This is a genomic window from Tunturiibacter gelidiferens (genome assembly GCF_051013345.1).
In the GTDB taxonomy this organism is placed as follows: domain Bacteria; phylum Acidobacteriota; class Terriglobia; order Terriglobales; family Acidobacteriaceae; genus Edaphobacter; species Edaphobacter gelidiferens_A.
This window is the reverse complement of the sequence record NZ_CP132939.1, coordinates 1,890,889-2,006,231: the sequence shown is the minus strand read 5'-3', so window position 1 is coordinate 2,006,231 and position 115,343 is coordinate 1,890,889. Positions and strand designations below refer to the sequence as shown.

Below are 115,343 nucleotides of genomic sequence, written 5' to 3'. Positions count from 1 at the left end.
GCGGCCGGCAGCCTGAAAGATGTTCGTACTGGAGGCAGGACATCTTCGATCAATCCCCATCTCACGAATCACGCGTTGCCGAAAAACGCCGTTCGCGGACTTTCCAAACACTGTCAACTAACCGCTAGGCAGGTTGCTACGCCTTGTACTCCGTTGCATCGGAAGGATTCGAAATATGGCATACGACTACGCAAAAGCCGCACAACTTAAGGCAAAAGCAGAAAGATTGCTTCGCGCCCACCGTCAGCAGGTGTTTACCAGCTCCGGCGAGTATCACGTCCGCGCCATCGCACGTATCAAGTCGCTCATGGCTCCGCTTTGGAAAGCGGATCACTCGTATCACCATGGGCTTCGATTGGAGCGAATGGGTTATTAGGCGAGTTCGCGAGCCAAAAACCCCATATGTTGTGTGGTTAAAATTCTAGACACAATGTCGGCGATTCATGGCTAGCCTCGATTCTTTAGAATTTGGGTTACGCTTCGCGGAAGGAGCTTGCTGAGTTTGGCATGGCGACGAGCTACCGCAGAGTCTCTCAAGATCGTTTGAAAATGGCTATGTTTCGGATCGTGGAGTTCAATGCCGACATTAAACGAAATGAAGGCACCCTTGTCTAAGTTGTCGAAATCTATCGCCATGATCCTGCGCTTCAAATGCTCCAATATTCTTCGATTCTGTACTTCGCTGAGGAGCATGCAATACGTCCGAAATGGGATGTGTGCGCGACGAGAATTGCACATTCTACAGAGCAAGGCCTGCTCACAGCTTCCTACACTTTGCGCCATGGTTTTTTGAAGCTTGTATCTGCGAAAGAGGTCCAGCAATTCGCGGAACGGTATGTGGCAACATCGATCCTAGCCACGCGATTCCACATCTACGGTGGATATCTCACGCGCTATCTCAGGGAGTCGGCCGCACCGCTGCTTGCGGTACCGTTACCAGAAGCGGGAAGGAGTTCCGCTTTTTCATCCAAAAGGAGGTCGCATCACGGATAGAGCTTCCCCCACCCGCACCACGTTGAAGGCTTCCGTAACGAAGCCGTCCTCCTGCATCGCCCACCAGCCGCCTTCTGTGCCGGTCTCACTGAAAAGGGAAGCAGACGCCCTTCATCTCCTTCGTCATCTTCGCACCCAGAAAGCTCTTTCCTAAGTCCATTGCGTACGTCGCAACAACGATCTGGCAGATCGTTGTTGCGGTCACGATCAACATCGTTACTTGATCATCCGTCGGAGCCTCGTTCAGGCAGCTGTTTGCACAGGCGATAAGAAGAATATGTTTAAAGAACGAGCGCCCTGAGCGCCGTGCACCAGAGTGGCCTCCACATCCGCGGTTGCAGACGGCCCCATCATGAAACACCCGAATGCTGTTTCATTGAGTCGGACGCGACAGTGAGCTGCGTGCATATCCGGCACGATCTCATTCGGATCTAGAAGAACAATGAGGTGTTGCGAAAGGAAGCCTAGAGCATCGACAATAAGGTCTTCCTGCGTCAGCCAGACGGCGCCACTCTCCACCACGCCGAGTTGAAACGAGAGCCCCACGCAACGTGCTCATCGTCGCGGCAGCCAACAAGCTCGCGCGGATCGCATGGGCGGTGCTATCGAGTGGCCAGGACTATCGGGCAGTTCAAGAGCCAGCTGCTGCGTAGGCAAGAGTAACCATCAAGATCAAGTTCTCCCACCGAGGTCTGCACCGGACAAGTAAGGATGAAAGAACAGTCAAAACGGCGCACCTGAAGCCTGTTTGCTCAAATGGCCCTTACACGGCCGAGGGGTTTCGAAGGACAGGTACGCGGCGTATCTCATCATGGCCAGGAGACACCTCTCCACACAACAGGTCGGATACATTGACGCAGACTTTCTTCATCCACCAACTTTTCCCTTGCAGTCAGACGGCGGACCATACATTTGAGCAAGTTCACCTGGCCAGAAGGTTCGGTGCGTCGAACTTGGTGAAAACCCGTTTTGAACTAAGCCGATAGCGCGGCGAACGCTAAGCGTGCGATACTCCGGACATCATGGGCAGCCGAAGCGTCCTGAATCGACTTTCGCCTCTTTTTCTAACTCGCTATCCTTCAGCCTGTTGCAGGCGAAAGTCGATTCAATTCGCCTGACCGCATCGCCGCAAACGCAAGCGGCTCCTTCAAACGGCTCTATCTTAACTGCCCGACAGCTGATCCTGGCGACTACACAGTTCCGCGTTTTGGGCAGTCAAGATAGAGTCCTAACGTTTTCTCGGGAACCTCGCGACGGCCGCTGCGTTGGGCCAAGTTTCCGAGTCCGCAACCACATGGCAGATCTTTCGAAAAATAGAGTATGCTGCGGGCATGCCGCAGGTCATTTTGTCGGCAGCCAGAGAGCAAGCCGAGCAATCGGACCCGCAGGCGCTGCAATGGGTTTCTCCTCAACGTGCCCTACGCCTCGCATCTTCCATCGGTGGCTGACGTATGGAGGAAAGGACAGACTTATCTTCGGCACGTGAGTTACGAACAAATTGGAAGAACGAGGGCATATGTCATCACAAAATGGCGACAAAGCGAGATTCAACAGGTTAAGGAAACAAAAGTTCCACCGCCGCGAACTCATGGCAAGGTTGGCGACCCAGTCGGCGGCCAGTGCAGCGCGGTTAGGTAAAACCCTGCCTGCAAAGTTGGCGCAGGGGTAGCAGCAGAACACGCTCTTTCACCAACACCTTCGATGGACAACGGCTCGCTTAGAGCATGCCTTTCTCTGGTCGTTTGCGCCCTGCCTGCTTCTCGCGAGCCGGGACCTACCACTTACCCAAACGCCGTCTACGGGGTGCCACTTGTCCGATTAGCCGACTACACGGCCAAGTGGCTAAGTTCCGGTTAGCCGACATCCATGTAGAACGCGCGGAATCCCTGATCCGGCTGATGTTTGTGTGGGTTTGGTCACTCTCCCGATTCAGTGGCGGCGTTATCCAACTGCCTCGCAGCGCTTCGTCCTTCGGCCAGTTTTCTTCGCGGCGAGCGCAATCTGATGACATTGGTCAAGGCGTTGCGTAGCAGCTCAGGTCTCACCTGTTCCCAGACTTGGTTGTCCACGCCGGTGCTTTCTCTGCCTTGGCTAGTACGTCTCTAATGCCAGCGAGGAAGTTGTTCGGGCCATCCTCAAGCGTTGCATTCGCGAAGGCATCGCATTCACCGAGATCTCCCGCAATGGAAACTATGGGAGTACGCGATCCAGACGCTCGAATCAAGCTGGTCACGCGGTCCCTGTCTTTTCTGGGAACGGAGTGGCACAACAGGACAAGATCGAAATCACCTGACTGAAAGCGATCGACCGCCTCTTTCACTGATGATGCTGACTCGACCATGTATCCCGCGGATTGCAGGACTGGACTTCGAGTCCCCAATAACGACGAATCCAAGCCAACAGCGAGAACTATAGTTAACGGCATGTAAACCTCGGCTTTCGAAAAGAACGATTCCGACGGGTCAGGGCCTAAGGACTAGGGATCGCCTTCTCTTGTGACAAGACTTTCTTTTCAATTTGCAACCGGGCTTCAGCTGCCCGCCTGTCTTCACAACCACGTTCTACGTTTCCTTTCAAGCGTGGACACGCTTCCCCGAAGCACTCCGTCTTCCCTCAGCGCACGAATGAGTGACTTTCTTGCCCTCAGCAAGCGCGACTTAGTCGCGAAGAGCGAAGCCTCTGTCCGTGCAGCAACTTCGGACACAGAGAGCTCCTCCGAATAACGAATCTCGGCGGCCTCTCGGAGTAACGGCGGCAGACGCCGTACAGCCTTTCGAAGCTCGAGGTTTCTCTCCCGCTCAAGAAAGTGGCGCTCAGGATCAGATGCGGAATCGGAAATTAGCAAGCCGGATAACATATCCCCGTCGAAAGGACTCTCAGGATGGGCCCGCTTTTTCCGAACGATCATCAGCGCAGAGTTAATCGCAATGCGGGTAAGCCAAGTGGAAAACTTAGACCTTCCATCAAACTTATTGAGGTGAATGAACGCCTTTAGCAGTGATTCCTGTAATCCATCCTCTGCATCTTCTTTGCTGCGAGTAATACGGTGAATCGTACGGAAAATACTAGTCGAGTGGCGCCTGCAAAGTTCGGCATAGGCCAGATGCATTCCCGCTTTTGCTGAGATGACGAGGGCCTCGTCGGACGCAACTGCTAACGTACTTCCCATTGGAGAGTCTGCTCCTGCATCAAACGGATTCATCGGTCCCTCCATTGCATCGATACAAGAGCACAGTCAGCTCATCTGATTCCCAGTAGCGCACATGGAGCACGTTCGGTAAGATCTTTTGCCGTGTGACCTGCCATCAGCCAGCCATGTTTCCGCATCCCCAGAACCAGCAGATCCGAGTGATGTCTCTTCGTGCAATCGATAATGCTGCCCACTTCGTCTCCACTGATCAACTCAGTATCGAGCACCAGTCCCGCGGCCTTGGCCTGTCGTCGTGCTTCGGCTTGAAGTGCGCTGTACCTTAGGTACCTGTTCGGTTCAAGCGATCTAAAACCAAATGATCAGGTTCGAAGACTATACGCCTTAATTGACGCTGATAAGGGCGAGCCAGATTTCAATCTAACCTTCTACATCGTTGTCTATGGACAATTGAACAAGAGAGGTAACGACGCGGTTCTAGAACTGAAGGCCGAATACGAGTCAAAGCATATTTCAATAGTTTTAGTTGAAATGAACAACCTCGTCTCCGAATTTTTAGTCGGATCTGATCACACATCCGATCGTATCGAGTTCGATTTGCACATTCGAAAGAACGAGGTTCTTCGTTCTCCTAACTATTGCTATTTCCTCGCGAACGCATCTGATCTTTTTAAGGCGTTCGTCAAATATGGCTGGAGGCTCTTCGATCTGAACTTGCGATACGAGGTTCGGAATTCTGCCGTAAATGGGGAAATTATCGAGTCGCTCGCACATAGCAAATCTCGGAAGAACTTCCACCACTATAACAATGGATTAATAATCGTTGCCGTTAACTATTCGATTAAAGACAGCGACACCGTGGTCCGTCTTACGGGGGCCCAGATAGTGAATGGGCTACAAACAGTTAAATCTATATATAACTCGGTAAGCGATAAGCAGGTTAGCTTCGAGGATCTTGACGCTGAATGTGTAGTGCCGGTCAAAGTCATCCAAACGAGTGATGCGAAATTCGTAGATCAGATTGTTCGGGCAACCAACAACCAAAACCCGATGGCACAGCGCAACCTTAGATCTAACAATCTTGAGCAAAAGTCTTGCGTAAGGGCTTCAACATGCTTTCGGCTCGATGGTTCTATCAACTTAAAGAAGGCGAATGGGAATCCCTGACAAGCGAATCTTCACGTTTTTTGAACAAGTGATCGGCTTTAAATCTTCAGAGTTCAAGCCAGTTGGGAGTCGGAAGGGTGGCCGTGTCATAGATAACCAAGAAGCCGCAAAGGCATGGCTAGCCTTTATCGGGTTCTCCGATGAAGCCGGGGATCGGGTAACTCACTTCTTTTCCGACGACAAGATTTACGATCGTGCGTTCGGAAGTAGACCTACTTCGGACTATTGGGCAAGATTTTGCATAGCTATTGATTGGGATAAAGGTCGTGAAGAGCTCCTTGAAAGAAAACAAGGCGAAGCAGGTCAATATCTGTTAGCGTACTTCGTTTGGCAATATATCAATGCCTTCATCCCTTCACCGCGCAAGTATCGGGAACTTGCCTTAGCCGAAGGCGTTCAATCTGGCCTAATTCGCAAAGCTAGTGGAAGTATCATTTCTTCAGACAAGGAACAAGATTCCTTTCTTGCAGACAACGAAACTTATCAGACCTGGCGTTTAATGGCAAACATGAAGGAGCTACTCGCCGAGATCGTTTCTCAAATACTCTGCAGAAAATACGGACCTCTTGATTCGGCAACCTGTCTCATGATTCTGATGTCATTCGATTCGAAAGCTTACCTCACCACTGCTGACGTACGACAGATAGCAACTGATGCTTCGACGGCAAAAGACCTGTCTAAAGGGGACACATTTGCAAGGACACTCAGGATGCTGCATTTCGTTTGTCAACAATTCTGGGAGAATAAAAAGCAACAGCTGCTCTCGACCTCTCGATTGAGAACATATCTCTTAAAGAGAGACGTGGCTTCTTCTCTCAAGGCACTCGTTTGGGAATACAACGACCGGGTTAACCTCGACCGTGCGTGGAAAGAGCAAGGCACGACATTCGTCAACTCCTTACCAGATCTAAATCAATAGGAAGATATTGCTTTGAGCCGCCGCAGAGGGTTTGACAGACTATATGGCGGCGAATTGGGGGAATCGGTGCCGACCGTAGACTCGCTGAACAGCAATCGAACTTTCGCCTACAACAGCGAGAGAGCTATAGGTGTGCCGTTAACAAGCTGCCAAGATGAAATCGGAGCGCAGCACGGGAAGGCGCTTCCAGTGAACTGCAGTTAATCCTCCTCCTGATATATCGCTATTTATGAGGCGACGAGACAATTCGGTGATCGCATGCGAATCTCGAAACAATGCGTCTCACCGACCCGATGGTAAAGCGCTGAGAATCGTATTTGGAGGAATTAAATACTACGCGGCCGATATCCGGATATTGTCTGGCCTCGTTGGGGTGATTGCGTTTTACTTTGCCTTCTTCTTGTACGAGGACGAGGAGGGAAGGTGGCAGAACCGGATCGAAAATCTCTGGATTGCCGTCTACGATCGGGCGAGGAGTACGGATAGCAACACGACTGCAATGTTCACGAAGGTATGGTTTGCAGGGGAAGCGAGCGCGTCTGAGGCTCCTCGAAAAGGGCAACAAGGAGAAGCTGGTGTGGCTCCATCATGAAGCCGAGGAGTTTCTGGACGCATATCTAGAAATGCCGAATATCACCGACAATACCGCTCCGCTATTTCAGACACAGGACAAGAATCATCGCCTGACCGGCCTGCCGCTGTCCCGGCGCGATATGATGCGCATCGTTAAAGGACGTTGTGCCGCTGCCGGGCTGCCAGACACGATCTGCAATCACACATTCCGGGGTACGGGCATCACCGTGTTCCTGCAAAATGGTGGCTCCCTAGAAGCTGCACAGGACATGGCGAATCACTCGGATCCCCGAATCACTAAACTCTACGATCGGCGCAAGGCTTCCTCTAGCTCTCGTCTGAAGCCGCCTTCAAGTGACAATTGTTGTGGTGGGAGAACCCGCGTCGCGAAGCGAGTGGCCAGCGTACTGAAGCGTCGGTAGCATCTTCTTCGAGACCTATCGTCGTAATGGCCTGCTAGGCAGCGATGGCCATCGCGCATGAATAGGGGACAGGATGTTTGAGGTTACAAAAGGATGCACTCGGCTGCGCCGAGAGATTATGCCCACTGTTTACCCAACCGCTCCAGTCCGGCTGCCGCAAGGTCCTGGGGCAGCATCACTGGAAAAAACTCCACTGCGGCATTGAACGTAAGAAACCACGGCTCGGCCAGTGACGGAATCTGTGACGTTTCCGCCATGTCAACAATCAGGACCCCACACCGCCGCCCATTCCGGTCCGCCATGAAGTACGCCGCCTCCGGTTTCAATTGATCGAGAATCTTCTTCGTCTTGGCTCCAGCCGAGCCATCCCTCACCGCCGCGTTGAACGGCTCAACGGGGAACGAAACAAACATCATCATCCGCATGGGAAATCTCCTGTCGCCGATTGGCGAATTTCTGAAGTGCATTGTCGGGAGACCGCAAACGTACGCCCCAAAGCCCCGCCGGTCAAGGAAAAATCAACGCTCCCGTCCTCCGGCAACATTGCGATTCCGTCCCTATCAAAAACTGCTAGTCCCGCCGCCCTTTCTCTCCGCCTACAATCCTCTTTCGAGGTGAATCCATGCACAGAACAGCCACAACCGCGATCCTCGCCCTGGCAGCCATCGCCGCCACACTCTCCGCATCCGCCGCAAAGCTAAACGGCTCCGCCGCCCTCAAGGATCTCCAACCCTTCGGAACCACCGACAAAGAGCACAAGCATCAGGCCTACGACCTCTCCTTCGACGCCGAAGGCCACAGCTACACCTGTCGCACCGATCCCAAAAATCCATCGACGCCACCGAGTTCGTCGTCGGCAGCCAGATCAACTACGAGATCGAGAAGAACAAGGCAAAGATCAAAACCCCGCAAGACAAAAAGCTCGAGTGCAAGATCGTCCGCGTAGAAAAGAGCCCAGCCCCCATAACCCCGGGGCGGGTGGCCAGGTCTAACCCACAACAAATTTGGGTGCCCCAACTTCGCTACAGCCTCATCGTCAACGCCACCGCCACGAGTTCAACCGCGAGTACGAAGCCATCCTCACCGGCGGAGGCGTCCGCATCACCGGCACCACCCCCGACTCCACCTACGTCGAGATCATCGAGATCCCCACCCGGCCCTTCTTCCTCGGCTGCCATTCCCCCGAATTCAAATCCAAACCGCTCGAGCCCCACCCCAGCTTCCGCGACTTCATAGCCGCCAGCTACCAGAACCACCTCGTAGAGGGTGAGCCCGGCAATTTGTCAATGCATGGATCACGGCTCGTTAGTCTTTTGCGCTTTCCCTGTCGGTTGCTGGATCGAGCTCCATTGCGCGTGTTCCTGCGATACGCAGGACTCGACTCGTTCGGCGAGTAATGCGTGTGGGTCGGCCGTGCCCGTGTAAGGTCCGGCCTTGCCCAAATAGACATATTTCTCATGTTTGAGCGCCTCGCAGGTGGAGCGATACGTGCTCCAGAGCTGCTGGTACTGGTTCAGATGGAGGATCCCTTCCAGGACGGTTATAAGTACGCCGAGACCGGCGGTCACCAGCTTGTCGTGCGTGAAATTCAAGCCTGCCAGCAAAGGGATTATTGCAGCCGCGAAGATTTCCACCACCTTGACGCGCTTATAGATGTGCTGTGCCGATCGGCTTTTCCGGTCGTACCACCTAATCTGATCTTCGAGCCGATCAAAGATCGGATCGTTGCCGATAACCGATTCCGTCGTTTCAACCATCCGAGGTCTCCTCGATACGCTCCCTGCAATATACATCCGGCGTTCCCTCAGCAGCCGCTTTCCGGATATGTGAACTCTACGGTCAGCCTAGAGGAGTCGTCGCTGAAACCTATGGACAGGACCACCAGGGAACTGGGGGAACAAGTTGCTCGTCGGAAAAGCCGTCTCAGTCGGCTCGGTCGGTGCTATAACGGTGCGTATCTCATCAGTCCTGAAGTCATCTCAATCAGAATGGAATCGAGCATTCATGAGACTCCTGGCCAAATTCAATCTCATCCTCCTCGTCATTTTCGGATCGGGTGGTTTCTTGATCTCTCAGCTCGCCTACTCCTTCCTCTTCGGCAATGCACGCCGCGAAGTCCTCCAGGAAGCGCAGTTGATGATCGCCAGCGCCAAGTCAGTCCGCGACTATACCGCAACGGATCTGTCCCCGCTTCTTCAGCAAAACCCCGGACACCGGGTGCGCTTTCTCCCCGAAACCATTCCCTTCTACGGAGCCACAACCACCTTCAATAATCTCCGCAGGGACAACCCTGACTACACGAATTACACCTATAAGGAAGCCGCACTCAACCCCACGAATCTCGAGGACCGAGCCTCAGATTGGGAAGCCGACATCATCTCCGAGCTTCGCAACCACCCCGATGAGTCGCAGATCATGAACGAGCGTCTAATCCCCTCAGGCCGATCACTTTATATCGCGAAACCCATCAAAGCGACCCTGGAGTGTCTTGAGTGCCATAGCGTTCCATCCGCCGCTCCGCGTGCGATGCTCGCCGTCTACGGCTCGGCAAACGGTTTCGGATGGAAGAAAGATGAGATCGTAGGCGCCCAGATCATCTCCGTCCCGATGACGGTACCCATAGGGATCGCCAACCGCGCATACCACCAGCTGCTGCTCTACCTCGTCCTTACACTGATCATTGCCATTCTGGCCCTCGACGCGGGCGTCTACTTGTTCGTGATTCGGCCGTTGAGGACCGTCTCTGACACTGCCGACCGAGTCAGCCGCGGCGAAAAGAACGTGCCTCCGATCAAGGTCAATGGGAAGGACGAGATCGCAACCGTCGCCTCATCCTTCAACCGGATGCAGCTTAGCGTTGCGAAGGCTCTCAAGATGTTTGAAGAGGAGTAGCGGTAATATACGTCCAGCCTAACTCCGGCACGATCGGAGGAACTTCGCCCGGTCTGTTTCCGTTTCGATCTCCCGCGCTGCCATCCCGTAAAGATCCTCCACCGAGGAACATCGCTTCGCCGCCCGCTTGACAACAACCTCGGAGATCGGCCCTATATACGGCGCCAGTTCCTTGATGATGCGCTCCATCGTCTGCGGCTCGATCTTCGAAGCGACCGCGGCAGGATCGGACCTGCTTCTTGCCCCATGCACCCCGGAGACTTCTTCCACGGGCTCACCTGGCTCTTTTCCTCGATCCTCGCGATGCGCTACGGTGGCATCCTCGTCTCGGACGTCAAGGTAGGGCCGCAGCGCCTCGAGCAGCACCTGCACGTCCGACTTCCAGCGAGCATGGGTCAACTCAACCGCATTTCGATAAGCCAGTTCCTTCAGGTCATCGGGAAGCTGCTCCACGTGCGGCATCTTCGCCCCCCGCACGAGCACAGGCACCACCGGTATATCGCGCCGAAGCGCCGAAGCCAGCTCGATCCGCACGAAGTCGTTCGCATCGTCCAGGCGCCGACCTCCCTGAGAATCCCTCAAGTCCAGCCACTCCTGCCCGATCAGCGCCAGAACAACGCTGCATGTTGCCACGCTCTTATCAATGGCCTTCCTGAAATCCCGTCCTGGCTCGATCGCCGCCACGTCCATAAATACAGACTCGGGTTTGAAGCGCAACGCGAGATCATCGAAGAGGCGGCCAGCTTCACCCCCGAATCGCTCCTTCGATAGTTGACGAAAATGGATCGCAGAATGCCTCCCAAAGAAGGGAAAAAGCAAATTTTGGAGGAAGTAAAGTGTAAATCGTGGAGAGTTCGGATCAGTTCCAACATCCTCTAAAAAAGCGCAAGAACTGAGTGTACTCCAGCACTTCGCCGCGATTCAATTTGGACTCTAACAATTGAGTGATCGATGACAGGACTGCAAGCCGATTTGGGCGAAGGCGGCCGGCTTGCGGCACCGCACCGGGAGGCCCGGCAATGCTTCGTCTGATTTCGTATCCCGTCCAAGGCAATGAACACCAGCATTACGGTTGGGAAACAGCCGTCCATTCCTTCTGCCTGAGCCACACGCGCCACGCTCACCTCAGTCTGAATCACTAACTCTACAATCCGGCGCTTCTCCGCCATGCTGCGATGTACCCGCTGCGTCCGCTTCGGCCCTACAACTTCCCCACGTTCCATGGCCGCATCATCACCCCGCACCTAACAACAAATCCAGTGGGGAAGGTCACCTATCAATTACCCACAAGTATTTTGTCTGAGCGGGGGTTGCTGCTTCTGGTGCGTGCTCAAGGCAGACACTTATGGGGTGTGCCGTCTTGGTGTTGAACTGCAGGCATGGACAGACGGCGCGAGTTCCCATATGCGGAGGTCGATTCCTGGTTGGAACGGGAGATTGCGTCATGTCGATTTGACGATGTGCGTCATGGCAGCCGCACGCACGACCTGTCGTTGAGCCACAACCGACCTCTTGGCTTCTGTTTCTTTGGAACCTTCAGCCCCTCACGACGCCAGATCCGCTCCACCCGGTCCTTGCCGACATGCCAGCCTGCCCGTCGGAGCAGCGCCGTAATCCGGCGATAGCCATAGCGGCCATACTGGCTAGCCAACGTGACGATGGCCTGGGTAAGGGTATCTTCGTCGTCTCGCTGTGTCTGCATTCTTGTCTTTTCCAGATTCGATGATTCTCAATTGGCGAGAACAGACCGAGTCACTCATTGAGAGTGTAGAAGCCAGCCTCACCGGCATTGGGCAGTCTCTGTTTTATCTTCGGCTCGACCGGACAAGACCACCGGTTCGCTGCCTTCTTAGAGTCGACGCCGCCATTCCGCCCTCCAAGAGGGCTTCGAAAATAAATTTGCAAGAGATTTGCAAGAACGTTTGGGCATTCTGGCACTTTTGGCCTTTCCTGCACCTTTTAGAATCTGTAAGTTACAGATTTCATTAGCGACGCGGGAGACCGATCCCGTCTCTGGCCACCATCCTTTCAACAACTTACAAGCCCATCAAGCAACGATTACGTTCCGAAACGTTCCAATCGCGCGGCGGAGTCGGTCAACTCCACGCCTTGGATTGTCGGAGAGTACGGTAGACCCGCGAGTCGGTACGTCCACACAATGAACCTGTGCTGTGTGCACAAGAGGAATGCCCGCCGAATTCCGCGTGAGACCACCTTTGACAGTGGCTGACTGCATCGCGTTCAGAGCCGCGCAATGACTACTTCTGCGACCGCGATGAGCGGGAGCCAAGGAGCGGAGAGCGACCGAGGACGATCGTGGGGTTTTCCAACTTTGGCGGGTCGGAGATGCCTTCAAACACCTTATCTGTGGGCCAATCTCCGGCAGCGTAGACACGACGATCACGAAGACTGGTCGTGCCTTCCTGCCAGGCCAGAAGCATCCGTTTCCCAATATCCCTGAATTCGGGAAGCTCGGCTATCTTTTCGCGGACCAGAGGCACGGTATCGGCGACTGCATCACTGATGCGCTCCAACATGACTGCTTGCTCGCGCAAGGGTATACCGAATGTGCCCGCGATAAACTTGGATAAGTTTTTGCCCGGCGCCCATGTCTTCTTGCCGAGAAACGATATCCCCGGCGGATTTTGCTGATAGCCCGGGTACACACTTGTTGTCAGGAAATCATAGGCCGGGGAGAGATGCACATCGGCGTGCGAGGTATAGAGCAAAGCGATGTTCTTGGAGTGACAGTCGGCGTTATGCAGCGCGTAGGTCAATAAGAGTGTTGCGGCCAATCGTTGGAAAGTTTCGTACTGACGCGAACCCGGCACGTGGTCCCGCACGGCGCGGGTTATCCTCTCCCACGTTGTCTCGTACTTTTGCGCGGGACGCAGACCAAGCAGAGCGCAAAAATCTTCCATTCCCCAAAGAGGCTGTCCCTCATCGTCCACATCGAAGCGGTAGACTACCAGTGCATTGCCATCCCGCGATACCTCTACCGTAGCGCTGGGGATCACCTTTTCCATGACCTGCATACACAGGTACTCATTGAGTGCGGCAAATGGTAAGCGGCCCGAAGAGCCTTTGATGATGTGACGACGGGTTAGTAAAGTAGCTTTTTGATGAGGACCGAGTTGTTTGCCAGAATCCGCGGTGTCTAGCGCAGCCTCTTCTTCGACATCGAGAAATTTGGGCAGAACGCCGGAGACGCCACTGGTCGCGTGTTGCCGTACCAGTTCCGTGAAAGCCTCTTCTGAATTATCACCTTGCAACAGTTCCGCAACTTCAATCGGCTTGGCAGGCTCCTCTAGCTCAGCACCGGCAGCAGCTACCTGAATGCGTCCCACCATATTCCTGCCAATCACAGATAGGAGGGCCATTGGGCTCGCCCCGATATGGGGACCGAATTGCTCCTGAAGCACCTGGAGCAGGTATCCTTCCGGCAGGTTCATTTGCAAAACTGGCGGGAGCTGGTCATCCCAGGTGTAGGACTCTGTGCGCACCGGCATGGTCAAAGACACGAAATCGTTCACTACCGTATTTGGGAGGTAGGTGAGCACACTCTTGAAGTCGCCAACAGACTCCAGAACGGAGACCTCGCGGCCAAGGACATAGACGGAGAGCTTCACACGCCACCTCGTTCTCGCCTCAGTTCATCGAGCGAGCCGGATGTGCCCGCCTTTACGAATGTCACTTCCATGCCCAGGACTGCGAGAACGGCAAGGAGCTTCCTCGCACCGAATTCAGCAACTTGTCCTCGTTCAAATCGCAGGAGTAGTTCCGGCGTGATACCGGCCTGAGCTGCCACGTCCTTCTGCTTCAGCCGAAGTTCCCGCCGTGCGGCTGATACGGCTTCACCGAGCTCTTGAAGGGTCTTCATAATTGATTTATACATCAACAAATTGGTCATTGTTAATGAAAATTGACGTATAAATCAATTTTATTTAGTTTCCGTCGACGCTTACTGCGAAATCATTCTCTTCAGCATGCAAATCATCGACTCCGCCCCGTACGACAAAGGTCCTGCTCAAGCCATTGGGCCGCTTGGTGTTAGAGCCCTGAGTCGAAGCACCATAGTGGTCGATGCATCGGCCAAGATCAGGATTTATGATGCTTATCAAAAGAAGCTAACACTGCGCTGATCAAAGTATCAATGAACAATGGCTTCGCACACACTAGCTGTAGAGAGAGGACGAAGTCAGCTTCATCACTTTGATGTGAGGATGATTCTCGAAGGCCATGCGTATCGCGTCGCGGCTTGCTTGGTTCCAAGCATTCTCAGTGGTGCTGAACACAACCATCGAAACACCCATTCTGAGTGCGAGATCACGATAGCGTTCGACTGTTTGCAATGCCGTCAAGTCTTTGCCCGCGAGACTATTGTTGCTCTTTGCTTCACCGATACATAGGCGACCATCCATAATGCAGCAAATGTCCACCTCCAGATACGCTTCCTCACTGCTCTTCGGCGTTATGCGGAGTTCAGGACGAAATAAGAAGCTTTCTTGGGAACTGACACTGAGTTTATTGAGTGTGAGTAGTGGGACGTGGCCGTTATTTTCAAGCATGAGGTAAACCATTTCGTCGAGCTTGTAGAACCACAAAGGCTCGTTCGGAATGCGCCAATGCCGATTTTTGTACTGCTGATTCAGGCCACATCGTCTGCACGTGAAAGTTTGATCGACTTCTGATATTGAGTGCCACGCGGCATCGGAGCAGTTTTGGCATTGAAAGATATAGCCGCGATAGAAAATGCCCTTCTCTACAAATTCATCTATGAGGTTGCGTGTCAGGTCGTCGCTTTGCACAATCTTCTTGATGGAAGCGAAATCCATATACCGGCGCTTGTCCTTTAGGTACACCTGTGGCAGACCATAGATGAGCCGTAACCCAAAACCATCTGATACCAGAATGCGGTCGGGCACAATCGCCACGGTGCAAAGGAGGTTCACGCCTCCTGTCACGGACCGGCGCTGCTTGATTCTGACTGTCTCGTTAGATGGGCAGACGGAGTGGGGAGATTCGAGTTGGTCCACGGCCTCCTGCGTGAAGGATCGAAGCGGCAGGATTCACACGGAAGGCACGATTCCCGCCACACGATTCGACTTGGACCACCGCAGAAAGCATCCAGGACCGCAGACCTAGAAATGGAATTCAAGGGTTGTATGACTAAGCCGCGGACTGCATAATATCGCGGCGCTGATTGAAGCTACCCCTTCTGGTTCCGATGACTGGTTTCGTAATGCGCCCTCAGCGGGTCTCCGCCGAAGTCGCCGCTGAAGTCGCGCCACACTGAGTGGATGTGGTTTGCGTTATCCTGCGTGTCGTCGAATTCGATCAAGAACGAAGGCGTCTGTACGCGGTAATAGTGCAGGTCGCCCGGTTTGATGCCTCCGGCCCAGGCGAAGTAGACATTCCGCCCGGCCTTATTGATCTGATCCATGCGCCGCTCCGCCAGTTCATCCGGGAGATTGTACGCGTACAGTTCCACCAGTGCGCGCAGCGCGTCGAACTGCCTGGCGTTCATCTTCGCCGCCGGAAGCCCCGAGGGCTGCCCTTGTAGCGCCGCCTTCCTGCTGGCCGCCGTCAGGATATCGCTATACGCCTTCGGATCGACGATGGCGATCTTCTGTTGGGGCTCATCCAACGCACGAATCACCTCGAAGCCCAGGTCGTCCTCGCCCGCTAACGTCCGCAGTCCCTTGCGCAGCCCCTGTCGCAATTCGGCGGGGTTGGAGCCGAAGAAGCTCGGCGCATCCAGGACCTGTCCGCTCGCCACAGTGTAATTCTGACTTAGGTGATGTCCCTCGATGCGCCAGCCCCAGGTTCCCGTGTCGGATGGCGTGCCGAACACCGTGAAGTAATATTTCTCCGGATCGCGGTGCTCGCCGTTATCGTTTTCCAGCACCTTCAGCACGTCTTCCAGGCTCATGATGGTGACAGCCTTAATGTAGCCGGTCTGGCTCAGTCCGGCTGCCAAAAGCGCGCTCGCCAGGTGTTTCTGGTAGGGGCTCATTTCGCCCAACGCCAGCCCTTTGCGCTCCTTGGGGATAAAATGCCAGTTCATGCGCTCGTCGTCACTGAATTGGAAGGTTGCCTTAGCCCGCTGCTTCGGGCTGAGCGCGGTCAGAAAGCGGTTGGCGGTCTCCGTCATCACCAAAACCGCGTGGACATGGTGGTGTACGCTGCCCGGCGCGTCCTGACTGCCGCTCTCGAGACCGTAGCCCGTTTTGCCCGCAATCAGACCGCCTCCCAAGATCGTGGCGGATAAGCCGAGAAACGAACGTCGTTTGACCTGGCACATAAGCTTCCTTCCAGAGAGTTCCCGGTAGGCGCCAATGCGCGACCGCTTTCCCTGGGCGGTCATGTGGGAAGGCGACGAGGCACGCGTCAAAGACGCAGTTCGGTTGGCCGATGCTACTCGCCAATTTCCGTGAGTGTCAACGCTCTGTTCTGGACGGAAAGCAGAAGTGAGGAACTTGTCGCAATCCTCATCAGTCCGTATTACCGTCCATAGCACGGCAAGTGGGAAGAGATCGTGAACGGATGGTCGGCAACTCGTCAATAACCGATCGGCTAACCGTCCGGACCGATTCGAATCGGAATACGAACGACCGGTAAGGTGCGGATAAGCCCGTGATCCGCCCAGAACTCCGAAGTCCTGAAATTTCTCGGCCCGCAGTGTTCCCTGAGTGCGTTGGCGATTTTGCACCAATTGAGATTTGTAACGCGGGATTTCTTTCGAATAGCTGACGGTCGAGGCGTTGTCACGTTATCGGTTGAATCGGATGCAAGTGCGCGCTCCCATACGGTCAAGCCGTATACACCGATTCTTAACGTAAGTATTTAGTTTCAAGCCCGTGGTCAACAGCTCCTTCAGAGGGTCCGGTTCGCCAGTTCTCACGGGATAGCGTGATGGCATGGAATCCTATGTTATGCTTCGCGTGTGTCAACCGCCGGTTCGCTCCCTAATCCGGGGAATCCCCGCCATGGTGCGGTGGTCCGCGTGACGCACTGGATCAATGTGCTCGCGTTCTTTGCGTTGCTCGTCAGCGGCGCTGAGATCGTGATCTCTCATCCGCGGTTCTATTGGGGTGAAGTCGGGAATGCGCTGACTTGTCCCTTATTTACCCTGCCGATCCCCGCATCGAGGTCTACTGTTCCGACTGGCTACGGCTACGTGCTGCCCGACCAGAATGGCTGGAGCCGGTCTCTACACTTCTAGGCCGCATGGGCTGTGGTGGTGACAGGCCTGGTCTACGCGATATCCAGTCTGTGGACCGGCCACTTCCGGAAACACCTGTTTTTGGCATCGTCTGACAGAAATTGGCGGGCTTTCTGGAAGGTCATCGCAAAGTATCTTCACCGTGAGCCGCCGGATGAAACGGAAGCCCACTCGTACAACGTAATGCAGCGGACCGCATATCTGATGGTGATCTTCGTCTTGTTTCCGCTGGTGATCTGGACCGGCCTTGCGATGTCTCCCGCCTTCGATTCCGCGGTTCCGGCTGCGGTTGCTGCGCTGGGCGGCCGGCAATCCGCGCGCACGCTGCATTTCTTCGTCTCGGGATCTCTCCTGCTCTTTCTTGTGGTCCACGTGACCATGGTTGTTCTTGCAGGATTCAGGAGTCGCATGAGAGCGATGATCATCGGTCGCGCCACCACGCCGAGGGAGCGCACATGAGACCCATCTCACGCCGCAAGCTCATAACCAGCGGTGTTGCCGCCACCGCAGGTCTGGCCGGTCTGACCGCGGCTGCCCGCCTAGCCCAGCGTTACGGACTTATCCCGCCTGACCACGGTGGAATCTACGGCCCTGGCCAGACGCTGACCTACGCCGCTCAACGGCTTCTGACGACGCACTCGTTGGCCCGAGACTTTCCGCGAAGCATGATCTCGAAGACGCCATTCGCCAACCAGACCGCGCCTCCGAACGATCTCTTCAAGCGCCATCAGGCCAACGGGTTCGCGGACTGGCGGCTTTCGGTTGACGGAATGGTCGCCCGGCCAGGATCCCTTTCCTGTCCGACCTCAAGAGTCTTCCCGTTCGCAGCCAAATCACCGAGGTCGCATGCGAGGAGGGCTGGTCCTATATCGCTGAGTGGATTGGTACGCCTCTGATTGGAGTTCTGCACGAAGTCGGAATCTTGCCGCAGGCGCGGTATGTCGTATTCTTCTCCATCGACAAGGACTGGTGGGACAGCATCGATATGGCCGACGCCCTGCATTCTCAGACGCTGCTGACCTACGGGATGAATGACGGCGATCTTCCCGTGGTCTTCGGCGGCCCGCTCCGCATGCGTGTGCCGCGCCAATTAGGCTATAAGAGTGTGAAGTACATTACCCGTCTGACGGTCACAGACTGTCTTAAGAGCTTTGGTAAAGGTCTGGGCTCTTCCGAGCCGGACTATGGTTATGCGTGGTATGCGGGCATCTAAACCGTATCCGTTCGACACCTGTACACGTTGTTCTCGTCCGGCTATTTCCGGATGGTCGGCTAACCGCACCTTACTCCCCTTAGCTCGAACCAGACATCGTCCTGACCGAACCGCAACCGCGGCACCGCACGCCTCCGGTGCGGATGAGACTTTGCACACCCCTTGGTGATCGCCGAAGGTGAGAGCATTCCGTTGGTTCATCCCGCACTGTTGGTGATACTGCACATTTGCTCGCAAACCCGCTAATCTGTTGCTGATTTCAGACGTCTTATTGTGCCTGGACCAGAGTGGTCATGAGGACGTCGAGGTCGGATGGGTTGACGTCGCTGACGGCGATGATGCGCAGGTCTGGGTGTGGTGCTGTGTGGAGGGTGAAGCCTGCGCGGGTGGTGTACGGACACTTCTATTTCTCCATGTCCGAAGCGCTCTTAAGAACCGAGAGTGGCAGCGGCGGCGGACCTGTCCGCACTGGCGTTTTCCGTTGCTTGACAGTCTCGTCGCATAAGACTAGGGTCGGACTTTGAGGTAGCTTTTTCCTTCTCCTCGTCTCAGGTTCCCTGAGCTAAGTCAGCCTATCTGAAGCTTTCCTTCTTAGCCCTCCCCAACCTTAAGGAGGTTGCTATGTATGCACGCAATGTCTCGATACATTTGAAACCCAATATGCTTTCTGACTACACCCGGACATTTGAGAAAGATGTCCTTCCGTTACTGCGTAAACAGAACGGCTTTAAGGACGAAATTGCATTCTCCGGTCCCGGCGGAACAGATGTCACTGCAATCAGCCTGTGGGACAACAAAGCCAATGCAGAGGCTTACAACAACAATATCTACCCAGACGTGGTAAAGACCTTGGCAGGAGTAATGGATGGAACGCCCAAGGTGCAGAGCGGTGAAGTTGTCAATTCCACCATCCACCAAGCGACAGCGTAGCAATGGGCATGGCCCTGTTTGCACGAGAGGGCGGACTTAACTCCGCCCTCTGGGCCTTGTCCAGATCTCCGGATCCGAAAGTCATCGCTCAACCAACTCCGTCGAAGCCCATGCCTGCAGAACCATGCCAGAACTCGCAATCTGGCTTCGCGGTTACGAGCAGCGCTCGGGCGGTGTGCTCCGGTGCTTTTGGTGACTGAGAGTCGTAGTGCATGAAAAACGGGACTGAGATAAAGACGACTCCTACGGGACACCAGTCTTCTCGAAGTATCGACAGGCACCCAGTCCCTCTTCAACAAGCTCGATTTCTCATTGCTGTCGGTTCAAAGGCTCGACGCACCGGGACCTTCGGATGGTAGGGGCCCTCGTCGGCAGTTCCTTGATCAACATTCATTCTGACGGCGTCGACCATGAAGTGTTCCAAAGGATCCGTGCTCGCATCTCTGGTTCGATGTAAGGTATCGAACATACAGATCAATACCTGGACAGTTACCTTTTTCTCACCATTAGTCAGACACGACAGAAAGGGCCTTTCATGAACAAACCTCAGAATTACGAAGAAAACTGTGTGATTGTTCGAAACATTCCTTATCAGTTTGAAGATGAACTCTGCGAAGGAACGATGCCTGGAGGGGTTCTAGGCAAGGGGCGAGAAGTCTGGGTTCGAGATTTTACGGCCACGAGAAAGCGCCCCGTTTCCGTCAACTCTGTTTCCGCCTATGTGGAGGGCATCGGTATGGTGACAGTAGATCCCCGCTGTCTTGTTCGCACCGGCTAAACCCTCCATGCACCTTGAAATAAGCAAGAGAACGCAATCTAAATCTAAGGAAACAAATGATTCTCAGAGCCATTTCCTCCCCGATCACAGTTCTCCGCCAATAGACTTCCCCTCCTGCAACTTCGGGGGCAAAGCGGGTCCGCCGCGCATCCTGTCGATCGGACGGGATGCCAGTAAGCTCGCGACGCGTGCCTGCAATCTCAGTAGTGCGACCGGGTGTTCCGTAAAGTCCGCGGCGCCGGGGGCGGTTCAAATCTGGTGATTGCGAACTTCTGTCGAGTTGCGCAGCTTGATGACAGCCTGTGCGACGCAGAGACATCCTTGGCGGTAATGTCCGGATTGCCCGTAATCCAGGAGCAACGCGGAAGTACTCAGCTTGTACGAAGCTCAGTGAGTTCTATAAAAGGGATGTCAAGAAAAAGTTTCTCCCTCGACCGGACGCCGAGAAGATTTTTGTCTCGAGATCCAGCCCACTGCCTGTGAACGTGCCCCTCGATTCGCTCGAGAGGTTTGTCTTGGCTTGTTTGCCATTCCGTGGCTTGCATCTTCCGGTGGTGACGACGCCAATCGAGTCTTAGACTTGGGCAAGCGGACCTGGTATTTGAATGTCAACCATGGTTCTATTTGAGGCTCGTGGCCTATCGCTATTTCTGGTTATCCGAGGAGGCATAGCGTGCATTAGTGACTCGGTGCCGAAGCACACAAGGCCGAACTCATTGACTGATACTCACCTCGAACCGAGCGTCTCGAGAACCCGACCGACCACCACCTAAGAGAATGGCCGGAGATGGAAAGGCCTCCTTATCAGAGACGCTCAAGCTTCTTGCCGATGCAATTGTGTGGCGTCGAAATCCACTCCTTTCTTCCAAATCGTTAGAGTGATGCTGGCAATCTTGCGTGCCAGGGTGAGACGCGCCATCGTCGGTCGCATTCCTTTTTCAAGAAGAGCAACATAGAAATCGTACAGGGGGCCAGGGTGAGTGCTAGCGGAGATCGCAGCCCCTTTGAAGAGATTCTTCACATCGGGATTATGGTTGTTACTCAGGCCACGCACGGTCATGCGCTCCCGGTTTCGTTGCAGTTTCCCTCGGACGTAGCGATACTCGCCGCTGTCGTGGGTCTCCAGCGCGAAACCACTGTAAGCCCACAGCTGGCGCTTGCTACGGAAACGGTGGGGCGTCTGCAGCTGCGCAACCAGCAAGGCTGCACGAATCGGACCGATCGAAGGAATCTGGCGAAGCAATTTCACGGCATGATGCTTGCGGCTCTCGGTCAGCAAGTCGCGTCGCGCTTGCTGACGCACTGGTTGCAGCAGATCCAGTTGCTGATAGAGCCGTTCGGCCCGGAGACGAACTCCGGGTTCCGGGATCTTGTCTAACCATTCTGTGCGATGCCGCGGTGCATAGACGCTGGTACCGCTACAGGGAATGGCCCAGCTTCGGTAGAGGGCTTTGATCCGATTCATGACTCGTGTGAGATCCTTCGTAATGGTTAGGTAGCTGCGACCTAATTCTTTTATGGTGCGCATCCCGTGCTCGCCATGGTAAACCGACGTGAGCTGGTTGCCACGCAGCAGCTCCGCCAGCTTTCGCGCATCGATTCGGTCACTCTTGCTGCCGTCTTTCAACAGGGCGTTCTTGCGCGGATCGCAGACCACGAGATGGGTGACGTGAGGTTTCAGCAGGTCATGTAACCAGGCCGCAGAGACTCCTTCTTCGAAGGTCACCGATAAACTTCCGTGTAGCCCTTGGAGGAACTCAAGGATCGTGGCCGCTTTCGTCTCCAGAATACTTTCCATGATCAACTTCCCCGGGAATCTGTGACTGCAGCCGAGATCGTTGCTTGGTGGACGTCCATGCCGATATATTTCTCTTGGCTCATAACGCCGCTCCTTTCGGTAGGTGGTGATACGAATAACCACAACCTACAGCAAAGTGGGCGCCTTTTATATTGCGTGCATTGGCGATTACCGATCCGAGCTAGACGAGTTCTTTAGCGAACTACAATGTAAGCGGAGAATGAGGATATCCCCGCCTCCGCAACTCCGTGCTTTGCTCAGCGCAGTTTGGCGGCTATGCCTCCCGGACTATGTCAAGCGCTCGGCCCGGTTCTCCAGCAGATCGCGGAGATGACGCTGAAGATCAAGCAGTACGACCGGCAGATTCAGCAGCTCGGCCAGACGGAGTACCCGGAGACACAGGCTCTGCTGAAGGTGCATGGCGTAGGACACCTCACAACCCTGACCTTCGTGCTGACCCTTGGCAGCAAGGAGCGGTTCGGACGAAGTCGCGATGTCGGTTGCTATCTCGGTCTTCGGCCTCGCCTAAGCCAGTCAGGCGATCATGATCCTCAACTCGGCATTACACATGCTGGTAACGCTTATCTTCGGAGTTTGCTGATCGAGTGCTCGAACCATATCCTGCGACCGCACGGTAAGGACTCGGCGCTTCGACAGTGGGGTCTGCACCTGGCTGCCAGAGGCGGTAAGCAGGCCAAGAGCAAGGCCGTCGTTGCGGTCGCCCGCAAGCTGGCCGTTTTACTCCACCGCCTCTGGACAACACAGGAACCGTACATCCCGTTCTATGCCGCAGCCGCTTGATCGATGACGATGTTTACCCGTTGCGACGACACCGTGTTCCGATGACTGCGTGCGCGTTTTGGTCTTCCAAGACCGATCGATAAATGGCAGCATCGACTCGCCTCTCGAACCCCAACCGGCACCGAGCTTGCAACAAGACAGCTCATTAAGAGTGCGAATAGAAACCCGGTGGAGAGCAACACGCGTATCGCTGCAATAAAAACGCCACCCGAAGGTGGCGTGAGGGTGGGAGTCGAACCCACGCGTTCCTGAACGGATCATCAACGCTCAAGACACCATCCGGATTTCTCCATGCGACGCATCCAGCGCTCGCGCTCAACGATATACCGCTGGATCCATCGAGGCATATTCCCGAAACAAGCAAAAAAGGAAGACGGCACGAGTCGGCGCTCTGGTTTCGCTACCCCAACTTCAACTTGTCGCAGCAGATTCACCACCTGCTCCGCTGTATGCTTCTTGCCTCGGACCATTGCTCGCTCGTCTTGTTCTAGTTTCGTCGCCCTTCAACTGGTACAAAAGAGCCCGCGCAGACCACGGCCTCACAGCATCAGAAGGGTGTAGGGACAAGATCCGTTTATGGCATCGCCATCCGTACCGCTTGCGGAAAGTAGATATTCGGCTCCGTTTCCAGTTTCTTGGGCTTGTTGGTGTTGCAGGCATACGTGAACACGAGATCGCCGGAATGCTCGAATTCGGGATGCTCCTTGCCCGCGTAGCAAAACGTGTCTTTGTCATAGCCCGGCTTGCTTGGGTTCAGCTCCGGGATGTGGTAGATCGTCTGGCTATCGCTCCAAGGCCCCGTGAGCGAGGGCCCCGTACGCAAAAACAGCATTGGAAAGCATGTTCGGGGAGACCATGATGGAAACCCACTTCTTCAATTCAGGGTGGTACCGGATCGAAAGTTCCGCAGCACCCTCGGCAATGAGCGTCTTGGCGTTCGCTGCATCGATTCCTGCCTTCCATGTGCCGTCCGCAGACAGGTACTGCAGGTTTTTCTCCGCCGCATGCAGGCCGTCTAACGGTATGCGGGTCAGGATGTCGGCCCGCGACTTCTCAGCCAGCGCAACGAAATAGGCGTACTTGCCTTCCACAACCGCCGTCGCCGAGGGATTCGCCTGGGCGCTTTCCGGCACCAGGGGCTGGTACTCTACTTTCCAGCTTTTCGGCGCGCCGTCTATGCCTGTGACGTGCGCAAGATCCGTGCCGCACGTCTCGAAACCTATCGCTGCGGCGTCGTTCTTCGGCGTAGCGCGAATGCAGAGCAGCGAGATCCAAAGCTCATTGCGGTAGACAAAGCCGTCAAGCGCCCAATACCACGTACCGTCGTGGCGAGGCGGGTCGAAGAAGCTCTGCATCTCGCCCTGCGCTCCCTGGCGAATGGAATAATCGATCTTCCACTTGCCACCCTGGCACGTCGAAATCCCAATGGTGTTATGCACCATGCGAGGGTCCGATCCATCGACCACACGCTTATCCCCGTGCAACGTGTCGCCAAAGATCCAGACGTTGCTACGGGGTGACCCGTTGCCGGGCGTGACAATAGCAGCATCGATGATGCCGTCTCCTGTGAAATCGGCCGCGACCAAAGGTGTCGTTTGAATAGCAAAGTTCGGACTACCGCCGATTCTATCGGCGACGGTGAAGGTGCCATTGCCTCGGCCCAGAGCGGTGACGAGGTTCCCTTGATAGTCGAAGGTAAGAATATCGGTGACGCCGTCGCCGTTCAGGTCTGCCGGTACGAAGCCGACGTTTTGTACGAAGAGCGTCGGGGTGGCCTGAAAGGTGCCATCTCCGTTGGAGGTGAGGCGAGTCACACTGCTGGCTGACGGGTTGATTGTCAATGGGTCGGAGTACGCGAGCTCGGAGATCAGATCGGTTTGTCCGTTGCTGCCTGGGATGGGGAAGAGAGTTCCGTTGAGCGCACAGGACTGGCCTTGCGTGAAGCCTCCTTTGCCGTCACCCAGAAGAACTGTGGTTTTGTCCGTGACGATGGCCAGATCGATATTGTTGCCGCCATTCGTCGTGCCTGCAACTACCATCGCCGTGGGATAAAGAAGAGACGAGATCAACGGCAGGCTCGGGCCGATCGTAAACTTACCGTCGGAGTGACCCAGGATAACTTGCAGGGCAACGGAGTATACGTCCTCTAAATTGGTGGTGAGGTAGGCGATATCTGTAACGCCGTCGTGGTTGAGATCGGCTGCGACGAAGAGAGCATCGCCGTAGAGTCCGGAGGGGCCGACGGGCGTTATCGGAGCCTGCGTCGCTTGATAGGGTGCTTGAAGGGTTCCGTCTCCGTTGCCGTAGAAGACCGTCAGTTGCGTGTCTCCGACGACGAGGTCCGGCTTGCCGTCTCCGTTGAAGTCTCCTGTCGCTATGGCTAGAGGTGCCTGAGTAACTACAGGGACAGAGACGGGATAGAGTACCGGGCTGGAGAGCGTTCCTGGTGCGCTGCTACCTTGATTGAGCAGGACGACGACGTTTGCCGATGTCTGGACGCTCGTTGTGACCAGGGCCAGATCGGGATATCCGTCGCCGTTCAGGTCAACTGCGGTTAGATTGCCAGCGCTCGATACGGCATAACTAACAGGTGTCTGAAAGGTGCCGTCCGTTCCCCAACAGCACGTTGACGCTGGTATTGGTCGTCACGACCAGATCGAGCTTCTTGTCGTTGTTTAGATCGATCGCTAAGAGATGGGATACAGCGAAGGTGGGGAGATTCAGTGAGGTCGTTATGGAGACTGGAGGTGCAGTTGTCCCCCGGTTGAGGAATATGGTCAACGTGGTGGAGGTGGAAGTAGGCGAGACGGCAGCAAGATCGGTTTGTCCGTCTGCGTCGAAGTCACCGGTAGCGACGGACTGCCCGCCTCCGATTGGGAAGAAGGACGTGACGGGGAAGAGTGTGACTGGTTTTGCGCGAATGCGGGAGGGAAAATAGTTGCGCGATCAGAACGATTAGGAGGAATCGTGCCTGTATGGGGTCTTGATCCAAGGCATTACGAGCATCTAGCAGTCTTTCAGGAAACAGGTTAGGTTAAGTCGTTTGAGATTCAGCGAGTGGTCAAATTACTGACAACTTCCACTGGTCTACTGAAGCTAACTATTGAGTATGGTGAAGATACATAGCATGAGCTCGATCTAGTACAAGATCCTGCTCTCGCGTTGTCAAGATGCGCTGACGTTTTTTCGGAAAAGATAGAATGCTTCTTTGTGTCAGCTTGGGCCTCGAACTAAGGCGTCACAATACATTGCGGCATCGTTGTAAAGAAACACCATCTCCGGCCCCCAGGACAAAATTGTCGGGAAGGGCGAGTTCAACATGAGATTGGTGGTTACCAACAGAGTTTCTGATCAGTCTTCAATCGGACCCAAGGGGGATGTGACCAGTTCAAGAGCAAATTCGTGCAGCCATTTCGCTTTGCCCGGTTATCAAATGGTTGAATCGGGCTTTTAGGGCTTCTTCATGCATGGTCTATCGGCTCAGCTGATGTTCTCAAGGCTCTAATATCCTGAAGCAAACCCATATCCGCTATCTGCACGCAACCGACCAGACACAGAAGCATCGCAACTTGAAGAGCTACATCTCCTCCGCCCGAATCCTTCAGGACGAAAGAGGGGTCAGGGATGGCGAACATATCGTAGGAGCACACTCGACTCTTCATCGTCCGATCTTCCCTCCACCAGGCCGTCTCTGCTTTGCAGCGTGACAACCTGGTGTTGGGTTGGTTTCGGCAATCTTGCTGAACCTTTCGCGGGATTTGGCTTAGGGATCGCCGTTCTGACGATAGTCCGCATCTTTTCGAAAGCCATTTGGCGCGAATCCTAGTGTCTTTTCGACAAGCGGCGAGTCATCATTTGGCGACCTTTACATTGAAGGTCACCGTGTTGGTCCCGCCGGCGTTCTTGATGACAAACTTGTACTGCCCGTCCTTCTCCGGCGTGAACTTAACTGAACACTTCGGTCCGGACGAGTCGTCCTTCGCGACTTCCGCGCTGGTGGAGTCGTAGACGAAAAGGTGCACGTCGGTATTCTTCAGGCCGTCCGTGGTGGCCTCGAACTCTTTCCCCGCCGTGAAAGACAGGAGGTAAGCGACCTCTCCGTTGTCCTTCATCTCGAGCTTCTTGCCATTGAACGCCGACCCCTTGCCCAGGTCCTTCGACTTGGCGTCCTGCGCGGGACACAGTATGGCGACCGTTAATATAACTGCCACCACTGCTGTGACAAAACGAGTAATCGATTTCATTGGTGTTGCCTCCAGAGTCGGATCAGATCCGCACTTCTCACCCCAGTAAACTCTGAAACATGTAAAGAAGGTATATGTGTTGCTTTGAGAATTATTTGGCGTAAATCTTTGAGCGATAAATGGCGTAATGAACGTCTTAGGACTGCGAGCTGAGCCGCCGCCGAAAAACGGCTCCATTGCTGTTTACCACTTAGAATGAGGCAGTTATTTGAGAGCGAGTAAGACCGGATCGGAATCCACAATGAAATCTGAACGCCTGTTGCAACGGCTGACACTCTTCGACGTCAGGGAGCTTCGCACAACGAATCTTCCTGTGAATAGCTGACTCCTTTTGCCGAGGCATTGGTTGTCATTCGACGTGGCGAAAACGAACTGCCGGAAAAGTCAGGCGGTCTTAACCGGTCGATGGTTCAGGCGATTCCGGATCCACAGGACGTGGTCGGAGTCAGGCGCTGGAGAGTAAGGTGCGGTTTGCCGACGATCCACCCGTAACGCCACAAAGCTACCTGGTTTTATTGCTCAATAAGTAAATCGCCCTGATATCAGCAACTGAGATTTCTTTTGCTGTGTGCCCACAATCTGACCGGCATCGATGAAAGGGAAGCCCGTCATTTTCCACCCCAGAGTTCATCACTACGCTGAGATAATCGTGGTCGCTCATGACTATCCTTTTCTACGGAGCGCATTCTGTACAGAGTCAAGGAAGTTGGCTCTTGAACACTGCCAAAGTGCGGTGAGAAATGACGACGATCGATCTCCCATGGTGAACGCAAAATCCAGTTCAGTATTCTTTTGCGGTTTCTTGTTCAATGCCTCTTCTACCGTCAAGTTCTTGAACGGCGGACCTTCGATGGAACTGGTCGTTTGGCCGCGCAGGATAGACCGGCGAATGGGAGTGGGCGGGTGAGTTTCTGAAAAGGGCCTAGAAGTCGGCCATCTGACATCGAGCCCCTGTCGCAAGGCAAAGTCTCTTAGATGACGCGCGAATCGGCTCGACCTCTTCAGAAAACGCTTCCCAAAAGCTGATGGCAGCGAAGTAGAAGTCTGCTGCCCAAAGCGCAAGCGCCCGGTTACCACCCATTTGGTCTGCAAAGGCGAAAGTAGTCATAAACCCTCTGAAGTCTGCATCGAATTCGAGCTGCTGCGATAGAGGAATCTCATCGCATTCAATGCGTCCACCTGAAGTGGTCTTCCTTGACGAATGGCCGAGTCTAGCATGATGTCCGAGCATAACGTGCGCATACTCGTGGGATGCCACATAGAAAGTCATCAAAATAGATATTGTCTCTGCCAATTGAGTCCGCTCATACATCATGACGGCGTTCTGGAATGGAACTGTAACTGTGAAGGCTGCCAGCGAAGATAGCAATTCAACAAAGAGAGTGCACCCTCTCTGATCCTTGCTCAAGTCCGCCATTGGATCATCGGAAAACGGAAAGTAGAGCGCGCAAATCTGTGCCATCCCTTCAACGAAGTGAAATAGACCTTCGTTGACCCCAATTATGTAACCGGCTTGGTTGGGTAGTGCCATTGCGACGGCGTTGATTTCAGGCAGAGGGAACACGCCAGCAACGCAGTTGACTGGTACAGGATATCCCATAACGAGGGCGATCTCTCTAATCTCGGGATCCAAAGAGTCGATTGCGCTCTGGTGGCGATCGAACGCTCCCTGATCGGAAAACTTAAAGCGCGATTGTTGGCGACTCAGCTCGGCGGAAGCGAAAGCCTTTGAAAGGGCATCATCGCTAGCCATGATCGGGCGACCCCGTTTTCGGAGCAGGATCGATCTTGAATTTGATGCTGGCTGCTCCTTTCAATCCCGCGCCGAACACCCACCTTCACTACCCCTTGATTAGAGATTTCAACGCGAAATTCACTTCGTCAAGCCGCACGCGATCATGCGCCCAGCCGTCTAGGAGTCCGGTCACGAACTTACCCATTTCCGCGACCTTTGCTTTAGCTCGCTTTGTTTGATCGAAGTTTTGCGAAGGACGGTTAAGGTTCCTTCCTCCGGCCCGTACGTCTGAAGAGCATTTAGACCAGCTTCCCCATAAGGCACTTCAGCCTGGTCGGATACCCACTACCCATTGACCTTCCAAGTCCGGATTTCACCTATTCCCAATCGCTTCGATTGCGAAGTGAAAAACGGCCACTTCTATCGCGTCAAATTGTGTTTCATGGCTCAACGAATCGTACCATCCTCGATAGTTGCCAAATCGCCGATGCACTTTGTGAGAACTCCAGATAGGCAAAGCACACCAGCGCGGATTGCGGGCGAGTCACGGGCAATACGGAAGTAAGCTGACGAGCCGACTTCCAGGACTGAGGCTATTTTCGTCTCAATTCGCTGGGCTGGCGATCTGCTCCGAAACTCCTATGTGAAGCGTTCGACGAAGTTGCACATCGGTTTTGGCAAGAATTTCATTCACGGAGTTACCGAGCGATAAAGTGTAAGAGCCTGCATCGGCCTGCCAGGCACCGGCCTTCGTATCGAAGTATGCAAAGCTGCGAGGGTCGAGTTCAATCGTCACGTGCTTCCGCTCACCGGGGCCCAGTTCGACCCGAGAGAAGCCCTTCAGCTCTTCAGCAGGTCTCGGTACGGATGGGTTCTTCTGCGAGACGTAGAGTTGCGCTACAGCCGTGCCGGCCACCCTGCCAGTATTCTCTACATCGAAACTCGCCAGAACATGACCATCCTCATTCGATGTTGCATTCAGATTAGACATGGCGAAGGTCGTGTACGAGAGCCCATAGCCGAACGGAAACAACGGTGCCGTCCCACTGTGCTCATAGCCGCGATACCCAACGAAGATCCCTTCACGGTAGACAATCTTGTTCGTACCTGGGTCGGGATAGTAGTGAGCGAAGCTGGGGTTGTCGGCGATGCGACGTTCCCAAGTGATCGGCAGGTGACCCGAAGGATTGACATCACCGAACAGCAGTCGGGCGAAGGCATCTCCGCCCTCCTCGCCGGAGTACCACGTCGCGAGAATGGAACCAACCTTGTCTTTCCAAGCGAGCACGTCAACGCTCCCACCCGCAGTGATCGCCACAATGGTGTTCTTGTTGACTGCTGCGACCTGCTCAATCAACTCTTCCTGACCGAGGGGAAGTTCAAAGCTGCGATCTCCACCCTCAGACTCCGAGGTGTTGTCGAATCCGACGGCGAGCACAACCGCGTCGGCCATCTGAGCGATCTTGATCGCGTCCGGGTCCACAATTGTGGCCAGACTGACTATACCCATGCTTACTCCGATGGACGAAGCTCGGCGCTGAGCATATACCTCCAGCACTATCTTGTGGGAAGTCTTAGTAAAGTCCACCGTGGTCTGATTGAGGATGTACTTTGGGATGGTGACATTATCAAAGGTCAGTCGATCATCAATATAGAGACGGAAGCGACCATCGGTATGCACAAAGACGGCATGTGGCCCGGCCTGCTCAGGTGTGTAATAGCCAGTCCAGCGATCCGACTCAGAAGGAACGACGAAATCAGAGCCCTTGTGTGAGTAAAAGGCGTTGATCTCCTGCTCCTCAGGCCTGCGATGTGCGCTTCCTGGGACAATACCGACGGGCTCAATTGTGGTCGAACGTATGGGGCCTTGCAGATTGAGCTGAGAATAGTGCTCAACGATAAGACCTGCTTGCTCTCCGTCGCTTGTCGTCGTGAAATGAGTCAGGCGCGCGAACTGGTCCAGCGTATACATACCCCGAGCGTATAAGGTCCTTTTCTCGGCACCGAGTTCGTTGCTGATCCCGGTAATGAGATTCGTGTTCGCGAAGCTCACTACTTCGCCGCTGCCGCCCCCAGTCGTGAGGGTTTGCGCCGCAGTGGGACCGATGACGGCAATCGTTTGCACCTTAGTTCGGTCGAGCGGGAGAAGGTTTGCCGTGTTCTGCAATAGAACTGTCCCTTCCAGCGCAGCTTGCAGCGAGGCCGATTTACCCTGCAGGTTGTAACGAGGGATGCCCAGGTCTTTTGCTGGATGATCAAGCCACCCAAAGGTCGCTGCCAAGCGCAGAATTCGTCGGACTTTGTCATCAAGCGTGGCCTCAGAGATCGTTCCATTTGCCAGAAGTGATTTGATCTTTTCTTGAGAGAAATACACGCCAAAGGGCATCTCGAGGTCGAGTCCGGCGTTCGCTGCGGCCGCTGTGTCATGAACTGAAGTCCAGTCCGACATCAGAACCCCCGGAAACTGCCATTGCTGCTTAAGAACCTCCAGATCGAGCGGACGGTTTTGCGTCATGTGATCGCCATTAGTGATGTTGTATCCGTCCATCACTGCGCCCACGTGAGCTTCTTTCACCGCCGCCTCGAACGCTGGCATGTAGATCTCGCGCAGGGTACGTTCATCGATGACCGAATCGCTGTCGTAGCGAAGATACTCGGAGTTGTTTCCGAGATAATGCTTTACCGTCGCTGCCACTCCCTCGGTCTGAACGCCGCGAATATAACCCACCGCGATCCTTCCGGCGAGGAACGGGTCTTCTCCGAAATATTCGAAGTTTCGGCCGTTCATCGGAGCGCGATAGATGTTCACGCCAGGCCCGAGCAAAAACACTGCACCGCGAGATCGAGCGTCCCGACCCAATTCGCGGCCGAGACGTTCAGCCAACTCTGGATCCCATGTTGCAGCTAATCCGATGCCCGCAGCATACGCGATGGTGGGTGCTGGTATGTGTGCCCCCACAGGTCCATCGGCCATTTGGAAGTAGGGGATGTTTAATCGAGCGATGGCATGAGTGCGAAAAGGGGTATCGCCGCTGATGAGGTCGATCTTCTCATCCGTCGTCATCCGTTCGAGCAGGTTGTTCACCCGCGTTTCTATGGCGGGACCATCTGGAACGGGAGCTTGCGAAAATGCAGCTACTCCTGGAATCCACGACCGGCATACAAGACAAGAAAGGATCAGGACAGCGCGGTTCGCGGCTCTCAACAAAGGTGGCCTCACTCAGGGTTCGCTGCTCGACATCCGCGAACGTGATGGAATTATCCCAGACTTGAGGTGTGCGGGAACAGAGACAGTTTACTCGGGTGCTGTGGAAACACTCGGCGGCGGGTATGCACGAGAACGCGTATCGGAAGACCCGCCGATTCGCCAGTCCGAGTACAGTTGAGCGCGCATCTCTGTACCGATCGGCCAACGTCCGAGTTGCCGACAAACCACTCGGAACTTCGAGGAGAGCTAGCCGAACACCTCGCTGAGTGACTCGCCCTGAAGTCGCCATCGGAGAAATCCAGGTTTTGCTCAACTGATCGGCTCTGCCTTTCTCGAGAATCCCTTAGAATTTGACCAGTACCCGGGAGGCCTAATGGGATCGTTGCGGCAGGATGCAAGTTATGGACTTCGGGCGTTCACGCGGACTCCCGGCTTCGCTTCCATAGTGGTCATTGTTCTTGCCGTCGGTATCGGGGCGGCCATTGCGGTCTTCACCGTCTTCAACGCTCTTGTGTTCCGGCCTCTACCGCTGGCTCATCCCGAACAGCTTGTACAGTTCTCCGGCATCTACCGGAACAACTCCAGTATCCCGATCTCCTATCCGATGTTTGCCGAACTGGAGCGTGAGCAGCATGCCTTCTCCGGCATCTGCGGATGGAGCGCGGGCGCGAACTTCAATGTGGAAGCAAACGGCAGCGTTACCGCATCGGCGGTGCACTCTGTCACCGGAAACTACTACACCGTTCTTGGGGTAAGCCCACTGATGGGCCGCCTGATCTCTCCCGGAGATACACTATCGACGAAGGCAGCTGGCCCGGAACAGGCAACTCATACCTTCGCGCTGCGCGACATCGAAGATGTCTCTAACATGTGCTCGTTCCGCAAGGTTTCCGCGGCACGTTCGCCGATGATGATGCAGGAAGCCATGGCATTGCCGGTAGGCACGCGCGGCATGATCGAGCCGTCTGCAATGCGAAGATTTTCGATCCCATAGACCTTCAGTTGACCGTCTACGACCGACATCGAATCGCGCCCCATCTTCGCGGTACACGTCTGATGGTGGTAAGTGGAGGCCTCATCTCGAATGAAGTCTTCCAGTGCAGCTCCTCTCAGGTTGCCAGGCATGACTTCGCGTTTTGTGAAGGGTCGAAGCGCAGCCGAATTGCCAATCTCGCGACAAAGTTCCACGCACGCTACTGCGGCCTTCAGGTCGTCCGGGTGGGACAGCGTATTGGACTCAATCTGTATAGAGTCGTCGGGGTTGGGTCCCGTCAAGCGAATCTGACCGCGACTCTTCGGCCGCACGACGCTTCCATACATTGTCCAAGAAGCCGGTGGTGGATTAAACTTGGCGCCTGTCTCGGCACTGCAGACGGGTACTTCAATCTGACAGGTCTGCAAATCCGGAGTGTCAAGACCAGAATTGCTCTTCCAGAAGAACGTTGCCTCAGCTCCATTGTTGCGAGGAGCGAGCGGTTGCTGATACTCCCAGACACAGCCGAAAGCAGAATGATCCTGAAAGTTCTGTCCCACACCTGGAAGATGCTGGACGACCGGTATGCCTAGACGTTTTAGCTCAGCCTGATCGCCAATGCCAGAAAGCATCAACACCTTTGGCGTGTGCATCGCGCCCAACGACAGGACAACCTCGAGTCCAGCCGTGATGCGTTGGATTTTTCCGTCGAAAGCGATCTCTACACCAGTCGCTCGCTTTCCCTCTAAGGTAAGCCTGGTAACCAATGCGTGCGTGAGCACGGTCAGGTTCGGGCGGTCCATGTAGGGGAAGACATAACTTCGAAAGACGGATAGGCGCTTTCCATCGCGTACGTTCATATCGATAATAGAGGCTCCGCCGCCTCCTTCCATCATTCGTCCATTGTTGCTATCGAAAGTTGGCATCCCGATGGAACGCGCTGCGTCCACCATAGCCGGAGCGATTGGATTCGGGTCAGGCGCGGACTGCACGAAAACCAACCCGCCGGTTCCACGACGCGTGGGGTCTGGCGCTCCCTGCCAGTCTTCCACCCGGCGGTAGATGTTGAGGACGGACTCATAGTTCCATGCCGTCTCGCCGGACTCGGATGCGAAGAAATCCCAATCGTTCTTATGTCCGCGTGCCCAACCCATCACATTGATGCTCGATCCCCCGCCAAGCACCTTGCCCATACCTAGCGGCATGGAACGTCCTTTGAGGTGTGGATTGGGTTGATCCACAAAGTTCCAATCGCGCTCGCTCCCGAGGTTTTCAAACCACCGAGCCGCTTCTATCACGCTTGGCACCTCGTCGCTGCCGCCTGCTTCGAGCAAGAGCACGCTGACGTTGGGATCTTCGGCCAGGCGGCGCGCAACTACTGATCCGGAGGAACCTGACCCACAGACGATGAAGTCGTACTTCGACGTAAGACCGTCCCTGAGCTTCCGCTGGTTCCCACGAACGCGCTCCGCGAAATCTACTGCTGATTGTTTTCCATGATTCAAACTCATCTCAATGCTCCTTTCTGATGTGAGGCATGCAAATCGCCCTAAAAACATCAGAATCCATCTGGCGATATCCCATGTTCGCTTTTATCTGTTACGTTTCAATTCTTCTGGAAATTTCTGCGACGGTGGTGCAAGCCATGAAAAGTGGAAGTTAGAACAGGAGAAGCACTGTCAGGCCATAATCGCCAACACGACCGGTCTTCGTGTTCTCACCGCAATCGCTGCCGCTGTTCAGATGCCGTTGATGACACTCGACCTGCTCTTCGGGCCAAACGAGTGGCGCTCTTGTTGGACGAGAACCGTCTCACCTGGTTCTGTCGCGATATGGAGGTCAGGGCGAAGAGAGGCCTGATGTGATCGGGACTACAGTTGGGTACGATACACGGAAGGCGGCACGCCCACAGAGTTTCTGAAGACTGTTGCAAAATGCTGTTGATTCCGGAACCCCACTTCCAATCCGACATCGAGAACGGAGAGGCGGGAATCTGCAAGCAGTTCCTTACTTCGCTCGACGCGGAGCCGAAGCATGTATTGGTGGGGACTCTGGTTTGTACTTGCGCGAAACTGAAATGAGAAATGGGATAAACTCAAGCCCGCGCAGTCAGCGAGGTCTTTCAGGCCGATTTGTTTGTCCAGGTTCGCGTGCATGAACTCAAGAACGCGTCGAAGGAGACGAGGAGCCATGCCCCCTTTGACGGAAATCGATCTCGGAGCGGCGGCGTTGAAAGAGGTTAAGAGTATGTTGGCCACTGCAGCTTCAATGCCATCAACAAAAAGTTTTCCTGCCGAATAGCCTCTGGCTCGTTCCGCATCCAGGGCAAGCAGCAAATGGGTCAGCCGATCGTCTGCAACCAGCTGCCTCGGCACGATTTCGAGTGATCTATCCGCAAGACGTTCACGCGCCGCTTCCATCAACGCGGAGTCCGGTATGCTGATCGAAAGTACACTGATCCGCTCGTCCCATCGGATGTTGTGCCATTCTTTTCGAGGACAAAACACGATTTGGCCAGGGGCTACGGGAATCTTGACAATGGCTCCGTCTCTCAACGAATAGCCAATCACCGCGGGCTTCATAAAAAATGGAACAGTTGGTCGTCAATAAGATGCGACTGCCAGCTTATCGGTTCGAGGTCGCGGCGCTCCACAAGCAGGGAGGATGAGGGAGATAAGGGCCCAATGGGTGCCGCCTCGAACATCGGCTGTACGCTACCCTCTCGATGAGAGAGGATGCGGAATGCGCTTTCTTTCTCAGTGATCATCTTTTGTTTCGCAACTATTCGATGGTCACTTCCTCGGTATGGATTCGCTCGAATTTGTCACACAGCCGATCTGGAAAGCGCGAGCAACGATGTCCGGTGTGCAATCTCGCTGGTCTCCTCGTCCATATCCTCCTTGGCATGTGTGATTTATTTCTGGGGACAAGCTGGTTCTGCGATTGCAGAATCAGCTTTATTATTTACCGTCTATTCGCAATGACCTGCACATTGCAAAATTCTTTGAGCCCATCTGCGCTGAATTCAATGCCAATCCCTGAATTCTTATGACCGCTAAATGGAATATTGGGATGGACATTGATATGTTGGTTGATCCAAACCGTCCCGGCATCAAGCCGACGTGCGACTGCGTCCAGTGCCTCAGGATCTGTACCCCAAACGGAAGCTCCAAGGCCATATGGGGTCCCGTTGGCTAGGCGGACGGCTTCGTCAAGGTCCCGGTACTTGATAACCGCTCGCAATGGTCCAAAGTTTTCCCGGATTACGTAAGTCGCTTCCGCAGGCGGGTTGTCCAGGAGTGTGACAGGGAAAAACATACCTGCACCCTCTGATGGAACTTCCCCTTGATAGAGGATCGGAGCCTTCGCCTTTTGAATCTCCTCCCATGTTGTTTGCATGCGAGCGAACTGGGGGCGGTTCTGTATAGGACCCAGGGTGGTCTCGGGGTCAAACCCATCGCCGAGTTTCTGACGCTGAGCACACGTTATGAGTACTTTCGTAAGAGCTTGATACATGCTCTCGTGCACGAAAAGTCGTTTGAGCGTGACACACCCTTGGCCACTGAGTAAGAACATGCTACTAAACAGGTATTCGGCGATTGCCTGAGGATCTGCATCCGGAAGGACAATACCGGCGTCGTTCCCACCTAGCTCAAGGGTTAGGTGTTTCAGGGTTGCAGCCGCGGATGCGAAGACCTTGCGTCCTGTCTCCGAAGATCCTGTGAAGGAGACCTTCTGGAAGTCCGGGTGGGACGTCATCCAGGGGCCAAGGTCATCCCCTCCGCTGATCACATTCAAAACGCCGGGCGGAAGCATCTCACGAATGTAGTCAGCAGCTCGCAGTACCGTAAGAGGAGTAAAGACCGCAGGCTTCAGGACAACGGTGTTACCGGTCAGCAGAGCTGGCAGCACTTTTGTAAATGACAGCCAGAACGGAAGATTCCACGGACTGATCGCGGCGACAACGCCCAGTGGAACATGACGTTTTGTGATCTGTCCGACACCGGTTTCATTCCATGTCGTATCTGGCAGTTCCATCTGAAGTAACGCGGGGACATAGGTCTCGAGAATCCATTTGATCTCGAACTGCGCCATGCTATAGGGCCGGCCGTTTTCCGCTGTCAGGATCGTGCAAAGCTCATCGGTGTGAGCTTTGAGCTCTTCCATGGCATTTCGAAGAAGATCCCTTCGCTCGTTCCAGGTCTTGCTGCTCCAAAGGGGAAACGCAGCCTTTGCAGCCTGAATCGCCCGCTCGAGACCATCTTTCTGGGTGTCGGTCACGCTTGCGAGTTCTTCTCCGGTCACAGGATCGGAGATCTTTATCCGCCTGGAAGAGTCGATTCTTTGGCCGTTCACTAAATTCGGAAACCCCGCGGTCAGACGAGCCTTCTTTAGCGCTTGCTCGCGATTGGGATGGGGTATAGATGGGGAAGCTGCATTTGAGTTCATACAAAAGGTCCTTTCTCCAAACAGTTATGAGGGTGCGATTGCGTGGTGGCCAATCGTCCTAAAAACATCAGAATCCATCTGACGGTATCCCATGTTCGCTTTTATCTATTACGTTTCAATTCATCTGGAAATTTCTGCGACGGTGGTGCGATCTGCTCCAAAGGAACTCCCTACCCGACCAGCCGGAAGTGGCCCCGACGTACCCTTCGAAGCATGCCAGCGGCGTGGAGGCCGCTCGTACGCGCAAGAAGAATAAAAAATCCTTCGCCGTAAGATCGTCCTTCGCCTGCCTGATCTGGATCGGGCGAAGAACTCCGTCCCCAGCAGCCTGAGCCACCAAACTCGAGGCGGAACTATAGGTTCGCAATGGAGCAGTTCATCACCTGGTACTGTTCCGAGCCCCGCTTGGCTCTAAACCGGGCCGTGGTCCTGAGATTCCGGCTGTATCTCGAGTCTCTGGGCCTTGCGGCAGGTATCATCAACCAGAGTCTCGCCGCGGTAAGAGGTCTCGCCTACGAAGCGGCTGATTTGGGATTATTGAGTCTAGAACTGGCAGCCGGAATCAGGAGAGTCAAACAGTGAAGCAACTAGGCTCTCGGGCCGGCAACTGGCTGAACCGCGATCAGGCTCGCTTGCTTCTTGAGAAATCAGATGGCGAAAGCCTCCGTTACACACGTGACGTGGCCATGATCGCCATCCTGCTCGGATGCCGACTCCGACGAGTAGAACTGGTGTCCCTTAGGAAAGAAAACGTCCAAATCCGCCAGGGGCACACTTGGAGAAACAGGCTAACGACCGGTTTAGATGTCTGTTCTCCAGAACACTCGATTTGCGCTAAGGCCTGTTAGCGTCAGTTGAGAATTACTTCCGGCTTACCTGTGACTCGGGAATTGCTTGCGGCGTTACCATAGCGCAATCCGATTCAGTCGATAGGAAGATCATGAGCCGATCTTCTTGCCAATTCTCCTGATCTCGCCTCGAAGCCATGCATGCGCGGCATCCGTATTGACTCGCGGATGCCAGATCATCAAGTACTTGAAGCCGGTTATCTCTCCCGGCGCCTTCAGCACCTTGATTTTGCGATTTTCGGCCTCCAGTCCTGCGAATCGCCGGGGTGCGGTAAGAATCAGTTTGGTTCCAGGAATGCACCGCGTCGCAGCGCCGAAATATGGCAGGGTAATCACGGTACGACGGCGATGACCGTGCGCTGCGAGACGCTTCTCCGGTATATGTTGCGAACCTTCGACGACGTCGACGCCAATGTGTTCGGCCGCGAGATATTGCTTCAAAGTGAGTTGACGCTGGTAGGGCGCGTCCGCTGCCACAATACAGACAAGTTCCTCCTCATAGATCACTTCGGTCAGCAGCGGCGATGGCACATGGCCTTCATCCCCGATCAAGGCAAGATCGAGCCGACCGTGACTCAGGTCCTCGAAGACATCTCCTCTCCAACTTGCGAACGTGAAGCGAACCTGTCGCGCCACCGGGAGAACTTCGCGACAGAGAACGGGAGCGATGATCGAGGTCGCATTGTCTGTTGCCGCAATCCGGAAGGAACAATGTTCCGTCACCGGGTCGAAGGTCGAACCCGAGATGAGCCGATCCAATTTCGGCAACATGATCTCAAGCTCTTGAAGAACACGTTCCCCCTGCGGCGTTGGTTCGTAACCCTTTACTGTCCGTACCAGCAGATCATCGTGAAACGTATCCCGCATTCGCTGCAAGGCGCGGCTCACTGCGGGCTGGCTTAACAACAACCGCTTGGCGGCACGGGATACGTTGCGCTCCTCGGCAAGCACTGAGAAGACAACAAGGAGATTCAGGTCGGCCTGACGTAGCTGCGTTACACGCATAACGAATATTAGCACTATGCATTGGACGTATAGCGCTATCGGGTTCATTCTCTTTTTAGCGACGGACTTCAAGTTCGAAGAAGCCGCCAAAAAGGAGAACCATCATGAGAAAGACAGCTATCGTAACCGGTGCATCCCGCGGTATCGGACGTGCCATCGCTCTTCGCCTCGCCGCCGATGGATTCGGTGTCGTCGTCAACTTCGCCGGCAACACAGCCAAAGCCGAAGAGGTCGTCACCGAGATCACCAGCGCTGGAGGTCGCGCGCTCGCCATCCAGGCCGACGTTGCCAACCCGGAAGACGTCAAGCAGCTCTTCGAGAAGACCCTCAAGGCCTTCGGCCAAATCGACGTCGTCGTCAACAACGCAGGCATCATGCCTCTCTCGCCTATCGCCAAAGGCGACGTCGAAACCTTCGACAAGGTCATCGCCACCAACCTGCGCGGGACCTTCCTCGTTCTCGCCCAGGCCGCGCAACACGTTGCCGAAGGAGGCCGCATCATCGCCTTCTCCAGCAGCGTCATCGCCAGGAGACTCCCCACCTACGGCCCGTATATCGCGTCCAAAGCAGGCGTCGAAGGTCTCGTCCCTGTCCTCGCAAATGAACTTCGCGGACACAAGATCACCGTCAACGCTGTTGCCCCAGGACCCATTGCCACGCCGCTTTTCTTCGAGGGCAAGAGCGAAGAACTGATCAAGCAGACCGCCAGCATAACTCCGCTCGAGCGGCTCGGCCAGCCCGACGATATTGCCGGCGTCGTCTCCTTCTTAGCCGGACCCGATGGCGGCTGGATCAACGGGCAGATACTCCGCCCAAACGGTGGCCTCGTCTAGTTCTCAGTCCGCTCTGTAGACCCCGTTCCCAACCAATCGCAATCAAGGAGAATTGTCATGAAAAACATCATCGTCATCACTGGAGCGTCAAGCGGTTTTGGTTCCCTTGCCTCCCATGCTCTTGCCCGGGCGGGTCACACCGTCTACGCGGGTATGAGAGAAACTCGAGGTCGCAACGCCCCGCAGGTTGAGGAAGCCAATCGCTTTTCAAAAGAGCACAGCGTCGATCTGCGAACCGTAGAGATGGATGTATCCGATCAGCCCTCTGTGAATGCCGCCATCAAGGCCATTATCGAGCAGCAAGGCCGTATCGACGTGCTGATCCACAACGCGGGGCACATGGTCTTCGGGCCGGCGGAAGCCTTCACTCCCGAGCAACTCGCCGAGCTTTACGACATCAATGTGCTGAGCACACAGCGAGTCAATCGCGCGGTGCTGCCGTATTTGCGGAAACAGCGGAAGGGGCTCGTCCTCTGGGTATCGAGCAGCAGCAGTGCGGGCGGCACGCCTCCCTACCTGGCACCCTACTTCGCCTCGAAGGCAGGCATGGACGCAATGGCTGTCGTATACGCTCGCGAACTCGTCCGTTGGGGTGTCGAGACCACTATCGTCGTGCCCGGCGCGTTCACAGGCGGCACCAACCATTTCGCCCACTCCGGCCGCCCTGCAGACACCGCAGTCGTGGCCGAGTACGAAGCTGGACCCTACAAAGGCTTCGCAGACGACGTGATGAAGGGCTTTGCCTCCATCGTGCCTCCAGATGCGGATGCCTCAGCAGTCGCCGATGCGATTGTGAAGATCGTAGACACGCCATTCGGGAAACGTCCATTCAGAGTGCATGTCGACCCGACAGAGGATGGCGCAGAGGTAACCAACATGGTCATGGATCGGGTTCGTGCCGAACTGCTCCGCCGTATTGGCCTGGGAGATCTGCTGCAGGTCTCGATCTAAAAGTCGCAGGGATAAATGGGAGCACGGGCAGTGGGAAACCAAGCGCCTTCCTACTACCCGCAAAAATACCGAGCATCTCGCTCGGCATCGGGCAGGTCACCGGACATGATTGTGGTCCACATACTCCGAGCGTGCTCCCATCTGATGGTCAGCCAGAAGTTGGCCGATCCTCATCTCGGTTGACGCATAATCGCCAAGTCACTCATTTACCAGGGAAGGGAGCCCACTTGATTTCATAACACTGTCTGCTCCATTGAGGGCCGGTTAGACTCTGGAGCATCGACGACCGAAGGTTCGGGAGAAGGAGCCGAACATGATCATCATAGGAGTGGATTATCACCCAAGCGTTCAGCATATAGCGTATGTCGATACAGAGACAGGCGAGACTTGTGAACGTCGATTGAACCACAGCGGTGGAGAGGCAGAGCATTTCTATCGCGCTCTTGAACGAAGACAGGTCAGCGTGCGGGTAGGGATCGAGGCTACCGGACATGCACGCTGGTTTGAGCGGTTACTGGCGGAGTTGAAGTTCGAGCTATGGATTGGAAACGCGGCCGAGATCAAGGCGGCCCGGATACGGAAGCAGAAGACGGATCGGCAGGACGCCCTGTTGTTGCTCAAGCTGCTGGTGGAGGATCGCTTTCCGCGCCTCTGGGTCCCGAGTCCGGGGAACCGTGATCTACGCCAGTTGATCTGGCATCGGCATCGCCTGGCGCAGATGCGCACGCGGGTCATGAATCAGATCCAGGCCACGGCCATGAACGAGGGTGTACGACGCAAGAAGGCGCTGTGGAGCAAGTCCGGACGTCAGCAACTGGATTCATTGCTGCTGGCTCCATGGGCCACCCGCCGCCGCGAGGACCTGCTGGAACTGGAGGATCGATTGAACCGGACCATTGCTGAGCTCACCACCGCCATCGAGCAGGAGGCAAACAAACGGCCCGAGGTCCTGCGGCTGATGGCCCATCCCGGTGTCGGACCGATTACAGCACTGGCCTTCGTGCTGGTCATCGGGTCTCCCGATCGCTTCGCCTGCGGCAAGCAGATCGGGAGCTATCTCGGTCTCATTCCGTGTGAAGACTCCAGCGCCAACCGTCAGCGACTGGGGCACATCACCAAGCAAAGCAGTTCGCTGGTACGTCACCTGCTGACTGAGTCAGCCCAGGCTGCCGTACGCTGGGACCCCGACTGGCGACGTCGCTACGCCCATCTGAGCATGCGGCGCGACCGGCGCATCGCCAAGGTGGCGATGGCCCGCAGGCTAGCCATCAGTCTCTACTGGATGTGGAGGAGGGGATATGACTATCAACAGAGTTTGCAGTTCGGTTCGCACGCGGGAGAGCCCGGTTACAGACATGGTGTGAAGTAAATCACCGCCCACTTGATTGGGCATCCCGCTCCCTCACCAGGGCGTTCGAAGTAGTAATCATGGTCGAACGTGCGATCGGAGAGATGTTTGGGTCGGACCGAGTTCCGCCCGCCAGATTACATGCGAGCCTTCGTCATCGATAATGAATTCTTCAACCAAAGCGCTATCGAAGCAACTCCTCGGAGTTCGTGCCGTCCTGCGCTCGAAAAACGCCTTGACACCGCAGACATTGTTAGAGATGTCTGTATAGTCGCCTTGTCGGACAGATGACTTAGAGAGCTTTACTTCCGGATCACGGGCAATCCGGAAGTTACGCGGTTGTGCCTGTGAAGTCACGTTTGCGACAAGTTCAAGGTCGTAGTTTCCGAAAACTTCTGCGGTCTCAACCGGTCGAGTAAACTCCAAGCCGGTGTTGCATCGACCGGTTGAGACCGCCTCGTTTTCAAGGAACTACGGGACGCCACTTGTCCGACAAGCCGACTACACGTCCATGTAAAATGCGCGCCGTCGCTGAGTGACTTGGCGATAATGCTCCAATTGAGATTCATCCTGAGCCAAAAACGGATCGAAGTGTTAACCGAAGTCTTTGCCGGACGGCCTACGATAGCTTCCGCTGGTGGAGATAGAGATAATAGTAGGGAGATCCTGGGCATCAATGCAGGGCGAACGCGCTCACAGTACAGTCCGCGCACGCATCTCGAGAGAGCCTCTTGAGAGCTTGTTGCGCTGAGTTTTTTACACGAACAGCTTCATCATGCTCGCCTGACTGATCCAGTACCTGCGAATAAGATATCTGTGCGGCAAGATACTTCGGATCGCTGGAACCAACTGCCTGATCTAGGATGTTCAGCCCCTTCCGCATCTGTTCGAGAGCTTTCTCATTCTGGCCCGCCTGTGCATAGCTCTTGCCCAGAAGCATGTATCCCCATCCGGTAAGCATGTGCTGCTCGCCGTGAGCGGCGCGCCACAATTCAATGGCATGCGCGTACGCCGAGATGGCGGTTGTTGTGTCTTTGTTCAGAAGAGAAAGCCATCCCTGAGCGGACCAGACGGTGGCATAGAAATCCTGATCCAGGACGGACGCCAAACCTGATTCCTGAAGCGCCCGAGAAAGATACTCTTTTCCTTCGCGCCGATGTCCCCGGTTGATCTCTAGGCTTGCGAGCGTAGCACAGGATCGGGCGATATCCGAGAGATCTGACAATCCCTCGTATTCCTTGAGCGCGTCGGTTTCCATGCGCAGTGCGGTATCCGGATGCCCTGTATCGTGTGAGAGACGCGCAAAGTTATCGAGAGCGGAAGCATGATCCACCGCGCCTTCCGGGGTGTGCGAGAGGATATGAAGCGCCTTCTCGTACGCGCTCTGCGCCTGCGCCAACGCTCCCTGCTGATGATATGCGATGCCGAGCAGGAGCTGTGCGCGGCCGGACTCGCGCTCATTGAGGGCATTGGAGCGTATGAGCTCCGCGAGCGGCTCCGTCACTTCCGCATAGCGGCCTTTCAGCTCCAGCTCAGTCAGCCGGCCGAGGCGCTGCTCCGAATTCACCTGCGATAATGTCGGGTTCTTCTGCGCGGCCATTCCCGTAAATGCGGCCAGGCTCGCGCCCAAAAGCAATTGGATTGTTTTCCGCATCGACATATTATGACTATCTACAATTCTTATTGTAGATAGTCAACAATTATCTTCTTTTAAGATAGTCAAAGTCTCTTGACTATCTGCAATTCTCCTGTCGATAATTGTGGCCATGGGAAAACCAAACGATCTCGTACAAGGGACGCTGGATTTGCTGATCCTGAAAACTATCTCGCTCGACCCCAAACATGGATGGGCCATCGCGAAACGCATCCAGCAGATATCCAAAGAGGTTTTGCAGGTGCAGCAGGGATCACTCTATCCGGCGCTCTATCGCCTGGAGCAGCAGGGCTGGATCAAAGCCAAATGGGCGGAGAGCGAAAACGGACGCCAAACCAAGTTCTATTCACTGACAGCGGCCGGGCGGAAGCAGTTGGAGCACGAAACGGAAAACTGGAAACGACTTTCCGGAGCGGTGAATCTGGTCATTGAAGAAGTCTGAAAGACGCGAGGTGAAATATGGTCCGCGTTTTTGAAAAGATGCGCGTCTGGCTCTTACTGCTACTTCACCGCCAACGCACGGCCGATCGCCTCGACAGGGAGCTCCAGTTTCATCTGGAGCAGCAGATCGCCGAGAACATTGCGTCGGGCATGAACCCCCAAGAGGCCGAGCACGCGGCCATGCGGCTCTTTGGAAATTCTGCCGTGCTTCGCGACCAGATCACCGAAAAATGGTCGTGGACCTGGCTCGAAAACCTGCGCCAGGATGCAGGATATGCCCTGCGCCAGTTCCGCCGGTCTCCCAGCTTCGTACTTATCTCTGTGCTGACGCTGACGCTCGGTATCGGCGCGAACACAGCGATCTTTACGTTGATGAACTCTCTGTGGCTGCAAAGCCTTCCGGTAAAAGACCCAAACAGCCTGGTCCTCATCGGTGTGCAGGCTGACCATCCTTCGCCTGTTGCCCAGTCTCCGATGCCGGTACTCAATCTGCCGCTCATCGAATCCGTCGAGCGGCACACCCGTTCTTTTTCCGGCATCTCTGGATGGTGCGATTACGGCGCCGATCTCCTCGAAAACGATATTACGCATACCTATCCGGGAACCATTGTGAGCGGCAACATCTTCGATGTCCTCGGTGTTCGGCCGACTGCCGGACGATTGCTGACCGCGGCCGATGATCAGCCGGGCGGCGGTCCGGATGGCTGGGCCGTCGTCATCAGCCATCGTTTCTGGGTAGAGCATTATGCAGCCGACGCTTCCGTCATTGGCCGTCACGTCCACTTGAATGGATACAGCGTCACCATCGTTGGCGTAGCTCCCGAGAATTTTGCAGGAATCATGGTCTCGTCGCGCCCTGATTTCTACATGCCGCTGAATTACGAACCGGTGATGCGGCAGCGGCAGAGGGATTCGATGCTGCGCAATCCTCTCTTATTTAACCTGACGCCGATGGCGCGGCTGAAACCCGGCATCACAGTAGCTCAGGCCTCTGCCGAGTTATCGGCCGTTACGCGCCAGGTGCTGGAAGAAGTCCTGCCCGCCGTAGCCGTTCGCCAGATTCATGGTTTGCCGCCCATACATTTGATAGCGCTCCCCGGGCGTTCCGGATGGAGCTTTCTACGAATCCGCTACCGTCAGCCGCTGTTTTTGATGCAGGGATTGGTTGGCATCGTGCTGTTAATCTGCTGTGCCAATCTTGCCGGCTTGGGACTGGCACGCGCCGTCAGCCGCTCGCGCGAATTCGCGCTCCGCATCGCTCTTGGCGCCCCGCGCCCGCGTCTCATGCGGCAGGTGTTGATAGAAAGCCTGCTGCTGACTCTTCCCGGTGGATTGCTGGGATTGGGTTTTGCGTGGATGGGATGCCGCATCCTGCTGCGCCTCTTGTCTGCCGGCGCTGAAAGATTTCCGATTGCGCTCTCGATCCGTCCGGATGCAACCGTACTTACCGTCACCGCCGGGTGCGCTGTTTTTTGCGCGCTGCTTTGTGGCATAGCTCCGGCATGGATGCTCAGTCAAACAGCTCCGGAGCCTATGTTGCGCCAATCCGCAAACCGCTCCCTGCGGGCTGAAAGCAAGTGGGTGGGAAACAGCTTCGTCTGCGCGCAGATCGCGTTGTCTTTGATGCTCGTCGTGGTTGCGGGCTTGTTGAGCACGACGCTGGTTAAGCTCAGACTGGGTCATGTTGGCTTTCGCGCTGAGAATATTTCCACGGTCATGATGGATATCAGGGCTCGTTCGGAGAGAGGAACAGCACTGACGCATATCTATTGGCAAATGGCGGAACACCTGAAGGAGATGCCGGAAGTGCAGAACGCAGCCCTCGTCACAGTTCCGCCGCTATTCGGAACTGTGACGAGGGAATTCAGCACCGTGTCACATTCTGCGCAGGAGTTAAAACAACCGCTTCAGTTCAATGAAGTCGGCCAGGATTTTTTCTCTACCATGGAAATTCCTTTGCTCGCGGGCCGTGACTTCGTGAACAGTGATGCGGATGCGGATACCTGCATCGTCAGCCAGTCCGCCGCGAAGAAGATGTTTCCGAAGGCCCCGGCTCTTGGATCGACATTGCGGCAATTTCAGTTCTCGCTCGATCGAGGTGGAGCATCGGAAAGTACCTGTCGGGTGATCGGCGTCGTAGCCGATGTAAAGCTCCAGGATCTGCGAATGCCGCCTCAACCTGTCGTCTACCGGCCCATTGCCTCGGATATGGACAATCCGGGCCTGATGAATTTCGTAATCGAAGCGCGGTCACTCACGGACGCTCAGAGTTCTTACCGGAAAACGTTGCGCGACATTGCGCCGGGGAGTCCCGATTCTGAAGTGACTCTGATCACTCAGAAGATGGATGACTCGACATCGCTCGAAAGAATGCTGGCATCTCTCTCCGGATTCTTTGCCGGAATGGCGCTCCTGCTGAGCGGGGTTGGCCTGTACGGGCTATTCTCGAGGAGCATTACCCAGAGAACGACGGAGTTCGGTATTCGGATAGCCCTGGGTGCGACTCGCTTCCGTATCGTACTGCTTGTTCTGCGGCAGGTCATCATCTTGATGACAATCGGGATCGTCGCGGGAGGAGTCGCTGCGATCCTCTCTACCCGGCTGATTCGCGGCTTCCTTTATGGAGTGACCTCCAACAACCCATTCGTCCTCGCCGGTGCGGCACTGCTCCTGTGCGTCATCGCGCTCTCCGCTTCGTTGCTTCCAGTACGAAAAGTAGTTCATCTTGATCCCGTCGAAGCACTCAGGGCGGAATGAGCGATATCCGTCTATGGTGACGACGCCCTGTGAGTCTAAATGTGAGTTGATGACAACAGGGCAATGCGCTCATTGACCTCTTTAGATCGATTCAGGCCTGAGCGGAAGTGAGTGAATTGAGATTGAGGCTAGCGTTCGGTCGGTGGAAATTGTAGTCGTGCAGCCAGAGATCGAGATGTTCTTGTCGGTGGAGCGAGGTGGGATCAGAGCGGGCGTACTTCTACCGCCTTGGATGTTTTACCCGTCTTCCGGACCTGAGTGCCCCGCTCGGCGTCAAGCTCGTATTCGCTCTGCACCAGACCACTGTTATAGCAGCGCGTAGCAACGTGGCGAAGACTGATATCGCGCGGCACCGGACCGAACAACGGGATGCCCGCTCCGATCAGTACTGGCACGTGTGTGATCACCAGCCGGTCGATCAGGCCGGCCGCCAGGAATCGCTGAATGGTGATGCCGCCGTCTATATAAGCATGTTTGAGGCCGCGAGCTTTGAGCCGGGTTATGATTTCGGAGGGTTCGCCGGACATCTGCTCGACCACTCCGTCCTTGACCGATGAGAAATCGAGCGGACGGCGGCTCAGCACGACCACCGGCTTCCTGCCGTAAAACCATTTGCCGAATGTCAGCACGACTTCGAAGGTTTTGCGACCGATTACGACGACATCGACGCTCCCATAGAATTCTTCGAAACCGTGCGGCTCCTGCTCGCCAGCACGCAGAAAATCGAGCGAGTTGTCAGGCCGAGCCAGAAAGCCATCTACGCTGACTCCGCAGAATACTGAGAGCTTCATGGACCGCCTCCCGATTTAGATCAGTTGAGTCTAGCGATCCTCATTTTTCTCGTCAACAATTCGAGCTGAAGCGTCAGTTACTCCTCTAACGATCTCCTGGATTTGATGAACGTAACGGTAAGGGCAGAGAACAGTAACGCAAAAGTAGCTGTCCCCTCTTCAGCCGTCAACAAGTTATTGCTTGATATAGGCTTAGAAGCTAAAAATTAATATTTAGCCATCCACAAGATAAGAAACTCGACTTTCTAAGATTCACACTTGAGGAAATTTTGGATTGCTCGCTCTAGATGAACGGAAAGCCTGTCTGGAGACAGGGGAAATTGCAGCGCACGAGCTGGAGTTGATCGAACATAAAATCGCAGACCTCTCGAAGATGAGAAAGTCGCTCGCTCGCCTCGTGCGCTCCTGTGATGCATCGTCAGTTGGGGCGTTCCTGCCCTAACATTCACCTTTTGGGCGATTATTGAATTCGCCCATCCGCTGCTCCATCGTTACCCGCGGACGGTACTGTTATCCGCGAAGGAGTTCCGGGAACAGCTTCTGACCGTCGTAAGGAGTCTTGCACCGGAGAATGCCATAAATGGCATGGATCAGTTTTCGTGCGACGGCTACAAGAGCTTGAAGTCGAGCTTTGTGACGCGCCAGTAGCGATTCGTAGAAGGCTTTCATTCAGAGCCAACGATAAATCGAGGGAGTAAACTCCTGTAGCCTCAAGCGTAACTCGTACCGACGCTTTTCGCTTGCGGAGCCATGCGATCAGGAGTCTGTGTCCGTTTGCATTATTGGGGAAATCGCGTTCCTCGAGAAGTTCCTCTCGTTGTTGAACTGCTACAGCCAAGCTGACGGCACTGACATCTATACCGCAGAACAGCTTATCCGGCACGATAGTGGATTGATTACCCATAGAGTAACTCCGACGTTTGAAATTGGTCTCGGCTCCGCCCCTATCCGCTAGCGCGGACCCACTCCTTTCGCCGACCTTGAACATACAGGCTCAATGGCCTCCGATTCTCCACGGCGTAATGAGAGAGGAACGTCGGCCGCTCTCTGCGACAGGCTTCGGATTACTCCGGCCTCAGGTGGGTACGGCCTCTCCGCCAAAACGTAACCCTATGATTTTGGCTGGCACAAGACCCCAGCGCATCATCCTTAGCTCTCTCTCTCTTCTCGCCATCGGTTCGGATGACAGGCTGAAACGTTGACGGAGCTATGTTGAAATCGGGCGGCAGTTCGAAAGTCAGGTGGAAGCTTGCCCAGCTTAAAGGCTTCAGCAATGCGCTGCTTGTCGGATCGGCGAAAGTAACGACCGCACACTTGCTACCCCTCCTCTATAAGTTCTTCAATTCGATCAACAGCGGCCTGCCAGCTTGCGTGCTGCTCATTGCTCAAAGTCTCTAGCGCCTTCATTACTTCCTTGGATGCACTTTCAGTCTTCAGATATTTGGTCAGGACCGCAATGTCATCATCCAGGCGTTCAAGACTCTCACGTTGGATGGTCGATACGTTCAAAAATGGCAGAATTATCGTGAACAGGCTCTGGGTCTTCAGGAGCTACACGATCTGTGAACTTCAGCGTGGAGGTCTCGACGCGGAATCGGGTCAGGTAGGAAGCGACATCTTGAGATCTGCTTCGAGGAACTGGCAGCGCCATCCGTTCGCGAGCATAAAATGCATGTACACCTTCCGCCGCGGAGCTCTCTCGGAAGCACATCGCTTACAGTACCGCTCCCGTCCTGGATATGGCGGCTCTAGAAGACTTCCGCAGCCACAGCAAATCTTACCTTCCTGCCGCATCCTCTAAGTCGACGACCGCTCACTACCCATAGGCGAAGAATAAGCGAATTAGCTGTGGACGCGGGGGATTTAATCTATGGAGTAGGAGAGCAGAGAGCGAGCGCGTGATGGTGTTGCACTCGCGCCGATACTGAGCAGCTTCTAACTCTGCTCTCTCGGCGCGAGCCTCCATCTTCATGAACTCAACCACCAAGGGTACTCTTGCAGTCGAGGAGAAGCGAAATATCACTTTTCGCGCTATCCCCACAGGCCAGTTATTCAGTGCTCTCATGGAGGGCCGCTATGTGAAGGGCACGCATGATTACCCCAGTGTGGCGCTGCACGCGGGTAGGACGGCGTAATCAACTAACCTGCGCGGACCTAAATCGAGCAGCATTTGCTTGGGAGGTTCGCGCAGGAGCTTCAAGCGCCTCCCTCTGCGCGCGAACTTGCAGATAATGCAATCAAATGACCTCTTCCTGACAATTCCCCTCCCCGATCTCTCTACTCTTCAACTTGACCGGACCCGTATCTTTCATCCGGCAAGCAATTCTGCCTCACCCAGAGAAAAAGAGAGAGAGATCATGCACCGCAAATCTTGTTCAACGGCCCCTGCAGCAAATAAACTCACCTCGCGTCGCGGTCTTCGCACTCAAATCCGATCGAACGCAAAAATCTTCTTGCTCTTATCCTCGCAACCGCGTCTCTTACCGCTGCGGCCTCCGCACAAACCGCAGGCTCTTATCAAACCACCAACATCCTCTCCGACGGATCGGTAACCGCCACCGTTACAGATCCACAGTTCATCAATCCCTGGGGCGTCTCCGTAGGGCCCGCCTTCTGGATCAACACCCAGGCAACCGGGCTGGACTACGTCGCCACCGCCACCGGAACCATTCCCTTCAAGGTAGCCATCCCCACTGCTTCTGGCACCGGCACCGGCTCCCCCACCGGCACCATCTTCAGCCCATCCACAACCAACTTCAAGCTGACCAACGGCTCCGCTGCCGCCTTCCTCTTCTCCACGCTCGACGGCACCATCAGCGGCTGGAACTCCGCTCTCAGCACCACCAACAGCGTTGCCCAGATTGCTGTCAATAACAACACAACGGGCGCCGACTACACTGACATCGCCCTCCTCACCAACACCACCGGAACCTTCCTCCTCGCTGCAAACTTCGGCGCAGGCACCGACATCGAGACCTACGACACCAGCTTCCACGCCGCCAAACTGGCCGGCGCCTTCACCGACACCAACCTCCCCGCCAACTACGCCCCCTTCGCCGTGCACGTCCTCGGAAGCCAGGTCTTCGTCACCTACGCCCTTCGCAGCACCAACACCTCTTCCCCCACCTCCCCGGTCGCCGGACCCTATGCCGTCTCTGCCTCAGGACCCCACGCCGCGGCCACCAGCTACATCCAGACCGTAGGCGCCGGCAACGGCATCGTCGACGTCTTCGACCTCAACGGCAACTTCGTCTCCCGCGCCATCACCGGCGGCAACCTCAACGCGCCCTGGGGCGTCGCCATCGCCCCCACCGGCTTCGGCATCTTCGGCGGCGACCTCCTCGTCGGCAACTTCGGCGACGGCCTCATCAACGTCTACAACCCCACCACCTTCGCCTTCCTCGGCCAACTCACCGACGCCACCGGTAAACCCCTCTCCTTCCCATCGTTGTGGGAGATCGTCTTCGGCCAAAGCAACGCAACCCCGGCTGGCGCAGGCGATCCCAACACTCTCTACATCGCCGCGGGCCTCGCCAACGAAGCCCACGGTCTCTTCGCCGGCATCGCCAACACCACATCTTCAACCGGCACCCCAGCCTTTGGCTTCAGCGCTTCAACCACTGCCGCCACGGTCACTGCGGGCAACTCCACCACCGCAACCATTAGCGTCGCTCCAACCAACAGCTTCACCGGCAACGTATCCCTGTCCTGCAGCGGCCCGGTCGGCGTCACCTGCACCTTTTCACCCGGCACACTCTCCGTCACGCCCACAGCCGCAGCCACCAGCACCGTAACCATCCAGACTGCGGCCCGCATGGCGCATCTCCAGAAGCACAACCCCTGGACCAGACGCGAAGCTTCCATCACTGTTGCCTTTCTCCTGCCCTTCGGCTCTCTCCTTGTCTTTACCCGCAGACGCGCCCTCGGCAAGTCACACCCCATGCAGATGCTGAGTCTCTTCGCGCTTCTGGTCCTCTCCACTGGCGTAGTCGTCGGCTGCTCCAGCGGCTCCAACCCTGCCATGACACCGACAGCCTCCGCACCGGCTCCCACCGCGCCAACAACCCCGGCGGCGCCCGGCACTCCGGCTGGTCTGCAGATGGTGACCATCACGGCCACCTCCGGCAGCCTCACCCAGAACACGACCATTGCACTCACCGTGCAGTAGTCGACCGGCGTCCTTCCTCACGGCCGCCCGCAGCATTGGGCGGCCGCTTTTTTGAAATCGACCTGCAAAAACAACTTTTGAACACTGTTACGATAAGTTCATGGGAATGAGGTCTCCCACATCCGCCGTACAGATCCGCTGATGACCTCTGCCAATTCGATCTTCTCAATCTGAGGAACAACGAGGCAGACGATGTCATATCTCTGGGTCACAATCGGCAGTGCGTTGGGCGGCTTACTGCGTTACGCCATCACGCGCCTCACTCTCACCTACAGCATCGGGTTTCCCTTCGGAACGGCATTGTCAACTTAAGAGGTTGAGGGACATTCTGAGCTGGGAACGCTGCGGGTCTTGCGCTGGCTTAGGCCGCGGTCACTTCCCGCCAGACCGCGAATGACCGCGATCGCAGGAGCCGGTGATTGCTAGACCTCAATAAGTGTCGGCCCACTCGGAACAGATTTCGGACGGCATCATGGAGGGAGAGAAACGTTGTGCGTGCCTGGCAGATTTGAATCGGCGCATTTGCCGTTCCCGTTGGCGCGTCGGCTGATGCGAGGCTTCGACGCGATTGTTGGCGTACCGCTCCCCCTGTGAGTCACGTTGCTGAAGATGCTTCGCATGGCAGCGGAGTAGCTTCTCAATTTGTCGGTAATGATCTGCAGTGATTCCGAACCTTGGCCACGCAAGAGTTTTCGAAAGAATCGCTCTGCGGCCCGCTGATCACGATGCGGCTGGACCAGAATGACGTTGATCCAAGATCCGACTCTCTTTCCAGGGCATACAACATCGTCGTGTGTTGCCCAATGCTGAGGAACCGTCGCCGTCGCGCTTCGCTGTAAACCATGTCTCCGGTCTGTTTTGTACGGAAGTGCTAAGTACGCTCAGCCGGACGCCCCCTCACCCGCTCACTGCTGATGGAGTATCGGGCGACGATGGACGCGCTCTCCCCTCGACGATCAACGTCCGGCTCTCGGCCGTTCGGAAGATGGTCTCGGAGGCGCGGAAGAACGGAATGCTCGGGGCCGAGGAGGCCGCGAATCTGACCGAGGTCCCTAACATCCCCAGAAGGGAACCCGGTTGGGCAACTGGCTGAACCGCGAGCAGGCCAAAGAGCTGCTGGCCGTCCCCGACCGCTCCAACTAAAGGGCAAACGCGACTACGTGATCCTGGCGCTGCTGGTCGGCTGCGCCCTCAGGCGGAACGAGCTGGCCGAGCGCGACGTCGAAACTATCCAGCAGAGGAAGGGGCGCTGGGTCCTGGCCGACCTCGAGGGCAAAGGCCGGCGCATCCGCACCGTTGCCATCCCGATCTGGGTCTAACAGGGCATCAACGCCTGGATGATCGCGGCGAGGATCGAAGATGGCCGGCTGCTCCGCTCCATCTCCAAGAGCGGGAAGAATCGTGGGCGCCAAAGTGCTCGATCCCGATTTGTTTCGATGACTGTTCAACTACCGACCAGACCGCCAGTCGCTCAGCGTATCGCCATTGATGGGACTATAGGCTCTCAGGGTGAGCGACTCTATTGTGCAGGCGCGGCATGAAGTATCTTGAAATGATTCTGCAAAGATACGGCCTGGTGGAAGGAACGCCGGAATAATGAAGCGTCGCGTCTGTTCGCCGTCCCGGACCCTTCCTTCGTCCTCAAGGATACGGTCGGCGAGATGTGCTTCTGCAATTTGCGCTGCTTCTGTGTTTGGTCGGTGCAGTTGGCTACCAGGCCGAACCTTCTTGCAGAAGATAAAAACGCTGCGTATTCGCTGGCCACTCCATCGGGTGAAGAACATCATTTCGCAGGGATTGTGGATGTGGCGCGGTGGGCTACTTCCAATGCTTTTGGATAAAGAGGTTCGGGAGCCGGGCTCTGTTGCATTAACGGGCGCGTCGTAGTCTGGAGTCGTTGGCCGAGGAGCCTTGTTCATGTTCAAGCGCCGTCGTTTCCCTGTGGATATCATCCTGGTGTGCGTTCGCTGGTACTGCAAGTATGGGATAAGCTCCCGGGATCTGGCGGAGATGATGCAGGAACGCGGCGTAGACGTGGATCCGTCTACGATCATGCGCTGGGTTCATCGCTACGCGCCTGAGCTTGAGAAGCGGGTCTGCTGGTACCAGCGGGTACCGTGCGACCTCGTGGCGAGTGGACGAGACGTATGTGAAGGTCGGTGGCCACTGGAAGTTCCTGTTCCGGGCCGTCGACAAGCATGGCCGGTTTGACCACGGACCAACTCGGCTCTTATCCAAAAGCCATTAGCCGGCTACAACGAGAAGGCAAGCTATCAAGCGATACCAAGCATCGCACGTGCAAGTATCTGAACAACATCATTGAAGCCGACCACGGGGCTCTGAAGCGAGTCATTCGCCCCACGCGAGGCTTTCAGACCATGAAGACGGCCGCCGCTACGATGAAGGGGTTCGAGGTGATGCGGATGATCCGCCGAGGACATTGCCTCACGTGTAAGCCGCATGTCAAAGACGAGGTGCGATTCGTAAACAAGCTGTTCGACATCTTCGATATCGCTGCCTGAGGTAAACCGCGCAACGGAAGAACTGCGACCAACAAAGTTAATGCAACAGAGCCCGAACGTCGCTATCGTTGTGCGAAGCTCGTTACTCCACGCCCGCGACCCCGTTGATGAGTGCTAGGCGATGTTTCACCAACTACCGTTCGCTAAGGCCGCAATTCTCTAAATCTCGGGTCCGTTACGGTCGTGACGCAGTAATCCTTCAGGCGGTGGATCATGTCGACGCGGATGGTTTTGGGGCTTGCGTGTTCGCTGGTTGTGATGCTGCAAGGTTCATCAGATTATCCAGCGAAGCCCGTGCGGATAATCGAACCATTCGGTGCTGGTGGTGGACCGGACATCATAGCTCGCGCCATCAGTCCGAAGCTAACCGCTCTATGGGGCCAGCCTGTGACAATAGAGAACCATCCCGGCGCGGGGAGTACAGCGGCGCCCGCTCTGGTTGCGCAGTTGCCAGCTGATGGTTACACGTTGCTCGTTAACACCAGCGCTCAGGCTTACAGCGCCGCGCTTTTGAAGAATCTGCCGTATGACCCGTTGAACGATTTCATCCCGGTCGCTCCACTCACGAGCCAACCCTACGTGCTGGTGGCGGGCACGTCATCAGGCATCGCCTCAGTCCGCGATCTCATTGCCGCAGCGAAGGCAAGGCCAGGCGAGCTGAAGTTCGGCTCGGCTGGCATAGGCACCGGCACTCACCTGGGGGCCGAGAAATTCAATCTAGCGACGGGCATTAGGGCCGTACATGTGCCTGGCGACACGACCCCCGGAGCGATCGCCGATACGGTCGCAGGCCGTACCACTTACCTGATTACACCGATCTCTTACGCCTTGGCCGACATCCGTGCGGGCAGGCTGCGCGCTTTGGGCGTAACGACCAACACGCGCTCACCCTTGCTCTCTGAAGTGCCCACGATCGCTGAGGCCGGCGTCACGGGCTTCGACTACCCAATTTGGTATGGGGTATGGCTGCGCGCAGGCACTCCGGCCGGAGTGGTGGACAAACTAGCGAAGGACATCGCCCGGGTTCTGGCCGCGCCTGATATGCGCGACTGGCTGGCGAAGCACGGGGCCGATCCAATGAGTATGACGCAGCCTGAGTTCGCGCACTTTGTCGTGAGCGAGAGTGAAAACGCCGCACGTATCGTCGAAGCCGCCGGGATTAAACCTCGGTAACCGAGATTCCACAAATCGCGTACTGGGGACGACCCCTGCTCCGAAAGGTCCCTCGCCCGCGAACGTGTTAAGTGGCGATAACCTGTGGTGCCCAGCCCTTGGCACCGAGAAGAATTCCATGGTTCTGCCCCGGCGTATTCAGCTGGAAGTTGCGCAGTGTCGACCAGTCGAAACGAGCTCTCAACTCGGCCATGGAGACAGGAAGAACAACTTCGTGGACTTGGATGGCGCAAAGTAGGTGGTTCTGGGAGAACCTGTGAAGCAGGAAGTCCACAATTCCGGTGATCGGCGGATTGGTGCGCCGTAGGTCGACGCCGGAGGTCCTGTCGAACGCATCGCCCCAGGGCGGCGCGATGAACAGAATCAGCAGTTCATCCAGCCCCGCCGAGATGCCGGCCAGTCCGGTGAGATAGTCCGTATTCAGGACGTCGATGGGCAACGCCAGAGCTCCGATATTGTGCCGAGTGAGCCGGAAAACTGCAGCATCCGACTCGAACCCGACGCCCCTCGAGCCGGGGAGGTGCCGCAACAGCCAGTACAGCGTGTTGCCGGAGCCAGCGAAGAGATCTACCACTTGTGCTCGGGCGCCTGGTAGTCGCGGGCCAGCAATAGTGGCAACCTCTTTGCCAATCGCATCCCCCAATCGATCGCGCGTGCATTCGACGGCGGTCCGTCCCAAAATCCGGGCGCCCTTCGCATGCCAATCGTCTGGCCGCATCCCGTAGACGGAGACATAGTCGGTATCGCCATAGCTGTCGCTGCCGTACCGCTGCACCTCCCACAGGTCCAGCACGGTATTACGCTTCGCGCCCAGCAACAGCAGTTCACGGTCATACACAGGGAGCTCATCGCTCATGATCTTCTCCGGCCTCAAACTAGGTGCCCATGCGTAAGGTGGCGCGTTGGTCTTCTATGTTCTCTCCGCAACAAAATGAAAGCGGGACGCCGGTGCTCCGGCTGCTAACTTCCTGGTGGCCCGTCAACCACTCAGAGTTCTCTGGCAGCATCAGACTATGCCTCTTGGAGCGGCTTTCCGCGAGTTGGTGGACCAACGCAGAGGACCACAATTGAGGCAGTGATGAGAATCGGGTCGATGATCAAAAAGAACAGCGATTTGCCGTGGATCGCGAATAAATGTCCAAAAACTAAAAGCATTGTCACGGCACCTACTCGTCCCCACGCAGACGCGATCCCCATCGCGGTCGCGCGAATCTCCGTGGGATACAGTTCGGGAGTGTAAGTGTATATCGCAGTGGATCCAAGGGAGAGAAAGAAGACTGTTGATCCGGCGAACGTCATTATCTGGGCAGGTGATTGCGAGTGGCCAAACAGTGTTCCAAACGCAGCGACAGAAGCAAATGAGAGCAAGATCGTGTATTTGCGATCGAGCCATTCGACCACATACCCTCCCAGTACATAACCGGGAATCGCGGCGGAATAGATGACGACAGAATATCGGAAAGAGTTCACGATGGAATGCCCTTCGGCCGACAGTATGGTCGGGAGAAAAATCTGATACGTGTAGAGCACCCCGTATTCCGCGAACCACGCGGCCCAGAGCATGAGTGTGAGGCTCCGATAGGCTGTGCCGAGCAGTTCCCTGGGATGCACCCGCCTTGGGGACACCTGTGGTCCGCCGGGGCTGGGGGCGACCGGTGGTAGGACGCGACCTGTGGACTTGGCGACCTCATCCTCCACTCGCCTCAGGACGGCTTCCGCGTCGGCCAGTCGACCTACACGGATCAACCACCGGGGCGATTCCGGCAGCACCGATCGCATGACGCCTCCAATAAGAGCAAACGGAGCTGTCAGGAACAGCGCCCAGCGCCAGCCCAGGGTCGGAATGATCAGCAGAGCCCAGACCGATGAGAGTGCAATGCCGGCTCCGAAGAAAGCCATCATCCAACCAACTAATTTTCCTCGTATTCGTGAGGGCCACAATTCCGCCAAGTAGGGAGGAACGGTCGAACTCTCAGCTCCGACGAAGAACCATGTGAAAAAGTTAAAGAAGGCAAATACGCCTACCGTGTGAGTCAGCCCTCGGGACGCAGAGAAGACCGAGTACAAAATCAGTGTGAACAAGATCGTCTTCTTTCTACCCAGATGATCGGCAACAAAGCCACAAATGGCAGAGCCCACAAGATAGCCGGACAGCCCGATTGCCGAGACGACGCCAATCGTCTTCGCATCGAAATGCCAGACGGTGCGAAGTGATGCGAGAACAAAACCAGTGACAGCCGTATCCAATGTGTCGAACAGCAGTGACAGGGCAGCGACGATAAGGATCTTCGCGTGGAACCGTGACGCGGGGAGACGATCAAGGCGATCAGAAGCTTCTGCAAGCGTCAATTGTTCCGTCTGTGCCATGAGTCAAGGTGGCTTTCAGCTCGATTACGATGCGAGAACTGTGTAGTAAGTGCGAGAAGAGAAATAGTGCCCCCGACCTGCACGTGCCATAAGGTCGGCGAGGAACGCGTCAGCGTCAGCTTCAGAGAATGCCCCTATTCTCTTGAAGTGCTTAAGGGACGGCGCCACAAACCATGTATGAAACGCATCAAGATCCTGCGCGACCTCAACTTCGGGCGCGATGAGAATGTGATTAAATCCAAGCTCGCGAAGTTGGCCTGGAAGCTCTCGTATGATGAGCCCATTTCGCAGTTCTCTGCAGGCGAGATCGCTGAATCGGCGCCCTAGTTTGTTGTCCGACGATTGCACGACCAGCGTTCCCCAGTCGATTTCTGTGATGGAGATTAGCCCGGATGGAGCGAGGACTCGTTTTATCTCCACCAAGGCTTTCATGGGATCGGGAACATGCAGGAGTAATTGCGTTGCAAGGACACGATCAAAGCTCGCAGCCGGGAATGGAAGTTCCAGGACGCTCCCCACTCGGAACGAGAGGTTGTCAACGTTCTCAGCAGAACGTTGGCGTGCCTCGGCAATCATGGTCTCACTGAGATCTACGCCAACGGCTGTCCCCGGAGAAACAATCGGAGCCAGGAGGCGAAGAAAGTCCCCCGTACCGCAGCCAACGTCAAGTACGTTGTGTCCGGGGCGGAGAGCCAGCGACGCAAAGAATTCCCCGGGCGACGTGCGAGCACGCTCAAGAAGGCGAGCGCGGGTAGCATCCAGAAGGTTCACAAAGAAGCGTGGGTTTTCGGTTCGATCGACTTGAATCCATGCGTCTGCGAACGCAGTCGAGGGCACCAAGGGCTGAGCCAAAGCATCCTCCTGGATGCATAGATGTGCGATTATCCACCCGCACAGCCAATCAAGGCAACCGATTCGTTTCAGCACTGATGCGCTGCGGGTGGATAATCGGCGATACGGAATTGATCATTGTCCTCTTGTAGTGCACTAGAACGGGGTTATTGGCAACTTCGTCTGAAGAGCGGGGTCGCTGGTCTTTCCGACGATAGCGACAGCCCTCCGGTCGTACTTAGGCGAACCTTAGCGCGAATACGGGCACGTGGCGGAACTTTCGGCAAGTTGCCAATGACCCGACCTTTCAGGAGGTAGACTGGCATCGCATATGGAAGGGTGAATTCGGAATTCCGACGACGAAGGTAAAGAACAGAAAAAGCAAATGACTGCAATTAAACCATTCATGAACAGATTGATAGATTACGCGGGGCTCTTTCCTCCCGCAGGCCTCGATATGCTAACGTCGACGCGGAACTATGCCAGTTACCGCTCTGGTAAGTATGCGTGGGCTCTGGGACGGTTGATCGTCCCAGTTGCGAGGCTGACAGAATTCAGCGTGGCACTGATGGAGGTTGGCAGCAACGAGCAGACGACACCATGGCTCCTGGGCGCACTCAGCACGGGCAATGCGCAGCAAGATGCTCGCCTGATATCTGGGCTCGATAAGATGGGCGCAGTTGTTGACGTCCTCGAGTCCAAGGCTGCGAATCTGGCTGAGGTGCATGAGCTGCTCTCAGCCGCACCCCAAAGACTACTCTCTACGTCGAATTTCCACTGAAGAATTGCAGGCAAATGATTCCTGCACTGAAGGAAGGGAACGCGCGCGCAAAGATTCGGACCGGAGGCGTTACTGCCGATGCCATCCCAAGCGTCGAGCAGGTCGCGGAATTTCTCGTGGCCTGCGCCGAAGCAAGGGTTCCCTTCAAGGCAACGGCTGGACTGCATCATCCTTTGCGTTCCGTTCAACAGCTCACGTATGAACCGGGGAGCGCATCCGCTCTGATGAACGGCTTCGTCAATGTCTTCGTCGCGGCAATCATCGCCTATTACGGAGCAACAGAAGAGAAGGTTTTAGCAGTGTTGAATGAACACGATCCTACCGCCTTTCGCTGGAGCAGGCACGCTCTTGCATGGCGTGATCAGGAACTATCCGCGGAACAAATCAGAGAAGCGCGAGAGAACGTCGCTATCGGCTTCGGCTCCTGTTCGTTTACTGAACCTATCGCCGACCTTTTGGATCTCGGATGGCTCTCATGAAACAAAATGAGCTGGGTTGAATCAGCTAACAACCGCGTTATCTGCCTGGCCATATGTCAGTTCAGACAACGGAGCGTTACCTAGGGTGAACGGAGTTGACCTGAGCGTGCAGACACGAGTAATACCCGGAGAGAAGACAGCTGGACAGAACTAAGGCAAACACTTGTTTCCTAAGTTGTCTCATGAAGTTCCTTTCAGTGTGAATTCCTTGAGCCACGTTGAGGCGTGAAGTCTATCACGGGGTATCGCTTCGCTTGGCGGTTGGTATTGCCAGCAAAGCCGGGGTTATCGGCAACTTCGTGACGAACTTGCCGCAAACCTGACTTTCGGGGAGTTCAAGAGAACTCGCGACAATTGAGATGTCGAAAAAAATACTCCTCTTGAAGGAGGTCATGCAGTGTAACTAAGGAAAGCGAGTACAAAACCCGCCTGAGTATCCCCCGTCCATTGTCTGGGTGAACACGGAGATTTGTGTAGCGGGGGTACCGAGTGGCTGAACTGATATGAAGCGGGGCAGGTTTGGCCCCTCGCTTGGGAAAGCGAGAAACTTGTCTCCGCGCTGGACGTAAATGACGTCCCGATGCGCCGGGATAGGGAGTAGTACCTCATATCCTGGATCGTGGTCCAGAATGATACGGACATGCGCAACGGTCCCTTGAGGCCTCATGAGCAATACCGAATCGCCATTGCCCGAACCTCCTCCATATAACAACGAACCAAAAAGACCGGCTTCGTCGAGTTCAGCCAGATCCTGAATCTGTAAACGGTCTTGAAGGCGGTTCGCCAAGGATGAGACCAGGAATCCGCCCCAGCTTGATACCACTGCCCCCCGGCGTGAGCTTATAGCACGTAGCGCTGATTTGCTCGACGTCAAATCCCTGAGAACGCGCAAGCGCATGAAAGCGATCCGAGTCCGCAGCGGTATAGCTGGCACCGTGTCCAATTGGCTTGCATCCACGTAATTAATTGCGCGAGCACTTCACTTGCCTCGCCGGAGCCCTGTGCGCTGGCTTTTTGGAGCCAATGTGCGGCTTCTTCGTAGGAAGCTTCTACTCCCAGCGGATTGCGCCGAAAGACCACATGCGGAGGCTCGTTACCGCTCTTGCCACAATGTGGCGCGTCTTGATCGGGCTCAAAGGCGCACTGCTCTGGGATATATTGTTCCGCCAAAAGAAGCTCTGCACCTATGTTTCCAGCCTGCGCCGCACGCATGATGGTGTTTCGAAATGTCGCACTATCACCGGTTCGCGCGAAGGTCATCATTGCTTCATTAGGCACGTGATCACTCTCCAAAAGCTGCGTGAGCGACAGAGCAGGAGGCTTATATCCTCCAGATGATGGATTCCCGTTTGGCTCATTTCCTTTAATCGTGGCGACTGGTTGCTGTGCGGCAGCAATATGTAGAGCAGTCAATGCAAAAGGCAGCAGACAATTTCGTGGGAAGCGCATGGCATAAGAATACTGTGATCTAAGCTTCACAACCGGTCACAAATAAACGCCTGCCAGTCGGATCGCGAGGACGTGCTCATAGATGAATCTCGGTGTCCCGTTCCCGAGAAACGGGGTTATCGGAAGGTTAGCGACCGGGAAATCGGAAGTGGCCGCAAACGTGACTTCTCGGGAACTTTCCCTAAGCTAGGGTCGGCCAGAGTATTGAACGACAACATCGTCTATACGATGCGACTGATTGACTACCCAGTCGGCGCTAGTTCCCGGGGCGGTCGTCGTCAGTAAGCAGGTTCGGTCCTGACCAGTTGATGCTGACACTCGGATTCGCCAGCGCAAAACTGCGGCGCTTCCAAAAGCTGATGATCGCCCTTCGGAGTTCAACGGTTGAAGGCATGTGATCATCGACAATTACTGCGTAGCGAGGACCGCTCAACGCCTGATTGTCCCATCGCTCAATTTCAAAGGCAACTCTTCCTTTTGAATAGGGGACCATTTGGAGGACCTCGTAGTGACCTCCAGTGTCAAGGTCTCCATCAAATAAGAGAAATACAAGCAACACAGGCACAGCGAAGAGGAAGCTCAAGATGAGGAGAGTCCATCGCCGGATACCCAATTGCGATATGGATGACTGACAAGTCTGTAGACCGGGATGATCGCGTTCGGTTCATTCGATTTGCTACTTCATCCCCATACATAGATGGAGATCTTGAAGAGACGACCTTCGGTAACTGCATCGCCAGGGGCTCGGCTCGTGCATGATTCAATCGTTCTATTGCCGTCAGCTGCGCTTCGGACGCGGCGTGGAGAATGCCGGTAATCTCGGTAATGGTACGCCGTCTATCCGAAGACGGGACGATGAGCGAGATCGATGAGACCGTTCGAAATGCTTCTGAATTAAAGCATTGGGCCGACCACGCAGACTGGATTCGTTCCGAAATGGCCGGTGAAGTCCAGTGTGGTGCCGACCTCATCGCTCGGCGCATGAACTGGTTCCTAACCTCCGGTTTGGTCGCTCGGCCGTACCGCTGATCAGCGCACTCACGGGCACAGAACGCTATTTCCCAATGGCTTGTGAAGTCGCTGCTCTTAGCTGACTCTGAGGTTTCTAGCTGGGACGGGGGCATGTTTCCCCATAATCGATTGCCCGGTCCCGCAACTGGAGAAAGCGGCCCTGTCAGGAAGTCGCCCCGGTTACGCGACATGCGAAACTTCGCCACAGATCACGGCCGCACAGAGTTTATGGAATACCACATGAAGAACTTGGGTGAGAACAGACGAGTTCACTATTTGTTCGAGCCATCTCGACGGGTGATGATCATCGGATACTTTGGGGAACATTTGGAAACGGCGCAATTCTGAGGTTCGGGTCGCAATTTCGAGCTTTAATGCAATTGCAGGTGTTCAAACGTATGCGGTTTGTCGAAGGGTTGATATCGCTAAGATTTTCATAAGTATTAAATGCTGGATGAAGCTTTTGAGCCTCGCACAGTCTATGAAGTGGGCCCCGGGCCAAACTTCCGCAAAATTCTGGATTTACGGTAACAGGCCAAAGCGCTCATTGAGCTATTCAGAGCGATTTATCTATTTGCCAAGTGGCCGATAAACCGGGCGGTCTCAACCGGTCGGTGCAACACCATCTGATATGAATTCATTTTCTAAAGGTGGTGTTTATGGCACAAGGAAAACGGAACAGGCTTTCCACTGAGCAGCGGACGGAGATGTGGCGCCGCTGGAAGTCGGGCGAGTCGTTGCATGAGATTGGGCGTGCCTTCGGTAAGGGGCATGGTTCCATTCGGTTCCTGTTGACGCAGCGCGGCGGGATCGTTCCTGCTGCTCGTCGGCGCTCACCGCGAACGTTGACGCTGGCCGAGCGGGAAGACATCTCACGTGGAATTGCATCCGGTTCGTCGATTCGGGAGATAGCCAGCGGGTTGCAACGGCCTGTGTCGACAGTGAGCCGGGAGGTGGTGCGTCATGGCGGGCGGCCACTCTATCGAGCCAGTGAAGCCGATCGTCAGGCCTGGGAGTCGGCTCTGCGACCCAAGGTGTGTCTTCTTGCGAACCATGAGACATTGCGGACGATCGTGGCCAGTAAACTGATCCTGGACTGGTCGCCGGAACAGATTTCGAAATGGCTGAAGGTCCACTATTCCAGCAACGAGAGCATGCGTGTGTCCCACGAAACCATCTACCGCAGCTTATTCATCCAGGCCCGCGGAGTGCTGAAAAAGAGCTGGTTGAGCACCTCAGGTCCAAGCGGCTTATACGTCGCTCACGGCACTCGCGGGCTGCGGGACAGTATCGAGGTCAGATCGTCGATGCCATCTCTATTAGCGAAAGACCTGCCGAGGTTGAAGACCGCGCTATTCCCGGTCATTGGGAGGGCGATCTGCTCGCAGGCAGCAAAAACAGTCATATCGCAACCCTGGTGGAACGGCATTCGCGTTTCACCATGCTGGTCAAAGTGCCCAGCAAAGACACCGCGACGGTCGTCGCCGCGCTGAGCAAGCATGTGCTTAAACTCCCCGCGACCCTGCGGCGCTCCTTGACCTGGGACCGGGGGCACGAGATGGCAAAACACAAGAGCTTCACGGTAGACACCAATGTAAAGGTCTACTTCTGTGATCCGCAGAGCCCTTGGCAGCGCGGCACCAATGAAAATACCAACGGCCTACTAAGACAGTACTTCCCCAAGAAGACCGACTTGTCCGTCCACTCTCAAGCCGATCTCAACAAGGTAGCTCTGCGCCTCAATCAACGCCCGCGACAAACTTTGGGCTTTGAAACTCCGGCGAGTAAACTGCAAGCCAGTGAGGTGCTGAACCAGCTCCTTTTCAGCACTCCGCGGGCCTGGATGAATAAGCTGCGGTAGATGGTTTCGTGGGACACGCGCAGGCTCTCGTTGTTGGAAGAGTGGACTTTCAGCCATTTCGAAATCTGTTCCGCCGACCAGTCCAGGATCAGTTTACTGGCCACGATCGTCCGCAACTTCTCTTCGATGGCAAGAAGGCACACCTTGGGTCGCAGAGCTGAGTTCCATGCCTGACGGTCGGCTTCGCTGGCTCGATAGAGTGGCCGGCCACCGTGACGCACCACCTCCCGGCTCACTGTCGACACAGGCCGTTGCAACCCGTTGGTTATCTCCCGAATCGACGAACCGGAAGCAATCCCTCGTGAGATGTCTTCCCGCTCGGCCAGCGTCAGCGTTCGCGGTGAACGCCGACGAGCAGCAGGAACGATACCTCCGCGCTGCGTCAACAGGAACCGAATAGAACCATGCCCTTACCGAAGGCGCGCCCAATGTCATGCAACGACTCGCCCGACTTCCAACGGCGCCACATCTCCGTCCTCTGCTCAGTGGAAAGCCTGTTCCGTTTTCCTTGTGCCATAAACACCACCTTTAGAAAATGAATTCATATCAAATGGTGTTGCACCGACCGGTTGAGACCGCCCCGGTTTCAGGGAACTTCGGGAGATGATGGGAGGGAAGGTAAGCCAATTGGCTTATGGCGATTGCCTGATCGTTTGCATCGTTCGGATAGCGCTTGTCGTTGAAGCCCCGCACAGGCGGATCGAGCGCGTAGCGCAAGAACTCGATGGCAGAAGATGTGCCATCGTCGTCGTAGTATCCGCCGTCGACGAAGTGGACGCTGTGGCCATCACTACCGTTGTCCTTGTCGGTGTAGGTTTCTGGAATTCGGGCAGCGGATGAGACGTAAGGGAAGGTGCCCGAAAGCTGCGCCGCGGACGCCAGCGGTAGATCGGCGCGTTTGTTCGAGTTAAAGATGTCCAGGAAGGATTCTGCCGGCGGACCCTCAATAGGTCCGATTGCGTAGCTAGGGAGCCGATAGTTGGAAAGCAAGAAGCGTTCGCCTGCCTCCGCTGTGGTCGTATTCATGGTGAAGGCCGGGAAAACAGCAGTGTTCTGGAAATCAGCCAGTGTAAGTTGCGCTGGTCCGCTCGCCCGGGAAGGCCATAGACACCAGATGCACAGACGCCGATACCATGGCACCTTCGGTTCTGGGGGTGGCCCTTGGATGTTAGATGACGTGTCTTTCCGACTGGAGGAAATGCAGTAGCTGTCATCGGCATTTCTGGCGAACCCGCTACGGAGCGCCCGGGTACGGTCCTTGAAGAGGGTGAGGATTCAAGGTCGTCATCATCCGAAGAAGATCGAAGTACGACGGGAGCCAAGGGCACGATTGCCTTGGGCACGTCGTAGTACACCAGCCCCCAGCCCACTGCTTCGAGACTCGAGCACTGAGAGGCGATGACCATTCTGTTGAAGTCGGGGCTACCGCCGCTCGTTGCCGGGTCGATCTCGCGGAGATAGTAGGACAGGCCAGTGCTTGCTCCAGAGACAGTGCTAAGGAGCACGATATGCTTGCGGAAGCTTTCGGTCTCCGAGGCCATCTCATCGTTGAGTTGCTTGAGTACCCGCGCTGTCCAAGCCGAGGCGTGTAGGCCGCCACCAGTCGCAGTAACGATGATGAAGGGGTGACTATCCTCTTCACCGGCATCCGCGTCCGCCTTGAGCTTTGCCCCAAGGATCTGAGCTGGAGTGGAAAGCTTTAGTTCTGCGTCATCAAGACGCAGGGGAGTCGTGGAAACATAATGCTCTTCGGAGCTTCCGTACCAATGGAAGATGCGCGGTACAAGGGCGAATAGGATAAAGAGCGTGAGGACCGGAATGCGGAAACGATCCAGAAAGAAGGCGAAACCCGCAAATGTCCAGCCGAGAACGATCATGAGCAGCAGCACCGCGGCCAGGGTGGGAAACCGCTCTGGATCAGTCAGACAGTAGACCAAGGGAATGACGGCGCAAAAGCCAACTGCTCCGCCACTGAGGAAAGCCTGCCATCGACGGAGGAGCCGTTTGTCTTCGCATCTGCCGCTAAAAAACACCCTGAGCACGAGAAGCAGAGACACCAGGATGACAGCGAACGCCAATCGCGACCAGGCCGTCGGCCTTGGAGCGGTAAGAGGGTAAAGCACCCAGAAGAGCACAATAAATCCGATCGCCGAGATGAATGTGAAGACTTGTGCTTCATAAAACTGGTTCATCTTGTTCACGTACCCGGGTAGGCGCGGAAGTTCGCTCGACTTGTTGGAGACATAGGCTGTGAGCCTCCCAAGCCAGTCGCTTCTTCGGAGGGACGTTGTAATGTCTTCGAGGGTCTTTGGCGCGTCGAGAACAGGAGTCCCGGGTGGCTTGAGGAAGAACCAGTGTCTGGGAAAGAGGATGGTGCGGGCAGCGTTGGTTCCGAGCTTGAGAAGATCGTTCTTCTTGGGATCGCCCGGCCTCGTATAGGCCAAGTAATACCAGGCGTTCAGAACGTACCAAAACAAGAGGGCTGCGTCCCGATCGCGAGACCGAGGGCAATTGCGTGTCCGTCCACCTCCTCACAAAAACCGTCGATCACAAGATAGACGAATATGAGGATTGTCGGGATGAGCGAGTAAAAGACCGGCCACACTTCTCCCTGAGCAGCGTCGTTGGCGAGGAGCTTCACTAGCCAATTCGGCCTATCGGCTGCAAAGCGTTCCTTCCCGTTGATGACAGTCGTTCGCGCAGTGGCAAGAGCTACGAAACCAGAGGCAACCAGATAGAAAGCGAGATATCCGGACCAGTACTCGGGGACGAAGATACCGCGAGTGAGAGTCCTGGTTGAAAACGAAAGCAAACCCCAGTCAGCTAGCGCAAAGACGGGCGGAAAGAGCCAGAGGATGAGACTAAACCGAAGGAAGTAGAGGTACTGCAAGGTTCTCGAAATTTGGATACGCAATGAAGTCCGCTCCGTCTCTTTTATCGAAGTCAGCCGTCGAAATCACAACGCGGCCCAGAACAGAAAGGAGGCAATTCTGCGGACCATTGACAATGTCATCCAAGGATGACGAACTGATACGGCCGCAATGGAAGCGTCATATAGCAGGCCCCGCTTGGAGCCGCCTGTACTACGACACTGCCGATACCTCCGTAGAGGTATTCGAGAGTCTTTCCAGCCGAGTGAATCGTACTGTCGGCGAGGATGCTGTCGCTTCTAGAGGCCCCGGATACGTTGTAGGCCACCAAGACCTCGCGCGTGTAAAGCAGTCGAGAGAATGCCAAGGTATATTGACTTCCATACGGCAAGCCGAAGTCTGTCCCATTGCCGATCTGACGGTAGTACATGCGACCAAAGCGCAAAGGTTCTTCAGCGCGCATCACAGCTGCGATCTTTGCAATCTCTTGATAGATTCTGCAACCGGTATTCAACAGACTGCTATTGTTCGCTTTATCAAACATTGCCTCACGCATTTGTGGATCGCCACCGCTTCCACTAAACCCTTGCTCCGTCCCGTAGTAAATACATGGAGTGCCTAACGCACATAGGATGAAACCGATCGCCGCAATGACTTGGTCGTCTGTTGCTCCGTTCGCGAATCGTCCAGTCGGCTGCCAGAATGAGTCATGATTATCGACAAAGGTCACAAGATAGCGACCGCTCTCGCCACGATTCAAAGCTCGATTGAGCTGCAGTTCCAGACGGTTGAATAGGCCCTGGGGACCGTTCTGGGCCTTCAAAATCGTGGGTAACGGCGCATTGTTGGGATCTTGATAAATCCCCTCCGCCAGCCGGAAATCGAGTACCGAGTCGAGCCCAATGAATACCGTGTCATTTCCAACCTGTACCGACGTATTGGGCCCAAGATAGCTGTTGTAGAGATCGTCAGATGCTTCGGCGACCTCCCCGTACAAGAAGAAGCCGCGCTTTCCGAGGGCGTAGGCATACTCCCTGACGTTCGAGCAGAACCTCGAACAGGCCAACGCTCCCATATGCTTTACTGCGTCGACGCGAAAGCCATCGACGTCCGCTTCCCGAATCCAATAGCAGAAGACCATGATCAGGGCGTTGATGACCGTCGAACCGATCGGATTATCATCGTTTTCGTAGTCTTTCAGGCTGGCGATATCTCCGAGTTGGTACTCAGGGAGCGCCTCGTAGTTGCCGATCTGTCCACACCGATGGTAGTAATCAGGATTACGAAGTTCTACAGGAATGGGCCGATCATTCCTTCGCCAGGCTCCGAATGGAAACTGTTGGCCACCGCTGTAATTGTAAGAAAAATTGCCTGGATAACCCCAGTTATCCCCAGAGTGATTGATTACAACGTCCATGATGATGCGGATGGGCCATGGTTGGTCGCCCTTTACAAAATTGTGAGCGGCCTGGACGAGGTCGACAAGGTCCTGCTTGGTGCCAAAGTGCGGATCGATGTCGAGATAGTTGTTGATGTCATACCCGTGATAGGAGTTTGCTTCGAGTACCGGCGAGAGCCAGATCGCAGTACAGCCCAGCCCAGCGATATAGGCAAGGTTGTTGGTGACTCCCCGGATGGTGCCTCCGTAAAAGTCACCTCCTGCCGCTACTCCGATAGAACGTCCGGCGATAGTGGTGGCAATACGATTTGCAGAATCCTGGAAGCGGTCCGTCATCGCAAAATAGATGAACTCTTCCCGCCACTCGCGCTCGAAGTTGAAATACTCTTTGCCAGGAATGGGCGACAGATCGACGTCCGTCAGAGAAGTGAGCACACTCATAAACAACTCCGCAGTGAGGTGAGTGACCAGGCCCGGGCTAGTGCGATTAGTATGCACTAAGTCAGGAAAGAGTACTAGTTCCCTTGTCTAGAAATCGTATGTATTTGATCTGCAGAATATTGCACCGGCGCTCCCGCTGACCTCTTCACCTCGCCTGTTAACAAAAACAATCGATTCGACCCCAAAGTGATGTACAGTCTCTGCCATGCCGAGCGCAGCGATTCTCTACGCTAAAGATGTTGTGACCGTCGCAGGAGCGGTAGGTAGCTTTATTGTGTTTTCGATTGGTGTATCAACCTACTATCGGACTGAAAAGTGGAAGAGGGCTGAGTTCCTAGCGAACGAAATGAAGGAGTTCTTCGCCACTCCAAGGGTTCAGAAGGCTTTGATCCTCATTGATTGGGGGTATCGCAGGGTCGATCTTCTTGAAAATGCGCCGCCGGAAAAAGGAAGCGTCGTCGTGACGAGAGCCATGCAAGCGTCAGGCCTGCGACCACATACCCTTTTGACGCCGAACGGCGCTGACATCGATATGGCGGTCGATGACGAGAGGGAACACAAGACGAGCTTCACTCATGCAGAGGCGGCAATACGAGATGCATACGACGCACTTCTCGACGGCTTTGAGAGATTGGCAAGCTACGTCAAAACGGGTCTAGTTGAGGTCGCCTCGCTACGACCATACGTCGGATATTGGGTCGACGATATTGCATCGCCTACCGACAATAGTGAGGATGCTGCCTGGTGCGCTGCTTTGCTGACCTACATCAGCTTTTACAGATACGACGGTGTGCTTTGGTTGTTCGACGCCTTTGGGAAGAGTATTCGCCCTTCTGCTCCGATCTATTCCACTCTTCTCGCGGCGATGCAGGACCAGGAATTTGCGTCAGAGCTCGCCCGAGCCGTTGGTTGTACCTATGATCGCAAATCGGCTTGATACTTCTACGACCTCCAAGCGGATGCCTGTTAATGGCACTCCAATCCTCGTCGTCTTCCGTTTTCCGATCTTCCTCAACTTCAGCAAGGATGGTTCTCTGCGCCAACGGTAGTGAGGGTATTGTTTGGGCGGATGACTCCCGGCGTCGCTAGATTGATGCGTTTTGAGTCCGGATAAAACTGGTATTCGGCCCCGCTGGCGGTTGCTCATTAGTGAATGAGCGCTGAGACGATATAGTGAACGAAATGCCCGATAAGCCACGAAAGGTCAATTACGAGACCGCCCTCATCACGCATGTCGATCTCCTGGGATTTCGTTCTTTGGTAAGACGACGACACCCGGCCAGATTTCGAAGGTTCTCCGGCTTTTTACGGAAGCTGTCGGGCCGGGACCATATCGCTCTCAGGTTCCGGATTTGACCGAAAGTCAGCACGTTTCCTTTTCTGATCTGCACATCTCGGTGATTCCCACTCGGAGAAAGAGCGGCGCAGTGCGCGGAATCATCTTTCGTCAACTCATGCGGCTGGTCTTTGCTCAGCTTCGACCATGACAGACATTGCTGCCAGGAAGCTGGCCCAGCAAGAGGAGCTTCGGTTGTGATGTTGTCGCAGGAAAATCCAATCAATGGCTTACTTGTAGTACGCTCCGATGAAAAGCAGCAGAGCGCCAATCAGGGAAAGGAGCGCTTTTATCCATCTGCTGATTGCACCCGCGCGACAAGCCTTCACCACCACTGAAGCCCGGTGCCCATCCGCAACGATCGTCATCAGGATCTCACTCATCTCGTCAGCAAAAAGCAACATAACTAAATCATTCGTTTGGCCGATTTCAGGGTTAACGCTCATTTGCGAGTTGTGCACGGAATATCCGCTGTTCACTGCGCCGTTCACGTCATTCGTCAGCGTCACGACTACGCGATTTTGTGGACCAAACTTCTGTGCCGCATTCACGCCAAACCAGCCGCACATGGTCGCCAGGCAGTTTCACATGCGGTAGTCATGAACTGCGCCCTGGCCTTCACCTGGGAAATGCTCGCAGCGTCAAATTTCGTGTCGTCAAACTGTATCTGAAAGTTCTGACTTTGGAATATTTGGATACCCATTACCTATCTCCTTCATTGATTGATCGGAGAACGCTTCAAGGGCAGATGCTGGTGCTTCTAATAAGAGCACAGAGGGACATGCCCGCCGACGTGATTACTAAGTAGTGTTAGAAGACGGCTGTTCAAATAGTCGATTTTGGACTATTCCATCATAGACTTCATCCTCAATTTGTGCAGGAAAAATCGCAGTTCTCGCGTGAATATGGGATTTTCCTGCGCCGTCTAAGAGCGGCTCGAGAGCGAGCGGGTTTTAGTCAAGAGCAACTTGCCCTCACGTTGTCTCACACACAATCGACGATCAGCAAGATGGAGCGCGGCGAACGCCGTGTCGACGCAGTTGTATCGGATATGTGCTGCACTTGGAATCCGCAGCTCGGATTTCATGCAAAAACTCGAAAAAGATTTAGACGGTCTCAGTTAGCGCTAGTATCAACGCGTTGCCTTTCAATATTGCGAAGCGCTACATCAGTTAGGCTGCCTGCTGTTTCGACTGCACCGGTAGGTCAATTTGGATTCGGCACATAACCTTACTTTTATAACAATCAGAACCAAAGCATATATGAATAAAGCACGTCTTTTGTTCAAGACAGCGCCGATTCTCCTAGGGAGAGTCTGCACAAGTTCTGCATCGCTTGCCTGATTGATTAATCTGATAGCTGCGAGGAGATTGCGATGAAGCAGCAGAGTCTGTCGAGTCAGGGTGTGTTTGAGAAGTACGGGCGGAAGAGTCGGCGGGAGTTGTTTCTGGACGAGATGGAGCAGGTGGTTCCATGGTCTGCGCTGGAAGCCCTGGTACGACCGCACTATGCGAAGGCGGGCAAGGGACGGCAGCCGGTAGGGTTGGCGATCATGCTGCGGACTTACTTTGTGCAGCAGTGGTTCAATCTGTCGGACCCTGGGGTGGAAGAGGCGTTGTACGAGTCTGCGGCGCTGCGGCGGTTCGTTGGCGTGGACCTTGGGATTGCGCCTGCGCCGGATGAGACGACCATCCTGCGGTTCCGTCATCTGCTGGAGAGGCACGAGCTGGGCGGGTTGATGCTGGATGCGGTGAACGTGCATCTGGATGCCAGGGGCATCCGGATCGCGACGGGCACGATTGTCGATGCGACCATCCTGCATGCGCCTTCGTCGACCCAGAACGCGAGTGGCGAGCGCGACCCGGCGATGCACCAGACCAGGAAGGGCAACCAGTGGTACTTCGGCCTGAAGGCGCATATCGGCGTGGACGCGAGGAGGGCATCGTCCACTCTGTGGCGACGAGCGCAGCCAGCGTGGCGGACTGCCACATGTTACCGGAACTGCTGCACGGCCAAGAGCGTAAGGTGTGGGGCGACGGCGGCTATCAGGGCCAGACCGACGCCATCCAAGAGGCCGCTCCGAAGGCACAGGACATGACCTGCAAGCGGACGAAGTTCAAAAACTATGTCGACGAGTTACAGAAAAAGAAGAACCGGAGTAAGTCGAGGGTGCGGGCCAAGGTAGAACATCCGTTCCGGATCCTGAAGCGCATCTTCGGCTTCGACAAAGTGAGATACAGAGGCATCGCGAAGAACCATCACCGCCTGTGCGCGAACTTCGCGCTGGTGAACCTGTACCTGCACCGCAAACGTCTGGCAGTCCTTGGGCAGTAGTGCGCCTGGAAGCCCCGGAAAACGGGCGGATGCGCGTTCCAATTAGCCCTCCAACAGCATCAAACCAACCAAAACCCGCGCATCTTCCATGCCCACTCCCTGACCCCAGAAAGTCAGACGCCTACGCAGAGGTTCCCTAGAGAGTCCGATTGGATATCTATACCGAGTGGCTCAGGTAAATGAATACAGAAATTACTTATCAATTCTGGAGATGGCGGGGCTAAAGACTTGCGCCAAGACGATTGGGGAAAAAGATCTCCTTTATCTAGCAAGGACACTTCGTTTGGAAATCATTGAGTGCCGACAACTCTTTTACACGGAAGTGGAAGGCTATTCTGAAAAGCGTTGCCGTTTCTTGGGAACGAACATTGACGTCCTTCAGCTCAATTTTCGATATCCGCGCGTCTGCCCCCTGTGTCTGAATGAGCGTGCCGTATGTTTGGCTGTTTGGGACCTGTACTTAATCACTGCTTGTGTAGAGCATAGATGTCTGCTCATCGACACATGCCCGCATTGCAGAAGGAGATTACGGTGGACCCGACCGAGAATCAATCTGTGCGAATGCGGTAGTGATCTATGCAATATCCCTACTGTAGGCGCACAGAGAGACACTCTTGCCTTGAATGCAGCGATTCTATTTTCCATTGGAATAGGTCGGGAAAGAACTAACACGCTTGCCAAAAGACAGAAGGTTGCGACAGATTTAAAAGCGGATTTAGTCTTTGGGAAGAACAGTCACATATTTGTGGCCGCCCAGTTTCCGCTCGAAATAGCTCAATTTAACCTCCACTCTTTGCTTTGTTTAATCCAGCTATTTGTGTTTACAGAACCTATACTCTATGGAAGGAAATCCTTCCGTAGATCCACTGTAGAACGCGCCATAGCATTCGGATCCAGAGCATCAGCCATGCTTCTTGGATGGCCCGACGGGTTTACAGCCTATCATAAAGACCAACTGCCAGAGATAGATAACAGTCAAAGGCATCTGGGGCCCAACCAGATCTACGGAATTTTTTATCGTCGTCTTCTCTATGACAAGCGTTACGCTGAGTTCAATTTTGTTCGCAATGAATTTGAAAAGTTTGTTTCCCAGGAAGAGATTGCTTCTCGTTATCCAGATTTATGCTCGACCATACAGATTCGAATGTCTATCCAGGAAGCGAGGGAGCGGGAGAAGACGGGACAGTAGAACTGCCCGTCTTACCTCCAATTTGTTTCGGAAGGTTATTCCACATCTTAAATTATTGAGCAACAACAGCTTATGGAAATGTTTCACCACTTCTGACAAATATGTCACTTATTTTGACAACCTACAATATGCTTCTCGATATGCATCGGCAAGCTTCCGAAGGGATGGCAGGCAGAGCTGTGTCGTCGCCAAGAATCTTGTAGACGCGGTGCCTTCGAGCAGCTGTACGAAGCCAAGGAACGGCTCGAGACCGTGGCGGCCGGTTAGACTGGCCGGGTAGCGAGCCGGATCGGACCTTCGCCCAGAGTGGATTTAGCAACGAAAAACGCGGTTCTCGTCACCTAACTCCCGGATCGTCGGCAATACGGAAGTTGCCGTTACATTTTCGGGGGGACGACAAATCGCCAATTCGCTAATCTAACTGGCGAAAACGCACCGACTCTAGGGGTTTTAAAGTGGCGTGTTCGCATGGATAGAGAGGCGTCTCCAAACTCCGACGCGGTTGCGTCCATCGGATTTGGCAGAATAGAGGGCCTGATCTGCCTGCTCCAGTAGTTCCGGAGGATCAGCAGGATCTTCGGGCATATATACCGTGAGTCCTACGCTAAGGGTTACCCGCATCCCTTGTTTCCCAAGGTCAGTTGTTGCGAGGCCCACGTCGTCTCGAATACGATCCGCCAGTTGCGAGGCTTCATGCAGGGTAGTGTCGGGCAGCAGAATTGCGAATTCATCTCCACCGTAGCGTCCAGGCAGGTCAGTGGAGCGGAGGCAGTGGGCGATGCGTTGGGCTACTAACTGCAAGACGCGATCTCCCATGGCGTGACCCCCAACGTCATTGATCATCTTGAAATGATCCACATCAATGAGCAGGAGGGCAAAGTGTGAGCGGTAGTGTGACGCGCGCACAAATTCGCGTTCCAGAGCGGCATCGAAGGCGCGGCGGTTTGAAATTTCAGTGAGGGAATCAGTTACGGCATGATGATGCAACTGTTGCACAAGCTCAATCTGGGCCGTAATATTCGACACAATCACAGCCCAGCCTAAGTGTTGCGTCCCGCGATGCAGCGGGAGGACGCGCATCTCGAAGTGCTGTTCTTCGCCATTCACCCGCAGACTCAGATCTCGCACACTCTCCGAAGTGCTGAACGCCTTCAGGAAGCCTGAGTTTTCGGGAAATACGCTGGATAATTCCTTCCCAAGGCAGGGCTCCGACAGCCACGGAAAGAGCACGCTTGCGGCCGGGTTAAAATCCACCAGACGATGCTGCAGATCAATCGCAAGCACTGAATCGCGGATGCTCTTGAACACGAGCGAGCGTACCGTCGGCACAAGATGGAACCACTCCAGTCTGAATACCGCAACGTACACGAGCGCGACCGTAAGGCAGAGGGAAAGCGGCGCCAGGTCGAGTCCCCATGGGCTCCAACCAAAGAAATAAATCAGGTAGCCGATGAGGGGCGGCATGCAGGACAACGCAAAAAAGATAGATTGCAACCTGGCGAGCCCCGAACACCCGCGAATGCGCGATAGGCAAAGCACAGTCCCGTAAGCAAGGGAGCCATACAGAAATGTCAGATTCAGCCACGCAATTGGGCCTCTGTGGACCTCGACCACCCAGAAAGGAACGCGCGGCACAAGCATCATAGAGCGGTCATACAGACCGTGCATGCCGTTGGTCCATTCGGCAATGGCCACGATCACGGGAATGATCGATAAAAGAACTGCGCGGCCTCGCAGACCGAAGTGCCGCCGTCCAATCAGGACCCAAAGCGCCGGGATCCACGGAATACCGATGTACTCCACTCGGAGCCAGAAGATTGCTCCGGCAAGCGTGGTCTGCGCCATCTCTTGCGAGTAACCGAGGCAGTAGAAAGCCTCGGCGCACATCGCCAGAGCCAACAAACGTGACTGCGGTGCCTGGCGCCGACGCGTGATTGTCAGGACGGCCATAACGAACAGGCCAAGAGACACAGCGAGGAGAAAGAGCTCTAAGAGAGTGACGATATTCGCGGGCATGAAAGAGAGGCCACAAATGGCTTGACACCTCACATTATCGGCGCTGGTTTCAAATTCCTCAAACTCTCGCTAATGAGACAGTTTTTCGGGCGATGCAAGGGCTTCTCAGCGCTGATCTGTCCAGCGATTGGTTCGTCGATAATCCTGCCGAAGAGCCACAATGTCTTGTCGGGCTCAAAGAGATTGGACCTTTTTGGGACCTCTTTCATCGTTCCCGCGCGTGCGTTTTTCGCCAAATTAAATGGCTCCGAATAGCTCTCCAATGGGATTGAGGAGGTCCCGCATATGCCTCAAGCGCTCGCTGAGTGACTCGGCGATTTAGTACTCATCCAGAGGGAATGCCGGAATTAGTGAAGCCAGCTGAAGTCTATAGACGAAGATAAGGCTACGGTGCGGATCAGGCGGGTCGACTTATTGCCTCGGGCGGACACGTCGGCCGTGAATCGCTGGAAAAGGAACCATTTCAAGGCTGAAGCATGTGGTGCTCGTGGCTGGCCCACTGGAGGGTACCCCAATTGCCGAGAACGCCATTCCTTTTCTAACGCTTTGTCTAAACACGCCGACGCCGCAGCCTTGGACAGTATTCGTCCCCGCCTTGATCAACGAATTTCTCCCGTTCATTGAGCAATTAATGCCTGGGAGCGCAACAGTCCAGGACGCACAAACATCTGCTCGCCGGTACCTTCGGAATGTAAAGATCATTACGGTTGCGGGGGATAAGTTTTCACACGGCTGGGCAGCGTCCTGGGCCTATGAGCAGGCGCGAATGACGAATCAGTCGCACGATGGTGTCGTGCCGGTTCGCAGTGCTCTTCTGAGCGACTTTGTTTTGTCCAATTTGGAGCGGCTCAGAGGCAACGACCCAAGTTTGGGTGACTATCCTTACCCGTTTGATCACACCCATCTTGTAGACAATCCAGTCGTCATGCAAGACATCATTAGAATTCTCCATCCCTCATTACCAGCCGATCAGGGCAATCTGGTGCGCCAAAAGAACGATTACGGTCGCCAGCGCGATCCCGGCGGACCGAGTGTAGCGTCAGAAGAGGTGCAAGGTCACGCCTACCCGGCAAAAGCAAGCAGCCATTAAGGCGCCGCCAACACTTGCTTGCGGTGCTCGGCCGTATCAGCGTCACATCGGGCCTGACGGCGTGTCCGGTTGGCCAAATGCTTTTCCCACTCGACAACAGTCAGCTTCGCGCCTGGGTGCGATGAATTGCTCGGTGACGCAAATCGAAACGTTGAGACGAAGCAGGTATACATCCCCTGAACATCCGCAGATCAGGATCGATCTGGGCGTAAAGGCCCAGTATTTCTGGGTTCGGAATGACGGCTATCTTGCGGAAGTACATGGAGGCGGTATTTGATCAAGGTCTCTTCGAATTCCCCGCTCTCGAGATACTCCTCCACTGTCCGGGAGTCAATGAACTCTGGGGGCGCCAGGGCGCCGCAGCCTGGTGAACAGACCGGCTCCGGTTACTCCCTGCATGAACGCGATGAAACCGTAGCTTGCCATATTCGTTCTCCCCTGTAGATCAGGGTTCAAGGACACCTTTCGGATGCACCCCAAGGGTGGCATACCCGGAATCCTTTAGGAATTTCGCGCACGCCGCCATGGCTTCGGTATCTGTCGGGCAGGGTTGGGGATGTCCTGATAAGACGACTAGGCCCTCCCTAAGTAGGTAAGCCAATCCCACCGAATTATCGCGTTGGCGCTCGCAAAGAGTGCAAGGCTACTGGTGATGGAGCGCGTCTAAATGCGTCAAATCGGGATACCTTCATAAATGCTTGTCCGGATAGAGCGTAGCACCTCATAGATCGCTCCGCCTGAGGAGTCCGCTTGTCGGCAAGTTCGATGGTTCAGGCGTTTTCGGGTCCACAGGGACGTGGTCGGCGTCAGGCGCTGGAGAGTAAGGTGCGGTTTGCCGACAAACCGGACGCGATCCATCGGTAGACCGCGCCCAGAGGTGTGAGCGTATGCTTCCTTGGTGCAAACAATTGGCGACAAGTACTTGCTGGGCACTGGACGAAGCGACCACGACCGGCTGAGGGTGATCAGTGAAATTCATGATGGCCGCACGCGCGAATTGTTGCTGCGCGCTGGACTCGCATCGGCGCATCGCTTCGTGGAATTTGGATGCGGACTCGGCTACGTCACGCGTTGGGCGGCCAGCCTGGGAGCGGATGCCACCGGAATCGATCTGAACGAAGACAACCTTGCGGTAGCTGCCCAGTTGGCACAAGAGGTAGGCCTGAAGAATGCGCGGTTTGTTTCTGCCAACATCTACGAGCCCGGACTTGAGCCCGAGAGCGTGGACGTGGCGTATTCGCGGTGGCTGATGGTCCATCTGAACAATCCGGTTGAGGCGATGCGCGCCATCCACGCGGCGTTGAAGCCGGGCGGCGTCATGGTTTGCGAGGAAGCGGACGTGAGCGCGGTTTACACAGAGCCAAGCTCAGCCGCTTATACCGAACTACGCGATATCTGCATGGAAGGAGCCCGCAGCCGCGGAGTGGATTACTCGGGCGGTCGCCGTGTCCATTTGTGGGCCAAGGAGGCGGGCTTTGAACTTGCCCACGCGGATGCCTATCACCCGCACTACCTGACCGGCAAACACAAGGGATTCTGGAACTGGACGCTGCACGCAGTGGGCCTGGGGATGGTGCGAGAAGGAAGCTTGTCGGGAGCCCGCCTGGAAGAGCTGGTGGCGGGAATGGCCGAGGCGGACGCTTCACCAACCACCTTGGTTGCGCATTGCCGGATGCATCAGTTGATCGCGACAAAGCCGGCGCCGAAGGCCTGACACCCATTCACTCGAATCGTCGCAAAGGGATTACGGATCCTGGGCGAGTTAGGGGCAAACCGGACGTTATCGGATTATGGAAGAGTAGCCGACCACCCGGGAATCGACCATGACATCTCATAGGAATACGGGAGAGGTTCGAATTGGCAATTCGAAGACCTTCAGGTCAACCCTATGCAATGGAGTCGCAGAGATTTCACGAAGCACGCGTTTCTGGCTGGCGGATCGGCTGTGCTGGGTTGCTCAACCCGGGTTCAATCGATTGCACCGATCGCTTCGCCGACCTATCCAACCCTGCCTGCCCCGGCATCTTCCGGCCTCGAACATCTTGTCGTTGTCACGATGGAGAACCGCAGCTTTGACCACTTTCTGGGCTGGCTGCCTAACGCGGCGGGCATACAGGCAGGGTTGAACTTCACCGACAAGAGCGGCGCATCGCATCCGATCCACTCTCTCTCCGGCGACTTCACAGGCTGCCCACATTCCGATCCCGATCACTCCTACTATGGATCGCGCGTCGCCTACGACGGCGGCATGATGGACGGCTTTCTCCGTGCCGGATCGAATGACCTCTTCAGCATTGGCTATTACGAGGAGAAGGACATTCCCTCCTATGCGGCCCTGGCTCGCAACTACACGACCTGCGACCATTACTTCGCTGCCATACTCGGCCCGACCTTTCCAAACAGAATTTTCCTGTACGCGGGCCAGACGGATCGTACTGACAATAGCGTCACCATCAGTTCGCTGCCGACGATCTTGGACCGGCTCGCGGACGCAAAGGTGAGCCACAATTACTATTACTCCAACTTGCCCTTCGTCACACTCTGGGCTGACCAGTACCTTGGCATTTCGAAGCTCTACAGTGATTTTCTTGCGCAGGCGAGCGATGGTACCTTGCCGGCCGTCTCCTTCATAGACCCGACCTACACAGTCCTGGACGATGGGACCGGCAATGACGACCATCCCCACGCTGATATTCGCGAAGGCGATCGCTTTCTTTATGACGTGTTCGAGGCCATAGCCAACGGACCCGCCTGGTCAAGCACCGTGCTCGTCGTCAATTTCGACGAGTGGGGCGGATTCTTCGATCACGTCCCCCGCCGCGAGCGGAGGCAGCAAACGCAGTCGACACCGACATCATCGGTGGTAAGACGCTGCTCGGATTCCGCCTGCCGGTTGTGATCGCGTCTCCGTTCAGCCGCGGCGATCCTCAGAATCCGCGGATCAGTTCGCTCGTCTTCGACCACACATCCGTGCTCAAGCTGATTGAGTGGCGCTGGAGCCTTGCGCCGCTGACACCACGAGATGCGAGTGGCGACATCAACAACCTGGCCTACGCTCTGAACTTCAATCAGCCGCAAACGGCAGTCCCTGGCCTGCTCAAACCGAACACGCCCGCGATGCAGACCCCTTGCCTTCAGAATGCGGGTAGCGTGTTCAACGCGGTGCAAGCCAGCAGCGGAGCTGGCCCGCCAGGTTCGAGCACGACGGCGAAGTGGAAAGATCTGCAGACCCAGGCCTCAAAGTACGGATTCAAAGTCGGATAGAACGCCAGGCGTAGAAATCTCATTGGTCCCGGATTACGGGCTATCCGCACCTTACCCGTCGTTGGCCATTCGGGCGCGTAACGGAAGGGTTGACGACCACACGCCCAGGACTGTGAGAAGGGGCTGGCGTCGTGCCTCGATGAGTGACTTGGCCTGCAATCGGCACTTACTTCTTCGAAGTCTCCCAGCTTCCATTGAAGGCGGGTGCTCCGGGGCCGTAGATGCGGAAGTAGGTGAACCACCCTTTGCTGGGATTGGCCTTGATCCCCCGGGCCTTCGTGACCTGCCGGTGCTGTCGGGCCGAAGGGAAACGCTGATTTCTTGCATACAGGTGGTATTTTCTTGGGCTTTCGCATGAGATTGCCCGATTTTGGACCTATGCTGAATAAATTCCGCCCATTTCGCAAACAATTCACAGGCAAGACATTACGCGGGTTCTGATAGCGACCGGAATAGTCCCACGCGATTTGTTTTGGGCTTCCGTACATGTTTGGCCCAATAGTTGCACTTTACCTTGGCAAACCGCCGCCCCCGACACGCGGTGAAACATTGCTTAGGAGACGGCTTTCGGAGGCAGCTATGGCCGAATGGAAGTTCCAATCACTATTCACTGACGGAAAAGCGAATCGTTTTAGATTGGATGCATTCCGGCGAAGCGTGATAACAGGTGGTTCGATTGGGCGCGCCGCAGGTGTTCTCCTCTTACTGACAGCATTGCTTACAAGCTCTGCGCGTGGGGCGATCGCGACCGACGTCGCCGTATCGAAGGATAATTCTGCTGCCAGTGTGACGATCATGAGCCCCACGTTTTCGACCTCCCAAGCGAACGAGTTGTTGTTGGCGTTTGTTGCGACGGACTATCTAAGCGGCACGAACACGACGGTGAAAAGCGTCTCAGGTGGTGGGTTGACATGGGTCTTGGTTCAACGAACCAACGGGCAGAGCGGATCTTCGGAGATCTGGAGGGCCTTCGCGGGTGCGTCGCTGAGCGGCGTAACGGTCGCGGCTACTCTGTCTCAGAGCGTCATCTCGTCGATGACCGTCATGAGCTTTGCGGGAGTGAACACCTCCGGCACGAATGGATTAGGGGCGATTGGGGCGGTCGGCAGCAAGAGTGCTGCCACTGGTGCGCCGACCGCATCGCTCGTCAGTACGGCGAACAATTCGTGGGTAGTCGGAGTTGGGAACGACTTCGATAATGCTGTTGCAAGAACGGTGGGCGCAGGACAGACGCTGCTGCACCAATATCTGGCACCGACCGGCGACACGTACTGGGTCCAGATGCAAACCAGCCCGGTTCCCGTCGCCGGGACTACGGTATCCATTAACGACACAGCCCCCACAACGGACCGATTCAACCTGAGCATCTGTGAGATTCTCCCAGCTGCTGTGAGCAGTCCATCATGGAGCATCTCGGGCAGCGTTAGTCCCCCAGCGAGCGGGGGCGGTTCAACTGTTACGTTAAGCGGCGCGGCCAGTGGAACGAGCGTTGCCGATGCGAACGGGAACTACACGTTTGCTGGAGTAGCGAACGGCTCATACACGGTCACGCCTGGCAAAACGGGGTATACGTTTAGTCCCGTCAATCAGGCAGTCACCATCAACGGAGCAAATCAGACTGGAGTCAATTTCACGGCTCAAGGGACGGGTCCAACGTGGAGTATCTCGGGCAGCATTAGCCCTGCTTCAGGGGGAAGCGGCGCAACGGTTGCGTTGAGCGGGACCGCGAGCGCGAACAGTCTCGCCGATACTAAAGGCAACTATATGTTTTCAGGTTTGGCGAACGGTCCCTATTCGGTTACACCCATCAAAAGCGGGTATACCTTCAACCCTGTAAATCAAGCGGTCACGATTGGCGGTTCCGACATCAGCGGAGTCAATTTCACAGCTATCGCGCCGTCAAATTCGATCACGCTGGATGTGAACAAATCTCAAGACGGAGCAGTGGCGGCAACGACGATTGCCAGCCCTGCCTTCTCAACCGCAACAACGAACGAGTTGCTGCTAGCCTTTGTTTCTACGGACTATCTAGGCGGCACGAATACGACTGTGACGGGCATCTCTGGAGCAGGGTTGACGTGGACGCTGGTGCAGAGAACCAATGGACAGAGTGGCTCTGCTGAGATCTGGAGAGCTTTCGCGGCATCGACCCTGAACAATGTGACGGTCACTGCGAGTTTGTCTCAAAGTGTCATCTCTTCGATCACTGTCATGAGCTTTTCGGGCGTCAGCACTGCAGGTACAAATGGATCTGGGACGATTGGAGCGGTCGGCAGCAAGAGTGCTGCCACAGGTGCGCCGACCGCATCGCTGGTGAGCACAACGAACAACTCGTGGGTCCTTGGAGTCGGGAACGACTTCGATAATGCGATTGCGCGAACCGTGGGCACGGGACAGACCTTAGTGCATCAGTATTTGACACCTACCGGTGATACATACTGGGTCCAGATGCAGACCAATCCGGTTCCCGTGGCCGGGACCACTGTCACTATCAACGATACGGCGCCGACCAAAGATCGTTTCAACCTGAGTATCGTCGAGATCCTCCCTGCTAGCGGCGGTGTAAATTCGACTCCCCCACGGTGTCGATGACATCACCGGCTCAAGGCGCGCAGTTGTCGAGTCTGGTGACGGTCTCTGCGACGGCTTCAGACACAATCTCTGTCGCCGGGGTTCAGTTCCTGCTCGATGGAGCATCACTAGCCGCCGAGGTCACCAGTCCTCCTTATTCCATTACCTGGGACACGACGACGGCGACCAACGGTTCACATACGCTTTCGGCTCGCGCACGTGACAGTGTGGGGCTCACCACGACCTCAGCTTCAGTCGCAGTCACGGTCAACAACTCCGCAAACGCATCGCTCGTCGGAAGCTGGTCTTCGGCGGTGAAAACTCCAGCTGTCGCAGTAAATCTTATTCTCCTGAGAAATAACAGGGTGCTTTTCTATCAGGATGGCACGACGCCAACGGTTTGGGACTACGTGGCTGGCACGTTCACGAACGTTCCCATGTCAGCAGACCTCTTCTGTTCTGGACATGCCCTGATGTCTGACGGCAGAATTCTCGTTGTCGGGGGATATGGTGAGAGCGGGACAACCTTCGGCATCAAGAATGCAGAGATCTTTGATCCGACGAATTTGACCTGGACCCCCATACCCGGCATGCAGTACCGGCGTTGGTATCCAAACGCAACCACACTTTCGGATGGTCGAATTCTAGTAGTAGCCGGTTGGCAGACCAGTGCAAATACCAATGCAGGGATCTCGGAGATCTATAGTCCGGCGACGAACACCTGGACATCTCTGACGAATGCTAACAACCCCTTTGAGACCTATCCATTTATGTACCTTCTGCCTGATGGAAGAGTCATCCATATTGGCGGCTCGGAGTTTGCCACCGACACAGACATACTTGATCTCACAACGACTAGCTGGTCCGTGGTTGATCCCAACATTGTCGATGGTGGTAGCGCGACGATGTACATGCCGGGCAAGTTCATGAAAGCTGGCAGCGCCGCTGACAGCCAGAACGTCGGAGCTTCCTCAAACACGACCTTTGTGCTGGATATGACCAAACCCTCGCCCGCATGGCACCAAACAGCATCGATGGCCTATCCGCGCAGTTTCTTCAACCTCACGATGCTGCCCGACGGCACCGTTCTGGCAACCGGTGGAGAGACTGACAAGAATGGTGGAGATATTAGTAAAGCGGTTTATGCGGCGGAACTGTGGTCGCCACTGACGCAGACATGGTCAACCATGGCCTCGATGCACACTCCCAGGGAATATCACGGCACGGCCCTGCTTCTACCAGACGGAAGGGTGTTGGAATCGGGGATGGGGGCTGACTTTGGAAATGTTCCTAATGAGGAGAGCGCTGAGTTCTACTCGCCGCCCTATCTCTTCAAAGGCGCCAGGCCGACAATTAGTCAGGCGCCCAGCCAAATACAATATGGCTCGAATTTCTTTGTGAGCACACCCGACGGCGGGACAATAGCGAGCGTCGCACTTATTCGAAGTGGTGCCGTGACACACTTCTTTGATCAGAATGAGCGCTACGTACCGCTAACCTTCACACAAACCAGCGGGGGCCTCACCGTCACAGCGCCTGTCGACGCGAATCTTGCTCCGCGTGGCTATTACATGCTGTTTATCGTGAATAGCGCAGGTGTTCCGTCGGTTGCGCCGTTTGTTCAGCTGCCATAGAGAGTCCATAGCTCTATGCGCTTACCCTGAGACCAAAGGAGAAACCGTGAAGGCATCGCTACTCACCACCCTGGTTCTGGTTTTGATGACCCAGGCGACGCGTGCTCAGCAGTTCCACATGGGCGCACCGGTGTCCGATTTCACCTTACATGACATGAACGGTCGTTCTCTGAACTATCGGGCACTAAGAGGTAAGGTGACCGTCGTGATGTTTTTTCTACACGCTGTCCGATCTCCAACGCATTCAACTTTCGACGAAACACCGTTTACAGAGATTTCCAAAACCGCGCGAAATTTGTCGTGGTGGACTCCAACTCCAATGAATCGCTCGAGGAGGTGCGAGCATACGCCAAGGAGGTTGGATTCGACTTCCCGGTATACATGGATGTGAATAACCAGGCGTCAGACCGTTTCGGAGTGTTGGCGACTACAGATACATTTGTCATGGATTCATCCGGCGTTATGAAGTACCACGGATATATAGAGGACGCGCTGAATCCGGAGCGGACCACGAAACAAGGGCTGAGACTTGCCATTGAAGCGGTGCTTGAGGGCAAACCAGTCCCAATGGCCGAATCGAGAGCCCGCGGATGCGCGATCCGGCGCTCAAAGCCGCAGTAGATAGAAAATCGGAATTGCGAAATGTCCATGCCAGCGCCTGCCGCCTCCGTCTCATTGTGTACCGACAGCCGATTCACGACCTTGCTACATCGCTGCATGCAGATCAGGTTCGGATGTTCTGCAGCGACACTCTTGTACATACGTCTCGTTTCGATGGCAATGCGGCTACTGCGAATCCTCTGCATCCACGCAGTGCTTCAAGAAATCCTGAAAGAACCAAGAAGCCTCCGTTTCCGAGAGAGTTCTTTAAACCGTGCACCAGGGCGATCATTCTTTGTTCTCCTCGTTTGAGCAGCTTGCAGCAAAACCCATGCTTTGCGAAAGCTTTCCCGCAGCAGATCGACTATTACATGGTGGAGCAGGGCGGTGAACGTCATTTCCCTGTTTTCCCTTGCTGCTCTCCCCACTGCCGCCAGCCCCTGTGACACGCCTACCCCGTTCTGTGTCGGGCGCGTGCAAGCCTGATGAGTGTACTCCTTGATCAGCGGCCTTCCCTCCTCACTCCGCCGACTCCCAGACCTGATGATCGGCTTCATTGGCTCGATAGAGTGGACGCCCGCCGTGGCGCGCCACCTCCCGGCTCACCGTCGAGACAGCCCGCTGCAACCCTTTGGCTATCTCCCGAATCGAGGAACCGGAAGCAATTCCTCGTGAGATGTCTTCCCGCTCGGCCACCGTGAGCGTTCGCAGCGAGCGCCGACGAGCGGCCGGAACTATCCCGCCGCGCTGCGACAACAAGAACTGAATGGAGCCATGGTCCTTGCCCAAGGCGCGCCCAATCTCATGCAACGACTCTCCCGCCTTCCAACGGCGCCACATGTCGATCCTCTGCTCCGCGGAAAGCCTGTCCCGTTTTCCTTGTGCCATAAAACACCACCTTTAGAAAATGAATTCATATCAGATGGTGTTGCACCGACCGGTTGAGACCGCCTCGTTTTACGTGCATTACAAAAGCAGAATGATTACTTCCGTATTGCCGACCAACCGGGAGTTAAGTGACGAGAAGCTCGTTTATGACGACTAACCTGCGTGGTTAATCTGACTCCTCCCCTGAAATACTGAGACCGCGCTCCCATGTAGCGCTTGCAATAGCTGATTGAGGGGAATGCTTTAAGGCCAGAGCATGTCCCAAGTTTGAATTGGCACTCATGTGGACTACTCGGGGTTACCACCCAAGACGACATCCCATCCGATAAGGAGTGCTGGCCATCGCAAGGCGTCATCAACAAGCATCTCACCAACCACTGGGAAACCTTGGTGCGAAGCCATGTGATCGCACTCGCGCCGCCGGCGACCTAATTCCGCGGCCTGCCCAGCCACAACAGCGAGTTCTCGAAGAGCGTGCGTATCTCCGGAGTGCTCATCACCTTATCGCCGTGGCCCATATTCAGATACAACATCCTGAATTTCTTGTTTGTCCATACCAGCGGGCAATCTCCCGAGAGCAGACGATCTTTGAAACCCAGCGGATAGTTCGAAGGATCCAGCGTCACTAACACCTTCACAGCGGGATTCGCCCGCGCGGAGGGCTTCCACACATACCACTCGTTCGCAGGCGCCACAAAGCTGCGCGGTAATCCCTTCACTACCGGATGTGTCGGGTCATCAACGTGGAGCGTCGCAGGAAGGGGAGGCCAGTTGTTCGCGAAGAACATCGCCCCGCCCAAGAAGTCCACAAACCAGCGCCACGTGGTGCTGCGGTCGTTATAGCCCGAGACGTGGGTTCCCATCCATCCACCCCCATTGCTCATATAGCTCTCGAACGCCGCGCGTTCCTCCGTAGTGTCAGGTTGTCCGTTCAGCCACACCACCACTTGCGTCTTCGCCAGAGTCTCCGGGTTCATCTCCTTCCAGTCTGTGGTTGCGCGAAACTCGAAGTGGCCGCGCACCGCAGCCTCGGTAAAGAACTCAATCGCCTGGCGTGCAAAGTCCGAGTGATCCACCTCGCCCTCCGTAGTCCAGAACGCGAGTACGCGGAACGGTGCATTCTGCGCATGTGCGCTCGACATCACCGCAAATGCGATGGCAAAAATTGCAACCGCTCTCAGATATATGCGCATTCCTTATTCCGCCGCCCAGTGAATTGCATTCAGAAACAGCTCTTGGAAGTTCGCGTTGCCCAGCAGCTCTCCGTGATGGCCGAACTGGAAGTAGACGTTCCGGGCCTTGTAGTGTTCATTACTCCACACGACCGGGTGATCCCCCATCTTTACCTCACGCACCGGCTGATAACTGCCTTCGTCCACGTTTGCCAGCACATGCACACTCGGCCGCGGAGACCGGTCGTACGTGTACCACTCGTCGTTCTCGATCACAAAGCTCTTCGGAAGTCCCTTCATTACCGGATGCCTCGGAGCCTCCACATGAACCGTGCCCGTCGCAAACTCTGGAATATAGCTCTTGAACTGGATCCGGCCCATGAAGTCGTAAAAGAACGGCGACATCTCGAACCCGTCGAACTTCCCCAGCAGGGTTGCATGATGAAACCCGACATAGCCGATCGTTCCTAGGTCCATTGCCTTCTTGAACGCGGCCTCTGCCACCGGCGTCCACCGGTACGGCGGATAATTCAACTGCACGAACAGCTTGTGCTGCGCCAAATAATCATCCGTGATCGGATCTGTCGTGCGAATATAGTCCACCGCGAACCCTTCCTTCGCCCCCGTCTTCTCCAGGAACTCGAGCGCGGCATCCACAAAGCCCTGGTGCAGCCCATTGCCGGCTTCCGCCAGCGCAATCACGCGGTACCGAACTGGCGCCGCGGACTGTGAGCGCGAGGGCGCCGTCGAGAAGAACGCCAGCATCAGAAGCGCAGCGAAACGGAAGTTGCGGAGACGTGGCATAGGGTCGGCGGTTCTGTCTCAATCGATTCGGTTCTGGGTGTAGGAATCCATACTAACCGCGAATCCTGCGGCGCGCCGCCTAGCCTAGCTGCTATCGTGTTGTTGCCATGACATCTCGCCTTCGCCTCTCCTTCTGGGCCTTCACCGCATTCCTCCTGGGAGGCTGCGCGTGTGGAAGTGCCTGCGCTCAGGCGCTCACGTCCGTTCCACCCCTCGGAACTCTCATCTCCGAACGTGGCATCGTGCTCAACGCCACCGCGCATAAGATCTACGCTGTCGATCAGGCCCACGGAGCCGTGGTCGTCATCAACAGCCGGACCGGTGTAGCCAGAAGCATCCCCACCGGCGCGCATCCCGGCGCCATCGCCGTTAACAACGCGACCAATCGTGTCTACGTGGTGAACTCCGGCGCCGGCAATGTAAGTGTCATCGATGGCTCCGTTGATCAAGTCGCCGGCATCATCAAAACGGATCGCCGGCCCTACTACATCGCTGTCAACGAAGCCACCAATAAGGCGTACGTCTCCAACACCTTCAGCAAGGTGATGACCGTGCTCGACCTGTCCACCGATACTCCCAGCGACTGGGCCGTCGGATCCGGAGACGCCGTCGCCGTCGATTCGAAAAACGATCAAGTTTATCTGCTAGGGTACGAAGATCCCAATCTCCGCATCATGAACGGAGCGACCGGCGAGGTCACCCGTGAGCCTGTCGGAGGCATCCATGCCTGGGCTCCGGCCATCGATCAAGGAATCCGCAAGCTATATGTAACCAGAGTTGGTTCTGCCGACGTGCTCGTCGTCGATCTAGAGTCACCCGCACACACGGTCATCAAGGTCGGCAACTATCCCTGTGCGATCGCGGTGAATCCGAAGACCCATATGGCCTACGTTACCAACTACGCCGACAACACCGTTAGCGTCATCGACGGAGTCAGCGGCACAGTCAGAGGCACGATTCCGGTCGGCAGCCATCCGCAATCCGTCGCGGTCGATCCCAACAGGAATCGGGTGTACGTGGGCAACATGCAGGGCAACAACATAAGTGTTATCGACGCCTCACGCATGAAGGTCATTCAGACATTGCCCGCAGGCAGTCACCCTTACGCGGTCGTAACCGACCCCGAGACCGGCGCAGTCTACGCGGGCAATATGCTCGATCCAGAGAACTCGGAAGCCCCTGTCTACACCGCCGTCATCGCCGCGAAAGCGACAAAATAGCCATCCCCTCGCACGATCAACATTAAAGTTTATCCCGTCGCTGTCCGGCCATAGGGCCGTCCCTCACGACCGTCTCTCACGAATGATATGAGGTGCAAGCTATCGCATCTATCGCGCTACTCCACGTTCCATAAATCCTACTAAGTAGGCTTGTAGGATGTTACGGTCACTCCCGGATTACGGGCTATACGGAAGTTACTCTCCTCCTTGATCGGCTAGCTGGTAACTTCCTGTTTGCCGAACACTCAGAAGCTATCCGGCTACCACGTCTAAGCGCATCGAGCAGAGCCCAACTCTATATGATCGGTGATGGAGGTGGGCGAAATGCATATCGGCCTTGTTGGGGGGATCGGCCCTGGAGCGACGGATTTTTACTATAGGCGATTGATTTCCACGTTCGCCAGGAAGAACGCTACGCTCGAGTTGACCATTGTGCACGCCGACACGCCAACGCTCTTGAACAATCTGGCCAGGAATGACGCCGTTGCGCAGACCGCCATCTATACCCGACTCACGAACCGCCTTGCTTCGGCAGGGGCCAAATGTGTCTGCGTCACATCGATTGCAGGACATTTCTGCATCGATGACTTCAAGGCTGTATCCCCGCTTCCGGTCGTTGATATGATCGCCGAAGTGAGCCGGGCCATCGAAACGCGCGGGCTGAAGCGGATCGGAATTATTGGAACTCGCACCGTGATGGAGACACGCTTTTACGGACGCATCGCCAGTGCGGAGATCGTTCCGCCAAGCAAACCGGACTTGGACGATGTGCATCAAGCATACATTTCGATGGCCGAGTCGGGCTTTATGACTGAGGATCAGCGTTCGATCTTCAATGCCGCGAGCCACCGTCTGCTCGGGGACCAGGGTGTGGAGGCGATCATGCTTGGAGGTACCGATCTCGCGTTGGCCTTCAACGAACAGACTGCCGAATTCCCGCTGGTCGACTGTGCAGGCATTCATGTCGATGCGATTGCACGGTTGGCGATCGCTTGAGGAGTCTGAAATCCTGCGTCCTAGGGAACAACAAGATCCATTTCCTGCCAGGACGGCCGGGCTGGGCTTGCGCGGCGAAGCTCAAGATCAGTATCGCTGCCAATGAAATCGCGCAAGCGAAGCCTTTTGACTTTTGCTGGAACCAGCGTCGTTTGCTCTCCGGTTGCCTACTGCACGGTAAGTCTGACGGTATTGGTCTGCTGCAGCGATCCGCTTGTTGCAGTCACCGTCAACGCGTAAGTCTGGGGTTCATCCAGAGAGAAGCCGACACCGGAACCGCAACCCGTGATTGTAGCTAGTCCCACCAGTCCCCCTATGAGCAAGACCAACATCAATAGTCGTGTATCCAGCCTCCGCCGCAGCTTGTTGTTGACGACGAGCGGCAGTAGCAACAGAGACAGCATCGCTGGAACCTTGCCGCCGCCCAGCGGACTGGAGGGCGTCCGGTTGTGTGCCGTCGCAGCTTCTGTTTGGATGGTCATCGTCACTGTCTGTGCGCCTCCATTGACCGGAATGGTCGACGGGGTGAAGCTGGCTGTCGTTCCCGGTGGCAGGCCTCCAATGCTGAACGTCACCGGACCTGCGTAGTTCACCGAGTCTGGCGAAACGGAGAACGTATACGCCGCCACGTTGCCAGGCGCCACTGTCAGCGCATTCGCTCCAGTGCAGGCGAAGGTGAATTGCAGCGCTCCCACGACCACGGTCACTCCTGCGGCAGGAGTCGAACTCGCGACGAAGTTGATATCGCCGGAGTAACTGGCCGTAAGGACGTGCGTCGTGCCAGGCGAAAGCATCGGATTCGTGGAGGCGACTCCGCCACTTAGTGTCACCGTCTGTAGCGCCGTGCCGTTGTCGAAGAATGTCACAGTGCCCGTCGGCGTGCCGCTGGTCGTGGAAAGCACGGTCACTGTCAGTGTGCCCGCCTGGTTTGCGTTGACCGACGGACTGCTCGTTGTGATGCCGGTTGTTGTGGGTGCCTGTGTAACTGTCAGCGCTCCATCCGCCGTCGTCACAGTGTAGTCACCCACCTTAGCGCCAGAAGCCGTGGGAACAATCACGTAGCTGCCGACTGGTGATATGGGTGTTGCTGTAGTTGTGAAGCTCTCGCTGAACATGTCACTCGACTTCGCGCCCAGTACTGTGCCGGTGAACATCGGGTTCGCTGCACCATAGAGCCTTGTCGCGTTATTCGCTGTCACCTGCAATCCTGTTGCGGCAACAATGAAGCTCGCGGTTTTGGTGCCGGCGGTGTAGTTGACGTCGGCCGCCTCGGACGCCTGCAGCGTAACGGTGCCAATACCCGTTAGCGTTAACATCGAGCCTGAGACAGTTGCTGGGCCACTCGTCACCGTATAGGTAAACACGCCGGTCGAGTTCGAGCTCGCACTCACACTGAACGCGGCGGCGCCATAGCTCTGGTTCGGCACGGTGAAGCTAATCGTGGGTGCCACCATGGTTACCGTGAAACTCGCGCTCACCGGTGTCGCTGCGGCAAACGTAGTGTTGCCTGCTTGTGTGGCCTGGATGGTGCATGTACCTGCCGAGACCAGATTCACCGTCGATCCGGAGACAGTGCAGACCGTGGGGATCGTTGAGGCGAAGGTTACCGGTAGCCCAGAACTCGCTGTTGCGCTCACGTTGAACGCGGCAGTTCCAAAGGGCTGATTTGGCAGTGGCCCAAATGTAATCGTCTGCACCTGCTCCATAATGTCGATCGCGGCACTCGCTGTCAGCGCGGCTGGTTGAATATTGGCTCCCACGCCGGTAATAGGTATGTTCACCGAGAGCGTGTTGTCGCCCGCCGTTGTAATGATGAGGTTGTTGAAGCTCGCACCCATGCCACTGGCAGTGGTCGCAGGCCCCAGCCCGGTGACTGTGCTCGAGGCTCCACTGAAGAGAAGCGTAATCGGTACGCCGCCGATACTCTGGTTGTTTTCGGTCAACGAGACCACTGGAGCGGGACTGGAGACGGCTATGCCCACCACACCGTTGTAGCTGCCGCTACTCGGAACATTTGTGAACTGAACCGACTGGTAGTTGGTCTGGACTGCGCCCGCATCCACGCAGACCGTCGGTGTCTCATTGATCGAATAGTTGGTCGTGCGCGCAAAACCGCGCTGATCGGTAGTTAACCTCAGGGGAAGCAATGCGGCAGATCCAGCGCAGATAGCTGCGCTGCCCGGCAACGGCAGCATCGTTTGTACGGGGCCTCCGTAGTTGCCCAGCGGAGCCAGCATTGGGTCGCCATCGACAGTCTGTGTGTTGCTCGTGCAGGAAGCACAGTCGTCTTCTGCGCCCCCGGCATCAAGATTGTTGAAGAACATGTTATAGCTGAGGTTGGCGGTAGCGATATTGGCAACGCCCGCTCCAACCGAGCCGGAATTGCCTACGAAGATGTTATTGGTTGCGGTCACCGCCCCGCCAAAGCCAAAAATGGCTCCCCCTCCAGCGATGCCGGAGGAGTTGGCGCTGAACGTGCTATTACGAATCGTGGCCGTTCCGCCGTCGTTACAAATGGCGCCCCCATTGTTGGAGAAATTGGCGCTGAACGTGCTGTCGTCTACCGTGAGCGTGCCACCGTTGTCGATTGCGCCGCCAACACCGGTGTCGTCCAAGCTGGACGAATTACCGATAAAGCTGCTCGCGCTCACCACCAGGGTGCCGGAGTTACTAATTGCCCCACCTGCGTTGCCTGCCGTGGAATTGTCGTTGAAGCTGCTGTTGGTCACGGTCAGCACGCCGTTGTTCGAGATGCCGCCGCCGGGTCCAGTGGTATTGCCTTTCGCGATTGTCAGCCCCAAAAGAAACAGTTGCGCTCCGGAGTTGACCGTAAAGATGCTCCCAACTGTTGTCGATCCGCCACCAGAGAGGGTGAGGCTGCCCGCGCCCGGCCCAGCCATGGCGATCTGGCCGGTTAGTGATGGCAACGGAGTGAGAAGCAGAATCGTTCCGGTGACACCGGAAGAGAAGCCAACGTCGGCGAATCCATCGGTGTTAGCCAAGCCGATGGCGGCGCGCAGCGACCCGTTGCCTGAGTCGGCAGTGGTGCTCACCAGCACGTAGTTAGTCTGCACCGCCCCGCATCCACACAGGAGGAGACCAAGGAAACCCACGCTGGTCGGTGGTGGTACCCGAAGGAACCAACGTTGCTGAGCCAGCGCAGGTGGCTGAGCTGCCGAGTTGCGGCAGCATCGTCTGCGTATCCCCGCCGTAGTTGCCCAGTGGCAGCAGCTTGGGATCGGTAGTCGTTGCGTTGGTATTGGAGGTACAGCTGCTGCAGTCATCTTCTCCGACACCAACGTCCTGGTTATTGAAAAAACATTGTCGCTGGCATTGACGATCGAACCTCCAGCGAGAGTTAGGCTCTGATTCAAGATGGCGCCGCCAACGGCTGCCGCGGAATTGCCGGAGAAGGTGCTGTTGATCACCGTCACCACCGACGCAAAGGAGGCGCCGACCGAGCCGGTTTGGTTGTAGATTGCACCCCCAGCCGCGGCGGAGTTGCCGCTGAAGGTGCTGTTGATCACAATTAACGCGGCTGTAGAAGAGGGACCCGATACGTTGAAGAGGGCACCCCCAGCCGCAGCGGAGTTGCCGTTAAAGGTGCTATTGCTCACTGTTAGCGTGCCGACGTTGGTAATAGCACCACCATCCCCCTGACTGCCCAGCGCGGAATTATTGGAGAATGTGCAACCAGTCACCGTTAGCGTACCGAAGTTGGTGATGGCGCCGCCACCGACGGGATCGGTTCCATTGGCAATGGTCAGCCCGGAGATGCTCGCATTCGTCACCGCGCTACGGAAGGCAAAGACCGCAACCTGATTCGCCCCGGAGATGGTTAGGGTACTCACGCCCGGCCCCTGAATGGTCACGTTGTTGTTGATCGTCAGCGTGCTCGCCAACGTGATGGTACCCTTAAGCCCGTTACTGAAAACGATCGTGTCGCCGGAGTTGGCAGCGGAGAGGGTAGCACGTAGTGATCCCGCTCCGCTGTCGGCCAGTGTAGTCACCGTATCAGTGGAGGCGTATGCGCTGGCGGCAAATAAAAGCATTATTCCGGCCACGATGGCCCGCAGAGGGCGTTTGCTATGGCGGCGTAGCAAAAGGCTGGCAGACAAGGCAAAACTCAGAAGCGAATGCTGAGCTAGAGTCGAATGGGATGTGGCCACGATGATGGAATCCTCAGCAGAAACGAACGAAGTGTAATGTAAGTCGATGTGCAGCAGTAATTTCTGGCCAGCAGGCCGCTATATACACATTGTGCACGAAATCGTGCAGGCATTCTTCCGGCATCCCCTGGCGCGGGCGGACGGCCGTTTTCGCAAAGGCAAGACATCGCTTGCGAAACACGACGCCTCCCTCTTGGGATATTCAATTCTTTTCGTTCGATGTAGGTGATCCATAGGGCAGCTTAGCCAGAAGCGGAGCGATCTTTGCGATCCAAGAAGGATGATCGTGAGATAGGGATCTTGCATACTCCAGCGATTCTCTATCCCCTCTTTCGATCAAGAGGCTGACGTAGCTTTCCAGGCTGATTTGACTCCACGGCGAAAGCGTCCGCCGTCCGCTGTCTGCGAAGTACCACTTGCCGAAAAGCGTCCAGGGATCACTTTCACTCGAACTGAGAAGCTGCGAGCGAAGAGCGTGGATCTTCGCAAGATCGGGCAAAAGGCTCTGGTTATAGTTGGTTTGAGTCGCAGCAAAGTCGGCCAGGTCAAGCGCCCAGGAGGGAGGCACTTCGTGGGGAGGCATGTCCAGAATCTCAAGTGACGATCCATCTACCGCAAGCAGGGAAAGTCCATTGGGGCTGAATACAGCAAAATGCTCATTCCCATGGCCGCGAATCGGAAGGTGAAGCCTGTCTCCGGTGCGCGCATCCCACACTCGTATTGCTCCATCTGCAGCCACCGTTGCGACGAGGCGACTGTCCGGGCTGAACGATGCTCTTTCGACAGGGGCAGGATGTTGCAATGGAGGCGTGATTGGCTGACCAGTGTTTGCGTTCCATACGCGTGCTGTGTGGTCCAACGACGCAGTGACAACATTCGAACCGTCGGGACTGAAAGCTGCCGATTCTACAGCGAAGCCATGACGAAGAATCACGCCTGTGGGTGCGCCGGTTGCTGCGTCCCATATCTGAGCAGTCTCGTCACCGGACGCCGTAAGGATGTTCTTATCGTCGGGGCTAAAACGAGCGCTCAAGACGATATTTTTATGCCTAAGAGGTTTCAGCAGATGTGAGCCCGTGCGAGGGTCCAGGAGATCGGCTTTGTTATCGCCTGTTGCCACCAATAACTGGGAACCGTCGCGGTTGAAGCTAATGCCGTAGACTTCCTCGTGATAAAGAACAACGGGGGACTGGGGCTGGCCGGTGACCGCATTCCACGTACGCAGTTTGCCGTCGTCGGTCCCGGCCGCGATCATCTTGCCGTCACGGCTAAAGCTGACGCAGAGCACCGATCCGTGTACCTCGAGGGAGTCGGTGATCGGTTTTCCGCTGACGGCGTCCCATACTCTTACCTCACTTTCCGAGCTCCCGGTTACGACATGTCTCCCGTCGGGACTGAAGGCAGCGGAGATGACTGCGTCGTCATGCTGAAGAGGCTGGGTGAGTTGCGAGCCTGTGCGTGCATCCCACAGCCGCGCCGTGTGGTCAGCTGAAGCTGTGAGGATCTTCGTTCCATCGCTGCTGTAGCCTGCGTAGGTGATCGTCGCGGTATGCCCGTGCAGCTTGAGCGGAGTATTCGCGCGTTGTTCTGTCAAAAGTTCGAAGATCAGGGACGAAGCCGGATTGTCCCGGGGTTGCAGACGAAGACTGTCTGCCAGCAATCTCAAAGCTTCTGGTTTGCTTCCGTCATTGGCCAGTTCTAATGCCTGAAGATAATCCACGTATGCACGGCTAACCGTCGATCCGTCCGTGTTGCTGGAGGTGATCTGGGCCGGAATCACGCCGCTTGTCAGAAATACAGAGAGTACCAAAACAGACGTGGGGAGCAAACCCTGTTGCCGTGATCGATCATGGAGACAAAACATCAATTCCTCTTGAGCGTTATCGTTTCTTTAGCAAAGTCAAACCGAGGGCCTGCAATATTTCCCGCAGGCCCTCGGAAGACGGTTGACGGTGAGGTCATCTGTTTAGGTGCTATCGAATCTCAATGCCGTTCACCATAGGCTGGTCGTGCGCACCGTTGGAGAAAGCAATGACAATCTGACCGTTGACGGGTGTGATGTTGGCGAAGCTCTGAACGACCGCGGTGAAGTTGGCATTTCCGGCAGCCGCAAAGATATCAAAGTTCGTCAGCACCTGTGTTCCATTGATCGATACGTTGAACTGTCGGGAGTTCGCCGTTGGGAAGAAGAGTTCGGCGAAGTGGAGAACCACCGTGTAGGTTCTGGTGGCCGACAGGTTGGGGATCGTGTATGTAACGCCCCCTGGTGAGCATCCGCATACACCGCAGCAGGCGCGGCTATATTCGCGATCGCTGCGGGTATGGTGATGGAATGGCCTGGAGCATCATTGTTGCCGCCAACAAAGTCGGTATCGCCGATGAAGCTGCCAACTACCATCGAGCTGCCGGCATTGATCGCAATCACATCCGCAGACGCAGCCGCAGTTGACGTGGAAACCTGCTGCGAAGGCGGTGAAAGCACTCCGGCACCGTTCACCGCTTCGACTACGTAGTAGTACATGGTCGAAGGGGTGAGAGTCGTATCGGAAAAGCTAGTTGCTGTAAGGTTATTTGCGATCTGGGTAGCCGCAGACGGTGCGAAGCCCGCGGTGGTGCTCCTGAAGACCGTGTATGTGACTCCCGAACTAACGCTCGCTGTCCAACTCAGATTGACTATGTTTGACGAGCCAGTTGAGGCTGTCAGGGCTGTCGGGGCGGACGGTACGGCCGGTCCTCCTGTCTGAATCTCAATGCCGTTCACCATAGGCTGGTCGTTCGTGCCATTGGTGAAAGCGATGACGATCTGACCATTCACAGGAGTTATGTTGGGAAGGGTCTCGACAGCCGCCGTGAAGCTAGCGTTTCCGGCAGCCGCAAAGATATCGAAGTTCGTCAGCACCCGCGCTCCGTTGATTGACACGTTGAACAGGCGAGAGTTCGGTTTCGTGAAGAACAGTTCCGCAAAATGCAAGACCACGGTATAGGTGTTGCCTGCTGCCAGGTTAGGGACGGTGTAAGTGACGCCGCCTTGATGAGCATCTGCATACACCGCAGCGGGCGCAGCTATACTTGCGATCGGCGTGGGTATAGTGATGGCATGGTTTGTTGCATCATCGTTGCCGCCGGTGAAGTCCGTATCAGCGACGAAGGTTGCGTTGTTGGCGGAGTCGGGGACTGCTGTGGCACTGCCCGCATTGATTGCGATGACTTCAGTTACCCCTGAAGCGGCTAGCGTTTGTGTTGAGGCCTGCAGCGATGCTGCAAACCCGGCTCCGTTGACTGCTTCTACCACATAAAAGTAGGTCGTAGAGGCGGTGAGGCCCGTGTCTGAGTCGGTGGTGGCTGTCAGATTTTGTGCGATCTGATTGGCCGCCGTGGGAGTAAAGCCAGAGATGGTACTCCGGAAGACCGAGTATGTAACTCCCTGCGTGGTGCTCGCCGTCCAACTCAGATTGATCTGGCTTGACGATACTGCAGTCGGTGTCAGATTTGTAGGTGCAACCGGCAAGACCGGGGCAGCATTGCTAATGGTCAGGCTCAACGTTGCTGAGCCCGTCTGGCCGGTGGAGTTGGTGGCTGAGAGTGCGATGCTGAACGACCCGCTCGCTGTAGGCGTACCTGAGATGATTGCACCGTTGAGGCTGAGACCCGCAGGTAGAGCAGTAGCGCCGAAGCTTGCGGCGGTTGGGTTCGACGTGATCGTGTAACTGAACGGCTGGCCGACCGTTGCTGTTGCGGTCGAAGAGCTGGTAATGACGGGCACCGCAGCGTTCACGGTCAAGCTCAGTGTTGCTGAGCCCGTCTGGCCGGTCGAGTTGGCGGCCGACAGCGCGATGCTGAACGACCCGGTTGTTGTTGGTGTACCCGAGATGACTGCGCCGCTAAGGCTCAAACCCGCAGGGAGGCCAGTGGCGCTGAAGCTCGCAGCGGTTGGGTTGGACGTAATGGTATAGCTGAAAGGCTGTCCTACGGTCGCCGTCTCAGTGAGAGGGCTATTGATGACCGGCGTCGTAGGCGGCGGAGTCGAGCCCGGAGTGAAGGAGCCGAAAACGTAAAACTCGTTGATCTGGTATCCAAACGGCGCGTTGACGCGAACAGTTCCATTCATACGGAAGAACTCGGCTGTGACTGGGGGCAGGTCGTTGTAGGACTGTAGTTTGTTGTTGGCGCCGTTGTTTGCGGTGGCCATGTTTTGCCAGCCGGTGGAACAGGCTCCTGAGGTACTGTTGACCGTGCCGGTGCAGGCATCGATGGTGTACACCAGAGCGGCAGAGCCGCCCCACTGAATGGCGAATCCATCGACTGTTGCAGGCGATCCGAGATCGACATAGATAAACGATGGGTCTAGACCTGGAACGCCCGTGTTGGAGTTTCCATTGGGTGCATGGATCGTCTCCCAGTTGTCATTCACATTGTTATCGAACGCGTTTGCCTTCACATTGCCGCCGTTGCTGCTGGTAGCGAACGCTGGCTTGAAGAAGGCCAGGTTCGTGTCGCCGGGCGCAGTCCAAGCCGCAGATTGGTTCTGTGTCACCACGGTCACGTCGTTGGCATCGATGACACCGTCTCCATTCAGATCGAAGATGGCATTCGCCGTATTAACCGAGCCAGTTTTTTGCAGCGTGACTTCCGCGCTGTCAAAGCCGTCAACATGGTGATCCTGGCTGACGTCGCCGTAAAGAACGTTGAAGGGAATATCCTGCACGGCATTGCTGGTAAGTGTGGTGTTGATGTTCGAGAGGTGGAGGTCCAGAGCCTGCGCATTCGCAACGCCGGTGAGTTGTACCGTCATAATGGTCTGTGTAGGATCGAGCGTTGGTGTTCCTGCCACTCCTGTCACGTTTGCTGTACCGGGCTGGCCTTGAAGAACTGCAGTCGGAGTTGCGGTCAGAGGCGCGGCAAACTGAACCTTGATGGTGTACGTCTGGTGGGCCGGAACGCGTGGTTCAGTAAGAGGCACGGGCGAGGGGAAGAGGGGAACGGCAAGCATCTGCGAACCCGAGGGCTGCAGGGAGCTGGCTTGCAGAACCGGGTCTGCCGTCAGATCGCTTATGTCGCTCTGCGAAAGGGCGCGGTTGTAGATGCGGACTTCGTCGAGATTGCCTGCAAAGCCGTCGACTCCGTTGGGATCGGGGGTTCCGTTCAAGACAGCATTCTGCTCGCCGAACCACAGTTGGCCGAGACCATTTGCATTCTGTGCCGGCGCCGTGTTCGTCTGCTTTACTCCGTTGATGTAGAGATAGCGAACGCCCTTGACGCCGTCCTGCACCAGCGCGACATGCGTCCACGAATCTTCGCTGACGGGGGGCCTACCAGGTCGCCCGCAGGACCACGTGCGACCCAGTTGCCGGCTCCGTTGATGAACAGGCCGTAGAGAGCTCCCCGATCCGCGGACTTCACAATGATGGAGGACTCACCTGGATGCTCTCCATCCGGATCGCCGGCCACATTCAGGCAAAAGACCCAGGCGCTGAGGGTAAAGCTCTGCGAACTGGTGAAATCCAGGTCCGGAGCATCCGCAATGTGCAGAGAATCCGATGTATGAGTGCCATGGAAGGACCACGAGCCATTGATAAGACCACTTGCGATGCCATGGTCTTCATCCGCGGCTTGTGGCTTTGTCGCAGTATGACCGTGTCCTGTCACATCCGCGGAGTTCAAAGATGACGGGTTCGTGACACCCTCGTCGAGAGGCCAGTAGGCGACAAGCCCCTGCTCCTCAAACTGCGCAAGGGTCGTAGCGGAAGCCGTTTGACTGCTCAGCGAATGGCCGGCTGAGTTTGTCGCCTGTACCGTGTAGAAGTACGTCGTGTTGGGGGCCACTGTCTGATCGGCGAAGGAGGTTGCATTATTGGACAGCGGTGGGTTTATGTTCAGGGGTGAGAAGTTGTTGGCATTGCCTGTAGAGCGAAGGACCGTGAAACCTGTGTTATCGGTTCCACTGAAAGACCAGTTCAACGTGATCTGGTTAGCGCTATTGGCCGTCGCGGAGAGTGAGCCAGGTGTCTCTACAGGTGCGCCGGTCGCGACGGGCGCCGGCCCGTACACGAAGAGATAGCCAGGCTTGTTATCCGAAGGTTGAGAGAAGGTGACGGTCTGACCGGCAGTATTTACGAACTGGCCGGTCTGAGTAGGGGGCTGAAAGCAGGAGAAGTAGACCTTGCCGTTATCTACGATCGGCAGTGCCCACGTGGCACTGGCGCACGTTCCGCCTTGCCCATTCGGAAGCGAGGCATTGGCGCTGAAGATCGCGCTCGGGACGTTGTTCGCATCCCAGGCAAAGATGCCGTTGTTGACCTGCCACACGACACCACCGGAGGTAGGGCTGCTAGCCGATATAAAGTTTCCGGAGGTGAACAGGGGCGAACCTTGCGTCGACATGGTTTCACTGGAAGAGATGAAACCTCCCGTCGCTGCATCGAAACCGACCGCGCGCCGGTGGACCGCCGAGCTTGCACCATAGTAAATGGCGCCGTTGAAGTAAGTCGGCGTGTTAAAGATGCCTGCATTCGGTTCGATAATCTGCTGGACAGCGTTGGGGTTTGAAGCGCTTGTATCATTTTGTGTGATTCCGCCAAGATTGGTGCGATCCAGAAGATACATGACGCCAGCTTTGCCGCCGACGAGCATGAGGTTTCTGGTCTCACCGTCGGCTCCAGGCAGAGGCGGCAGCAGAAGCAGGCCGCCTGAACCAAGATCGCGGTCTCCATTGTTGAACGTATTCCATTGGCTTGGCGTAAACCAATGGAAGTTGCTGCTGGAATCCTGAGCGAACGGGACCCTCATCTCGGGCTCCCCGCGGTAGTTCACGATCGTCGTCGGATCGGTGGAAAGGGAGAGCACGCTCATCGCGAAGTCAGTCCCGGTATTGAACGGACCATTGGAGTCGCTGCGGGACAGGTTCTGATTCCAGCTGCCATTGCCGGTTGCGAAGAACAATTGATTGGTATTCGGGTCGAGCGCAGGACTTGCCCCGCCCATCCAGACGCCTGCCTCTTCGTCAGAGCCGGTAGGATGCGTGTTGAATTCCCCTGCAGGGTCATGCTTGCCGGGTTGCTTACGTTGTAGCCCAGGACCAATCCCCAATAGGGCGTCTGATCATTGTGAGAGGCGTATGCGAGATACAAGGTATGGTGAGCACTGTCTAGTGTCAGTGCCGAACGCAAGTGCTGGTGCTCCGGCACGAACGGAATCCTGCCACTCTGGCTGGGGGTGACGATGTCGCAAGTAGTATTCGCGACACATGCCTGTGGCGTGTAGTCTCCATTGAATTCGGGGTCTATGATCGTAAAACCCTTTACATTGCCCGTCTTCACATCAAGCGCGTAAAGCACCTGCATGAATGGCGTCGCGGCGGGAAGGTCCTGCGTGTCTTTGACAGAAACCACGACATAGAGTGTGCCGGTCACCGTATCAATTACCGGTGTCTCTGTGAGTCCCAGAAGCGGGGTGATGTCCGCCGCTCCCTTGATGTCCTCATAGGCCTCTGCCTGACCATTCGGAGTAGGACCATTCTTGTAATTCACCAGCGGCATTACCCACAGATAATTCTGGTTCACCTTGTTGCAACCGTCGGAGGTTCTGTCCCCATCGATCGCGTAAACAGTGCCATTTTGAGTGGCAACATAAACTGCATTGTGTTGGGCACCGTCGGGAAAAGAGCCGGGCAATTTAGTTGATGTCGTCGAAGTGAGATAGAGCGGCTGCGCGTTGACCTGACCATCCACCTGCTCCGCGAACAAGCACGTTACGTTACCAGAGCCCGAGACAAACGCCGGAGTCAGCGTCTGCTCAGTAGGATTTACTCCCGTGTGACTGGTATTCACTTGCCACGTAGTAATGTCCATTTGGGCAGAGGAAAGCCTGCAATTGAACACAATAAAAGCGAACGAGATAACCAGGGCAATAAGCTTATTGAGACGCATTCATAAACTCCTATTGGCGACAAACTGTTGAGAAGGATAAGAAAGAAGAAATAGTTGAAACACCCAATACATCGAGCAAACTTCCCGGTGATTCCACTTCATTGTTCCTGCACAGCGCCGTCTGGTGGTCGCCTCGCGGTCGATCACGGAGGTACCGGTCGGATTGTTTTTGCCCCAGGTGTCCTGCAATTGTCCGAAGGACTGGAGCGTGTCGTAGCTGCCAGCCAGGTTGCGAGTTGACAAGGTCCTGCACGGAGCGCCCAGAAAGCAAAGCGACTCGATCTTCAATCTGCGCAGAACCGATCTGCATGATGGATGAGGGGCGATTTGGATCGAGGAGGGTGCCCGCATCGCTCACCCGGATGACGGTGTTGATTGGAGCGATGGCGAGTTGGAGAGTCTGTTCGACCGGGATCGCAGACCTTATCGCCAACGTGTTCGAGATGGGGGAAAAGCCCTGCTTTTCAACGTCCAACCTGTAGACGCCGTACGCCAGCCTTTCGATTTTGGCCGAGCCGTCGGCGTCGGTGGTGAGTTCGCTGAAATATTGGTTAGCTTGGCTGGTGAGAGAGACAGTGGCCTTGAGGCCAAGTCCGGTCGAATCGATAACCTTGAGACGAAGTTCACTCGTGTTGACCTGGGCCACAAGAGGGCCCGCGATAAAACAGAGCGAAAATGTGGGGAGTATCTTCATAAAGTACTAAGCCGATCATTCGATAGACGATGCTCTCTGCATCCTTTTCACTCTTACTCTGAGTAGTGGATATTCTGCTGGCGAAACATTAACAACGAGGGTGTTGTTAAACTGCGGTGTTGCCTGTCCTATCATCGAGCGAATAAATAGGCTGCTTGAAGCCGAGCGCTGGAGCGATAAATATCGGACTGAACTATCTCCCAATGAAGCGTGTGACGTCTTTCGATTGAGTTCAACTCAATCGGGCCAGTAAGAGGTCTTCGCCTTGGTACAGTTTTGCCGTACAAAGGGGTAGGTAGAAGCCAAGATTTCCCTACGGCTATTCAATGGAAATTAATGGGGAGGTAGGGGGAGGTTAACTTTCGTGGAAAAATTTTTAGCGTAGAGTGCGTGTGCTTGTTTCAAACAGAGCGACAATTCGAGTCTGCCGTGCGCTCTTTATTGTCTCCTTCGCCGGTTCGACTGATTTATCGAATCACCAAATTTTATAACGTGAAAGTAATCTAGCATGCCACTACAAAATATTTCCAAGAAACTTGTCAAAAGATTGTCACTAATGCACTCTCAAAAAGTCTGATCTAGATGAATGATTCTCCAGTTAGTCGTTCTTAACTTCCTCAATTTGAAATTTTATTTGCTGCGTGCTGCTCCGAATGCGTAGATGCGAATAAGCGTAAATTCATTGCATCAATAGCAAACCAGGACAGGTCGAGATCTGCGCAACAGCAAGCTGTGGCTGTGTTCGAGCCTGGATACGCGATGGGTCACGTCGCAGAGCAGAACAGTTTGCGCAGGTGCCACTCCGCTGAGGAAAGCCGCCACCTTCGGCGGCCCCCAATGCTTTAATACCCACTCAGTCTACTTACAGTTCGACCGGCGCGTAGGAGTTGATTTCGCAGTTGAGGGAGATTTCTTCGAAGCCGGGTGTGGTCCAGGATGATTGTTGCATGATTACCTCTAGCGGGGAGTGGTATTGCTTAGGGTGAGTGTAGTCGATCCCGGAAATCCGAACGATCACGTCGCGATATAGCGCCACATAGATCGAGGCACATGAGTTGCTGTCGCAGCCAGGAGGAATCATCGGCCGGATCGCGGTTAGGCCGCGATCCGGCTGAATTCTATCTACCCTGTATGCTAGTTAATTTCGATCGCACTCAGCAGAGAACTGTTGACGACCGAGGTGAACGTAACTACGAAAGTGCCGTTGGAGTCCGCATTTCCCGTTAGCTCCTGTATCACTGCCTTGTTCTTGGCGCCCGCCGCGGCGAAGATGTCAAAATTTGTCATCACCTGCGTTCCATTGATGTTGATATTGAAGGTGCGGGAGCCGACAGTGGAGAAGAAGGTTTCGGCAAAATGTAGCCTTACCGTATGGCTCGATCCAGGGACAAAGCCAGCAAGCGTGTAGGTAAAGTTCCCCTGGCGCCCGTCCTGATACACGGCCATCGGCGCAGCATTCGTAACACCACTGAGATCGATGACGTTCTTGTGGCTAAGAATCGAACCGCCTGCAAAGTCTACGTCCGAAAGGAAGGGAGCGACTCCCGGACCGCCTGCGTTGATCTGGGCGCTGCTTACTGTCGGACATTGGCTGATTGAGGCGCTGGCCTGGGTTGACGTAACCGATAGCCCCGCCAAATCTACTGCCTGCACGACATAGTAGTAAGGCGTCTGACACATTCCCGTCGTATCTTCATACTTCGTGCCGGACACTACGGTCGCGACCTGGTTGGCGGCTGATGGGATGAAGCCAGACGTGGTGCCGCGGAACACGTTGTAGTACCCAACCGTGCAGCCTGCGGGAGCCGTGCTGGCGCTCCATGTCAGTGCAATGGCATTGTTGGAGTCTTCCGCCGCGCTAAGTCCGCCCGGCGCCTGCGGCAGGACGCTGCAACTATTGCTTCCACCCGCGGTGACGGTCATCGAGTCAAGGCGGGAGACACTTTGAGTGGCCACGTTGAAGACTTGAACGGTGTTTTGGCCTGCATTCAAGGGGACCGCAATGCTTACAGTACTAAAGGTCTCGAAGTCCCCGGTGACCGGGAAGTTCAGGTCCGAAGTCATGACGGTGCCGTTCACCAGGATGCCCTCTGGCCTATTCAAAACTCCTGGAAAAAGGCCGGTGGCGAATGCATAGCGAATCGTCAAAGTGTAGGTGCCAGCGGTCGGTACCACCACGTTCGAGAACGTCGCCGTGCCGTCAGTCGTATAGGCCATATCGACGGTCTCTTTGGCGGGATTCATCGCGTTCGATGAGGTGATATAGGAAGGAAACCAGGAACTCAACTGCTCGAAGCAATCGAAGCCATTGAGCAGAGCATCCTTGAAGTAATACTGCGTTCCGCCCGCAACAGCTACACCAGCGACCGTGCCGTCGCCGCGCGAGGTGGGGAACTGCGCAGGACAGGGTCCGGCCAAGGCCGCCCCTACTCCCAGAGACAACAACATCAATAAGACAAGAGATGCTCTTTTCATTACAGTGCCTTTCAGTGGCTACATTCAACGTTGGGGACAAACAATCGACAGGTTCCGCCAGGTCAATCGTAGGGGGAGATCAATTTTTAGTGGCTTCGCGACAAGATAAGACTCATGTACACAGTGAGTTGTGCCATCAATCGGAGATCGCGTCCTGTGCGTGGCCAAGATTCCGGCCACGCACAGGGTTAGACAAGGGATCAGTCATATTGATTCATCAATATCTCTTCCTACTGAATGGTGACGCCATCGAAGGTTGAGATATTGAGTGTTGACTCCCGTTTTGAGGTAACGGCGAGGCCGGCGGTGACAGATCCGGTCATACTGACATCCCTGGTAGAGATCAGAGTCCAACTGACGCCATCGGGTGACGCATAGCCAGAGAACGTATTACCCGAGCGCTGAAGTTTGACCCACACCGGGACGTTTTGCTGGGCTTGTCCCAAGTCTGTGGTGCCTCCTCCATCGGCCGCGCGAACGATCATGGCGACACCATGCCCTGGGGTGGCAAACACCGCGGCGAAGGCTGCATTGTCAGCAGTGGTAGAGCGAATCATGACGCCTGACTTGGCCCACACATCGGTATCGGTCTGAGTCGCAACGTGCGCGATGACCGTGAAGTCGCCGGTTGCCGACTGATAGGCGTAGTTGAACTGATCGGCGGTGCCGAAGATATCGCTTCCGCTGCCTCCTACCGTGAAACTGCCTCCGTTTGCGCTGAAGGTGCCAGCGGTTCCCGGATTGCCGATGTCAAGATCGGTAAACTGAACGCCGGCCGAGTTGACCGTTAGAGAGATGTTCGTGGTATGGCTCAGCGAGCCCGAGGTTGCAGTGACCGGAATAATATAGTTTCCGGGCAACGTCGATGCGCTGGTGGCGAGGGTTAGCGATGAGGTTGCCGCTCCGGAAATCGAGTCAGGCGTAAACGTCGCCGTCACTCCCACTGGGAGGCTGGGAGCACTGAGAGCAACAGTGGAGCTAAAGCCGTTCTCGGGTGTTGCTGTAATCGTGAAAGACGCGCTGTTTCCCGCTTGAAGCGCGCTCATTGCAGGAGTCACAGAGACGGTGAAATCCGGGCTGGGGACTGTGGAGGAGACGGTTAGAGCGACTTGAGCGTCGTGTAGGCTATTTGCGCTAAAGCTGGTGAATAAAGGAAAGTAGGCTCGTTTTGTGGCAGAGGCAGAGGTAGCGATCGTGATAGTCGCCGACTGCGGTGTAGGATCACCTGCAAAAGTGAACTGTGGCAACGTGGGGGCCGTGGAGGTTGCAGGAAGACCGGAGGTACTCATTGAGACGACGCCGGTGAAGCCATTCACTGGAGTGGCCGTGACAGTGTAGACCACCGGCGTTCCAGGCAGAACGGTCTGCGCAGATGTTGGCGTAATGGTGAAGACGTAGTCGGGAGCTGTAGGATTGGCAACCGTCAACGAACCCTCCCAGACATTTTCGAGCGCGCCACTCTGGCCGATAACCTCGATATTTCCTGTGCTCAACATCGGAGCTGGAGTCGTCGTTGTATTGACAGTCAGGGTGACGGGGACGGTTACTCCCGGAGTCAAACTGACGCTTGACGCGCTGAAAGAGGCAGAGGATCCCTTGTTGCTGCAGGATACCTTGCCAACCGTGGTCCAGGTGCAGCTGCCAGGCAGATGCGCTGCGGAGAGCTTGACGATACCGGTAAATGTGCTACTCGCGGTTACATTCAGGTTATACGCGACAGCGCCACCGGGCGTTACAGTCTGGCTCGGTTGCTGCGAAGTAATAGTAAAAGTGGGAACAGTCGCGGGATCTGAGTTGGGAACAGTCTTTGCAGGACAGAAAGTAATCTGATAGCCCGAAGAGGGCAGAGGAGCTACATTGAAGTCGCTGCTTGGGTCGTCAAAGGCATAACCGTAGACCGAGGGACAGGACTGCTTGAGCACGGCTCCGCGGTAGTTTGTATCCCAATTCACGTTGTTGCAGGCCTGCGGCGAGGCATAGGGTCCCGCGCAGCAGTAGTTCGCCGTTCCAAACTTGCTGCAGAGACTCTTGCATCCGACGACCTGTCCAGCGCTGTTGAGCATCTGCTGGCCAGCGGGGCAGGAGCTGCGCAGATCCACTTGGCACCCAGCGTTGACCGCATGGGTAGGATTTGGATCGTTGAGTTGAACGGAGATGGGGAAGTCAAAGCCATCAACCAGGCTGATGTCGTAGTTGTCGGCCCCTGTCGCGGAGCCGGTAAGGGTGAATTCGGCAAGACTCGTGTTGCCCGCTCCGGCGTGCTGGCATTGCAGGCCGCCACAGTCGCCGGTCTGGCAGGAGCCCTTTCCATTAGCGTCGAAGGTGCACTGACGACGTCCCCAAAAGCGGCCACCAACCCACGGAGTTGGCAGTGAGGTGCTGACGGTCGCGCCGGCGGGAAGTTCCAGGCCGCCTGACGAGCCGTTGAAGACAGGGATGGGATTGCCTGCACCAGCAACCCATACGGTTTCGGAACAGTTGTTCGTGATGACGAATTGACGGGTTTGGGCAATGGCCATGCCGCCTAATGCGCAAAGGACCATCAGTGCCACATGGGACGATGTCATCCACCTGCGTCGACTACGCGATACACCGAGCGAACCGCCCTCCATCGGGTGAGCCTTTCGGGATGGGAGTACGGAGAAAAACAAAGATATAAAGTTCTGCAAGATTGAGTTCAAGAAGTGCCTCCCGGTAAACAACGACTAGTTTAGAAGCAAAGTTGGACAATCCAACTTCGAGGAACATAAGTCTTCACATGTGTACTGTAAACGGTACGAAGGTAGTGCTACCTTCGTGCGATAAAGGTTCCTCTCGACCGCGTCTAAGAAAAGCCGAACATTTGTAACCAAGGAAGATACAGTGTGATTGAATATTCATTAATTATTAGTTAACAGCTCTACGCTAGGGAGTTAAACATGGAATTACAAACTCATTTTTTGGCGATGAATTTCGGCCAAGGCAAAGCCATTGCGGCTTCGCCTGCCTCAGGAAGAATAGGCGAGAGAGCCAAACTTTTTTGACTTTGCTAAGGAATCAGGCCTATATCCTTAGAGGAATTCGGCAGGCCAAGAGGTGTATTGGAGAGAGTGCAGAGAGAATGTGCCCGACGATCTGTAAATCTCATGTTCGAAGAACCTCTGGGAACGGAACTGGATGACCTGACGCAGTTACGAATCAACTCAAGCTACTAAACTCGAACCGACATGCAAACAGAATTTCTGAATCCTGACAATCTTTTTACAATTAGGACATAGTTCACCAGATGCCTCGCCCTTCAAAACTGGACGTGCATCGTTGAGTTGAGAGCTTCACTAACCGGATTGATTTCGGAATATCAGCGAGAACAGTTCCCTTCTCCGCCGACAACTGAGACGCCCGTGACGTGCACGGAAATTCTGCTACAACTCCAAACAATCAAACGACAGAGGAACCCCAGCTTTGAAACTCCTTGAATCGAAGCCTCTCTCGTTTGAAACGCAGATGAAATGCGGAGCCTCGCTCAACAGAATCAATGAAGACCTTCGGTATTTACGAACCGCCCCTACGGCGAGGCTTCAAAGCTGCGCGGTGGATGGAGCCGAGTTTGTCTTCGCCCAGCCCCTGCAGCTCGTCCTCGTTGAGGCGGGCACCGGTGACGAGGTTTGAAAGGACGAGTGGGAGGACGGAGCAGCGGCAGTCGAACTTGCGGTCGATTTCCGGGCGGCGCTGAGTGAGGTATCCGTTCCAGCTCCCAGAGGCCGGACGGATCTTGAATGCTGGCTGCCTTGCTTTTTGGTTCCCAGTACGATCGATTCCAGCTCCCGACCGAGCGCCTGATCGAAGGGCCTTCGAACGATGTCCTTCTCCGCGGGCGACCATTTCGAATTTCGCATCGCAGTGCCGGCGACTGAGGCTGCCCAATTGGTTAAGCTGGTCATGTTTCGGTCCTCCAATGCGGCATCTTATCTCCGTCCGGTTGTCCCGTGCATGGCGAACCTCCAATCTTCCGGGTTCCGGGCGAGTCACGGACAACTCGGAAGTTATTCCACAGACACTGTTCGAATCGAGCCGGGGACTGCGAGCGGCGCGGGCTGTAACACTCTCTAGAACCCACTACGACCGAGCAACAATCCGAAACTACCCGCTTGATAGAGGATCAGTACTCCAAGTCCGACTAGCACGAAGGGAGTCACGCGGTGGCCGCACCGGCGAATGGGCGAGCCCAACTTCGGATGATTGACTATCGCGTGTGCTACAAAACACCAGAGTGCGGTCATCACTACGAAAACGACAGCAATTACGATGATTTCGTGAGCCGAGCGGATGGCAAAGGAAGGCGTGTAGATCCCAATGTTGTCGCCACCGTTCGCCAACGTCACCAGCGCTACTGTTGCGACTCGTCCCTTTCTGTCGGCACCGAAGTGATGTCCAGGAGTCTCTTCCGTCCAGCGGCGCTGCTGGTACAGTTCGAAGAGTTTTTTCCACCGATCAACATAGGGATCACTCCTAGCAGGCCGATGTACGCGCGAGGGATCACGAGAGAGAGCAGGGACGCCGCAACACCCGCGCTGAACAAAGTGGTGATCCCTACATATTGACCGAGCACAGTGTCTCGCGTGCGGAACCTCTTATCGGAAAAAACGCTACGAGCACAAACACATCATCGATATTGGTTGAAGCAAACAGCACAATCGCCACGCCAATCAGCGCGAGTAGAGATTCCATTCACCAGACCGATCGTATTTAGAGTCGCAAAGTACAGCCTATCCCAAGCAGATAGAGGATGATTGAAGAACCTCCGATTCGACGGGAAGAGAAATATCCGCTCTGGACATCCCTAAAGAGAAAAGATTGAAAAGCGAGTTGGGGCGAGGTAGTGCTGCCTTGTAGTGATGGGCAAAAAAGCGCGAATGGCGCTATTTACTTCTATGTTTTCATGAAGTCAGATATAAGCTCCGCAATCTCGTCTGCTTTGGTATCCAACGCGAAGTGTCCTGCTTCGAGTACGTAGACCTTCGCGTTCGGCACGTCCTTGCGATATCGTTCCGGCTCGCCGAGATCGAACGAGAGATCGTGTTTGCCCCAGAGGACCAAAAGTTTTGGCTGCGTCTTCTGTAGCCACCTGTCCTGGCGCGTTCAGAAAGGTGTACTCATCGGTCCAAAGATCTGGATCATAGAGTTCAATCTTAGGATCGTCTCCGATATGGCGCGTCTTCGTGGTTGCAAGCGACAGCAGATTTTTGCGCAGCGCTTCTTCATGAGCAGATCTGTCCACCCAGAATGCCCTCCGTGTTGCCCAGTTCGCGCCCAGGCCTTCGTTGTGAGCGACTGCATCCTGGACGATAAGAGCCTGCACGCGCTCCGGGTGTATCAATGCCATGCGAAAACCAACCGGCCCACCGTAGTCCTGCATATAAAGCGTGTAACGCGACAAACCCAGCGCTTGCGTGAAACCGTCCATCACGGAAGCGATGTGATCGAAGGTGTAATCGAACTGCTTGGGGTCGGGCCAGTCGCTGTGTCCATAGCCCGGATAGTCGGGCGCAACCAGATGGTAGTTATCCGCAAGCCGTCTTAGCAGCGGCTGAAACATCCGCGACGACGACGGAAGACCGTGCAGCAGAAGAATGGTGGGAGCGTCTTTCCGCCCCGCCTCTCTGTAGAAAATGGAGAGTCCATCGACCTTTACTGTGCGATAAAGCACCTGCTGTTCCATTGCCTTGTCCTTTTTCTGGGCATCCATGCCCAAGCTGATGCCGAACACGATCGCTGTGGTCGCCAGCGTCCGAAGGATCGATTTTCTCGCATGCATACATCCTCTGATTTATTCCGCGACTTCGAAGATAACATCAAGTTCTATCGGCATTCCGAGTGGCTGGCAGTCTGGTTCACAACCGGGAGCATCCCCCTAAAGAAGAGGAGGTTGCCCCCGAAGGGAGCAAAGGTCATGCAAATTACGACGGAACAAGCAGAGCGCGTCTTGAAGGCTTCCATACAGAAGGCGCGCGAACTCGGGATTTCAGTTTGCATCGCAATCCTTGATCCGGGAGGCGACTTGAAGACATTTCATCGCATGGATGGAGCATGGCTTGGAGTGATCGATGTGGCCTGCGAATAACTTCAGGGGTCAGCGTGATGCAGGAGCAATGTTACTGGAACCGCCGCTTGTTTGGACGCCCAGAACCCTCCTGAGCGTTGAGCCATCCACTTCGCCTCTCGAAAGAAAAAGAGGAGACAACGCGATGTAAGCCCCATCTCCTCTTGATTGATGCTCGCGCCTATCCCAGTTGCTTGATCTTCTTCCGAAGATCTTTCGCTGCGGCTCCGGGATCTTTTGCGCCATAGATCGCGGCACCGGCAACCGCAATCGTTGCACCTGCCGATTCGACCCCTCCGATGCGCTCTGCGTTGATACCGCCGGCAACCGAGAATGGCATGTCGGCACTTCGCCCGACCTCGAGCAGCTTTTCAATCGAATAACCTGCCTGCGCCTGCTCATCGAGTCCCGCATGCAGTTCAACCCAGCTCACGCCCATGGCCTTCAGCTCCTGAAGCCGCGCAGCCTTATCCGCTACACCGATCATGTCGGCCACGACTGCTTTGCCGTGTGCTTTGCCTGCCTTCACCGCGCCCGCAATCGTGCTGTCAGCCGCTGAAGCCAGCACTGTCATAATATCCGCGCCTGCCTTGAACGCGAGGTCGGCTTCGAGCTCGCCCGCATCCATCGTCTTCATGTCTGCAAAAACCAGCTTGTTGGGATACGCCGCCTTCACATTCGTAACGACGCTCAGTCCCTGCTGTTTGATCAGAGGAGTTCCTAGCTCGATCACATCTACGTGTTCCGCAACCTTGTTAAGCAACGCCAGCGCATCCGCCGTCGAGAGTAGATCTATTGCAACCTGCAGTTTCATTTTGTACTCCATTTCTGGGTTATAAAAAAATTAGCGATAACACCAACCGGTCGAGGTAAGCCCGCGAATAGTCTGGGAAAGGGGAAGACGTCATTCCAGATTCGCGTGGCGCTTCCACAGCTCCTCAGCGCTCTCTCCGCGTTCGCGCCACATCACCTGAAATATTGCGTCCATCACCAGCAGCACACTTTGCTCGAACAGCGCCCCTGCATACTGCTCGGATCTCACTCCGCCGTGGTCCTGTTTCGTGGCTGCTGGAATCACGATCAAGCCTTGTGCCAGCTGGCCGAGCTTCGATGCGGGCGCCGCCGTCAGCGCGAGTACCTCTGCTCGAACGTTTCGTGCCACCTCAGCCGCATGCACTGCGCCTGCCGTGGTGCCCGATCCCGAGGCCACCAGCAACAGATCTCCCTGGCTGATTGCAGGGGCTGTCACCTCACCAGCTACATGCACAACCAACCCCAGATGCATCAGGCGCATTGCAGCCATCTTCAGCGCCAGTCCGCTGCGCCCGGCGCCAGTCACGAACACGCGCCTGGCCGCCAGAATCATCTCCTGCGCAACAGCGATCTCTGCTTCACTCACCGCGGCAAGAGTGCGCTCCAGTTCTTTCAGTAGGAGTACTTGGGAAGAAGAATAACTCGGTATTTCGACATAACCGTTTGACATCGCTCTTTCAGAGTCGCATCGCGGTTTGCGCCGATCAAACAGGAAATTCAAATCGGCTGATAGCTTTTTTCAATCGATCGAGCAGTCCACGGTCGATGCGGAGAATTCAGGACTGCTGCTTCGGTGCCCTGACTCTGCGGGAACCCTTTGGCTGATAGTCCTTATAGGTCTCCAGCATCGCGCGTATTGCATCGACCAACTCCGGGGTGTGCGCCATCTCCATCAGGGCATGCGCGGCAGCAGGCGATGGGTCGCTCTTCACCGTCACAAATCCCACATTTACCTGCTCGCCGGGCTTTGCAATCGCGATCGCCCGCAGAGCAGGCGTCTTCGCCAACATCGTAACGAGCGACTGAGGAAGCACCGTGGACCACCGTCCTGTCCCCACATATGCGGCCATCACCGCTGCCGAATCCGTATGGATTACCTTGGGGGCTTTTTTCAGTTGTGTCTCCGCAGTGCGCGGGACCGCTGACCTCAACAGGCACAGCGGCAATGTCGACACCTCCTCCCATGACACGCGACGACCATCGCCTGCGTCCCCCGTTGTCACGAGAAATAGACGTTCCCGATAGAGTGCATACCCATCCAACCCCTCGCTCACTGGCTCGTCCAGATACATAAGCGCTACATCCATCTCGCCCTGCCGCACCATCCGCAACAGGCGCTCCGGGTCACCTGTCTCCATCGATATCTGCAAAGCCGGAAATTTTTCCGCGAACGCCACGCTCAGCACGGAAGCCAGTGCTGAGGTCGCCGCCAACATCCCCAGACGAAATGGACCCCGCATGGCATCATCGCGCAGCTCGTGCAGTTCCTGCTTCAACCGCATACAATCTTCGAGCATCTGCTGCGCCCACGCCAGCACACGTTCGCCCTCGCGCGTGAAGCCCTCAAACCTTTGGCCGCGCTTCACGATCAGCGCGTCCATATCCTCTTCCAGCTGCTTAATCCCCGCTGACAGGGTTGGTTGCGACACCCTGCAGGCAGCAGCCGCCCGCGCGAAGTGTCTTTCCTTATTCAACGCCAGCAAATATTCAAAATTTCTGATAATCAAGCCGCTCGGATCCTTCCTGTGGATATCTCACCTTCCAGTCTCGCACCTATTCGAAGCTGTCTCGAGCAACTCACCGTTGAAAGGCTGGATCAGGAGGATCACTCTCGATGGAGGCTAGTGAACTTCAATGTATTTGGAGATCCGAGACGGAATAAAGAGCTGATGGTTGGCAACCCGGAAGGTATCTGAGGATCGGCTCATGCTCTTCGATTGACAACAATAAGGCTAAGTGCGAGTCGGCTTGCAGAAAAATGTCGGTGACGCCCGAATGACGGGCAAGCCGCACCTTACTGCCGTACGACCCCGGAGCGGTGTATTTAGCTATCGAGACCGCATCCATTCAAGTGCAAGATCTGGTTGCACCGGGCGGCAGAATTTCATCGTGCCGGTGCGAGGATAATGGTCCATCGGGAATGCCGGCAGTGGCAGCATAACGTTGCACTCAGCGGACAAGGTAGCGTTATTCGCGGCTCGCCGCCGCGGGCACCCTGCTGGCCGTGTCGAGTCCGCCGGGCCACCAATTCCAATCGCCTGCAACGCGAAGGAGCGCGGGACCGATCACGATACGAACCAGTGTCGCGTCGATAAACACGGCGACCGCCAGGGTAAATCCGATCATCTTGACTACCAGGAAGTTTCCGAAGGTGAATGCCGCAAATACCACGATCATGATCGCGGCAGCGCTGGTAATCAGCCCAGCGGTTCGAGCCATACCCTCCGGGATCGCATCCATTTCACTGAGCCCGCTCCTTCTGGCTTCGAGAACTCGAGCGACCAGGAACACTTCATAGTCCATGCTTAATCCGAAGACAATGGCAAAAGCGACGATTGGAACAAGGGGAAACACGCTGCCGGTCCCCCGGGAACTCCCAGCAGTCCACTTCCGTGTCCATCCTGAA

General features: G+C 55.6%; 98 protein-coding genes, 10 pseudogenes and 1 riboswitch (1 of these 109 running past the window's edge). Of the genes and pseudogenes, 42 read left to right on the top strand and 66 right to left on the bottom strand.

Annotated elements, in window-relative coordinates:
• Positions 1-175 precede the first annotated feature (175 nt).
• The gene (locus RBB80_RS09920) at positions 176-376 is read left to right on the top strand and encodes a hypothetical protein (protein WP_433968030.1); all 201 of its coding nucleotides are present in this window, start codon (positions 176-178) and stop codon (positions 374-376) included.
• An 860-nt stretch (positions 377-1,236) separates the two neighbouring features.
• Here RBB80_RS09920 and RBB80_RS09915 read toward each other — a convergent pair.
• The gene (locus tag RBB80_RS09915) at positions 1,237-1,512 is read right to left on the bottom strand and encodes an LUD domain-containing protein (RefSeq protein WP_433969603.1); all 276 of its coding nucleotides are present in this window, start codon (positions 1,510-1,512) and stop codon (positions 1,237-1,239) included.
• Between the two features lie 5 nt (positions 1,513-1,517).
• Here RBB80_RS09915 and RBB80_RS09910 point away from each other — a divergent pair.
• Positions 1,518-1,646: pseudogene (locus RBB80_RS09910) on the top strand (IS110 family transposase); the annotation flags it as partial.
• Positions 1,647-3,541: 1,895 nt separating this feature from the next.
• On the opposite strand, the gene RBB80_RS09905 reads toward RBB80_RS09910, so the two are convergent.
• Together RBB80_RS09905 and RBB80_RS09900 are read right to left on the bottom strand one after the other, a co-directional pair.
• Positions 3,542-4,195, bottom strand: a complete 654-nt coding sequence (locus RBB80_RS09905) for an RNA polymerase sigma factor (RefSeq protein WP_433968029.1) — start codon at positions 4,193-4,195, stop codon at positions 3,542-3,544.
• A 38-nt stretch (positions 4,196-4,233) separates the two neighbouring features.
• Positions 4,234-4,437, bottom strand: a pseudogene (locus tag RBB80_RS09900) (universal stress protein); the annotation flags it as partial.
• A 235-nt stretch (positions 4,438-4,672) separates the two neighbouring features.
• On the opposite strand from RBB80_RS09900, the gene RBB80_RS09895 reads away from it, so the two are divergent.
• The 3 genes from RBB80_RS09895 (at position 4,673) to RBB80_RS09885 (ending at position 7,222) form a co-directional block, all read left to right on the top strand.
• Positions 4,673-5,308 (top strand): AIPR family protein, encoded by a 636-nt coding sequence (locus RBB80_RS09895; RefSeq protein ID WP_433969602.1) that lies wholly within the window; start codon positions 4,673-4,675, stop codon positions 5,306-5,308.
• Positions 5,295-6,227, top strand: coding sequence for a hypothetical protein (locus RBB80_RS09890; RefSeq protein WP_433968028.1), 933 nt, complete (start codon positions 5,295-5,297; stop codon positions 6,225-6,227). The genes RBB80_RS09895 and RBB80_RS09890 overlap by 14 nt, the downstream gene beginning before the upstream one ends.
• 518 nt (positions 6,228-6,745) lie before the next feature.
• Positions 6,746-7,222: a tyrosine-type recombinase/integrase gene (locus tag RBB80_RS09885; protein ID WP_433968027.1), complete on the top strand. Its 477-nt coding sequence runs from the start codon at positions 6,746-6,748 to the stop codon at positions 7,220-7,222.
• Between the two features lie 116 nt (positions 7,223-7,338).
• On the opposite strand, the gene RBB80_RS09880 is transcribed toward RBB80_RS09885, so the two are convergent.
• The gene (locus tag RBB80_RS09880; RefSeq protein ID WP_433968026.1) at positions 7,339-7,647 is read right to left on the bottom strand and encodes a panthothenate synthetase; all 309 of its coding nucleotides are present in this window, start codon (positions 7,645-7,647) and stop codon (positions 7,339-7,341) included.
• 197 nt (positions 7,648-7,844) lie between these two features.
• Between RBB80_RS09880 and RBB80_RS09875 the strand changes: the two genes are divergently transcribed.
• Positions 7,845-8,168 (top strand): hypothetical protein, encoded by a 324-nt coding sequence (locus RBB80_RS09875; protein ID WP_433968025.1) that lies wholly within the window; start codon positions 7,845-7,847, stop codon positions 8,166-8,168.
• A gap of 76 nt (positions 8,169-8,244) precedes the next feature.
• Here RBB80_RS09875 and RBB80_RS09870 read toward each other — a convergent pair whose 3' ends face one another.
• Both RBB80_RS09870 and RBB80_RS09865 read right to left on the bottom strand, forming a co-directional pair.
• Positions 8,245-8,478 (bottom strand): hypothetical protein, encoded by a 234-nt coding sequence (locus tag RBB80_RS09870; RefSeq protein ID WP_433968024.1) that lies wholly within the window; start codon positions 8,476-8,478, stop codon positions 8,245-8,247.
• Between the two features lie 39 nt (positions 8,479-8,517).
• Positions 8,518-8,979, bottom strand: coding sequence for a DUF4231 domain-containing protein (locus RBB80_RS09865; RefSeq protein WP_433968023.1), 462 nt, complete (start codon positions 8,977-8,979; stop codon positions 8,518-8,520).
• A 247-nt stretch (positions 8,980-9,226) separates the two neighbouring features.
• On the opposite strand from RBB80_RS09865, the gene RBB80_RS09860 reads away from it, so the two are divergent.
• Positions 9,227-10,114, top strand: a complete 888-nt coding sequence (locus RBB80_RS09860) for a c-type heme family protein (RefSeq protein ID WP_433968022.1) — start codon at positions 9,227-9,229, stop codon at positions 10,112-10,114.
• A gap of 18 nt (positions 10,115-10,132) precedes the next feature.
• Here the strand turns inward: RBB80_RS09860 and RBB80_RS09855 are convergent, their stop codons facing one another.
• The 6 genes and pseudogenes from RBB80_RS09855 to RBB80_RS09830 form a co-directional block, all read right to left on the bottom strand.
• Positions 10,133-10,831, bottom strand: a complete 699-nt coding sequence (locus RBB80_RS09855) for a TIR domain-containing protein (protein ID WP_433968021.1) — start codon at positions 10,829-10,831, stop codon at positions 10,133-10,135.
• A gap of 754 nt (positions 10,832-11,585) precedes the next feature.
• Positions 11,586-11,804: pseudogene (locus RBB80_RS09850) on the bottom strand (IS3 family transposase); the annotation flags it as partial.
• Positions 11,805-12,372: 568 nt separating this feature from the next.
• The gene (locus RBB80_RS09845) at positions 12,373-13,743 is read right to left on the bottom strand and encodes a type II toxin-antitoxin system HipA family toxin (protein ID WP_433968020.1); all 1,371 of its coding nucleotides are present in this window, start codon (positions 13,741-13,743) and stop codon (positions 12,373-12,375) included.
• Positions 13,740-14,024 carry a helix-turn-helix domain-containing protein gene (locus tag RBB80_RS09840; protein WP_433968019.1) on the bottom strand — a complete coding sequence of 95 codons (285 nt, stop codon included), beginning with the start codon at positions 14,022-14,024 and terminating at the stop codon, positions 13,740-13,742. Before RBB80_RS09840 ends, RBB80_RS09845 begins: the two co-directional genes overlap by 4 nt.
• Positions 14,025-14,289: 265 nt before the next feature.
• The gene (locus tag RBB80_RS09835) at positions 14,290-15,150 is read right to left on the bottom strand and encodes a hypothetical protein (RefSeq protein ID WP_433968018.1); all 861 of its coding nucleotides are present in this window, start codon (positions 15,148-15,150) and stop codon (positions 14,290-14,292) included.
• Positions 15,151-15,323: 173 nt separating this feature from the next.
• A complete protein-coding gene (locus RBB80_RS09830) occupies positions 15,324-16,418 on the bottom strand; it encodes a DUF3500 domain-containing protein (protein WP_433968017.1) in 1,095 nt (364 codons plus the stop codon).
• 642 nt (positions 16,419-17,060) lie between these two features.
• Between RBB80_RS09830 and RBB80_RS09825 the strand changes: the two genes are divergently transcribed.
• The 6 genes from RBB80_RS09825 to RBB80_RS09800 all read left to right on the top strand — a co-directional run bounded on the left by RBB80_RS09825 (position 17,061) and on the right by RBB80_RS09800 (position 20,260).
• A complete protein-coding gene (locus RBB80_RS09825; protein ID WP_433968016.1) occupies positions 17,061-17,339 on the top strand; it encodes a cytochrome b/b6 domain-containing protein in 279 nt (92 codons plus the stop codon).
• A 15-nt stretch (positions 17,340-17,354) separates the two neighbouring features.
• The gene (locus RBB80_RS09820; protein WP_433968015.1) at positions 17,355-17,798 is read left to right on the top strand and encodes a cytochrome b/b6 domain-containing protein; all 444 of its coding nucleotides are present in this window, start codon (positions 17,355-17,357) and stop codon (positions 17,796-17,798) included.
• Positions 17,795-18,235, top strand: a complete 441-nt coding sequence (locus tag RBB80_RS09815; RefSeq protein WP_433968014.1) for a hypothetical protein — start codon at positions 17,795-17,797, stop codon at positions 18,233-18,235. Before RBB80_RS09820 ends, RBB80_RS09815 begins: the two co-directional genes overlap by 4 nt.
• Positions 18,127-18,552, top strand: coding sequence for a molybdopterin-dependent oxidoreductase (locus RBB80_RS09810; protein WP_433969601.1), 426 nt, complete (start codon positions 18,127-18,129; stop codon positions 18,550-18,552). The genes RBB80_RS09815 and RBB80_RS09810 overlap by 109 nt, the downstream gene beginning before the upstream one ends.
• A 621-nt stretch (positions 18,553-19,173) precedes the next feature.
• Positions 19,174-19,482: a hypothetical protein gene (locus RBB80_RS09805; RefSeq protein ID WP_433968013.1), complete on the top strand. Its 309-nt coding sequence runs from the start codon at positions 19,174-19,176 to the stop codon at positions 19,480-19,482.
• 535 nt (positions 19,483-20,017) lie between these two features.
• The gene (locus RBB80_RS09800) at positions 20,018-20,260 is read left to right on the top strand and encodes a hypothetical protein (RefSeq protein WP_433965365.1); all 243 of its coding nucleotides are present in this window, start codon (positions 20,018-20,020) and stop codon (positions 20,258-20,260) included.
• 814 nt (positions 20,261-21,074) lie between these two features.
• Here RBB80_RS09800 and RBB80_RS09795 read toward each other — a convergent pair.
• Positions 21,075-22,058, bottom strand: a complete 984-nt coding sequence (locus RBB80_RS09795) for a transposase (protein WP_433964555.1) — start codon at positions 22,056-22,058, stop codon at positions 21,075-21,077.
• Between the two features lie 330 nt (positions 22,059-22,388).
• Here RBB80_RS09795 and RBB80_RS09790 point away from each other — a divergent pair, with 330 nt between their 5' ends.
• A complete protein-coding gene (locus RBB80_RS09790; RefSeq protein WP_433968012.1) occupies positions 22,389-22,859 on the top strand; it encodes a transposase in 471 nt (156 codons plus the stop codon).
• Between the two features lie 574 nt (positions 22,860-23,433).
• On the opposite strand, the gene RBB80_RS09785 is transcribed toward RBB80_RS09790, so the two are convergent.
• The 11 genes and pseudogenes from RBB80_RS09785 to RBB80_RS09735 form a co-directional block, all read right to left on the bottom strand.
• Positions 23,434-23,691 (bottom strand): hypothetical protein, encoded by a 258-nt coding sequence (locus RBB80_RS09785; RefSeq protein WP_433968011.1) that lies wholly within the window; start codon positions 23,689-23,691, stop codon positions 23,434-23,436.
• Positions 23,642-24,928, bottom strand: coding sequence for an FG-GAP repeat domain-containing protein (locus RBB80_RS09780; RefSeq protein ID WP_433968010.1), 1,287 nt, complete (start codon positions 24,926-24,928; stop codon positions 23,642-23,644). Before RBB80_RS09780 ends, RBB80_RS09785 begins: the two co-directional genes overlap by 50 nt.
• A 108-nt stretch (positions 24,929-25,036) precedes the next feature.
• Positions 25,037-25,402, bottom strand: a pseudogene (locus tag RBB80_RS09775) (FG-GAP repeat domain-containing protein); the annotation flags it as partial.
• Between the two features lie 40 nt (positions 25,403-25,442).
• On the bottom strand, positions 25,443-25,733 hold the full coding sequence (locus RBB80_RS09770) for an FG-GAP repeat domain-containing protein (protein ID WP_433969600.1): 291 nt from the start codon (positions 25,731-25,733) through the stop codon (positions 25,443-25,445).
• Positions 25,734-26,710: 977 nt separating this feature from the next.
• Complete coding sequence (locus RBB80_RS09765) at positions 26,711-27,103, bottom strand: hypothetical protein (RefSeq protein WP_433968009.1); 393 nt, start codon at positions 27,101-27,103, stop codon at positions 26,711-26,713.
• Positions 27,104-28,025: 922 nt separating this feature from the next.
• Positions 28,026-28,856, bottom strand: coding sequence for a hypothetical protein (locus tag RBB80_RS09760; protein ID WP_433968008.1), 831 nt, complete (start codon positions 28,854-28,856; stop codon positions 28,026-28,028).
• Between the two features lie 586 nt (positions 28,857-29,442).
• Positions 29,443-31,923, bottom strand: a complete 2,481-nt coding sequence (locus RBB80_RS09755) for a glycoside hydrolase family 3 protein (protein WP_433968007.1) — start codon at positions 31,921-31,923, stop codon at positions 29,443-29,445.
• 951 nt (positions 31,924-32,874) lie between these two features.
• Positions 32,875-34,530, bottom strand: coding sequence for a GMC family oxidoreductase (locus RBB80_RS09750; protein ID WP_433968006.1), 1,656 nt, complete (start codon positions 34,528-34,530; stop codon positions 32,875-32,877).
• 360 nt (positions 34,531-34,890) lie between these two features.
• The gene (locus RBB80_RS09745; protein ID WP_433969598.1) at positions 34,891-35,439 is read right to left on the bottom strand and encodes a helix-turn-helix domain-containing protein; all 549 of its coding nucleotides are present in this window, start codon (positions 35,437-35,439) and stop codon (positions 34,891-34,893) included.
• A gap of 544 nt (positions 35,440-35,983) precedes the next feature.
• The gene (locus tag RBB80_RS09740; protein WP_433968005.1) at positions 35,984-37,468 is read right to left on the bottom strand and encodes an aldehyde dehydrogenase family protein; all 1,485 of its coding nucleotides are present in this window, start codon (positions 37,466-37,468) and stop codon (positions 35,984-35,986) included.
• 938 nt (positions 37,469-38,406) lie between these two features.
• Positions 38,407-39,321, bottom strand: a complete 915-nt coding sequence (locus tag RBB80_RS09735) for a LysR family transcriptional regulator (protein WP_433968004.1) — start codon at positions 39,319-39,321, stop codon at positions 38,407-38,409.
• Between the two features lie 104 nt (positions 39,322-39,425).
• Here RBB80_RS09735 and RBB80_RS09730 point away from each other — a divergent pair, with 104 nt between their 5' ends.
• From RBB80_RS09730 to RBB80_RS09720, 3 genes are all read left to right on the top strand, one after another.
• Positions 39,426-40,154 (top strand): SDR family oxidoreductase, encoded by a 729-nt coding sequence (locus tag RBB80_RS09730; RefSeq protein ID WP_433968003.1) that lies wholly within the window; start codon positions 39,426-39,428, stop codon positions 40,152-40,154.
• Positions 40,155-40,211: 57 nt separating this feature from the next.
• Positions 40,212-41,105, top strand: a complete 894-nt coding sequence (locus tag RBB80_RS09725; protein ID WP_433968002.1) for an SDR family oxidoreductase — start codon at positions 40,212-40,214, stop codon at positions 41,103-41,105.
• A gap of 313 nt (positions 41,106-41,418) precedes the next feature.
• Positions 41,419-42,474 carry an IS110 family transposase gene (locus RBB80_RS09720; protein WP_433968001.1) on the top strand — a complete coding sequence of 352 codons (1,056 nt, stop codon included), beginning with the start codon at positions 41,419-41,421 and terminating at the stop codon, positions 42,472-42,474.
• A gap of 652 nt (positions 42,475-43,126) precedes the next feature.
• Here the strand turns inward: RBB80_RS09720 and RBB80_RS09715 are convergent.
• Positions 43,127-44,107, bottom strand: a complete 981-nt coding sequence (locus tag RBB80_RS09715) for a tetratricopeptide repeat protein (protein ID WP_433968000.1) — start codon at positions 44,105-44,107, stop codon at positions 43,127-43,129.
• Positions 44,108-44,219: 112 nt separating this feature from the next.
• Between RBB80_RS09715 and RBB80_RS09710 the strand changes: the two genes are divergently transcribed.
• Complete coding sequence (locus tag RBB80_RS09710; protein WP_130424907.1) at positions 44,220-44,549, top strand: PadR family transcriptional regulator; 330 nt, start codon at positions 44,220-44,222, stop codon at positions 44,547-44,549.
• A gap of 17 nt (positions 44,550-44,566) precedes the next feature.
• Positions 44,567-47,305, top strand: coding sequence for an ADOP family duplicated permease (locus RBB80_RS09705; RefSeq protein ID WP_433967999.1), 2,739 nt, complete (start codon positions 44,567-44,569; stop codon positions 47,303-47,305).
• A 203-nt stretch (positions 47,306-47,508) separates the two neighbouring features.
• On the opposite strand, the gene RBB80_RS09700 is transcribed toward RBB80_RS09705, so the two are convergent.
• The 3 genes from RBB80_RS09700 to RBB80_RS09690 form a co-directional block, all read right to left on the bottom strand.
• Positions 47,509-48,096 (bottom strand): dihydrofolate reductase family protein, encoded by a 588-nt coding sequence (locus RBB80_RS09700; RefSeq protein ID WP_433967998.1) that lies wholly within the window; start codon positions 48,094-48,096, stop codon positions 47,509-47,511.
• A 460-nt stretch (positions 48,097-48,556) separates the two neighbouring features.
• Positions 48,557-49,000 (bottom strand): IS110 family transposase, encoded by a 444-nt coding sequence (locus RBB80_RS09695; protein WP_433967997.1) that lies wholly within the window; start codon positions 48,998-49,000, stop codon positions 48,557-48,559.
• 413 nt (positions 49,001-49,413) lie between these two features.
• Positions 49,414-49,605, bottom strand: a complete 192-nt coding sequence (locus tag RBB80_RS09690) for a hypothetical protein (RefSeq protein WP_433967996.1) — start codon at positions 49,603-49,605, stop codon at positions 49,414-49,416.
• A gap of 461 nt (positions 49,606-50,066) precedes the next feature.
• Between RBB80_RS09690 and RBB80_RS09685 the strand changes: the two genes are divergently transcribed.
• On the top strand, positions 50,067-50,231 hold the full coding sequence (locus tag RBB80_RS09685) for a hypothetical protein (RefSeq protein ID WP_433967995.1): 165 nt from the start codon (positions 50,067-50,069) through the stop codon (positions 50,229-50,231).
• A gap of 299 nt (positions 50,232-50,530) precedes the next feature.
• Complete coding sequence (locus RBB80_RS09680) at positions 50,531-52,264, top strand: TIGR03118 family protein (protein WP_433969596.1); 1,734 nt, start codon at positions 50,531-50,533, stop codon at positions 52,262-52,264.
• A gap of 93 nt (positions 52,265-52,357) precedes the next feature.
• Positions 52,358-52,422, top strand: a riboswitch (Fluoride riboswitch).
• Between the two features lie 271 nt (positions 52,423-52,693).
• Here RBB80_RS09680 and RBB80_RS09675 read toward each other — a convergent pair.
• The 3 genes and pseudogenes from RBB80_RS09675 to RBB80_RS09665 form a co-directional block, all read right to left on the bottom strand.
• On the bottom strand, positions 52,694-52,906 hold the full coding sequence (locus tag RBB80_RS09675; RefSeq protein WP_433969595.1) for a DDE-type integrase/transposase/recombinase: 213 nt from the start codon (positions 52,904-52,906) through the stop codon (positions 52,694-52,696).
• An 18-nt stretch (positions 52,907-52,924) separates the two neighbouring features.
• Positions 52,925-53,004, bottom strand: a pseudogene (locus RBB80_RS09670) (hypothetical protein); the annotation flags it as partial.
• Positions 53,005-53,403: 399 nt separating this feature from the next.
• The gene (locus RBB80_RS09665; protein WP_433967994.1) at positions 53,404-53,676 is read right to left on the bottom strand and encodes a hypothetical protein; all 273 of its coding nucleotides are present in this window, start codon (positions 53,674-53,676) and stop codon (positions 53,404-53,406) included.
• 505 nt (positions 53,677-54,181) lie between these two features.
• Between RBB80_RS09665 and RBB80_RS09660 the strand changes: the two are divergent.
• Together RBB80_RS09660 and RBB80_RS09655 are read left to right on the top strand one after the other, a co-directional pair.
• Positions 54,182-54,786, top strand: a pseudogene (locus RBB80_RS09660) (IS6 family transposase).
• 213 nt (positions 54,787-54,999) lie between these two features.
• Positions 55,000-55,959, top strand: a complete 960-nt coding sequence (locus RBB80_RS09655; RefSeq protein ID WP_433967993.1) for a Bug family tripartite tricarboxylate transporter substrate binding protein — start codon at positions 55,000-55,002, stop codon at positions 55,957-55,959.
• Between the two features lie 67 nt (positions 55,960-56,026).
• On the opposite strand, the gene RBB80_RS09650 is transcribed toward RBB80_RS09655, so the two are convergent.
• The 3 genes from RBB80_RS09650 to RBB80_RS09640 form a co-directional block, all read right to left on the bottom strand.
• Positions 56,027-56,815, bottom strand: a complete 789-nt coding sequence (locus RBB80_RS09650; RefSeq protein ID WP_433967992.1) for a hypothetical protein — start codon at positions 56,813-56,815, stop codon at positions 56,027-56,029.
• A 155-nt stretch (positions 56,816-56,970) separates the two neighbouring features.
• On the bottom strand, positions 56,971-58,326 hold the full coding sequence (locus RBB80_RS09645; protein ID WP_433967991.1) for an MFS transporter: 1,356 nt from the start codon (positions 58,324-58,326) through the stop codon (positions 56,971-56,973).
• Positions 58,327-58,350: 24 nt separating this feature from the next.
• Positions 58,351-59,178 (bottom strand): methyltransferase domain-containing protein, encoded by an 828-nt coding sequence (locus tag RBB80_RS09640; protein WP_433967990.1) that lies wholly within the window; start codon positions 59,176-59,178, stop codon positions 58,351-58,353.
• A 364-nt stretch (positions 59,179-59,542) separates the two neighbouring features.
• Here RBB80_RS09640 and RBB80_RS09635 point away from each other — a divergent pair, with 364 nt between their 5' ends.
• Both RBB80_RS09635 and RBB80_RS09630 read left to right on the top strand, forming a co-directional pair.
• Complete coding sequence (locus RBB80_RS09635) at positions 59,543-59,938, top strand: hypothetical protein (protein WP_433967989.1); 396 nt, start codon at positions 59,543-59,545, stop codon at positions 59,936-59,938.
• Positions 59,939-59,952: 14 nt separating this feature from the next.
• Complete coding sequence (locus RBB80_RS09630; protein WP_433967988.1) at positions 59,953-60,417, top strand: hypothetical protein; 465 nt, start codon at positions 59,953-59,955, stop codon at positions 60,415-60,417.
• 870 nt (positions 60,418-61,287) lie between these two features.
• Here the strand turns inward: RBB80_RS09630 and RBB80_RS09625 are convergent.
• Positions 61,288-61,866, bottom strand: a complete 579-nt coding sequence (locus tag RBB80_RS09625) for a hypothetical protein (protein ID WP_433967987.1) — start codon at positions 61,864-61,866, stop codon at positions 61,288-61,290.
• Between the two features lie 256 nt (positions 61,867-62,122).
• A complete protein-coding gene (locus RBB80_RS09620) occupies positions 62,123-62,359 on the bottom strand; it encodes a hypothetical protein (protein ID WP_433967986.1) in 237 nt (78 codons plus the stop codon).
• 1,177 nt (positions 62,360-63,536) lie between these two features.
• On the opposite strand from RBB80_RS09620, the pseudogene RBB80_RS09615 reads away from it, so the two are divergent.
• Both RBB80_RS09615 and RBB80_RS09610 read left to right on the top strand, forming a co-directional pair.
• Positions 63,537-63,782 (top strand): annotated as a pseudogene (locus tag RBB80_RS09615) (IS30 family transposase); the annotation flags it as partial.
• 215 nt (positions 63,783-63,997) lie between these two features.
• Positions 63,998-64,738, top strand: coding sequence for an IS30 family transposase (locus tag RBB80_RS09610; protein WP_433969594.1), 741 nt, complete (start codon positions 63,998-64,000; stop codon positions 64,736-64,738).
• Here RBB80_RS09610 and RBB80_RS09605 read toward each other — a convergent pair.
• The 5 genes from RBB80_RS09605 to RBB80_RS09585 all read right to left on the bottom strand — a co-directional run bounded on the left by RBB80_RS09605 (position 64,621) and on the right by RBB80_RS09585 (position 69,448).
• On the bottom strand, positions 64,621-65,124 hold the full coding sequence (locus RBB80_RS09605; RefSeq protein ID WP_433967985.1) for a transposase: 504 nt from the start codon (positions 65,122-65,124) through the stop codon (positions 64,621-64,623). The two genes, RBB80_RS09610 and RBB80_RS09605, sit on opposite strands and share 118 nt — an antisense overlap.
• A gap of 160 nt (positions 65,125-65,284) precedes the next feature.
• Positions 65,285-65,764 carry a hypothetical protein gene (locus RBB80_RS09600; RefSeq protein WP_433967984.1) on the bottom strand — a complete coding sequence of 160 codons (480 nt, stop codon included), beginning with the start codon at positions 65,762-65,764 and terminating at the stop codon, positions 65,285-65,287.
• A complete protein-coding gene (locus RBB80_RS09595; protein ID WP_433967983.1) occupies positions 65,761-67,182 on the bottom strand; it encodes a hypothetical protein in 1,422 nt (473 codons plus the stop codon). The genes RBB80_RS09600 and RBB80_RS09595 overlap by 4 nt, the downstream gene beginning before the upstream one ends.
• Positions 67,183-67,196: 14 nt before the next feature.
• The gene (locus RBB80_RS09590) at positions 67,197-67,652 is read right to left on the bottom strand and encodes a hypothetical protein (protein ID WP_433967982.1); all 456 of its coding nucleotides are present in this window, start codon (positions 67,650-67,652) and stop codon (positions 67,197-67,199) included.
• Between the two features lie 95 nt (positions 67,653-67,747).
• On the bottom strand, positions 67,748-69,448 hold the full coding sequence (locus tag RBB80_RS09585; protein ID WP_433967981.1) for an alpha-amylase family glycosyl hydrolase: 1,701 nt from the start codon (positions 69,446-69,448) through the stop codon (positions 67,748-67,750).
• A 205-nt stretch (positions 69,449-69,653) separates the two neighbouring features.
• Here RBB80_RS09585 and RBB80_RS09580 point away from each other — a divergent pair, with 205 nt between their 5' ends.
• On the top strand, positions 69,654-70,385 hold the full coding sequence (locus tag RBB80_RS09580) for a hypothetical protein (RefSeq protein ID WP_433967980.1): 732 nt from the start codon (positions 69,654-69,656) through the stop codon (positions 70,383-70,385).
• A 629-nt stretch (positions 70,386-71,014) separates the two neighbouring features.
• On the opposite strand, the gene RBB80_RS09575 is transcribed toward RBB80_RS09580, so the two are convergent.
• A complete protein-coding gene (locus tag RBB80_RS09575; RefSeq protein WP_433967979.1) occupies positions 71,015-71,353 on the bottom strand; it encodes a hypothetical protein in 339 nt (112 codons plus the stop codon).
• Positions 71,354-71,658: 305 nt separating this feature from the next.
• Between RBB80_RS09575 and RBB80_RS09570 the strand changes: the two genes are divergently transcribed.
• From RBB80_RS09570 to RBB80_RS09555, 4 genes and pseudogenes are all read left to right on the top strand, one after another.
• Positions 71,659-72,012, top strand: coding sequence for a helix-turn-helix domain-containing protein (locus RBB80_RS09570; protein WP_433967978.1), 354 nt, complete (start codon positions 71,659-71,661; stop codon positions 72,010-72,012).
• A 147-nt stretch (positions 72,013-72,159) separates the two neighbouring features.
• Positions 72,160-73,118 (top strand): IS5 family transposase gene (locus RBB80_RS09565; RefSeq protein WP_433964472.1). Its coding sequence is split into 2 segments (ribosomal slippage): positions 72,160-72,715 and positions 72,715-73,118, totalling 960 coding nucleotides; the frame shifts between segments, so codons are not numbered across the junction.
• 136 nt (positions 73,119-73,254) lie between these two features.
• A pseudogene (locus tag RBB80_RS09560) lies at positions 73,255-73,602 on the top strand (TniQ family protein); the annotation flags it as partial.
• 135 nt (positions 73,603-73,737) lie between these two features.
• Complete coding sequence (locus RBB80_RS09555; protein WP_433967977.1) at positions 73,738-74,307, top strand: hypothetical protein; 570 nt, start codon at positions 73,738-73,740, stop codon at positions 74,305-74,307.
• 450 nt (positions 74,308-74,757) lie between these two features.
• Here the strand turns inward: RBB80_RS09555 and RBB80_RS09550 are convergent, their stop codons facing one another.
• Positions 74,758-76,323, bottom strand: a complete 1,566-nt coding sequence (locus tag RBB80_RS09550) for a histidine kinase N-terminal 7TM domain-containing diguanylate cyclase (RefSeq protein WP_433967976.1) — start codon at positions 76,321-76,323, stop codon at positions 74,758-74,760.
• Between the two features lie 478 nt (positions 76,324-76,801).
• Between RBB80_RS09550 and RBB80_RS09545 the strand changes: the two genes are divergently transcribed.
• The 6 genes and pseudogenes from RBB80_RS09545 (at position 76,802) to RBB80_RS09520 (ending at position 85,503) form a co-directional block, all read left to right on the top strand.
• Positions 76,802-77,413, top strand: a complete 612-nt coding sequence (locus RBB80_RS09545) for a hypothetical protein (RefSeq protein ID WP_433967975.1) — start codon at positions 76,802-76,804, stop codon at positions 77,411-77,413.
• Between the two features lie 898 nt (positions 77,414-78,311).
• Positions 78,312-79,127 carry a class I SAM-dependent methyltransferase gene (locus tag RBB80_RS09540; RefSeq protein ID WP_433969593.1) on the top strand — a complete coding sequence of 272 codons (816 nt, stop codon included), beginning with the start codon at positions 78,312-78,314 and terminating at the stop codon, positions 79,125-79,127.
• Between the two features lie 174 nt (positions 79,128-79,301).
• Positions 79,302-80,677: pseudogene (locus tag RBB80_RS09535) on the top strand (alkaline phosphatase family protein).
• 657 nt (positions 80,678-81,334) lie between these two features.
• Complete coding sequence (locus RBB80_RS09530; RefSeq protein WP_433967974.1) at positions 81,335-83,269, top strand: hypothetical protein; 1,935 nt, start codon at positions 81,335-81,337, stop codon at positions 83,267-83,269.
• Positions 83,266-84,882, top strand: coding sequence for a galactose oxidase-like domain-containing protein (locus tag RBB80_RS09525; RefSeq protein WP_433967973.1), 1,617 nt, complete (start codon positions 83,266-83,268; stop codon positions 84,880-84,882). Before RBB80_RS09530 ends, RBB80_RS09525 begins: the two co-directional genes overlap by 4 nt.
• 231 nt (positions 84,883-85,113) lie before the next feature.
• Positions 85,114-85,503, top strand: a complete 390-nt coding sequence (locus RBB80_RS09520) for a redoxin domain-containing protein (RefSeq protein ID WP_433969592.1) — start codon at positions 85,114-85,116, stop codon at positions 85,501-85,503.
• A gap of 504 nt (positions 85,504-86,007) precedes the next feature.
• Here the strand turns inward: RBB80_RS09520 and RBB80_RS09515 are convergent.
• From RBB80_RS09515 to RBB80_RS09505, 3 genes and pseudogenes are all read right to left on the bottom strand, one after another.
• A pseudogene (locus tag RBB80_RS09515) lies at positions 86,008-86,370 on the bottom strand (helix-turn-helix domain-containing protein); the annotation flags it as partial.
• A 428-nt stretch (positions 86,371-86,798) separates the two neighbouring features.
• Positions 86,799-87,563, bottom strand: a complete 765-nt coding sequence (locus tag RBB80_RS09510; protein ID WP_433967972.1) for a ThuA domain-containing protein — start codon at positions 87,561-87,563, stop codon at positions 86,799-86,801.
• A gap of 3 nt (positions 87,564-87,566) precedes the next feature.
• Complete coding sequence (locus tag RBB80_RS09505) at positions 87,567-88,346, bottom strand: ThuA domain-containing protein (RefSeq protein ID WP_433967971.1); 780 nt, start codon at positions 88,344-88,346, stop codon at positions 87,567-87,569.
• Positions 88,347-88,453: 107 nt separating this feature from the next.
• On the opposite strand from RBB80_RS09505, the gene RBB80_RS09500 reads away from it, so the two are divergent.
• On the top strand, positions 88,454-89,566 hold the full coding sequence (locus RBB80_RS09500; protein ID WP_433967970.1) for a YncE family protein: 1,113 nt from the start codon (positions 88,454-88,456) through the stop codon (positions 89,564-89,566).
• A 309-nt stretch (positions 89,567-89,875) separates the two neighbouring features.
• Positions 89,876-90,562, top strand: a complete 687-nt coding sequence (locus tag RBB80_RS09495) for an aspartate/glutamate racemase family protein (RefSeq protein WP_433969591.1) — start codon at positions 89,876-89,878, stop codon at positions 90,560-90,562.
• A gap of 167 nt (positions 90,563-90,729) precedes the next feature.
• On the opposite strand, the gene RBB80_RS09490 is transcribed toward RBB80_RS09495, so the two are convergent.
• Together RBB80_RS09490 and RBB80_RS09485 are read right to left on the bottom strand one after the other, a co-directional pair.
• On the bottom strand, positions 90,730-92,799 hold the full coding sequence (locus tag RBB80_RS09490) for an Ig-like domain repeat protein (protein ID WP_433969590.1): 2,070 nt from the start codon (positions 92,797-92,799) through the stop codon (positions 90,730-90,732).
• An 826-nt stretch (positions 92,800-93,625) separates the two neighbouring features.
• A complete protein-coding gene (locus tag RBB80_RS09485; protein WP_433967969.1) occupies positions 93,626-93,754 on the bottom strand; it encodes a hypothetical protein in 129 nt (42 codons plus the stop codon).
• Between the two features lie 495 nt (positions 93,755-94,249).
• Here RBB80_RS09485 and RBB80_RS09480 point away from each other — a divergent pair, with 495 nt between their 5' ends.
• Entirely contained in the window at positions 94,250-94,384 is a 135-nt protein-coding gene (locus RBB80_RS09480) for a hypothetical protein (RefSeq protein WP_433967968.1), read from the top strand.
• Positions 94,385-94,933: 549 nt separating this feature from the next.
• On the opposite strand, the gene RBB80_RS09475 is transcribed toward RBB80_RS09480, so the two are convergent.
• The 13 genes from RBB80_RS09475 to RBB80_RS09415 all read right to left on the bottom strand — a co-directional run bounded on the left by RBB80_RS09475 (position 94,934) and on the right by RBB80_RS09415 (position 111,619).
• The gene (locus RBB80_RS09475; protein WP_433967967.1) at positions 94,934-96,511 is read right to left on the bottom strand and encodes a WD40 repeat domain-containing protein; all 1,578 of its coding nucleotides are present in this window, start codon (positions 96,509-96,511) and stop codon (positions 94,934-94,936) included.
• Between the two features lie 193 nt (positions 96,512-96,704).
• Positions 96,705-96,944 carry a malectin domain-containing carbohydrate-binding protein gene (locus tag RBB80_RS09470; protein ID WP_433967966.1) on the bottom strand — a complete coding sequence of 80 codons (240 nt, stop codon included), beginning with the start codon at positions 96,942-96,944 and terminating at the stop codon, positions 96,705-96,707.
• Positions 96,860-100,000, bottom strand: a complete 3,141-nt coding sequence (locus RBB80_RS09465; protein ID WP_433967965.1) for a malectin domain-containing carbohydrate-binding protein — start codon at positions 99,998-100,000, stop codon at positions 96,860-96,862. Before RBB80_RS09465 ends, RBB80_RS09470 begins: the two co-directional genes overlap by 85 nt.
• On the bottom strand, positions 99,952-101,112 hold the full coding sequence (locus tag RBB80_RS09460; RefSeq protein ID WP_433969589.1) for a fibronectin type III domain-containing protein: 1,161 nt from the start codon (positions 101,110-101,112) through the stop codon (positions 99,952-99,954). Before RBB80_RS09460 ends, RBB80_RS09465 begins: the two co-directional genes overlap by 49 nt.
• Positions 101,113-101,576: 464 nt before the next feature.
• A complete protein-coding gene (locus RBB80_RS09455) occupies positions 101,577-102,656 on the bottom strand; it encodes a hypothetical protein (protein WP_433967964.1) in 1,080 nt (359 codons plus the stop codon).
• Between the two features lie 10 nt (positions 102,657-102,666).
• Positions 102,667-103,350: a carboxypeptidase-like regulatory domain-containing protein gene (locus RBB80_RS09450; RefSeq protein WP_433967963.1), complete on the bottom strand. Its 684-nt coding sequence runs from the start codon at positions 103,348-103,350 to the stop codon at positions 102,667-102,669.
• An 862-nt stretch (positions 103,351-104,212) separates the two neighbouring features.
• On the bottom strand, positions 104,213-104,431 hold the full coding sequence (locus RBB80_RS09445; RefSeq protein ID WP_433967962.1) for a hypothetical protein: 219 nt from the start codon (positions 104,429-104,431) through the stop codon (positions 104,213-104,215).
• A 53-nt stretch (positions 104,432-104,484) separates the two neighbouring features.
• Positions 104,485-105,825 carry a malectin domain-containing carbohydrate-binding protein gene (locus RBB80_RS09440; RefSeq protein WP_433967961.1) on the bottom strand — a complete coding sequence of 447 codons (1,341 nt, stop codon included), beginning with the start codon at positions 105,823-105,825 and terminating at the stop codon, positions 104,485-104,487.
• A 230-nt stretch (positions 105,826-106,055) separates the two neighbouring features.
• A complete protein-coding gene (locus RBB80_RS09435) occupies positions 106,056-108,344 on the bottom strand; it encodes a thaumatin family protein (RefSeq protein ID WP_433967960.1) in 2,289 nt (762 codons plus the stop codon).
• A 1,012-nt stretch (positions 108,345-109,356) separates the two neighbouring features.
• Positions 109,357-109,686 (bottom strand): hypothetical protein, encoded by a 330-nt coding sequence (locus tag RBB80_RS09430; protein ID WP_433967959.1) that lies wholly within the window; start codon positions 109,684-109,686, stop codon positions 109,357-109,359.
• A gap of 224 nt (positions 109,687-109,910) precedes the next feature.
• Positions 109,911-110,186: a cadmium resistance transporter gene (locus RBB80_RS09425; RefSeq protein ID WP_433967958.1), complete on the bottom strand. Its 276-nt coding sequence runs from the start codon at positions 110,184-110,186 to the stop codon at positions 109,911-109,913.
• Between the two features lie 208 nt (positions 110,187-110,394).
• On the bottom strand, positions 110,395-110,532 hold the full coding sequence (locus RBB80_RS09420) for a hypothetical protein (protein WP_433967957.1): 138 nt from the start codon (positions 110,530-110,532) through the stop codon (positions 110,395-110,397).
• A gap of 217 nt (positions 110,533-110,749) precedes the next feature.
• Positions 110,750-111,619, bottom strand: coding sequence for an alpha/beta fold hydrolase (locus tag RBB80_RS09415; protein WP_433967956.1), 870 nt, complete (start codon positions 111,617-111,619; stop codon positions 110,750-110,752).
• Here RBB80_RS09415 and RBB80_RS09410 point away from each other — a divergent pair.
• The gene (locus RBB80_RS09410; RefSeq protein ID WP_433967955.1) at positions 111,614-111,925 is read left to right on the top strand and encodes a GlcG/HbpS family heme-binding protein; all 312 of its coding nucleotides are present in this window, start codon (positions 111,614-111,616) and stop codon (positions 111,923-111,925) included. The genes RBB80_RS09415 and RBB80_RS09410 overlap by 6 nt on opposite strands.
• Positions 111,926-112,085: 160 nt before the next feature.
• On the opposite strand, the gene hxlA is transcribed toward RBB80_RS09410, so the two are convergent.
• The 5 genes from hxlA to RBB80_RS09385 form a co-directional block, all read right to left on the bottom strand.
• Entirely contained in the window at positions 112,086-112,718 is a 633-nt protein-coding gene (gene hxlA / locus RBB80_RS09405) for a 3-hexulose-6-phosphate synthase (protein ID WP_433967954.1), read from the bottom strand.
• A 90-nt stretch (positions 112,719-112,808) separates the two neighbouring features.
• Entirely contained in the window at positions 112,809-113,387 is a 579-nt protein-coding gene (gene hxlB, locus RBB80_RS09400; protein ID WP_433967953.1) for a 6-phospho-3-hexuloisomerase, read from the bottom strand.
• A 106-nt stretch (positions 113,388-113,493) separates the two neighbouring features.
• Positions 113,494-114,444 carry a LysR family transcriptional regulator gene (locus RBB80_RS09395; protein WP_433967952.1) on the bottom strand — a complete coding sequence of 317 codons (951 nt, stop codon included), beginning with the start codon at positions 114,442-114,444 and terminating at the stop codon, positions 113,494-113,496.
• A gap of 460 nt (positions 114,445-114,904) precedes the next feature.
• Positions 114,905-115,240, bottom strand: a complete 336-nt coding sequence (locus RBB80_RS09390; protein WP_433967951.1) for an MMPL family transporter — start codon at positions 115,238-115,240, stop codon at positions 114,905-114,907.
• Positions 115,241-115,242: 2 nt separating this feature from the next.
• Positions 115,243-115,343, bottom strand: partial view of an MMPL family transporter gene (locus RBB80_RS09385; RefSeq protein WP_433967950.1) — the final stretch only. It continues 1,852 nt past the right edge of the window; 101 of the gene's 1,953 nt are visible here — the last part of the coding sequence; the start codon falls outside the window, past its right edge; the stop codon is at positions 115,243-115,245.

Bases quoted from the DNA above. Each gene is read 5' to 3' on its own strand.
- RBB80_RS09920 (WP_433968030.1), top strand. From the start codon at position 176: ATGGCATACGACTACGCAAAAGCCGCACAACTTAAGGCAAAAGCAGAA.
- RBB80_RS09905 (WP_433968029.1), bottom strand. From the start codon at position 4,195: ATGAATCCGTTTGATGCAGGAGCAGACTCTCCAATGGGAAGTACGTTA.
- RBB80_RS09895 (WP_433969602.1), top strand. From the start codon at position 4,673: ATGAACAACCTCGTCTCCGAATTTTTAGTCGGATCTGATCACACATCC.
- RBB80_RS09890 (WP_433968028.1), top strand. From the start codon at position 5,295: ATGGGAATCCCTGACAAGCGAATCTTCACGTTTTTTGAACAAGTGATC.
- RBB80_RS09880 (WP_433968026.1), bottom strand. From the start codon at position 7,647: ATGCGGATGATGATGTTTGTTTCGTTCCCCGTTGAGCCGTTCAACGCG.
- RBB80_RS09875 (WP_433968025.1), top strand. From the start codon at position 7,845: ATGCACAGAACAGCCACAACCGCGATCCTCGCCCTGGCAGCCATCGCC.
- RBB80_RS09865 (WP_433968023.1), bottom strand. From the start codon at position 8,979: ATGGTTGAAACGACGGAATCGGTTATCGGCAACGATCCGATCTTTGAT.
- RBB80_RS09860 (WP_433968022.1), top strand. From the start codon at position 9,227: ATGAGACTCCTGGCCAAATTCAATCTCATCCTCCTCGTCATTTTCGGA.
- RBB80_RS09840 (WP_433968019.1), bottom strand. From the start codon at position 14,024: ATGACCAATTTGTTGATGTATAAATCAATTATGAAGACCCTTCAAGAG.
- RBB80_RS09830 (WP_433968017.1), bottom strand. From the start codon at position 16,418: ATGTGCCAGGTCAAACGACGTTCGTTTCTCGGCTTATCCGCCACGATC.
- RBB80_RS09815 (WP_433968014.1), top strand. From the start codon at position 17,795: ATGAGACCCATCTCACGCCGCAAGCTCATAACCAGCGGTGTTGCCGCC.
- RBB80_RS09805 (WP_433968013.1), top strand. From the start codon at position 19,174: ATGTATGCACGCAATGTCTCGATACATTTGAAACCCAATATGCTTTCT.
- RBB80_RS09800 (WP_433965365.1), top strand. From the start codon at position 20,018: ATGAACAAACCTCAGAATTACGAAGAAAACTGTGTGATTGTTCGAAAC.
- RBB80_RS09795 (WP_433964555.1), bottom strand. From the start codon at position 22,058: ATGGAAAGTATTCTGGAGACGAAAGCGGCCACGATCCTTGAGTTCCTC.
- RBB80_RS09790 (WP_433968012.1), top strand. From the start codon at position 22,389: ATGACGCTGAAGATCAAGCAGTACGACCGGCAGATTCAGCAGCTCGGC.
- RBB80_RS09785 (WP_433968011.1), bottom strand. From the start codon at position 23,691: ATGCTGTTTTTGCGTACGGGGCCCTCGCTCACGGGGCCTTGGAGCGAT.
- RBB80_RS09765 (WP_433968009.1), bottom strand. From the start codon at position 27,103: ATGAAATCGATTACTCGTTTTGTCACAGCAGTGGTGGCAGTTATATTA.
- RBB80_RS09760 (WP_433968008.1), bottom strand. From the start codon at position 28,856: ATGGCTAGCGATGATGCCCTTTCAAAGGCTTTCGCTTCCGCCGAGCTG.
- RBB80_RS09750 (WP_433968006.1), bottom strand. From the start codon at position 34,530: ATGAGTTTGAATCATGGAAAACAATCAGCAGTAGATTTCGCGGAGCGC.
- RBB80_RS09745 (WP_433969598.1), bottom strand. From the start codon at position 35,439: ATGGAAGCGGCGCGTGAACGTCTTGCGGATAGATCACTCGAAATCGTG.
- RBB80_RS09740 (WP_433968005.1), bottom strand. From the start codon at position 37,468: ATGAACTCAAATGCAGCTTCCCCATCTATACCCCATCCCAATCGCGAG.
- RBB80_RS09735 (WP_433968004.1), bottom strand. From the start codon at position 39,321: ATGCGTGTAACGCAGCTACGTCAGGCCGACCTGAATCTCCTTGTTGTC.
- RBB80_RS09730 (WP_433968003.1), top strand. From the start codon at position 39,426: ATGAGAAAGACAGCTATCGTAACCGGTGCATCCCGCGGTATCGGACGT.
- RBB80_RS09725 (WP_433968002.1), top strand. From the start codon at position 40,212: ATGAAAAACATCATCGTCATCACTGGAGCGTCAAGCGGTTTTGGTTCC.
- RBB80_RS09720 (WP_433968001.1), top strand. From the start codon at position 41,419: ATGATCATCATAGGAGTGGATTATCACCCAAGCGTTCAGCATATAGCG.
- RBB80_RS09715 (WP_433968000.1), bottom strand. From the start codon at position 44,107: ATGCGGAAAACAATCCAATTGCTTTTGGGCGCGAGCCTGGCCGCATTT.
- RBB80_RS09710 (WP_130424907.1), top strand. From the start codon at position 44,220: ATGGGAAAACCAAACGATCTCGTACAAGGGACGCTGGATTTGCTGATC.
- RBB80_RS09705 (WP_433967999.1), top strand. From the start codon at position 44,567: ATGGTCCGCGTTTTTGAAAAGATGCGCGTCTGGCTCTTACTGCTACTT.
- RBB80_RS09700 (WP_433967998.1), bottom strand. From the start codon at position 48,096: ATGAAGCTCTCAGTATTCTGCGGAGTCAGCGTAGATGGCTTTCTGGCT.
- RBB80_RS09695 (WP_433967997.1), bottom strand. From the start codon at position 49,000: ATGGGTAATCAATCCACTATCGTGCCGGATAAGCTGTTCTGCGGTATA.
- RBB80_RS09685 (WP_433967995.1), top strand. From the start codon at position 50,067: ATGAACTCAACCACCAAGGGTACTCTTGCAGTCGAGGAGAAGCGAAAT.
- RBB80_RS09655 (WP_433967993.1), top strand. From the start codon at position 55,000: ATGTCGACGCGGATGGTTTTGGGGCTTGCGTGTTCGCTGGTTGTGATG.
- RBB80_RS09650 (WP_433967992.1), bottom strand. From the start codon at position 56,815: ATGAGCGATGAGCTCCCTGTGTATGACCGTGAACTGCTGTTGCTGGGC.
- RBB80_RS09645 (WP_433967991.1), bottom strand. From the start codon at position 58,326: ATGGCACAGACGGAACAATTGACGCTTGCAGAAGCTTCTGATCGCCTT.
- RBB80_RS09635 (WP_433967989.1), top strand. From the start codon at position 59,543: ATGACTGCAATTAAACCATTCATGAACAGATTGATAGATTACGCGGGG.
- RBB80_RS09630 (WP_433967988.1), top strand. From the start codon at position 59,953: ATGATTCCTGCACTGAAGGAAGGGAACGCGCGCGCAAAGATTCGGACC.
- RBB80_RS09625 (WP_433967987.1), bottom strand. From the start codon at position 61,866: ATGCGCTTCCCACGAAATTGTCTGCTGCCTTTTGCATTGACTGCTCTA.
- RBB80_RS09620 (WP_433967986.1), bottom strand. From the start codon at position 62,359: ATGGTCCCCTATTCAAAAGGAAGAGTTGCCTTTGAAATTGAGCGATGG.
- RBB80_RS09610 (WP_433969594.1), top strand. From the start codon at position 63,998: ATGGCTGAAGGTCCACTATTCCAGCAACGAGAGCATGCGTGTGTCCCA.
- RBB80_RS09600 (WP_433967984.1), bottom strand. From the start codon at position 65,764: ATGAATACGACCACAGCGGAGGCAGGCGAACGCTTCTTGCTTTCCAAC.
- RBB80_RS09585 (WP_433967981.1), bottom strand. From the start codon at position 69,448: ATGAGTGTGCTCACTTCTCTGACGGACGTCGATCTGTCGCCCATTCCT.
- RBB80_RS09580 (WP_433967980.1), top strand. From the start codon at position 69,654: ATGCCGAGCGCAGCGATTCTCTACGCTAAAGATGTTGTGACCGTCGCA.
- RBB80_RS09575 (WP_433967979.1), bottom strand. From the start codon at position 71,353: ATGTGCGGCTGGTTTGGCGTGAATGCGGCACAGAAGTTTGGTCCACAA.
- RBB80_RS09550 (WP_433967976.1), bottom strand. From the start codon at position 76,323: ATGCCCGCGAATATCGTCACTCTCTTAGAGCTCTTTCTCCTCGCTGTG.
- RBB80_RS09525 (WP_433967973.1), top strand. From the start codon at position 83,266: ATGACATCACCGGCTCAAGGCGCGCAGTTGTCGAGTCTGGTGACGGTC.
- RBB80_RS09510 (WP_433967972.1), bottom strand. From the start codon at position 87,563: ATGCGCATATATCTGAGAGCGGTTGCAATTTTTGCCATCGCATTTGCG.
- RBB80_RS09505 (WP_433967971.1), bottom strand. From the start codon at position 88,346: ATGCCACGTCTCCGCAACTTCCGTTTCGCTGCGCTTCTGATGCTGGCG.
- RBB80_RS09500 (WP_433967970.1), top strand. From the start codon at position 88,454: ATGACATCTCGCCTTCGCCTCTCCTTCTGGGCCTTCACCGCATTCCTC.
- RBB80_RS09495 (WP_433969591.1), top strand. From the start codon at position 89,876: ATGGAGGTGGGCGAAATGCATATCGGCCTTGTTGGGGGGATCGGCCCT.
- RBB80_RS09490 (WP_433969590.1), bottom strand. From the start codon at position 92,799: ATGCTGGCTCCGCTGGGCAACTACGGAGGCCCCGTACAAACGATGCTG.
- RBB80_RS09485 (WP_433967969.1), bottom strand. From the start codon at position 93,754: ATGCTGCCGCAACTCGGCAGCTCAGCCACCTGCGCTGGCTCAGCAACG.
- RBB80_RS09460 (WP_433969589.1), bottom strand. From the start codon at position 101,112: ATGTCGACGCAAGGTTCGCCCCTGTTCACCTCCGGAAACTTTATATCG.
- RBB80_RS09455 (WP_433967964.1), bottom strand. From the start codon at position 102,656: ATGCGTCTCAATAAGCTTATTGCCCTGGTTATCTCGTTCGCTTTTATT.
- RBB80_RS09450 (WP_433967963.1), bottom strand. From the start codon at position 103,350: ATGAAGATACTCCCCACATTTTCGCTCTGTTTTATCGCGGGCCCTCTT.
- RBB80_RS09445 (WP_433967962.1), bottom strand. From the start codon at position 104,431: ATGATTCCTCCTGGCTGCGACAGCAACTCATGTGCCTCGATCTATGTG.
- RBB80_RS09440 (WP_433967961.1), bottom strand. From the start codon at position 105,825: ATGAAAAGAGCATCTCTTGTCTTATTGATGTTGTTGTCTCTGGGAGTA.
- RBB80_RS09435 (WP_433967960.1), bottom strand. From the start codon at position 108,344: ATGGCCATTGCCCAAACCCGTCAATTCGTCATCACGAACAACTGTTCC.
- RBB80_RS09430 (WP_433967959.1), bottom strand. From the start codon at position 109,686: ATGGTCGCCCGCGGAGAAGGACATCGTTCGAAGGCCCTTCGATCAGGC.
- RBB80_RS09420 (WP_433967957.1), bottom strand. From the start codon at position 110,532: ATGGAATCTCTACTCGCGCTGATTGGCGTGGCGATTGTGCTGTTTGCT.
- RBB80_RS09410 (WP_433967955.1), top strand. From the start codon at position 111,614: ATGCATACATCCTCTGATTTATTCCGCGACTTCGAAGATAACATCAAG.
- RBB80_RS09415 (WP_433967956.1), bottom strand. From the start codon at position 111,619: ATGCATGCGAGAAAATCGATCCTTCGGACGCTGGCGACCACAGCGATC.
- hxlA (WP_433967954.1), bottom strand. From the start codon at position 112,718: ATGAAACTGCAGGTTGCAATAGATCTACTCTCGACGGCGGATGCGCTG.
- hxlB (WP_433967953.1), bottom strand. From the start codon at position 113,387: ATGTCAAACGGTTATGTCGAAATACCGAGTTATTCTTCTTCCCAAGTA.
- RBB80_RS09390 (WP_433967951.1), bottom strand. From the start codon at position 115,240: ATGGACTATGAAGTGTTCCTGGTCGCTCGAGTTCTCGAAGCCAGAAGG.